This is a genomic window from Tropheryma whipplei str. Twist, assembly GCF_000007485.1.
Taxonomy (GTDB): domain Bacteria; phylum Actinomycetota; class Actinomycetes; order Actinomycetales; family Microbacteriaceae; genus Tropheryma; species Tropheryma whipplei.
This window is the reverse complement of sequence record NC_004572.3, coordinates 1-115,343: the sequence shown is the minus strand read 5'-3', so window position 1 is coordinate 115,343 and position 115,343 is coordinate 1. Positions and strand designations below refer to the sequence as shown.

The 115,343-nt window shown below is 46.5% G+C and carries 106 protein-coding genes and 6 tRNA genes; 39 read left to right on the top strand and 73 right to left on the bottom strand.

What is annotated here, in order from left to right; all coding sequences use genetic code 11:
* The first annotated feature begins 1,739 nt into the window (after positions 1–1,739).
* The 4 genes from TWT_RS00565 (at position 1,740) to TWT_RS00540 (ending at position 7,192) form a co-directional block, all read left to right on the top strand.
* Positions 1,740–3,377 carry a CTP synthase gene (locus tag TWT_RS00565; RefSeq protein ID WP_011102349.1) on the top strand — a complete coding sequence of 546 codons (1,638 nt, stop codon included), beginning with the start codon at positions 1,740–1,742 and terminating at the stop codon, positions 3,375–3,377.
* A gap of 378 nt (positions 3,378–3,755) precedes the next feature.
* Positions 3,756–4,364, top strand: coding sequence for an NUDIX domain-containing protein (locus TWT_RS00560; RefSeq protein WP_011102347.1), 609 nt, complete (start codon positions 3,756–3,758; stop codon positions 4,362–4,364).
* Between the two features lie 103 nt (positions 4,365–4,467).
* Positions 4,468–4,674 carry a hypothetical protein gene (locus TWT_RS04950; RefSeq protein WP_049530996.1) on the top strand — a complete coding sequence of 69 codons (207 nt, stop codon included), beginning with the start codon at positions 4,468–4,470 and terminating at the stop codon, positions 4,672–4,674.
* 1,468 nt (positions 4,675–6,142) lie between these two features.
* Positions 6,143–7,192, top strand: coding sequence for a tyrosine recombinase (locus TWT_RS00540; RefSeq protein WP_011102346.1), 1,050 nt, complete (start codon positions 6,143–6,145; stop codon positions 7,190–7,192).
* 938 nt (positions 7,193–8,130) lie between these two features.
* Here TWT_RS00540 and TWT_RS04755 read toward each other — a convergent pair.
* Positions 8,131–8,397: a hypothetical protein gene (locus TWT_RS04755; RefSeq protein ID WP_155105117.1), complete on the bottom strand. Its 267-nt coding sequence runs from the start codon at positions 8,395–8,397 to the stop codon at positions 8,131–8,133.
* A gap of 467 nt (positions 8,398–8,864) precedes the next feature.
* On the opposite strand from TWT_RS04755, the gene TWT_RS00525 reads away from it, so the two are divergent.
* A tRNA-Pro gene (locus TWT_RS00525) sits at positions 8,865–8,938 on the top strand.
* A 331-nt stretch (positions 8,939–9,269) separates the two neighbouring features.
* Here TWT_RS00525 and TWT_RS04750 read toward each other — a convergent pair.
* The 5 genes from TWT_RS04750 to TWT_RS04555 form a co-directional block, all read right to left on the bottom strand.
* Complete coding sequence (locus TWT_RS04750; RefSeq protein WP_155105116.1) at positions 9,270–9,695, bottom strand: hypothetical protein; 426 nt, start codon at positions 9,693–9,695, stop codon at positions 9,270–9,272.
* A gap of 287 nt (positions 9,696–9,982) precedes the next feature.
* Entirely contained in the window at positions 9,983–10,339 is a 357-nt protein-coding gene (locus tag TWT_RS00515) for a hypothetical protein (protein ID WP_011102344.1), read from the bottom strand.
* Positions 10,336–11,055 carry an ATP-binding cassette domain-containing protein gene (locus TWT_RS00510; protein WP_011096070.1) on the bottom strand — a complete coding sequence of 240 codons (720 nt, stop codon included), beginning with the start codon at positions 11,053–11,055 and terminating at the stop codon, positions 10,336–10,338. The genes TWT_RS00515 and TWT_RS00510 overlap by 4 nt, the downstream gene beginning before the upstream one ends.
* Positions 11,052–12,485 (bottom strand): hypothetical protein, encoded by a 1,434-nt coding sequence (locus TWT_RS00505; protein WP_011102343.1) that lies wholly within the window; start codon positions 12,483–12,485, stop codon positions 11,052–11,054. Before TWT_RS00505 ends, TWT_RS00510 begins: the two co-directional genes overlap by 4 nt.
* Positions 12,470–12,721, bottom strand: a complete 252-nt coding sequence (locus tag TWT_RS04555) for a hypothetical protein (RefSeq protein WP_011102342.1) — start codon at positions 12,719–12,721, stop codon at positions 12,470–12,472. The genes TWT_RS00505 and TWT_RS04555 overlap by 16 nt, the downstream gene beginning before the upstream one ends.
* A gap of 230 nt (positions 12,722–12,951) precedes the next feature.
* Here TWT_RS04555 and TWT_RS00495 point away from each other — a divergent pair, with 230 nt between their 5' ends.
* Positions 12,952–14,571: an ATP-dependent nuclease gene (locus TWT_RS00495; protein ID WP_230440410.1), complete on the top strand. Its 1,620-nt coding sequence runs from the start codon at positions 12,952–12,954 to the stop codon at positions 14,569–14,571.
* A 22-nt stretch (positions 14,572–14,593) separates the two neighbouring features.
* Here the strand turns inward: TWT_RS00495 and TWT_RS00490 are convergent, their stop codons facing one another.
* Positions 14,594–15,346, bottom strand: coding sequence for a PP2C family protein-serine/threonine phosphatase (locus tag TWT_RS00490; RefSeq protein ID WP_042491400.1), 753 nt, complete (start codon positions 15,344–15,346; stop codon positions 14,594–14,596).
* 51 nt (positions 15,347–15,397) lie between these two features.
* Between TWT_RS00490 and dxr the strand changes: the two genes are divergently transcribed.
* Positions 15,398–16,504 (top strand): 1-deoxy-D-xylulose-5-phosphate reductoisomerase, encoded by a 1,107-nt coding sequence (gene dxr, locus TWT_RS00485; RefSeq protein ID WP_011102339.1) that lies wholly within the window; start codon positions 15,398–15,400, stop codon positions 16,502–16,504.
* 1 nt (position 16,505) lies between these two features.
* Here the strand turns inward: dxr and TWT_RS00480 are convergent, their stop codons facing one another.
* On the bottom strand, positions 16,506–17,630 hold the full coding sequence (locus TWT_RS00480; RefSeq protein ID WP_038103509.1) for a M50 family metallopeptidase: 1,125 nt from the start codon (positions 17,628–17,630) through the stop codon (positions 16,506–16,508).
* 92 nt (positions 17,631–17,722) lie between these two features.
* Between TWT_RS00480 and truB the strand changes: the two genes are divergently transcribed.
* A complete protein-coding gene (gene truB, locus TWT_RS04550; RefSeq protein WP_230440409.1) occupies positions 17,723–18,811 on the top strand; it encodes a tRNA pseudouridine(55) synthase TruB in 1,089 nt (362 codons plus the stop codon).
* Here the strand turns inward: truB and TWT_RS00470 are convergent.
* A complete protein-coding gene (locus TWT_RS00470) occupies positions 18,712–19,839 on the bottom strand; it encodes an MFS transporter (RefSeq protein ID WP_230453566.1) in 1,128 nt (375 codons plus the stop codon). The genes truB and TWT_RS00470 overlap by 100 nt on opposite strands.
* Before the next feature lie 41 nt (positions 19,840–19,880).
* Here TWT_RS00470 and TWT_RS00465 point away from each other — a divergent pair, with 41 nt between their 5' ends.
* Positions 19,881–20,213: a hypothetical protein gene (locus tag TWT_RS00465; protein ID WP_230440408.1), complete on the top strand. Its 333-nt coding sequence runs from the start codon at positions 19,881–19,883 to the stop codon at positions 20,211–20,213.
* A gap of 87 nt (positions 20,214–20,300) precedes the next feature.
* Here the strand turns inward: TWT_RS00465 and purH are convergent, their stop codons facing one another.
* The 11 genes from purH to groES form a co-directional block, all read right to left on the bottom strand.
* Positions 20,301–21,929 carry a bifunctional phosphoribosylaminoimidazolecarboxamide formyltransferase/IMP cyclohydrolase gene (purH, locus tag TWT_RS00460; protein WP_011096059.1) on the bottom strand — a complete coding sequence of 543 codons (1,629 nt, stop codon included), beginning with the start codon at positions 21,927–21,929 and terminating at the stop codon, positions 20,301–20,303.
* Positions 21,930–21,968: 39 nt separating this feature from the next.
* Complete coding sequence (purN, locus tag TWT_RS00455; protein ID WP_011096058.1) at positions 21,969–22,607, bottom strand: phosphoribosylglycinamide formyltransferase; 639 nt, start codon at positions 22,605–22,607, stop codon at positions 21,969–21,971.
* 1 nt (position 22,608) lies between these two features.
* Positions 22,609–24,093, bottom strand: coding sequence for a cell division protein PerM (locus TWT_RS00450; RefSeq protein WP_011102333.1), 1,485 nt, complete (start codon positions 24,091–24,093; stop codon positions 22,609–22,611).
* Positions 24,090–24,338: a hypothetical protein gene (locus tag TWT_RS00445; protein WP_011102332.1), complete on the bottom strand. Its 249-nt coding sequence runs from the start codon at positions 24,336–24,338 to the stop codon at positions 24,090–24,092. Before TWT_RS00445 ends, TWT_RS00450 begins: the two co-directional genes overlap by 4 nt.
* Before the next feature lie 21 nt (positions 24,339–24,359).
* Entirely contained in the window at positions 24,360–26,591 is a 2,232-nt protein-coding gene (locus TWT_RS00440) for an ATP-dependent helicase (RefSeq protein ID WP_011102331.1), read from the bottom strand.
* A gap of 104 nt (positions 26,592–26,695) precedes the next feature.
* Positions 26,696–28,207 (bottom strand): glutamine-hydrolyzing GMP synthase, encoded by a 1,512-nt coding sequence (gene guaA, locus TWT_RS00435; RefSeq protein WP_011102330.1) that lies wholly within the window; start codon positions 28,205–28,207, stop codon positions 26,696–26,698.
* Positions 28,204–28,641, bottom strand: coding sequence for a DUF3817 domain-containing protein (locus tag TWT_RS00430; RefSeq protein ID WP_011096054.1), 438 nt, complete (start codon positions 28,639–28,641; stop codon positions 28,204–28,206). The genes guaA and TWT_RS00430 overlap by 4 nt, the downstream gene beginning before the upstream one ends.
* A gap of 65 nt (positions 28,642–28,706) precedes the next feature.
* A complete protein-coding gene (locus tag TWT_RS00425; protein WP_155105114.1) occupies positions 28,707–29,420 on the bottom strand; it encodes an SURF1 family cytochrome oxidase biogenesis protein in 714 nt (237 codons plus the stop codon).
* Positions 29,413–30,534, bottom strand: coding sequence for a GuaB3 family IMP dehydrogenase-related protein (locus TWT_RS00420; RefSeq protein ID WP_011096052.1), 1,122 nt, complete (start codon positions 30,532–30,534; stop codon positions 29,413–29,415). The genes TWT_RS00425 and TWT_RS00420 overlap by 8 nt, the downstream gene beginning before the upstream one ends.
* A 4-nt stretch (positions 30,535–30,538) precedes the next feature.
* Positions 30,539–32,014: an IMP dehydrogenase gene (gene guaB / locus TWT_RS00415; RefSeq protein WP_011102327.1), complete on the bottom strand. Its 1,476-nt coding sequence runs from the start codon at positions 32,012–32,014 to the stop codon at positions 30,539–30,541.
* 50 nt (positions 32,015–32,064) lie between these two features.
* Positions 32,065–32,361 carry a co-chaperone GroES gene (groES, locus tag TWT_RS00410; protein WP_033800049.1) on the bottom strand — a complete coding sequence of 99 codons (297 nt, stop codon included), beginning with the start codon at positions 32,359–32,361 and terminating at the stop codon, positions 32,065–32,067.
* 160 nt (positions 32,362–32,521) lie between these two features.
* Here groES and TWT_RS00405 point away from each other — a divergent pair, with 160 nt between their 5' ends.
* The gene (locus TWT_RS00405; RefSeq protein ID WP_011102325.1) at positions 32,522–33,883 is read left to right on the top strand and encodes an alpha/beta hydrolase; all 1,362 of its coding nucleotides are present in this window, start codon (positions 32,522–32,524) and stop codon (positions 33,881–33,883) included.
* A 29-nt stretch (positions 33,884–33,912) separates the two neighbouring features.
* Positions 33,913–34,047: a hypothetical protein gene (locus tag TWT_RS05130; protein WP_272940636.1), complete on the top strand. Its 135-nt coding sequence runs from the start codon at positions 33,913–33,915 to the stop codon at positions 34,045–34,047.
* Positions 34,048–34,121: 74 nt separating this feature from the next.
* Here TWT_RS05130 and rpoC read toward each other — a convergent pair whose 3' ends face one another.
* The 6 genes from rpoC to TWT_RS00375 all read right to left on the bottom strand — a co-directional run bounded on the left by rpoC (position 34,122) and on the right by TWT_RS00375 (position 45,056).
* The gene (gene rpoC / locus TWT_RS00400; RefSeq protein WP_011102324.1) at positions 34,122–37,982 is read right to left on the bottom strand and encodes a DNA-directed RNA polymerase subunit beta'; all 3,861 of its coding nucleotides are present in this window, start codon (positions 37,980–37,982) and stop codon (positions 34,122–34,124) included.
* Positions 37,983–38,008: 26 nt separating this feature from the next.
* A complete protein-coding gene (locus tag TWT_RS00395; RefSeq protein WP_038105660.1) occupies positions 38,009–41,458 on the bottom strand; it encodes a DNA-directed RNA polymerase subunit beta in 3,450 nt (1,149 codons plus the stop codon).
* A gap of 255 nt (positions 41,459–41,713) precedes the next feature.
* Positions 41,714–42,625 (bottom strand): 1,4-dihydroxy-2-naphthoate octaprenyltransferase, encoded by a 912-nt coding sequence (menA, locus tag TWT_RS00390; RefSeq protein WP_011096046.1) that lies wholly within the window; start codon positions 42,623–42,625, stop codon positions 41,714–41,716.
* A gap of 20 nt (positions 42,626–42,645) precedes the next feature.
* Positions 42,646–43,191 (bottom strand): hypothetical protein, encoded by a 546-nt coding sequence (locus TWT_RS00385; RefSeq protein WP_011102322.1) that lies wholly within the window; start codon positions 43,189–43,191, stop codon positions 42,646–42,648.
* Between the two features lie 9 nt (positions 43,192–43,200).
* Positions 43,201–44,784, bottom strand: a complete 1,584-nt coding sequence (gene menD, locus TWT_RS00380) for a 2-succinyl-5-enolpyruvyl-6-hydroxy-3-cyclohexene-1-carboxylic-acid synthase (RefSeq protein ID WP_011102321.1) — start codon at positions 44,782–44,784, stop codon at positions 43,201–43,203.
* 35 nt (positions 44,785–44,819) lie between these two features.
* Positions 44,820–45,056: a hypothetical protein gene (locus TWT_RS00375; RefSeq protein WP_148224232.1), complete on the bottom strand. Its 237-nt coding sequence runs from the start codon at positions 45,054–45,056 to the stop codon at positions 44,820–44,822.
* A 60-nt stretch (positions 45,057–45,116) separates the two neighbouring features.
* Here TWT_RS00375 and TWT_RS05185 point away from each other — a divergent pair, with 60 nt between their 5' ends.
* On the top strand, positions 45,117–45,341 hold the full coding sequence (locus TWT_RS05185) for a PLD nuclease N-terminal domain-containing protein (RefSeq protein ID WP_011102319.1): 225 nt from the start codon (positions 45,117–45,119) through the stop codon (positions 45,339–45,341).
* A gap of 177 nt (positions 45,342–45,518) precedes the next feature.
* Here the strand turns inward: TWT_RS05185 and TWT_RS00365 are convergent, their stop codons facing one another.
* The 4 genes from TWT_RS00365 to TWT_RS00350 all read right to left on the bottom strand — a co-directional run bounded on the left by TWT_RS00365 (position 45,519) and on the right by TWT_RS00350 (position 50,752).
* Positions 45,519–48,029 carry an ATP-dependent Clp protease ATP-binding subunit gene (locus TWT_RS00365; RefSeq protein WP_038103521.1) on the bottom strand — a complete coding sequence of 837 codons (2,511 nt, stop codon included), beginning with the start codon at positions 48,027–48,029 and terminating at the stop codon, positions 45,519–45,521.
* Positions 48,030–48,092: 63 nt separating this feature from the next.
* A complete protein-coding gene (gene cls / locus TWT_RS00360; protein WP_011102318.1) occupies positions 48,093–49,589 on the bottom strand; it encodes a cardiolipin synthase in 1,497 nt (498 codons plus the stop codon).
* Positions 49,586–49,810: a hypothetical protein gene (locus TWT_RS00355; RefSeq protein WP_166806540.1), complete on the bottom strand. Its 225-nt coding sequence runs from the start codon at positions 49,808–49,810 to the stop codon at positions 49,586–49,588. Before TWT_RS00355 ends, cls begins: the two co-directional genes overlap by 4 nt.
* Positions 49,811–49,885: 75 nt before the next feature.
* On the bottom strand, positions 49,886–50,752 hold the full coding sequence (locus tag TWT_RS00350) for a pantoate--beta-alanine ligase (protein ID WP_011096041.1): 867 nt from the start codon (positions 50,750–50,752) through the stop codon (positions 49,886–49,888).
* A gap of 88 nt (positions 50,753–50,840) precedes the next feature.
* Between TWT_RS00350 and lysS the strand changes: the two genes are divergently transcribed.
* Together lysS and TWT_RS00340 are read left to right on the top strand one after the other, a co-directional pair.
* Entirely contained in the window at positions 50,841–52,478 is a 1,638-nt protein-coding gene (gene lysS, locus TWT_RS00345; RefSeq protein ID WP_011096040.1) for a lysine--tRNA ligase, read from the top strand.
* Between the two features lie 50 nt (positions 52,479–52,528).
* Positions 52,529–52,611 (top strand) — tRNA-Tyr (locus TWT_RS00340).
* 162 nt (positions 52,612–52,773) lie between these two features.
* On the opposite strand, the gene TWT_RS00335 is transcribed toward TWT_RS00340, so the two are convergent.
* On the bottom strand, positions 52,774–53,103 hold the full coding sequence (locus TWT_RS00335; protein ID WP_230453665.1) for an ArsR/SmtB family transcription factor: 330 nt from the start codon (positions 53,101–53,103) through the stop codon (positions 52,774–52,776).
* Between the two features lie 76 nt (positions 53,104–53,179).
* Here TWT_RS00335 and TWT_RS00330 point away from each other — a divergent pair.
* From TWT_RS00330 to TWT_RS00300, 7 genes are all read left to right on the top strand, one after another.
* Positions 53,180–53,251: transfer RNA gene (locus tag TWT_RS00330), tRNA-Thr, on the top strand.
* Positions 53,252–53,269: 18 nt separating this feature from the next.
* A tRNA-Met gene (locus TWT_RS00325) sits at positions 53,270–53,346 on the top strand.
* Between the two features lie 187 nt (positions 53,347–53,533).
* Positions 53,534–54,478, top strand: coding sequence for a FecCD family ABC transporter permease (locus TWT_RS00320; protein WP_237696848.1), 945 nt, complete (start codon positions 53,534–53,536; stop codon positions 54,476–54,478).
* Positions 54,479–54,546: 68 nt separating this feature from the next.
* On the top strand, positions 54,547–55,518 hold the full coding sequence (locus tag TWT_RS00315; RefSeq protein WP_196218335.1) for a FecCD family ABC transporter permease: 972 nt from the start codon (positions 54,547–54,549) through the stop codon (positions 55,516–55,518).
* Positions 55,502–56,287 carry an ABC transporter ATP-binding protein gene (locus tag TWT_RS00310; protein ID WP_011096036.1) on the top strand — a complete coding sequence of 262 codons (786 nt, stop codon included), beginning with the start codon at positions 55,502–55,504 and terminating at the stop codon, positions 56,285–56,287. The genes TWT_RS00315 and TWT_RS00310 overlap by 17 nt, the downstream gene beginning before the upstream one ends.
* Positions 56,288–56,504: 217 nt before the next feature.
* A complete protein-coding gene (locus TWT_RS00305; protein WP_011096035.1) occupies positions 56,505–57,500 on the top strand; it encodes an ABC transporter substrate-binding protein in 996 nt (331 codons plus the stop codon).
* Positions 57,501–57,644: 144 nt separating this feature from the next.
* Positions 57,645–58,616: an iron-siderophore ABC transporter substrate-binding protein gene (locus TWT_RS00300; RefSeq protein ID WP_011096034.1), complete on the top strand. Its 972-nt coding sequence runs from the start codon at positions 57,645–57,647 to the stop codon at positions 58,614–58,616.
* 339 nt (positions 58,617–58,955) lie between these two features.
* Here TWT_RS00300 and TWT_RS00295 read toward each other — a convergent pair whose 3' ends face one another.
* From TWT_RS00295 to TWT_RS00285, 3 genes are read right to left on the bottom strand one after another with little or no spacing between them, the layout of a single operon-like run.
* On the bottom strand, positions 58,956–60,299 hold the full coding sequence (locus TWT_RS00295; protein ID WP_011096033.1) for an FAD-dependent oxidoreductase: 1,344 nt from the start codon (positions 60,297–60,299) through the stop codon (positions 58,956–58,958).
* Between the two features lie 18 nt (positions 60,300–60,317).
* Positions 60,318–61,334, bottom strand: a complete 1,017-nt coding sequence (locus TWT_RS00290) for a polyprenyl synthetase family protein (protein WP_011102314.1) — start codon at positions 61,332–61,334, stop codon at positions 60,318–60,320.
* Between the two features lie 11 nt (positions 61,335–61,345).
* The gene (locus TWT_RS00285) at positions 61,346–62,041 is read right to left on the bottom strand and encodes a ubiquinone/menaquinone biosynthesis methyltransferase (protein ID WP_230440403.1); all 696 of its coding nucleotides are present in this window, start codon (positions 62,039–62,041) and stop codon (positions 61,346–61,348) included.
* A gap of 119 nt (positions 62,042–62,160) precedes the next feature.
* Between TWT_RS00285 and TWT_RS00280 the strand changes: the two genes are divergently transcribed.
* Positions 62,161–63,438 carry a chorismate-binding protein gene (locus tag TWT_RS00280; protein ID WP_011096030.1) on the top strand — a complete coding sequence of 426 codons (1,278 nt, stop codon included), beginning with the start codon at positions 62,161–62,163 and terminating at the stop codon, positions 63,436–63,438.
* Here TWT_RS00280 and der read toward each other — a convergent pair.
* The 5 genes from der to TWT_RS00255 form a co-directional block, all read right to left on the bottom strand.
* Positions 63,435–65,495, bottom strand: coding sequence for a bifunctional cytidylate kinase/GTPase Der (gene der / locus TWT_RS00275; RefSeq protein ID WP_011096029.1), 2,061 nt, complete (start codon positions 65,493–65,495; stop codon positions 63,435–63,437). The genes TWT_RS00280 and der overlap by 4 nt on opposite strands.
* Positions 65,477–66,613, bottom strand: coding sequence for a prephenate dehydrogenase (locus TWT_RS00270; RefSeq protein WP_011102312.1), 1,137 nt, complete (start codon positions 66,611–66,613; stop codon positions 65,477–65,479). Before TWT_RS00270 ends, der begins: the two co-directional genes overlap by 19 nt.
* Before the next feature lie 73 nt (positions 66,614–66,686).
* Positions 66,687–67,469, bottom strand: a complete 783-nt coding sequence (locus tag TWT_RS00265; RefSeq protein WP_011096027.1) for a ParA family protein — start codon at positions 67,467–67,469, stop codon at positions 66,687–66,689.
* A gap of 2 nt (positions 67,470–67,471) precedes the next feature.
* On the bottom strand, positions 67,472–67,807 hold the full coding sequence (locus tag TWT_RS00260; RefSeq protein WP_033799851.1) for a hypothetical protein: 336 nt from the start codon (positions 67,805–67,807) through the stop codon (positions 67,472–67,474).
* Entirely contained in the window at positions 67,797–68,174 is a 378-nt protein-coding gene (locus TWT_RS00255; RefSeq protein WP_011096025.1) for a cold-shock protein, read from the bottom strand. The genes TWT_RS00260 and TWT_RS00255 overlap by 11 nt, the downstream gene beginning before the upstream one ends.
* A 264-nt stretch (positions 68,175–68,438) precedes the next feature.
* Between TWT_RS00255 and TWT_RS00250 the strand changes: the two genes are divergently transcribed.
* Both TWT_RS00250 and TWT_RS00245 read left to right on the top strand, forming a co-directional pair.
* Positions 68,439–69,122 (top strand): response regulator transcription factor, encoded by a 684-nt coding sequence (locus TWT_RS00250; RefSeq protein ID WP_011096024.1) that lies wholly within the window; start codon positions 68,439–68,441, stop codon positions 69,120–69,122.
* 3 nt (positions 69,123–69,125) lie between these two features.
* On the top strand, positions 69,126–70,580 hold the full coding sequence (locus TWT_RS00245; protein WP_011102310.1) for a sensor histidine kinase: 1,455 nt from the start codon (positions 69,126–69,128) through the stop codon (positions 70,578–70,580).
* A gap of 146 nt (positions 70,581–70,726) precedes the next feature.
* Here the strand turns inward: TWT_RS00245 and TWT_RS00240 are convergent, their stop codons facing one another.
* The 8 genes from TWT_RS00240 to TWT_RS00210 form a co-directional block, all read right to left on the bottom strand.
* Positions 70,727–71,065, bottom strand: a complete 339-nt coding sequence (locus TWT_RS00240) for a hypothetical protein (RefSeq protein WP_230440402.1) — start codon at positions 71,063–71,065, stop codon at positions 70,727–70,729.
* Between the two features lie 54 nt (positions 71,066–71,119).
* On the bottom strand, positions 71,120–71,551 hold the full coding sequence (locus tag TWT_RS00235; protein ID WP_011096021.1) for a hypothetical protein: 432 nt from the start codon (positions 71,549–71,551) through the stop codon (positions 71,120–71,122).
* 363 nt (positions 71,552–71,914) lie between these two features.
* Positions 71,915–72,226 (bottom strand): hypothetical protein, encoded by a 312-nt coding sequence (locus tag TWT_RS00230; RefSeq protein ID WP_011096020.1) that lies wholly within the window; start codon positions 72,224–72,226, stop codon positions 71,915–71,917.
* Positions 72,208–72,336 carry a hypothetical protein gene (locus TWT_RS05125; protein ID WP_268969078.1) on the bottom strand — a complete coding sequence of 43 codons (129 nt, stop codon included), beginning with the start codon at positions 72,334–72,336 and terminating at the stop codon, positions 72,208–72,210. The genes TWT_RS00230 and TWT_RS05125 overlap by 19 nt, the downstream gene beginning before the upstream one ends.
* Before the next feature lie 16 nt (positions 72,337–72,352).
* Complete coding sequence (locus TWT_RS00225) at positions 72,353–72,751, bottom strand: hypothetical protein (RefSeq protein WP_011096019.1); 399 nt, start codon at positions 72,749–72,751, stop codon at positions 72,353–72,355.
* The gene (locus TWT_RS00220) at positions 72,748–72,954 is read right to left on the bottom strand and encodes a hypothetical protein (protein ID WP_011102309.1); all 207 of its coding nucleotides are present in this window, start codon (positions 72,952–72,954) and stop codon (positions 72,748–72,750) included. Before TWT_RS00220 ends, TWT_RS00225 begins: the two co-directional genes overlap by 4 nt.
* 543 nt (positions 72,955–73,497) lie before the next feature.
* Positions 73,498–73,977, bottom strand: a complete 480-nt coding sequence (locus tag TWT_RS00215) for a hypothetical protein (RefSeq protein WP_230453559.1) — start codon at positions 73,975–73,977, stop codon at positions 73,498–73,500.
* A gap of 880 nt (positions 73,978–74,857) precedes the next feature.
* Positions 74,858–76,693, bottom strand: a complete 1,836-nt coding sequence (locus TWT_RS00210) for a DUF2142 domain-containing protein (RefSeq protein ID WP_237696847.1) — start codon at positions 76,691–76,693, stop codon at positions 74,858–74,860.
* A gap of 363 nt (positions 76,694–77,056) precedes the next feature.
* Here TWT_RS00210 and TWT_RS00205 point away from each other — a divergent pair, with 363 nt between their 5' ends.
* Positions 77,057–77,785, top strand: coding sequence for a glycosyltransferase family 2 protein (locus TWT_RS00205; RefSeq protein WP_011096013.1), 729 nt, complete (start codon positions 77,057–77,059; stop codon positions 77,783–77,785).
* Positions 77,782–78,138, top strand: coding sequence for a DUF2304 domain-containing protein (locus TWT_RS00200; protein ID WP_011096012.1), 357 nt, complete (start codon positions 77,782–77,784; stop codon positions 78,136–78,138). The genes TWT_RS00205 and TWT_RS00200 overlap by 4 nt, the downstream gene beginning before the upstream one ends.
* Before the next feature lie 107 nt (positions 78,139–78,245).
* Here the strand turns inward: TWT_RS00200 and TWT_RS00195 are convergent, their stop codons facing one another.
* Positions 78,246–79,217 carry a glycosyltransferase family 2 protein gene (locus tag TWT_RS00195; protein ID WP_011096011.1) on the bottom strand — a complete coding sequence of 324 codons (972 nt, stop codon included), beginning with the start codon at positions 79,215–79,217 and terminating at the stop codon, positions 78,246–78,248.
* A gap of 74 nt (positions 79,218–79,291) precedes the next feature.
* On the opposite strand from TWT_RS00195, the gene TWT_RS00190 reads away from it, so the two are divergent.
* From TWT_RS00190 to TWT_RS00180, 3 genes are read left to right on the top strand one after another with little or no spacing between them, the layout of a single operon-like run.
* On the top strand, positions 79,292–80,173 hold the full coding sequence (locus tag TWT_RS00190; RefSeq protein ID WP_011096010.1) for an ABC transporter permease: 882 nt from the start codon (positions 79,292–79,294) through the stop codon (positions 80,171–80,173).
* A gap of 51 nt (positions 80,174–80,224) precedes the next feature.
* A complete protein-coding gene (locus tag TWT_RS00185; protein WP_011096009.1) occupies positions 80,225–81,031 on the top strand; it encodes an ABC transporter ATP-binding protein in 807 nt (268 codons plus the stop codon).
* Positions 81,032–81,033: 2 nt separating this feature from the next.
* Positions 81,034–81,876 carry a glycosyltransferase family 2 protein gene (locus TWT_RS00180; protein ID WP_230440399.1) on the top strand — a complete coding sequence of 281 codons (843 nt, stop codon included), beginning with the start codon at positions 81,034–81,036 and terminating at the stop codon, positions 81,874–81,876.
* A gap of 7 nt (positions 81,877–81,883) precedes the next feature.
* Here TWT_RS00180 and rfbA read toward each other — a convergent pair whose 3' ends face one another.
* Positions 81,884–82,762: a glucose-1-phosphate thymidylyltransferase RfbA gene (gene rfbA, locus TWT_RS00175; RefSeq protein WP_011096007.1), complete on the bottom strand. Its 879-nt coding sequence runs from the start codon at positions 82,760–82,762 to the stop codon at positions 81,884–81,886.
* A gap of 55 nt (positions 82,763–82,817) precedes the next feature.
* Positions 82,818–83,441, bottom strand: a complete 624-nt coding sequence (locus TWT_RS00170) for a dTDP-4-dehydrorhamnose 3,5-epimerase family protein (RefSeq protein WP_011096006.1) — start codon at positions 83,439–83,441, stop codon at positions 82,818–82,820.
* A gap of 244 nt (positions 83,442–83,685) precedes the next feature.
* On the opposite strand from TWT_RS00170, the gene rfbB reads away from it, so the two are divergent.
* The 3 genes from rfbB (at position 83,686) to TWT_RS00155 (ending at position 86,255) form a co-directional block, all read left to right on the top strand.
* Positions 83,686–84,669, top strand: coding sequence for a dTDP-glucose 4,6-dehydratase (gene rfbB / locus TWT_RS00165; protein WP_011096005.1), 984 nt, complete (start codon positions 83,686–83,688; stop codon positions 84,667–84,669).
* A complete protein-coding gene (gene rfbD, locus TWT_RS00160; protein WP_011096004.1) occupies positions 84,666–85,529 on the top strand; it encodes a dTDP-4-dehydrorhamnose reductase in 864 nt (287 codons plus the stop codon). Before rfbB ends, rfbD begins: the two co-directional genes overlap by 4 nt.
* 303 nt (positions 85,530–85,832) lie before the next feature.
* Positions 85,833–86,255, top strand: a complete 423-nt coding sequence (locus tag TWT_RS00155; RefSeq protein WP_011102305.1) for a hypothetical protein — start codon at positions 85,833–85,835, stop codon at positions 86,253–86,255.
* Positions 86,256–86,479: 224 nt separating this feature from the next.
* Here TWT_RS00155 and purE read toward each other — a convergent pair whose 3' ends face one another.
* Positions 86,480–87,022 (bottom strand): 5-(carboxyamino)imidazole ribonucleotide mutase, encoded by a 543-nt coding sequence (gene purE, locus TWT_RS00150; RefSeq protein ID WP_011096002.1) that lies wholly within the window; start codon positions 87,020–87,022, stop codon positions 86,480–86,482.
* A gap of 78 nt (positions 87,023–87,100) precedes the next feature.
* Positions 87,101–88,303: a 5-(carboxyamino)imidazole ribonucleotide synthase gene (locus TWT_RS00145; protein WP_230440397.1), complete on the bottom strand. Its 1,203-nt coding sequence runs from the start codon at positions 88,301–88,303 to the stop codon at positions 87,101–87,103.
* Positions 88,304–88,373: 70 nt separating this feature from the next.
* On the opposite strand from TWT_RS00145, the gene TWT_RS00140 reads away from it, so the two are divergent.
* Positions 88,374–88,796, top strand: a complete 423-nt coding sequence (locus tag TWT_RS00140) for a GtrA family protein (RefSeq protein WP_158304817.1) — start codon at positions 88,374–88,376, stop codon at positions 88,794–88,796.
* A 76-nt stretch (positions 88,797–88,872) separates the two neighbouring features.
* Here TWT_RS00140 and TWT_RS00135 read toward each other — a convergent pair whose 3' ends face one another.
* On the bottom strand, positions 88,873–89,619 hold the full coding sequence (locus TWT_RS00135; protein ID WP_011095999.1) for a biotin--[acetyl-CoA-carboxylase] ligase: 747 nt from the start codon (positions 89,617–89,619) through the stop codon (positions 88,873–88,875).
* Between the two features lie 61 nt (positions 89,620–89,680).
* Between TWT_RS00135 and TWT_RS00130 the strand changes: the two genes are divergently transcribed.
* Positions 89,681–91,258 carry an acyl-CoA carboxylase subunit beta gene (locus TWT_RS00130; RefSeq protein WP_011095998.1) on the top strand — a complete coding sequence of 526 codons (1,578 nt, stop codon included), beginning with the start codon at positions 89,681–89,683 and terminating at the stop codon, positions 91,256–91,258.
* A gap of 535 nt (positions 91,259–91,793) precedes the next feature.
* Here TWT_RS00130 and TWT_RS00125 read toward each other — a convergent pair.
* From TWT_RS00125 to TWT_RS05120, 3 genes are all read right to left on the bottom strand, one after another.
* Complete coding sequence (locus TWT_RS00125) at positions 91,794–92,189, bottom strand: hypothetical protein (protein WP_011095996.1); 396 nt, start codon at positions 92,187–92,189, stop codon at positions 91,794–91,796.
* Between the two features lie 15 nt (positions 92,190–92,204).
* On the bottom strand, positions 92,205–92,657 hold the full coding sequence (locus TWT_RS00120) for a hypothetical protein (RefSeq protein ID WP_011102302.1): 453 nt from the start codon (positions 92,655–92,657) through the stop codon (positions 92,205–92,207).
* 118 nt (positions 92,658–92,775) lie between these two features.
* The gene (locus tag TWT_RS05120) at positions 92,776–92,904 is read right to left on the bottom strand and encodes a hypothetical protein (RefSeq protein WP_272940635.1); all 129 of its coding nucleotides are present in this window, start codon (positions 92,902–92,904) and stop codon (positions 92,776–92,778) included.
* Between the two features lie 225 nt (positions 92,905–93,129).
* Here TWT_RS05120 and TWT_RS00110 point away from each other — a divergent pair, with 225 nt between their 5' ends.
* Positions 93,130–94,905, top strand: a complete 1,776-nt coding sequence (locus tag TWT_RS00110; RefSeq protein ID WP_011095993.1) for an acetyl/propionyl/methylcrotonyl-CoA carboxylase subunit alpha — start codon at positions 93,130–93,132, stop codon at positions 94,903–94,905.
* Positions 94,906–94,973: 68 nt separating this feature from the next.
* Here the strand turns inward: TWT_RS00110 and TWT_RS00105 are convergent, their stop codons facing one another.
* Positions 94,974–96,371 (bottom strand): NAD(P)H-quinone dehydrogenase, encoded by a 1,398-nt coding sequence (locus TWT_RS00105; RefSeq protein WP_011095992.1) that lies wholly within the window; start codon positions 96,369–96,371, stop codon positions 94,974–94,976.
* An 80-nt stretch (positions 96,372–96,451) separates the two neighbouring features.
* On the opposite strand from TWT_RS00105, the gene TWT_RS00100 reads away from it, so the two are divergent.
* Positions 96,452–97,285: a purine-nucleoside phosphorylase gene (locus tag TWT_RS00100; protein WP_011095991.1), complete on the top strand. Its 834-nt coding sequence runs from the start codon at positions 96,452–96,454 to the stop codon at positions 97,283–97,285.
* A gap of 12 nt (positions 97,286–97,297) precedes the next feature.
* Positions 97,298–98,950 (top strand): phospho-sugar mutase, encoded by a 1,653-nt coding sequence (locus TWT_RS00095; RefSeq protein WP_011095990.1) that lies wholly within the window; start codon positions 97,298–97,300, stop codon positions 98,948–98,950.
* A 115-nt stretch (positions 98,951–99,065) separates the two neighbouring features.
* On the opposite strand, the gene TWT_RS00090 is transcribed toward TWT_RS00095, so the two are convergent.
* The 6 genes from TWT_RS00090 to TWT_RS00065 form a co-directional block, all read right to left on the bottom strand.
* Positions 99,066–99,902 carry an aldo/keto reductase gene (locus TWT_RS00090; RefSeq protein WP_230440396.1) on the bottom strand — a complete coding sequence of 279 codons (837 nt, stop codon included), beginning with the start codon at positions 99,900–99,902 and terminating at the stop codon, positions 99,066–99,068.
* A 39-nt stretch (positions 99,903–99,941) separates the two neighbouring features.
* On the bottom strand, positions 99,942–101,192 hold the full coding sequence (locus TWT_RS00085; protein ID WP_237696846.1) for an Ig domain-containing protein: 1,251 nt from the start codon (positions 101,190–101,192) through the stop codon (positions 99,942–99,944).
* Between the two features lie 152 nt (positions 101,193–101,344).
* Positions 101,345–101,707, bottom strand: a complete 363-nt coding sequence (locus TWT_RS00080; RefSeq protein WP_237696877.1) for a hypothetical protein — start codon at positions 101,705–101,707, stop codon at positions 101,345–101,347.
* 9 nt (positions 101,708–101,716) lie between these two features.
* Positions 101,717–102,592 (bottom strand): M48 family metalloprotease, encoded by an 876-nt coding sequence (locus TWT_RS00075; protein WP_011102296.1) that lies wholly within the window; start codon positions 102,590–102,592, stop codon positions 101,717–101,719.
* Between the two features lie 36 nt (positions 102,593–102,628).
* The gene (locus tag TWT_RS00070) at positions 102,629–103,201 is read right to left on the bottom strand and encodes a LemA family protein (RefSeq protein WP_011095985.1); all 573 of its coding nucleotides are present in this window, start codon (positions 103,199–103,201) and stop codon (positions 102,629–102,631) included.
* A gap of 105 nt (positions 103,202–103,306) precedes the next feature.
* Positions 103,307–103,945, bottom strand: a complete 639-nt coding sequence (locus TWT_RS00065) for an anthranilate synthase component II (RefSeq protein ID WP_011102295.1) — start codon at positions 103,943–103,945, stop codon at positions 103,307–103,309.
* 56 nt (positions 103,946–104,001) lie between these two features.
* Between TWT_RS00065 and crgA the strand changes: the two genes are divergently transcribed.
* Positions 104,002–104,211, top strand: coding sequence for a cell division protein CrgA (crgA, locus tag TWT_RS00060; protein ID WP_011095983.1), 210 nt, complete (start codon positions 104,002–104,004; stop codon positions 104,209–104,211).
* Between the two features lie 37 nt (positions 104,212–104,248).
* Here the strand turns inward: crgA and TWT_RS00055 are convergent, their stop codons facing one another.
* The gene (locus tag TWT_RS00055; protein ID WP_011102294.1) at positions 104,249–104,887 is read right to left on the bottom strand and encodes a rhomboid family intramembrane serine protease; all 639 of its coding nucleotides are present in this window, start codon (positions 104,885–104,887) and stop codon (positions 104,249–104,251) included.
* A 124-nt stretch (positions 104,888–105,011) separates the two neighbouring features.
* Here TWT_RS00055 and TWT_RS00050 point away from each other — a divergent pair, with 124 nt between their 5' ends.
* The gene (locus TWT_RS00050; RefSeq protein ID WP_155105152.1) at positions 105,012–105,704 is read left to right on the top strand and encodes a thiamine diphosphokinase; all 693 of its coding nucleotides are present in this window, start codon (positions 105,012–105,014) and stop codon (positions 105,702–105,704) included.
* Positions 105,705–105,902: 198 nt separating this feature from the next.
* On the opposite strand, the gene TWT_RS00045 is transcribed toward TWT_RS00050, so the two are convergent.
* From TWT_RS00045 to dnaA, 9 genes are all read right to left on the bottom strand, one after another.
* Positions 105,903–105,979, bottom strand: a tRNA-Ala gene (locus tag TWT_RS00045).
* 13 nt (positions 105,980–105,992) lie between these two features.
* Positions 105,993–106,066: transfer RNA gene (locus TWT_RS00040), tRNA-Ile, on the bottom strand.
* Positions 106,067–106,069: 3 nt separating this feature from the next.
* Positions 106,070–106,450 carry a DUF3566 domain-containing protein gene (locus TWT_RS00035; RefSeq protein WP_011095980.1) on the bottom strand — a complete coding sequence of 127 codons (381 nt, stop codon included), beginning with the start codon at positions 106,448–106,450 and terminating at the stop codon, positions 106,070–106,072.
* Positions 106,447–108,906: a DNA gyrase subunit A gene (gyrA, locus tag TWT_RS00030; RefSeq protein WP_011095979.1), complete on the bottom strand. Its 2,460-nt coding sequence runs from the start codon at positions 108,904–108,906 to the stop codon at positions 106,447–106,449. Before gyrA ends, TWT_RS00035 begins: the two co-directional genes overlap by 4 nt.
* A gap of 3 nt (positions 108,907–108,909) precedes the next feature.
* Positions 108,910–110,859 carry a DNA topoisomerase (ATP-hydrolyzing) subunit B gene (gene gyrB, locus TWT_RS00025; RefSeq protein ID WP_011095978.1) on the bottom strand — a complete coding sequence of 650 codons (1,950 nt, stop codon included), beginning with the start codon at positions 110,857–110,859 and terminating at the stop codon, positions 108,910–108,912.
* Positions 110,860–110,898: 39 nt separating this feature from the next.
* A complete protein-coding gene (locus tag TWT_RS00020; protein ID WP_011095977.1) occupies positions 110,899–111,333 on the bottom strand; it encodes a DciA family protein in 435 nt (144 codons plus the stop codon).
* Positions 111,334–111,362: 29 nt separating this feature from the next.
* Positions 111,363–112,442 carry a DNA replication/repair protein RecF gene (gene recF / locus TWT_RS00015; RefSeq protein ID WP_230453554.1) on the bottom strand — a complete coding sequence of 360 codons (1,080 nt, stop codon included), beginning with the start codon at positions 112,440–112,442 and terminating at the stop codon, positions 111,363–111,365.
* A gap of 1 nt (position 112,443) precedes the next feature.
* On the bottom strand, positions 112,444–113,577 hold the full coding sequence (gene dnaN / locus TWT_RS00010) for a DNA polymerase III subunit beta (protein ID WP_011095975.1): 1,134 nt from the start codon (positions 113,575–113,577) through the stop codon (positions 112,444–112,446).
* 329 nt (positions 113,578–113,906) lie between these two features.
* On the bottom strand, positions 113,907–115,343 hold the full coding sequence (gene dnaA / locus TWT_RS00005; protein WP_011095974.1) for a chromosomal replication initiator protein DnaA: 1,437 nt from the start codon (positions 115,341–115,343) through the stop codon (positions 113,907–113,909).

Here is a 115,343-nt window from a genome sequence, read left to right as displayed (position 1 = left end):
CTCAGGGTTTACCTGGTCAGTGTTTATCTGCTCATTGACAGACTTGAGAGGGTGTTCGGGTGGTGTTGTTGGCGCACTTCGCTTGACGCGCTTTTTGCCATTGGTCTTACCGGTTGTGCCACCGGCTGCGTGAGCATGGTTCCCTTGGGTTAAACCAAGTGTGGTTATTTGGTGGATTTAGCAGAGCTATCAGAGCCAGCACACAGGTCTGTTATCCCGGGGATCAAACAGATCAGGGTTTACCTGATCAGTGTTGACCTTCTCAGTTTTTATCTTGGCTGTGACAGACTTGAGAGGGTGTTCGGGTGGTTTTTGCGCACTCCTAGACCCCCAGTCTCTTATCTTGTCTATATATGTGTTGACGGGCCCGGTTATACCAGTTACCCAAGTGTTTATTGTGGTTAGTCCTTTTTTGGTTGATTTTAGGAAACTGAGGTTGTCTGTTTTTGTTAGGCGTTGGAATTGCTCCTGGTAATTGTGCGTTGGAATGTATGTGTGGCGTGGGCTCGATCTGCGTGACCGGACTAGAATCCCGTGATTCTAGAACATTACTGGCTAGGACCTTTAGGGGTTCTGGCAACCAGGATGTAAGGGGTTTTACTACTTTGTCTAGGACTGTGAGGGTTGTTCCTTCTGGGGGCCCTGCACACCTTATCTGCACACCTTAACTTCTATGCATGAATTTCTATGCATACCTTATTCTTGGGGTACTGTACTGGTTCTTATTGAATACACTCTTCTCGCATACACACTGTCCTATTTACACTCTCATTTACACACTGTCTCTTACCAAGAGTGGTTATTTGGAGGGTTTACCAGATTTATCAGAGTTACACAGGGTTGTTATCCACGGGATCAGACAGATCAGTTTTGTGACTGTTGTTACCTGGTCAGTGTTTATCTGCTCAGTGACAGACTTGAGAGGGTGGTCTTGTTCTGGTGATGTTGACGCACCTCGTTTGACGCGCTTTTTGCCGCTGGTCTTGGTGGTTGCTATTGGTGGTTGCTATTGGTGGTTGCTATTGGTGTGAGTCTTGCCATTGGTCTTGCCGGTTGTGTTACCGGCTACATGAGAATGGTTCCCTTGGTGTTAAGGTACCAAGTGTGGTTATTGCTGTTAAACCAAGTGTGGTTATCTGGAGGAGTTATTAGATTTATCAGAGTCAGTAGAACACAGGTCTGTTATCCCGAGGGTCCTGCAGGCGATGTTGTTTCAGGTGTGGATCCGGTGTGTTTTAACCCGAGTGTTTTAAGACTCCAGTCTCTTATCGTGCCTATATATTTGTTGACGGGCCCGGTTATACCAGTTACCCAACCGTTTATTTTGGTTAGTCCATCTTGAGCTATTTTGTTCCTAGAACATTACTGGTTAGGACCTGTAGGGGGCTTGGCAACCAGGATGTAAGGGGGTCTACTATTTTGGTTAGTCCTGTTTTGATTGGGTCTAGGAAAGTGAGGTGGGCTGCTCCTGTTGTGCGTGGGCTGCTCCTGGTAATTGTGCGTTGGAATGTATGTGTGGCGTGGGCTCGATCTGCGTGACCGGACTAGAATCCCGTGATTCTAGAACATTACTGGCTAGGACCTTTAGGGGTTCTGGTAACCGGGCTGTTAAAGCCTAATCAGGATGCGAGATTGCCCAATAGACTGGATATGCACAAAGCAGAACACAGGTCCAATCTGACTATTTTTCAGCATGCGTTATTAGTAGACAATAAAATGCAATACAATGAAACCCTGTAGTGAACGGCATAAAACATATATTCATAACAGGTGGGGTTGTTTCCTCAATAGGTAAGGGGCTAACAGCAGCCAGCTTGGGCAGTCTGCTCACAATGCGTGGGCTAAAGGTGTTTATAAAAAAGCTGGATCCGTATCTGAATGTTGATCCTGGCACGATGAATCCGCTGCAGCATGGTGAAGTGTTTATAACCGAGGATGGCGCAGAAACCGATCTTGATGTTGGGCACTACGAACGGTTCTTGGATGTGGATCTCGATAGAACAGCGAATGTTACAACGGGGCAAGTGTACTCCAAGGTAATCACTCTTGAAAGAACCGGCAGATATCTTGGCGAAACTGTACAGGTTATACCTCATATAACTGATGAGATAAAGCGCAGGATACGACTCGCACCTGATGATATTGATGTCATAATAACCGAAATAGGGGGCACGGTTGGGGATATTGAGTCCCAGCCATTTATCGAGGCGGCCAGGCAGATAAGGCGCGAAGTTGGCAGAGAAAACTGCTGTTTTATACATGTATCACTTGTCCCCTTTCTCGAGAGTGCGGGTGAGCAGAAAACAAAACCCACTCAGCATTCGGTTGCTATATTGAGAGCCGCGGGAATTCAACCCGATGCCCTTGTCTTGCGGAGCGATAAGCCCATTTCAAGTGCCAATCAGAAAAAGATAGCACTTATGTGTGATGTCAGTGCTGTTGTAAACGCGGTCACTGTTCCAAACATCTATGAAATACCTTGTGTTCTAAATCAACACGGGTTAGACAAGTTTGTAATCAAGCACCTCGACCTTGAGGCGGGTGAAATTGACTGGTCCTATTGGGACGATGTGCTTGATGCGATAGAGAACAATAGAAGTGAAATAGAGATAGCCATTATTGGAAAGTATACGGGACTGCCCGACGCATACATTTCTGTTATTGAGGCGCTTAGGGCTGGCGGATTCGAGAGTAAGACAAAGGTTAATATAAAGTGGGTTGACTCAGATGATGAGAACCTTGAGGATCAGCTGGAAAACATCAACGGCGCTTGTATCCCCGGCGGTTTTGGAATACGGGGCATAGAAGGACTTATAAAAGCCATACGGATTTGCCGCGAAAGAGAAATTCCTACTCTCGGTATATGTCTCGGGATGCAGTGCATGGTGATAGAGTATGCCAGACATGTTGTTGGGATGCATGGCGCATCGTCAACGGAGTTTACCGATGATACTCAGTGGCCAGTTGTAACAACAATGCTTGAACAAAGAGATATTCTTATTGACGATCAGTTTGGCGGGACAATGCGCCTGGGAAGCTACCGTGCCGTTCTGAGCATCGGGAGTCTAGCTGCCAGTTTATATGGCACAACTGATATACACGAGCGGCATAGGCACCGCTATGAGGTAAATAATGGCTATGCACAGCGACTGGTTGAGCGTGGGCTTATAGTCTCTGGGCGGAATACAGAGCAAGACCTGATTGAATTTATTGAGCTCGACCGCAAGGATCACCCGTTCTACATTGGCACACAGGCGCATCCGGAATGTAAGTCGCGACCAAAGAGGCCACACCCGCTGTTCAAGGGCCTTGTGGCAGCGGCTTTAGCTAGGAAAGAAATAGCGGAATTCAATTCCGGCAAGACGGTGCTTCAATAGTAACCGTCCGTGCATCATTTGTTCCTATATCACCTATTTCCCTATATCACTTATTTCATTGTTGACAAGCTTAGGTTATACCAGCTACCCAACTGTTTATTTTGGTTACCCAACTGTTTATTTTGGTTACCCAACCTGTTATTGTGGTTAGTCCTGTTTTGGTTGAGTCTAGGAAACTGAGGTTGGCTGCTAGGTATAAATACACATGTATTGGCACTCACGTTATATAGAACTCACGTTATATGCGGCCGGTATTACATATATGGATCGAAGGGTAAAAGAGATACTATGCTTGTAGGAGAGATACTATGATCGAATGATCAGTACTTTGCGAGGTGTATTTCAATCGAGAGGCGCAAACCACCGGAAGATAAGCCGGTGCACTACAGAGTGCTTGAGTCTAAGCTTTTACACAAGGGTGCGGTGTGGGACGTTGTGCAGGAAAAGCTCGATTATCGCGGCGAAACAATTAGTCGGGAGTTCGTATCTCATCCCGGCGCAGTTGGTGTGCTTGCGCTGAACGATAAGAATGAGGCTCTCCTGATAAGACAGTATCGACACCCAATTCGCACGAGAGAATGGGAAATTCCTGCAGGCATGCTCGATCTATCGGGTGAATCCCCCCTTGATGCTGCCAAGCGTGAGCTATCAGAAGAAGTGGATATGTGTGCACAAACCTGGCACACCCTGATTGATTTCACCTTAACTCCCGGTGGAAGCAATGAGGTGATGAGAGTATATCTCGCGCGTGAGCTGAGAGCATCTCAGGCTAAGTTCAATAGAAAATCAGAAGAAGCTGATATGGAAATTGCATGGATTCCGATGGAGGATTTGTTATTTTCTGTTCTCACAAGGAGAGTACAGAATCCAGTTCTTATGCTGGCAGCCCTTGCTGCGCATGAGGGCTTGCAGGTGCAATGGAAATATCTGAGAGATGCAGATGAGCCCTGGCCGGTCTATGAAAGATTAAAGGGCCTCATAAGTTAGAGAGGGTGCAGTAGGTTTTGCTGTATTGAATACACTCTTCTCACATACACACTGTCCTATTTACACTCTCATTTACACACTGTCTCTTACCAAGAGTGGTTATTTGGTGGATTTAGCAGAGCTATCAGAGCCAGCACACAGGTCTTTTATCCGCGGGATCAGACAGATCAGGGATGTGGCTGTTTTTATCTGGTCGTTGTTTATCTTGGCTGTGACAGGTTTAGGTGTTTTGGTTACCCAACCGTTTATTGTGTCTAGTCCATTTTTGGTTGAGTCTAGGAATTTGAGGTGGGCTTTGTCTGTTAGGTAGGTAAAGAAGTTCTTTAGAGAGGTTAGAACAGATTTTTGAAAGTTATTTACAGCATCGGTTACAGTGTTTATCTTGTCATTGACAGACTTGAGAGGGTGTTCGGGTTCTGGTGATTTTGGCGCACTCCTAGACCCCAGTCTCTTAGATTACCTATATATTTGTTGACAGGATTGGTTACTTTGGTTACCCAACTGTTTATTGTGGTTAGTCCTGTTTTGGTTGAGTCTAGGAAAGTGAGGTTGGCTGCTAGGTAGGTGAATAAGTCCTTTAGAGAGGTTAGAACAGATTTTTGAAAGTTATTTACAGCACCGGTTACAGTTTTTATCTGCTCATTAACAGACTTGAGAGGGTGGTTGGGTTCTTGTGATTTTTGCGTATCTCGTTTGACGCGCTTGTGAGCATTGGTGTTACCGGTTGCGTGAGCATGGTTCCCTTGGGTTAAACCAAGTGTGGTTATTTGGTGGATTTATTAGATTTATCAGAGCCAGCACACAGGTCTTTTATCCCGGGGATCAGACAGATCAGGGTTTACCTGGTCAGTGTTGACTGGCTGTGACAGACTTGAGAGGGTGGTCTTGTGATTTTTGCGTATCTCGTTTGACGCGCTTGTGAGCATTGGTGTTACCGGTTGCGTGAGCATGGTTCCATTGCTGTTAAACCAAGTGTGGTTATTTGGTGGATTTACCAGAGTTATCGCACAGGGTTGATATTTTGGCCGTGACAGGATTGGTTATGTTGGTTACCCAATTGTTTATTGTGGTTAGTCCTGTTTTGGTTGATTTTAGAACATTACTGGCTAGGACTTCCAGGGAGTCTGGTAACCAGGCTGTAAGGGGTTTTACTACTTTGTCTAGGACTGCGAGGGTTGTTCCTTCTGTGCGTATATTGTGCTGGTATATACCCTTTTGGTATGTTTTCTAAACGCAAGTGTGGTTATTTGGAGGATTTATCAGAGTTATCAGAGTTATCACACAGGGTTGCTATCAGCGGGATCAGACAGATCAGGGATGTGGCTGTGTTTATCTTCTCAGGGTTTATCTTCTCGTTGTTTATCTTGTCGTTAACAGACTTGAGAGGGTGGTCTTGTTCTGGTGATTTTGGCGTACCTCGTTTGACGCGCTTTTTGCCGCTGGTCTTGGCGGTTGCGTTACCGGTTGCGCGAGCATGGTTCCATTGGTGTTAATGTACCAAGTGTGGTTATTTGGAGGATTTAGTAGAGTTACACAGGTCTTTTATCCCGGGGATCAAACAGATCAGGGTTTACCTGGTCAGTGTTGACCTGCTCAGTTTTTATCTTGGCTGTGACAGACTTGAGAGGGTGGTTGGGTTCTGGTCGTTTTGGTGTGCTCCTAGACCCCAGTCTCTTAGATTGCCTATATATTTGTTGACGGGCTCGTTTACTTTGGTTACCCAATTGTTTATTGTGGTTAGCCCTGTTTTGGTTGAGCTTAGGAATTTGAGGTGAGCTGTGTCTAAAAATACTGTGACCAAGGTCGCAGACATAGCAATACCCCCGGATATAAAACCCGATTTTGATTGGTTTTTTCCCTTTGCAAAACTGGAGCTAGGACTATCGGATGCAACCCTCCAAACATATCGCAATTCACTGGGAATCTATCTATCCTGGCTTGGCGAGCAGGGCACCCAACGCTTGAGTGAAGTCAATTCAAATGCAATCGAAAGATTTTTAGAGTATAGACAGCGCCATACGCGAAAAAGCACCCTCGCAAATACCGTTGCTGCGTTACGCACTTTTCACAGGCATTTAGTGTTAGAAGGCCGACAAACTCTAAATCCCACAGAGAAGTTACAACAGCCAAAAGTGCCGAAGACCCTCCCGCATCCTTTGAGCCTTGACGAGATAATAAATCTTCTCAAGGCAGCAGACACAAATCAGGCACGGGAAATATCATTGCGTGACAGGGCACTGATCGAGGTATTGTACGGAACAGGTGCAAGGATCAGCGAAGCGGTTAGCCTAAATGTTAATGCCTTTGCCGAAAGTGATCAAAATCTCCTACGACTTACAGGAAAAGGTAACAAACAGCGCATGGTCCTATTTGGGTCGTATGCACGGAATGCCGTGGATAATTACCTGCAACATTCTAGGCCAAAGCTGTTAGCGAGGTCCCATGTTTATCGTAATATAACGGATGCTAGTACATTGAAATATAGGCCCACAAGTTCGACAATTGGGGATGCTGAGGACGGAGTGCTGACAGCAACCGCGGCTGGCGTGCCATGGCTATTTCTCAGCAACCGCGGAAAACGTCTAACCAGGCAACAGGCTGGAAATATAATCCGCAAGCTCGGCGAAGCTGCTGAGATTGGCAGATACATATCACCACATTCACTGCGGCATTCTTTCGCAACCCACATGCTACAGGCTGGGGCAGATATAAGAACCGTTCAGGAATTGCTCGGGCACAGCTCGATAAATACGACAAGTGTATACACAAAGGTCACGATCGACAGCCTACGGGAGGTGTACGCCACGTCGCATCCACGGGCTTTATAAATGAGCACGAGATAAATCATCGCGTAATATTGTGTACCGTTCATACGGTGTTTCGTGCGTTTGCAGTATGGATCAAGCGCGGTTGATTTGTTAGCCCCGGGCGGCTAGGGTAGGCCCTGTAATTCTAGAATGCTGTGGATACTGTATCTAGAGTATTTAAGCCATGCTGTGATTCTAGAACACTACTGGCTAGGACCGGTAGGGGGCCTGGTAACCGGGCTGTAAGGGGATTTACTACTGCCTCTAGGACTTTGAGGGTTGTTGTGCGTATATTGTTCTGGTATATACCCTTTTGGTATGTTTTCTAAACACAAGTGTGGTTATTTGGAGGTTTTAGCAGAGTTATCAGAGTCAGCACACAGGTCTTTTATCCACGGGATCTTGCAGATCAGGGTTGTGGCTGTTTTTATCTGCTCAGTGTTTATCTTGGCTGTGTTTACCTGGTCAGTGACAGGCTTGAGAGGGTGGTCTTGTTGTTTTATGACCCGTATCTAATAGACCCCAGTCTCTTAGATTACCTATATATTTGTTGACAGGATTGGTTACTTTGGTTACCCAACTGTTTATTGTGGTTAGTCCTGTTTTGGTTGAGCTTAGGAAACTGAGGTGAGCTTTGTCTGTTAGGTAGGTGAATAAACTCGTTAGAGAGGTCAGAACAGATTTTTGAAAGTTATTTACAGCACCGGTTACAGTTTTTATCTGCTCGTTGTTTATCTGGTCAGGGTTTATCTTGGCTGTGACAGACTTGAGAGGGTGGTCTGGTGGTGTTGTTGACGCACCTCGTTTGACGCGCTTTTTGCCATTGGTGTTACCGCTGGTGTTGGTGTGAGTCTTGCCGTTGGTATTACCGGCTGCGCGAGCATGGTTTCCTTGCTGTTAAACCAAGTGTGGTTATTTGGTGGATTTACCAGAGTTACACAGGGTTGTTATCCCAGGGATCAGACAGATGTTGTGGTCACAGGTGTGGATCCGGTGTGTTTTAACCCGAGTGTTTTACGACCCGTATCTAATAGACCCCAGTCTCTTAGATTGCCTATATATTTGTTGACAGGATTGGTTATACCAGTTACCCAACCGTTTATTTTGGTTAGTCCTTTTTTGGTTGGGCTTAGGAAAGTGAGTTTGGCTGTTCCTGTTAGGTAGGTGAATAAACTCGTTAGAGAGGTCAGAACAGATTTTTGAAAGTTATTTACAGCATCGGTCACAGTTTTTATCTGCTCATTGACAGACTTGAGAGGGTGTTCGGATTCTTGTGATTTTGGCGCACTTCGTTTGACGCGCGTTTTGCCGCTGGTGCCACCGGCTGCGTGAGCATGGTTCCCTTGGTGTTAAGGTACCAAGTGGTTATTGCTGTTAAACCAAGAGTGGTTATTTGGAGGATTTAGTAGAGCTATCAGAGTCAGCAGGACACAGGGGTAGGGTTTTTATCCACGGGATCAGACAGATGTGGTCACGGGTGTGGATCTGGTGTGTTTTAAGACCCCCGAGTATTTCAAGACCCCAGTCTCTTATCTTGTCTATATATGTGTTGACGGGCTTAGTTATGCTGGTTACCCAACCTGTTATTGTGGTTAGTCCTGTTTTGGTTGAGTCTAGGAAACTGAGGTTGGCTGCTAGGTAAGTGAATAACGTATTTTGTGGCGATACAAAATATAGTGGTTAATAGAGACAACGGGCTGTGGCGCAGCTTGGTAGCGCACTTGACTGGGGGTCAAGGGGTCGTGGGTTCAAATCCCGCCAGCCCGACAATCACTTGTGTTGTTTCTCTTTAGTATATGTTGATTTGTCACAGTGCTGTTTTATCGAAAGACCATCTTGTTGTGCCACTGAACAGGTATCTACCTGTAACCTGCGTATGTCACAGGTAGAAGTTACATTACCGACACATGCCTACCGACACATGCCTGTGAGTGTTTAGAAATACGGCATATAGATATGTGCCTGAGGGTGTGCGGGTTCTGGTGGTTTTGACGCACCTCGTTTGACGCGCTTGTGAGCATTGGTGTTACCGGTTGCATTGGTGGTTGCGTTACCGCTGGTGTGAGCATGGTTCCCTTGGCGTTAAACACAAGTGTGGTTATTTGGAGGATTTAGTAGAGCTATCAGAGTCAGCACACAGGTCTTTTATCCACGGGATCTTGCAGATCAGGGATGTGGCTGTACCTTTTGTCCATGTGACTAGACCTTTTGATTCTAGAACATTACTGGTTAGGACCTTTAGGGAGCCTGGTAACCAGGATGTAAGGGGATTTACTACTTTGTCTAGAACTTTGAGGGTTGTTCCTGTTGTTTTATGATCCTTATCTAATAGACCCCAGTCTCTTAGATTACCTATATATTTGTTGACGGGCTCGTTTACTTTGGTTACCCAATTGTTTATTGTGGTTAGCCCTGTTTTGGTTGAGCTTAGGAAACTGAGGTGAGCTGTTCCTGTTAGGTAGGTGAATAAGTCCTTTAGAGAGGTCAGAGAATTTTCTATTCGACCTAACCTATAAAAACACAATCACTTGAGTATACATGCTTGATTGATACCGCATCGTTAGTGATTGCACCTGTCTTGTATTGCCCTGTCGGGTCATTGAGCAAACAGGGCAGTAATAATAGCGCGCCCATCACCGAAGATTGGCAAAAGGGACATAATGTGAATCAGGTACCACCACGATAAATCACGGTATATGAAACACAGGCCAACACCACATAAGAAACAGATCCCGGGACCTGACAATGCAACAAGAATTGCCTGGCCCCTGGTCATGTTTCCACAAGGCCTAACAGAAATCCTGAACAGTGTTATTTCAAAGGTAATTTTTTTGATTTAGTTGTCTTTTTGTTTTTTATAAACTTCTTGTAAAAGAATACACACAGAGAGATTATGATCGTGAAGAATAGGAATGGCAGGATAACCGCAAGAAGGCCAACATATATATCGATATGAACACCTTTACTGCTGGGTTCGGTACGAATATAGATGGTGTTAAAAATAAGTGAGTGATATTGCTCAACACCGCTAGACGGGTCAGTAATTGCAACGAGGTACATAAAAGAAACAAAAACGGTAATCATTGATAGAGCAAAACTGGATGAGAGTATTGCCGTGACAAGTTTTATTTTGCGAAACGGTGACCTTCTGCTAAATGCCTGAGTCACAGCGCTCCCCTATCATGCAGATCTACTCCCAGTATTTCTGCCACGCGATCCTCCAGGTGTTCGTGTGACGGTGTGGCAAAGCTGGCAATTTGTTTGGCCTGATGGAATACGATGACTTTATCGGCCACTTTTTGCAAAAAATAAAAGTCATGGGTGCAGAGTAAAACAGAGTGTCCGCGAGACTTTAGTTCCGTAATGGATTTACGACACTCATACACGGCATCAAGATCAATTCCATTTATTGTCTCATCTATAACAGTCAGGGGAAGTTGCAGCAGAAATGCACTAATCAGCTGTAGCTTTTTGCGCATGCCGTGGGAATAATCCTCTATTAAATTACGCTCACGACCTCGCATGCCGAAGCGGTCAAATTCACGCAATACACTGTTTTTATCAAAAGGTCGTTTATAGAGCCTAAAGAGTGTTCGCAGGTATTCATCGCCGGTTAGAAATTCTGGAAGGTCATCATCGCTCGGCAGGTATATAGATGCAAGACGGGCAGTCGTGAGACGGTGATTATTGCCCAGGATCTGTATCTGCCCTTTTTGCAATTCAAGGAGGTCAAAAACAAGTTTTATAAATGTTGACTTACCTGACCCGTTAGGGCCAACCAGGCCAACCACCTCGCCGGGATCAATCTGAAGATCAACGCCATAGATAGCTGGTGTGGATTTATCATATGAAAACGAAACATCTTGGACGGAAAGAATATTCATGCGTAACGCTCGCTTTTTCTAACCGCCTGAACAGCAAGGATAGTCAGGGGAATGGCAACAATAGCCTCTGTAAAGAGAATCAAAAGGAATATTTGGCCAGTGACGGATATTGCAAGATACGTAACCATGGCAATAATACTGACGACAAAGTAGCCGGCAAAGGCCTGAACGGGATTATCTTCGTTATGAACAAATAGGATGCCGATAAATGTCGGAAGTATTACGCCAAACATCAAGATAACAGATAGGTTTATTGGGTCATGCGGGACGATAGTGCCCGAAGCAAAAGAGGCAATATATAGTGCAAGCTGAACCAGCATAAGAAACGGGCATATACATAGTGCTTGGGCTGCAAACATATACAGAGTTTCCCGTGTTGCAGAAAGTCTATATCCAGGTAGCAGTCTTATGGCGCGAGACATGGAGAACATATAGATACCGGCAGAAAAGAGGGCAAGCAAATGTAAATTTAGCAAGATAAGAACAAAACCACCCAGAGGTATTGACAGGATAGAAACAACAACAGCCACCCACCATTCAATTCGACGGATAAAAACAGCAATAAACGGCCATAGGGTCGAGTTAATGAATGGCACAGGGAATTTTATAAAACGGTGTACATCTGGATACTTTGAGGGGATAGAGATAATCAGGGCTGGAAAAAGGATAATAAGGGAAATAAGAAAGGCAAGTATTGATGTCAACAGGCCATAGTGTTGAAAAAGCCAGAAGAAGACGTTAAAAATTAAGAACACATCTGTCTGTAAATGGTCATAGGCTTGCTTAATTGACTGGCCCGGCGCGGGGAGTAGGCTCTGGACAGATTGGCCAACAAAAATCAATAAGCCAAGAAAGGCAAATATTGTGACAATGATACCGCCAATATGCGACAAGCGGGAAAGATTGAAGAGGATAAATATACGAACCGAGAGATTATATATAAGAGAACAAAGGATATAGGTGATGAAGCCAGGCATAAGCCCATTTACCAGCAGGTACGCGGGCTGACCTGTTTTCCAGGTAGAGACTATTGCTTCAGGTGAATACAGTATCGTGAATCCCATAAAGACAATCAGTATTTCGCAGATTGTCAGGGCCATAGTCCTTTCTTTATTTTTCAAGGGAAGTTGCATGGTGAAATTCATAAGTCCGCCAGACCTCAGGAACAGTATCTTTGCAAACAAGAAAGCCATAAAAAGGTTGATGATTGACTCCGCTGCACCGATAAGAGTGACAAAGTCATAAAACACAGGGGCCAATAAAGACAACCTGTAAATTAGGACCGTCCCATAGAGCAGGACGCATATGCCAAGAATGAACATACGCGATGACAGGCCAAGGCGATACGAGAAAACCTTGCGAGTGAAGTAAACGAAAAAGACGCCAGAGAGAGTAAGCGATCGGCGCAGATCAGCTATCTTCTCCCACATCGGTATTTGACATGACTTGTGGCGAGATCAAGTACGCCAAAGTTAGCAGTGTATTCCATATGATCAACTTTGTCGCACAACGGCGTAAAGATGAGCATATGCATGAAATAGATAACCCCAATAAGCCCCACGACAAAGGTGAGAAGCCACAAGCCACCAAAAATCGTATCGGAAGGAACGAGCAGGAATCCGGGATGCAAGATAGGCCGAAGCGTAAGCAAAACTGCCAGGAACAAACATGCAGCCGTTATACAGCACAGCGATCAAACACGCAAGTAAATACAACTGTACAATTTATGACTTGCCAAACACTGGATATCTTGTCAAGATGTGCAGAGTGTAACCGTACATTCACGTCGCAAGCTTGGCAGAGCTGATATAGAATGAGTTAGGTTTGCGCAGGGCCAGACCTTAGATTACATGGCACTTCTAATTACATGGCACGACAATGCGTGCGGTGTTTAGCGTGACATTTAGATCGGGCAAGCGCGACGTGCCGCAGGGGGGTAAGTTAATGCAGCTAAAACAAGTTACTATAACGAATTACACTCCGATATCTGACATAACACTTGAGGTGCGACGGCACCTCGTTCTGGTTGGTGCCAACGACTCGGGCAAGACATCAATTCTGACCTGCCTTGATCTGCTGCTGAGTGCCACAACACCAATGTTATACAGTCACTTCCAGGCGTGGCATTTTCGAGATGCAACAAAACCAATAATTATCAGCGTTGACATCAACAATCTTGATGACAAAATCCAAATTGCGTTTGGCATAAACAACAACCGGATATCAGAGATAAAGCTCACACTGAGCGCGTTTCTTGATGAGAGTCAAATGCTAACAATAAAGCGAGAGGTGCTTTATAACAACACAACAAAGCCTGTTGCCGACAGCCAACTTACCGGCATTGGTTGGGAGTTATTCGATGCGGGTGAAGTGCCATGTACAGCGAGTCAATATAAAACAGTTCTTAGTGGCGTTATGGAATCAACGAATCTTAGGCAGCACGGTCTTTCATCTCTAACTCAGTCGTTTCGTGAGCAAATCGAGGCATCACCGTTTTTGGAAAATCTGCGCGAAAGACTTGCAGAAAAACTGATAAAAACCATGCCTGGCAATCTAAATAAAGATGCAGTCCATCTTGTACCAAAAGACGATATAGGCACACAGGTACTTGGCAATATCAGGGTTCAGGTAAAACGACAAAACAAGTCACCTCATATGATCGATTGTTTGGACGGAATGCGATCGCTTTATGCAGTGGCCATTTATGATGTCCTCAGTAGAGATGCGAGTGTTGTTGGTATTGACGAACCAGAGACACATCTGCATCCGACGATTCAGAGAAGCCTGGCGCGGGTTTTGCAAGAGGAATCTAATCAAAAAATTATTGCAACCCACTCGGCTGATATTGTTGGAGCCTTTTCGCCAGAGCACGTTGCGGTTGTTCAGCCCAATGGGCAGGTTGTCCAGCCAGCACGGGGCTTTCTCGGAGAAGATGAGCGCATTATTGCAAGGTGGTGGGTTCACGGGCGACTGGAGCCCCTAACCGCTAGGCGGATTGTTGCTGTCGAGGGGATTTCGGACCGAATAATCCTTGAGAGTGCAGCTGAAGTAACTGGGCGAAATCTTGACCGACTTGGTATTGCTTTGATAGAAGCAAATGGCTCTGGGGATATGTGGCCGATCTATAAACTATTCGGACCAAAAGGTTTTAGGATCCCTATTTCCTTGCTGATTGATTCTGACGCTGTTCAGCACACTTCAGTGCGACTGGGAATTCCAAAAAATGAGTTTACTCAAAACTCAATATATGTTTCGAAGCGCGATTTGGAGGACGAGTATACAAGGGCCATTGGTGCAAATACTTTATGGAATGCACTAAGAGAGTCAAAGCTCTTTGCTCATTCCGAGCTGCGCGGGGGTGGAAAAACCGAACAGGCAGTTGCTGCGTTTTGTCGTAAAAACTCAAGTAATAAAGTCAGGGCAGCTCTTGTTGTCTCATCTCTCTTAAATGAAGAGCTTGCAATAGCGATTGAAAGTGTAAATAGCCTCCTGAATGCGATCGAACTACCAAGGTAGGCATCTAATGAAATGGGATATATTACTTATCGTGAACATCAAGAAGGATAATCGTAATATTGTCCCTTCCCCCAGCAGAGAGTGCTGCATATAAAAGACTCTCAGCAGCCTCGCGAGGAGATCCACGGGTGGCATGCGTCTCGATCTGCGCATCATTCAATTCTTTGGTAAGTCCATCAGAGCAAATAATAAACCGTACGCCGCTGCGAAGCGGAAGAAAGCTAAAATCTGGAATGGGCTCGCTGTTGAAACTAACTGCCCGGGTTATGATGTTGTTATAAGGATGAATAGCAGCTTCTTCTGGTGTTATTTGGCCGCTTTTGATCATCTCGTGAACAATCGAATGATCTTCAGTTAGTAAACGTATCTTGCCAGATTCAATACAATAAACACGGCTATCGCCGAGATTTAGAACAAGCCAGGCTGGTTGGTTATCCACTTTTGAGAGTCCAATTCCCGATAGGGTTGTTCCCGCAGTGGTAGAGCCAATTTTTTTGGCAAGACTTGCAAGTGCTTGTCGCAAAGCCCCAGTAATATCCTGCGGACTTACAAAGTCTGAAGATATAGCAGACAGAAAAGATGTAACAACTCCGCTGGCAATATCACCACAAGCATGACCACCCATGCCATCGGCAACAACCCATAGCGGGGGCTTTGCACTGTAGCTGTCTTCATTAGACTCTCGGTGGTGGCCAACATGGCTAAGTGAGGCCCACGATATAGAGAACTTGCCAGAGACGATGTAATCATCTGAACCAGTTGATCTATTAGACACAGCCCTTAACAAGTCTTATGCGGATACGAAAATTGTACTAGAGTTTCAAGTGTGCAGAGGGTAATAATTGTTGGCTCAACCGGATCTATAGGAACACAAGCGATTGACTTTATCTTAAAAAATCGCGATAGTTTTCTGGTTGTAGGGCTCGCTGCTAGCACGCAAACAAGTCTTCTTCGAGAGCAAGCGCAAGTACTTGGCACGAAAAACACAGCACAGGGTGCGAGCGAAGCGGCAGAGCTTATAGAAGCTACCGAGGCGGATGTTGTGCTAAACGCCATAACCGGCGCGGCTGGATTATTATCTACATACGCTACGCTCAAGACCGGCAAACGGCTTGCGCTGGCGAACAAAGAATCATTGATTATGGGCGGGAAATATTTCCTAGACATGACAACCTTCAAAGGTCAAATAACGCCGGTTGATTCAGAGCATTCTGCGATAGCGCAGGCCATGAAGTCCGGAAAATTCTCCGAGGTAAATAAGCTCATCCTGACAGCTTCGGGTGGGCCTTTTTATGACAGGGAAAGCCTGGAGGGTATAACTCTTAAAGATGCCCTAGACCATCCCACATGGAATATGGGACCCATGATAAGTATAAATTCCGCAACAATGTTCAATAAGGGTCTTGAGATTATTGAAGCGCATCTACTATTTGGTATTCCGTACTCGCAAATCGATGTTGTGATTCACCCACAATCAATTGTTCATTCAATGGTCGAGTATAAAGACGGATCTGTTATTGCACAGGCCTCTGTTGCAGATATGACCCTGCCAATAGGGTATGCCCTGAGTTGGCCTAACCGAGCTTTAAATGCGGTTAGACCACTTGAGTGGGGTGCAAGGCAGAGGTGGGACTTCCTGCCACCAACAGAAAACTCAATGAGGAGTATCAATCTCGCACGGCGAGCCGGTGAAGCCGGAGGGGTTTATCCCGCTGTCCTGAACGCCAGCAATGAATGTGCAGTAGAGGCATTTATGGCTGGCAAAATATCCTTTGCAAGGATAATCCATGTAACAGAAACGGTTTTTAACCTCTATACAAAACAACATACGAACCGCGAGTCGGCGAAAAATCCAATTGAGGTCATTTTAGAAGAGGATGCCCGGACCAGAGAGCTAGCCAAAACAGTTATAGAGAATATGAGCGCTGACTGAGCTAACCAAGACGAAGCGGGTTTACTATATCTATCCAGGCGAGCATAATACTCATCACAATAATCGCGGCTGTTACAAGCAGTGTAACAGGTAACAAATATGAGATATTGACTGGAGCGTAGTCATTTTTTCTGAACGCAAGAAGCACGCGTGAACGCGCGCCCTCAAAAACAGCAGCAGCAATATACCCACCGTCAAAAGGTAAAAGAGGAATCATGTTGAAAACAAATAACGCAAGATTCAATGAGGCAAAAATCCAGATCATGCTCCGCAACTTGTCATACAATGAAATGCTGGGTGCGGATACAATATCACCCGAGATTCTAGCCGCACCAATAAGGCCAACCACACCATCTTTTCTCTGATGTAATGTATCGGCAAGGCCCGTAAACAGGTTATATGGCAGAGCGATAAGAGATTTTGTCACGCCAACGGTATCTTTTACCATACTTGACAAAGCATCAAAAATTGACTGCCTTTCATTCACCGTCGAAAACTTCACACCAATTGAACCATTCAAAGGTCGCAGTGAAACAATACGGGTGCCGCCATCTTTGAGAAGCGATAGCGTAACAAGATCCTTGTCTTGTATGAGACCCCTAATCTGACCCGGTGAGCTGATTGCTGTGTCGTTTATTGCAATAATTTCATCACCCGGAAGAATTCCGGCAGAAGCAGCCGGAGTGTTCGCAATAACCTCGTGAATCACCGGTTTTATAACAGGGAGGCCCAGAACAGATAGAACGAATACATACCCCAATGTCGCGAGAATAAGATTTACAAACGGACCAGAAAACATAACTATTATTTTTTTCCAAGCAGGCAAGCGCCAAAACGCCCGTGGGCTATCAGATTCGGCAAATTTCATAAGTTTTTTAAACCAACGTCGAGGGTTTTCAGATGGAGGCAGCATACCCTCCAGCTGAACATACCCACCCAATGGTAGAAGATTGAAAGAATATGAAGTCTCGCGCTTCTTAAAACTGAAAAGAGATGGTCCAAATCCAATTGCATATTTCTGCACCGGCACACCGAAATACTTTGCCGGTAGCATGTGTCCAAGTTCATGCAGGGCAACTGCAATATACACAAAAACAAGAATGATCAGGACACCAAGAAAAAACATCAAACCCCCTTCTTGATCGAGGAAATGATACCAGACTCATTTGGCCTATGTTAGGTAAAGTTGAACGTTCTGAGATGTATATACTGTTCGCTATGACGCAGGTTCTTCTGGTAGACAAAATAAGCGGCATTACAAGTCACACAGCTGTTGCAAAAATAAGGCACCTCACAGGAATAAAAAAAATCGGGCATTGCGGAACCCTCGATCCGGCAGCGTGTGGTCTTTTGATAATGGGATGCGGAACTGCAACAAGACTTATAAGATATATGTCCAATCTTGATAAGCGGTATATTGCAACAATAACGCTGGGCACACAAACAACAACTGATGATTCAGAAGGTGAGATTATATACAGTGCACCAAAGCCATCCCTTGACAAAATTACACTCGAGAGCATAGGGAGGGCTGCGGAGAAATTAAGCGGAACAATCAAACAAATCCCGAGCGCATACAGCGCAATAAAGGTCTCTGGAAATAGAGCGTACAATCTAGCGCGTCAGGGGATTATCCCAAAGCTCAATGCACGAGAGGTGCGGGTGCATTGGAAATTTCTCGGAGATTTTGAAAATAACCAAGTTCATGTGCAGATTACCTGTTCATCTGGTACATACGTTAGGGCATTGGCCCGGGATATGGGAAAATTCCTGGGTGTTGGCGGGCACTTATCATACCTAAAACGCCTCAGCATAGGGCCATTTCATTTGCATGAAATATATCGGGAAATAAACAAAAAGGAAGCCACCATGTCTGAGCGAACGCCTAGTGGTAATACGCAAGGATTAACTGACAACATGGCCATCTCCGAGAGTGATAAGCACGATTGTACTGAGCCTGGAATTAATTGTACTGAGCTTGGAATTAAAGATACATGCACAGCGCTTCGTGAAGTGCACTATACACAAGGTGATACACTGTCATTCACTCGCCTCACAGCCCTCCAGGCATTATCAAGAATTTACAAACCGATAGAAGTTAGTCAAAAACAGGCAGATGACCTAAGTTGCGGGCGATATATATCTCTTGGAATCGACTCAAAAGGCCCGGTGTGTGCAGTTTGTAAAGAAAATTTAATTGCGGTTATTCAGCCGGTATCAGCAGGATTATGGCGCCCTGAAACAGTTCTCAGTGATAACAGAAAACTCAACAGTAATGCGGCACAAGACGCAAGTGGAAGCACATAAAACCCAAATCCATCGAGAAAAAGCCCGCCGAATAGTGCACCCAAACCTATCCCGATGTTGAAACTCATAGTGTAATAAGCGTTGGCGATATCACGATTATTATCGCTTGTATTACTCAGCAAAAAGACAGTCAACAATACCGGGACTGCACCAAACATGGCACCCCAAATAGCATACGCAGCAAGCCCAATTGCGTTATCCATAAACGAGAAAAGCAAAATACAAATCAATGATGTAGCGATGATAACCATAAATCGCCTACGAGTGGGTTTAAAAACGCCTGCCAGAACATTGCCAATACATCCACAAAATCCGTATACAAATAGGAGAATACTAACAAACTCTGGCGAATATCGCTTTGACAAAAACGCAGGAACATAACTTGAAAAAATAAACTGCCCAAGTAAAACTGAGGCACTCAAAATACAAATCGGCATCCATTTACTTTTAAAAACATTCCTATTTTTGGCAGGACCCATTCTGGCCGAATGTAGGGGAACTTTCAGCGTAAAGTTGAATAACAAGCCCAATAGAACAAACATAATACCCAGGACAATCACCACTGACTTCCAGCCAAACTGAAATGCAAAAAAGTTTGACAACGGAAGGCCAATAACATAAGACACAGTGCCACCTCCAAGAACAATCGACATCGCTCTTGCGAGACTGTGTGGCGCGTATAGCTGGCCAACTATACTTCCGACAAGTGTCCAAAACATACCGTGAACAGCACCTGTCAGAAAGCGAACCACTGCCACCATCTCATATCCGGTAAAAAGCGCAGCGCTTGCATGAAAGAGGCCCAGAAAAATAATGACTGTCGTCATAAGAGATCTGCGACTTATGCCCCTAGTGATAATAGTAAGAATGGGGGCTGTCAGAATTACAGCAAAGGAAAACAATGTTATCAAAAACCCAATTTTTCCGAGGCTAACATTCAGATCTTCAGCCATATACTTTATGGCTGAAGCGGGGATCATTTCTCCGACTACCGACAGAAAAACCCCTGCGGACAAAACAAGCAACAACAGCAAAATCGTCTATCCTCGTTTAAGCGAGTATGAAGTCAATGAATAAAAAACTTGCAGTATTTCTGCTAGCACGAGATCTGAGTTTTGTTCTGTCTGCGACAATCCTTGAAGTTTGGTGTTTATCCTCAGTCACCTGGCCCGTGAACGCAATATTTGGTGTTGTGCTGCCGATTGTCCTGGGTCTGGGGTGGGCGTGTATCTTATCGACATCTCCGGCAATTTCAGCAAGTATATACCTTCGCTCAATCATGTATCTCGTGGTTTCACTGCTTGCAGCTCTAAGTCTAATAGATTTTCGGTCTATTGGTCTTGCCGTTGCACATCTTGTATTAGCATCGTTGATCGGTTTTGTGCTTGTCTTGCTTGATTAAGCTACTAAATAAGGGGCACGTTGCATGTTTTTGTCTTCAGAAATGGTCCAGAGAAATGGTCCAGAGAAACACTGTGGGGCAAAACATTCAATGCGCAAAATGCCTCTTTCCGGTAAAAAACATGGTGACACCCGCCTGTTGAGCAGCAGCTATAACAGCATTATCACGAACAGACCCGCCCGGCTGCACAATAGCCTTTACTCCGGAATTTATTAGCACATCCAGGCCATCAGAAAAGGGAAAAAATGCATCAGATGCGGCGACTGCACCCAGGGATCTGGATCCCGCACGATTTACAGCCAGGTAACACGCATCTAGTCTATTTACCTGCCCCATTCCTATTCCAACCGATGCCATGTTTTTTGCCAGAAGAATCGCATTGGATTTAACAAACGCACAGGATTTCCAGGCAAATTCCAAATCCATTAGCGTCTCGTTATCAGCTCCGGCATCCATAAAAATACGTGGGCCAGACACCTGAGTCCAGCTGGAAAATGTGTCGTGATGGTCAAATTTGTCTGCGTCCTGCACCAGAAATCCACCGGAGATTTGCCGCAACTGATCTTGCGGATACGAAGCGCACTCAGGAAGCTCTACAACCCTCAGATTCTTCTTTTTTAGCAAAAGCTGTAGTGCTTGTGGGTCATAACCGGGCGCCACAACTACCTCTATAAAAATCGGCAAAAGATGAGTTGCAACGTCAAGGGTAACTTCCCTATTGACAGCGACAACACCGCCAAAGGCTGAAGTTGGGTCACACTCATGAGCATTTCTGCATGCAATAGCAACCTCAATATTTGAGGCAATTCCACAAGGGTTACCGTGCTTTACAAACGATACTGTTGGCAGATCAAAGCTGTTGACAATTCTTGAGGCAACATCTGCGTCAAGATAATTGTTGTACGACATCTGCTTGCCCCCAAGAAGAGCTGCACTCGCCAAGCCCAATTGGGGAACGCTCTCCTTGCAAGACAGGTATAGGGAAGCCTTCTGATGACTGTTTTCGCCGTAGCGCAGATCACCCAGTTTTTTGCCACGCAGTTCAACAAAATGATCATTGGAATCGAGATTGTTATCACAAACATCACCTACAGAATCACTCGAAGAATAAAGAGTATGTTTGTAAAACCGCTCGGAAAGCCATCTGGAAATATGAAGATCATATTCGGAAGTGTGTGAATACGCCTTTATAGCGAGTTGGTGGCGCAGGCGGGACGGGGCACCCCTTTCAAGGCTGTTAATCACATGAATGTAGTCACTTGGATCAACAATAACAACAACTCGTGTATGATTTTTTGCCGCAGCCCTTATTAGGGCAGAGCCACCAATGTCAATTTGCTCAATTACATCAGAGAATTCTGCTTCAGAGTTTTTGGAAATTTCAAAAAATGGATACAGGTTGACCACGACAAGATCAAAAGCATCAACGCCAAGCTGCTGTAGCTGCGCGCGGTGCATCTGTGAAGTTGTGTCAGCAAGAATCGGGGCATGTATTTTGGGATGCAGGGTTTTCACGCGGCCATCCAAGAGTTCCCCAACCCCTGTTACCTCAGATACATCGCGCACGGGAATAGACACCCCGCGTATGAACTCTGCCGTGCTGCCGGTTGACACTATTTTGACAGAATGCGCCGCGAGGGCTTCTGCTAGATCTGCAAGGCCTGACTTATCACTCACTGAAATAAGAGCTCTTTTTATACGTATATTTGTCGTCATATTCTAAACATTACTTATCACTAAAATTTACCGACCCGTTCATCGATCTCCTGTTTTACCAGAGGGACGCCTCACGCTGTTATGCAAAAGATTCTTTAGAATGAATTGCTCGGTGTATATATTTTTGATAGCCCGACATAAAAGCAGATGCTCAACCTTTTTTATGCGACTATGTAAAGTCTGACATGTGTCAGAGGAATAGACTTTAACCCTCATCTGAGATATAACAGGGCCCGTGTCAATTCCATTGTCCACCCTGATAACACTTGCACCGGTTGTTTTTACACCGGCCCGCAACGCATCCTCGACTGCATTCATTCCGGGAAACTCAGGTAAATACGATGGATGTGTGTTGATCAAATTAGGTGACAGAGCATCAACAACACATGATGGCAGAATACGCATAAATCCGCTCAACACGACCAGATCAGGCTTGTAAGCCAAGACGGTGTTTAGTAGATTCGCCCCCCATGCGTCACGATTGGAATATTCTTTGAATGGGGATACAAAAAATGGAATTCCATAATCTGAGGCATGCGAAAGTGCTGGAGCATGCCTGTCAGAGCCAACGGCAACAATCTCAGCTTTGAGCTCCTTTTGTTCGCAAGCTCGAATTAGACGCAAGAGACCTGAGCCAATCCCGGATACCATAACAATAAGTCTCATAGCAGTTTTCATATCACTCAAGGTCTTTCATTCTTGGAACGCCAAGCCCGGGTTTATTACGACTTTTACCTTTGATCGCTGGGTCTACTTTTGATTGTTTGCCCCACAATCTTTTCACATGACACACCCTGCAAATTGTTCGCCAGAAATACACTGCAGTAAACACAGACCGCCCTGAAGTCTCGGGGGTATTACCTGTATTCAATTCAGTTGTTTTGCTTACTGACGCCTTGCTTACTGACGCTTTGTTTGCATTGGGGCGGCCAAAAATTGGCAGGAGGCTTGAAGCCCTCGACGGTAAATGGGCAAGGTATTCCCAAACCCGTGGAGTTTTAATCCTCTCATATGCTGTGTATGGCTTGAAAATTATTCCTATAACAACACCAACAAGAACACCGCAGAAAATATCTGCAAATGAGAGAAGGAACAGTAGCAAAAGATCAATCCCGACTGATTGACGAGGGCTAATTGACCCCCCACTCAGATAGCTCAGAAAAACCAGACTAAGAGTTGCTAATACAACGCCAGAAAATCCAATAACCAGCTTCCAGCCAAAACTAAAAGATATGCTTCGGTTTTTCATAAGCCAAATACCAACCGGAATAACACAAACAGTAGTTAGGATAATATTTCCCATCAAAGGAAAATTTTGTGCCGGCAGCGAGGCAAATACTGGAACCAGTGGCAAGGAATAATCACCATGGTCAATTGAAAAACCACCAAAGTGAAGACCGCCAATATAAAACCCAGCACCCACCTGCCAAGAGATTATCCATATCAAAAAGTTTGGCAAGAAGGCGAGTTGTAAAAGGGTAATACTGATTAGACCAACTATTCCCGCATGCATACTGTTATAGATCTGCACCGTATCAAAAGTATGCAAAAACTGCAAACCGGCAAAAACCATGCTTGCAAGAGACAGCTGCAAAAGAAGAAGCATAATTGCGCAGCGCATACTAAGGCCCGCTAGCTCTCTGAGCCATTTCGGTGCATGCAACCGGATGATTGGGGTGACAATTCTGGAATGATTTCTGTTTATGAGAATCTCACTTGCTAAAAGCGCAAAAGATATATAAAGAAAGAGTCCAAAAAAAATAACTTTCACTGGGTCAAGTGTTACAAGTTCCCAATGAACAAAGCTTAGAATCACCATCGCGGTTATGACATAGGCAATGGATGCAATAACAAAAAGTAAAATCCTTCTCCCAAATAATACACAGCGTCTTGCGAGGCGCAAGGAAATCAGCATCGTGACAAGTGTCATGCTCAACGGAATAACGCTGACGGAAAACTCAAGGGGGCGAAGAACTCTAACGGGAACTCCAAAACCTGCACCCCATATTGCAAGCGCACCTTCCAAGCGATATGAAAATGGACCATAGAGATTATCTGAAAAGATCCAACTTACCAACAGAACCACAAGGGGAATTAAGATCGGTGTTACAACAGCAAAGCATGCATCAAGTGCAGTTACAAAGAGTAGCGGTAATACTTTCACAGCTTTGCCTCAAGCGAGTTTTGGGGAACCCCCGTCCCGCTTTCTACGCCCTGGTCTGCAATAAAACCCACAGGGTATCTCGATGACATAACTGACTGCGGTGCTGACTGCGGCGCAATGGGGGCAAACAAAAACCGGTTTCTTAGCATAGCCTCTTCGGGGCCTTCAGGCTGAAAATCCTTAACAAGAACACTGCCGCGTAGCGCAGAAATCTCACTTCGATCTGGACCATTCGCACCATGCAACTGTACGGAGAATTATTGATTCTATTGTTTGCATTTTACAATGGGTGCAATACTCGCGAGCAAACTGCGGCGTTTATCAGCAAATTCAACAACAATTATCTGTTTTGGGCCCAAACCAAGAACATCAACCACCGTTCCAACACCAAAAACGGAATGCTTTACACTATCCGAAATAGAAAAACTCTCACGGGGGTATCGGTTTTTCAAAACATGCACTGATTGCCGTGACTCCCCTGCGGGACGCGCTGTAAACCCGTACAGGGGACCGGTAAATCTCTTGTGTGTAAACCGACTGTGCCACCGCAGGAGATGCTGAGGAATTTCATCCCAAAAACGACTCGGCAAGCGCACCCCATCTGTGTATCGTTTTCGGTAGCTACTAAAAGAAAGGTGAAGAACTTTTTTTGCGCGCGTCATACCAACATAGGCAAGTCTACGCTCTTCTTCTATGCCATTCTTCTCTTTAAGAGACATTTCGTGAGGAAGGATACCCTCTTCCAGACCAGTTAGAAACACAAAATCAAATTCAAGACCCTTTGCCATATGTAAGGTCATGAGGGTAATCTGGCCCGGTGCGTCATCAGACTGATCGTAGGATGTCATAAGTGCAATATTTGTCATAAAGTCAGATAGAGTGCCTCCGGGGTTTTCTTTTGCGAAATCCTCAACCGAATCTACAAAGTCCCCAATATTGATCTTTCTAGCCTCATTTTGAGGATCATCAGTGTTGTTGAATCGACTTAGAAGGTCTGTAGCTTTTAGCAGGTCGTCGAGCAGTTCATTGGCCGGCATACTAGATCCGGCAAAGCGATTTAATAAGTAAAAGAGATCCCGAAGGGCTGATTTGGCAGATGGCTGAATGTTAATTTCATCAATGCGAGAAAGTGCCTGCATAAGTGTTATGCCTCTAGCACTGGCAAATTCAACAAGCCTATTCTCTGATACCGTTCCGACACCACGCTTTGGAACATTTAGAATACGCCTGAGAGCCAGCGTATCGTCTGGATTGACAATTACTGTCAGATACGCCAGAATATCTTTTATTTCAGCGCGTTCATAAAATTTTGTCCCGCCAACAACTCTGTATGGAATTGATTGCCTGATGAGCGATTCTTCTATTACTCTGCTCTGAGTATTGGATCGGTAAAAAACCGCTATATCAGACAAGCTCTCACCTTGATCGACCAGATGGCGCACCCTATCTGCAACAAAACGCCCCTCTTCTTCTGCGGAAGATGCACAGTATGCAATAACCTTCTCGCCGGCACCTAGCTCGCTCCACAGGTTTTTATCCTTACGATTCTGATTATTTGAAATAAGCGCATTGGCAGCTAAAAGAATATTCTGGCAAGAGCGGTAATTCTGCTCCAATAAGATTGTGTGACAGTCCGGGAAATCGTTTTCGAAATTCACTATATTGGCAATATCAGCACCCCGGAAAGCGTATATGCTCTGATCTGAATCACCGACAGCTGTCAGAGACATGTCGCTTTTATCACCTTTTGTCAGCTCAAGAATAAGCCTATACTGGGCATGGTTTGTATCCTGATATTCGTCTACCAAAAGATACTTCCAGCGGTTTCTATACATTGCAGAAATCTCCGGGGATTTCTGGAGTAAAAAAACTGTTTCGGAAATAAGATCATCAAAGTCAAAGGCATTTGCCTCTTTCAGAATCTCCTGGTAGCGCCTAAAAACGTGCAGGATAAACTGTTCTCTCTGTAAGGTAATCGAAGTTACCGAATTGCCATTAGTGGAATTTGAGGCAAGACAGCGCGAATAGGTGTCTGGGGTATGCATTTGGTTTTTCAACAGACCTATTTGCGAGGCAACCATGCTTGCCGTTAGTCCAAAAGTATCCGTAGACTGACAGATTTGTTTGATAATCGCACGCTGGTCTGCAGCATCATATATCGTGAAATTCTTTGCCTTGCCTAGATGCCCGACACATTCACGAAGAATTCTCACACAGACTGAATGGAAGGTAGATATCTGCATATCTCTGACGGATAATCCGACAAGATCCCCGGTGCGATGGCGCATTTCAGATGCAGCCTTATTTGTGAATGTAATCGCCAATATCTGGTCACAGGATGCTTCACCTGTTGCCAGAAATCCGGCAATCCTATGGGTCAGCACCTTAGTCTTACCACTGCCGGCGCCAGCGGAAATAAGAAGGGTTGGCCCCCTATAGCAGACACCCTCCACCTGCTGGGGGTTCAAACCCTTGAGTAAATCGGCCGGAATTGTCATAAGTGCTGCGCTCTCTAGAGCGCACAGCGTCTAGAATACCCCGTAAACCCGGTAGCCTCAAAGCTCAGTAGTGCATCGACGCAAAGTCCAAGCAGTAAGATACCCTACTCCCACTCTATCGTTGCTGGGGGCTTGGGTGTGATATCAAGAACAACACGCACGATTTCAGGAATTTCGTTTGTTATACGACCAGAAATTCGTGCAAGAACATCGTATGGTAATCGGTACCAATCCGCGGTCATTGCGTCATCAGACGAAACGGGCCGGATAACAATCGGAAAGCCGCATGATCTACTATCTCCGCGAACGCCTACTGATTGCACGTCAGATAGTAAGATAACTGGGCACTGCCAGATATCAGTCCAGTCTCGCAACTCATGCCTGACAATTGCATCGGCCGCACGCAGAATAGACAGCTTCTTGTTTGTAACCTCACCAATTATTCTTATAGCAAGGCCAGGGCCAGGGAAGGGCTGTCTGTGCACTATGTGCTTAGGTATACCGAGTTGAAGGCCAATTTTTCGCACTTCATCCTTGAAAAGATACTTCAGCGGTTCTAATAATTCAAAACCAAGATTATCCGACAAGCCACCAACATTATGATGACTTTTTATAGTCGCGCCACCCGGGGTTGCTCCGGATTCAACGAGATCCGGATAAAGCGTGCCCTGTAAGAGAAAGTGCGGCTTTATATCAAATCGCTCTTGCAATTTTGAAAAACAGGCAATAAACTCGCGACCAATTACCTTACGCTTTTGCTCAGAATCACGTATCCCTGAAAGGGCGCTCAGAAAACAATCTGAGGCATCATAAGTAGACACATTAAGACCAAGAGATGAACAATACTCCTCAACCTGCTCCCTCTCATTCAACCGAAGAAGGCCATGATCAACAAAAACACATCGCAGCCTATCGCCTATCGCACGGTGTGTGAGTGTTGCGGCAACGACAGAGTCAACTCCTCCGCTAAGAGCACACAAAACCCTCTTACAACCAACAGTTTTGCGGATACTGTCAACTGTCCCACAAATTGTCTGTTCTGGATCCCAGTTTGGCGCGGCAAAACTTGATAAAAAGGCTTTTATTGTGTGTTTACCAAACCGGCTGTGCTTTACTTCCGGGTGCCATTGCACACCAGCAATTGTTCTATCACGGTTGCAAAATGAAAGAACAGCATCCTGAGAAGTTGAAAGAATGCAAAAATTTTTGGGAGCGCGTATAACACTATCACCATGGCTCATCCACACTGTCTGGCGGTCGGGTTGGCCAGAAAAAAACGCCTTGTTGACAATTGTTATATCCGCAGGGCCGTATTCTGGAGCATTTGCTTTTTTGACAGATCCACCGAATGCCTGTGCAAGCAGTTGAAAGCCGTAGCAAATGCCAAAAACGGGAATGCCACAATTAAGAATCTCTTCGTCAAGCTTGGGGGCATTATCTTTGTATGCGCTAGCAGGCCCTCCAGAGAGAAATATGGCAATCGGGGACAAGGCAAGACATTCAGCAGCAGAAATACTCGGGGATGCAAACTCTGCGTAATACCCGCACTCTCTTATCGCACGGACTACAAGCTGCGAATATTGAGAGCCAAAATCAACAACAAGAACAGGTCTCATGTCGACACAAACCGTTTTGAAAGTTTCTTGTAAACATACCGCTCGACCACAAAACTCATAAGAGGCACAACCCCGCCGAGAGCGATAACGATAAATAGTGCAAATCCAAAACGGACCTTACTCCAGAGATAGAGATCAGACCACAAATAGAAAACATAAAACCAACCATGGAATATCAGGGTCATAACGGATAAGTTAAGCCCTGATGGCTCAGGGGCATCTACATGATAGAGCTCGACCAAAGCACCACCAGTCAGTGCAAAAACCTGCACTCCCAATATATATTTGAGGAACATCTCAACGCAGACCAAGATTAGAAGCACCCCAGTTATGCTGGATGCAGCGCGATACATCCTAAAGGCAGAGAGCACGGAATTATCACCCGGACAGACGGGTTGACGTACAGGCTCTTGTTCAGAGGAACCCTTAGGCAATGCGCACCCCTATATAAACATAACAAAGCCAAAAGAGGCTAGAGCCCAACGAAAGCCAATAGGCCTCAGTCTCTTTTTGCGCAACTCTCAATCTCAGGGGTCCTGACTAAATAAAACCACACATACAGGCAAAACCCGGCAAACAGGAACCACTCTACAGCATAAAAAATATTCAGCCAATTTATTCGAGCGGGCTGCCCGGGCAGAATCGACACTCTCCCCAAGCCTAACCCAGGCGGGTCGTCCAGAACAATAAAACCAGAAAAAACTCTTGGATCAGAAAATTTGCGCCACATATTTATCATGGCCGCAGAAGACATCCTGTTTAACGTGCCTGATTCAGGCAGCTTCAAAGAGTCGGGTGGTTCATCGTAATAAAAACGACCCGATATCTTCTGCGAAGCGACAACCTTGGTCTGCTTCAAGTGTGAACATGCGGTGGCCACAGCATTACGGTCTCCATACCCCAACACCGTCGGTAAAGCTCCATTTGGGGTATTGTACCTTGCAACAAGCCACCAGGTTGACTCACCCTTTTCATATCTATCGGACACAATAAGAGTATCTTCTGGGATAAGTTGACCCTCTAAGGCAATCCGCTGTCCGTGCAAGATATGTGTATGTACCGAAAAATCTGTGACTATACCTGTTCCCGGATCATCTTGAGGCGAATATGAGCGCGAAAGTTGCCAAAACCCAAGGTAAACAAAACAAAATGAAACCAAAAGAAATGGCGCCAGGAGTAATAGACTGGAGACCTTGAAATATGTCCTAGGCACAACACCGTCGTTGGTCCTGTATAACAACCATCTCGACCCGCTGAAAATTCTTCAGATCTTGAAAGCCAGCCAGTGCAACCGCTCGTCGAATTGCTCCTGCAAAATTTACCGTTCCATCTGGGGAATGTCCCGGGCCCTGGATAATCTCCTGCAAAGAGGCAGTTTGCCCTATGTAGGCGCGTCGACCCCTCGGTAAAGTCATGTGATGGGCCTCTCTACCCCAGTGGTACCCGAATCCCGGAGAGGTTGTCGAGCGTACAAGTGGAGTTCCCATCATTACCGCATCAGCACCGAGAGCTAATGCATTCACAGCCATACCGCTGGTGTTCATGCTCCCGTCGGCAATTACTTGAACATATCGCCCTCCAGATTCATCCAAATAATCTTTTCTTGCCGCTGCAACATCTGCTATTGCAGTTGCCATAGGCACCTTTATTCCAAGTGAAGCATGGTTCGTTGATCCTGCGCATCCGCCAAAACCGACCAAAACCCCGGCCGCGCCGGTGCGCATCATGTGCAAGGCCGCAGTATAGGTTGCAACACCGCCCACCATAACTGGAACATCTAGCTCGTATATAAACCTCTTCAGGTTTAGAACATTGTCACTCTTTGAAACATGTTCAGCGGATACAGTGCCCCCACGAATGACAAAAATATCTACGCCCGCTGAGATTACACTCTTGTAAAGCGCATTTGTGGTTTGCGGAGAAAGGCAACCTGCAACAATCACCCCTGCATCGCGAAGCTCCTGCAAGCGCCTTTCCAGTAGGTGCCGTTTAATTGGCTCCGAGTATATTTTCTGAAGGCCAAGACACGCTTTTTCCTCCGGCAGTGCAGAAATCTCGCGCAGGACAGGTTCTGGATTCTCGTAACGTGTCCAAACACCTTCGAGATCCAAAATACCAAGACAGCCAAATTCGGACAGTTCAACAATCGTGCTTGGTGAGACAACAGAGTCCGCTGGAGAAGAAATAATCGGTGTGTCAAAAGAGAAAGCATCCATCTTCCACTCGATTGATACCTCACTAGAGTGACGGGTACGCCTGCTCGGAACAACAGCAACTTCATCGAGCGAAAAAGCTCTTCTGGCATTTCTGGAAAAACCGACTTCCATAAGTCTACGTTCTGTAGTTTGGGGTTTCGACAATCATTTCAATATCATGCGGATGTGACTCTTTTAGTCCAGCTGAGGTGATTCTTACAAACCGACCTTTATCCTGCAGTTCATTGATATCCCTGCAGCCGACATAAAACATAGACTGCCTGAGCCCTCCCAGTAATTGGTAAAAAACCGTGCTGACAGAACCGGTATGTGGCACTTGCCCTTCAACACCCTCGGCAATGGGGTGCGAATCCAGATCATGCTGAAAATATCTATCACGAGAGTAGGATGCCCTGGCCTGCATGGCGCCTGCAGAACCCATTCCTCTGTAGATCTTGTACTGCTTCCCACCACGGGATATTAACTCCCCCGGGCTTTCATCACAACCGGCGAGAAGTCCGCCCAACATAACGGACTTGGCCCCGGCAACCAGGGCTTTTGCGATATCGCCAGAATAATGCAGTCCACCATCCGCAATTATTGGAACCGATGATGTTTGCGCGCACTCGTATATAGCCGTTATCTGCGGAACCCCAACACCTGCTATAACCCGGGTGGTACAAATCGAACCCGGGCCAATCCCAACCTTAACAGCATCAGCGCCAGAGTCAATCAGTGCCTTCGCACCATCACCGGTCGCGACATTACCACCAATTATGTCAATGTCGGCAAAGGTTGAATCGTTTTTCAGGCGATTTATCATCTTCAGGGCTCCATCAGAATAACCATTGGCCGTATCAACGACAATGAAATCAACACCTGCAGCAGCCAAAGCAAGGGCTCTGTCATATGCATCACCAAAGAAGCCAATTGCTGCACCAACGATCAGGCATCCATTCTTGTCCTTGGTTGCAAACGGATAACGCTGGCGGTTTACAAAATCCTTTACCGTAATAAGACCAAAGAGTCGACCATGCTCATCCACAAGCGGCAGCTTCTCCAGTCTGTGCTTGTAGAGCAAGTCCCGTGCTTCCTCTGAAGATATATTTGGCGAAGCGGTAATTAGGGGAGACCTCGTCATCACCTCTGAAACACGGACAGAAGCGCGATGCTCGTGCCTATAGGGCCACATATCGCGGCTTGTAACTATCCCAAGCAGGGTATTATCCTCATCGACCACAGGGAATCCGGATATCTTGTAACGCGAACAGCGCTGCTCGACTTCCTCCAAGGTCAGATCGGGAGAAACAGAAACGGGCCTCGTGATCATGCCCGACTCACTCAGCTTTACACGAGTTACGTGCTCTGCCTGGTCCGCAATCGACATATTGCGATGGATAACCCCAACACCACCAAGACGGGCCATCGCAACAGCCATACCAGACTCTGTAACGGTATCCATCGCAGCCGACACAAGCGGCGCCGAGAGTCTTATACGCCGGGTGAGAAAACTACCGAAGTTAACCTGACTGGGCAAAACATCAGAGCGCCCAGGAACGAGCATAACATCGTCATACGTGAGCCCAACTCCGGAAAGCTTATGGAGGTGCACAACAACACGCTACCGAATGGTACGCAAGAGGAACGGGCTAAAAGAGTCGGTTACCGATGAACAACCGCGAGCACATCCCTTGAAGCCAAGATCGTGTACTCGTCATCGCCCAGTTTAACCTCGGTACCACCATAGCGCGCGTAGATAACGCGATCGCCGACAGAAACATCAAGCGGGACACGATTCCCATCGTCGTTAAGAGAACCGGGACCGACGGCAACAACTTCACCCTCCTGAGGGCGCTCCTGCGCGGTATCGGGAATAACCAAACCGCTTGCTGTAACCTGCTCCGCATCGGCCGGTCTGATAACTACACGATCGCCGAGTGGTTTAATTGCAAATGACACAGCTGAACCTCTTCCATGTACTAAGACTTCCAAATCAATCGAAGGCAGAAAGCCCCGCGAGAACAATATTCTACCAAAGCGTAACAGGCAGTGCTAAAACGCAAAACACCCCGCATACGCGAGGGGGATAACAGCATGCAAACAATGACATAATGTATGTGTGAATAACTTTGACGCAAGCGCCCCCATTGATGAATGCAGAGTGCTCGGTCATGTGAATGAGAACCGCTTCTTACTATTAGCGATGCATGGATACAGTGGGAATAATCAGGTTATGTACGACACGGTCAAAAGTTTTATGCCGCAAGAGATTCAGGCTGGAATCAGTATCGTCTCCCTGAGGGCGCCAATTGATCTCTCAAGCGTCAGTGAAAGCCCCGACGAAGGATTTGCCTGGTTTCTGTTTGATGAATCTGATTCATATAAAAATTCATATAAAACACTTTCGCAGAGCGCGAAACAGATTCTTAGCTGGCTGGATACAAAAAAACCAGCTGGTATTGGGCTTCTTGGTTTTAGTCAAGGCGGGGCAATGTGCATGGAGCTCTTGCGAGCGGCACCCGAGAAATTTGACTTTGCGGTCAATATAAGTGGATTTGTCTGGGGTCCGCCTAGGAGAGATGACAGTGTTCTGGCCGGAGGTCTTGAAAAAAGAGTTCGCTACGGCGATTCTCTTGTGACAGAAAGGCGTAGAACAGAGGTTTTCTGGGGTCTTGGAAAAGAAGACACGATACTGCCATACAAGGTATGGGAGGCAACCCAGGCCTGGCTTCTTAGCGTAACAAATCCTGAAATACGTATATACCCAGAGCTTGCCCACAAGATCTGCGACGAAGAAGTGCGTGATATATCGTCGTTTCTCCTTCGGCATCTTGAGAATCGGGTGGGTCGTATAACTCCAGCGATTCGTTGCAGATGGAAAGAGCAAGACCTAACTGGTAAAAATGTAGTTCTTTTGCTGCACGGATATGGCTCATCAGAGAGTGAACTTATTCGATGGACTGGCCCCTCGGCGGCGCAAGTGAGCCTGGATGAACAGACAGAACAGTATCTTCCTGAAAATACGACCTATATATCACTGCAGGGACCCATACCAGAGGCAATGGGATACGCGTGGTTTGACAGGAATGCGACTGATGTAGGTGATGCAGTTAATTCTGTTGTTAATTGGTTTTGTGATTTGGTGCAAACTTTTGGCAAACCAGCCAGGGTTGGGCTTCTTGGTTTTAGTCAAGGCGGGGCTGTTTGCATTGAGTTGCTATTGAGACATCCGGAACTATTTGATTTGGCTGTTGTTTTGAGTGGCTTTGCCGTTGGGTCAACCACTTCTTACGCAAAAAAACCAGTCCTCTGGATACGCGGTGACTCTGACTCTGTAATAGATGAGAATCGCGTTCTGTCAACCAAATACGTATTGGAGAAGTCTTCAGAACTCACCGAAGAATGCCTGAGTGGGCTCACGCATGAAATAACCCCAGAAGTGATTGCCCGCGCGAGTAAATATCTCAGAGCTCACCTTTGAACAAGCTCACCTGTGAATAAAGGAGCGTTATGCCTCTCGGTCTTGTCGACTTGGGGGCTCTAAGACGGGTATTTACCGGCACTACAGGCTACTTTAGGTCAAGCATTCTAGATAAAGAAATTCTCGTTACAGAAATTCTCGTTACAAGATCAAGGCATGCTTAGCACTGCGGTCAAAATGAGGTAAGGCAACTATAATCATTAGCCACTATAAATTAGTATGTGGTCAAATCATAGAATTACTGTACGGGATAGTCATCGGGCAATTCAAGGCCTTGTGTTAGAGAAGAAAAATCAAACTCTGGATCAACAGAGTCACCTTCCAAAAGGTTTTCGATTTCTGGACGTCGAGTCGGGTACATCCGGGAAATAGCCTCAGGTCTAGGCTCCGGCTCAACATCACGATAGACAGACAAGCCAGTGCCAGCCGGGATAAGGTTTCCTATAATAACATTCTCTTTTAAGCCAATCAGAGGATCTCTTCTTCCAGAAATAACGGCCTGAGTTAAAACACGAGTAGTCTCCTGGAAGGAGGCGGCGGACAACCAAGACTCGGTAGCCAAGCTGGCCTTGGTAATGCCGGTAACCTCTTGACGGGCTGAAGCGGTTTTACGTCCCTCCGCTTGCGCCTCGCGATTTAGCTCCTGATATCGAGACTGATCAATAAGTTCACCGGGTAACATAGACGTGTCGCCGTGATCAACGACGGTAACCTTGCGCAGCATCTGGCGCACAATAACCTCAATATGCTTATTGTGAATAGGAACACCCTGTGAGCGATACACCTGCTGAACCCCATTTACGAGGTACTCCTGAACTGCACGAATACCCTTGACTCGCAAAACTTCCTTTGGATCCAATGAACCCTCGACCAATTGATCACCGAGTGAAACGCGACTGCCGTCTTTAACGCGGAGCTGCGCGCGCTTTAGAACAGTGTAACTAAACTCTTCGTTGTTATCAGACTTAAGAATAAGCCGGCGCGCTCTATCACCATCTTCAATGGACACAGTCCCATCTGCCTCGGCAATAGGAGCTGCAGCCCTGGGTGTTCTCGCTTCAAAAAGCTCCTGAACCCTAGGAAGGCCCTGGGTGATATCAACAGCAGATGCCGAACCACCACTGTGGAATGTACGCATTGTGAGCTGAGTGCCAGGCTCACCAATGGACTGGGCGGCAACAATTCCAACCGCGTCACCTATATCGACACGAGCACCCGTTGCAAGAGAGCGACCATAGCAGGCGGAGCAGACCCCAACTTTGGATCGACATGTCAGAACAGACCTGACTTCAACAGACTCAACACCGGCAGCGATGAAACTGTCGATCATGATGCCACTTATATCTTCTCCGGCCTTTGCAATAAGATTGTCATCCGGAGTTTTTACATCCTCAGCAAGGGTTCTGCCGTAAACCGAATGTTCCGCATTCTCCACCTTATGAAGTTCACCATCATCACCGCGGAATGTAACTGGCATGCGAACACCCCGTGTAAAGCCGCAGTCGCGCTCGCGAACAACAACATCCTGAGCCACGTCAACCAAGCGTCTTGTCAGATAACCAGAATCGGCCGTTTTTAGGGCAGTGTCAACAAGACCTTTACGAGCACCGTGCGTAGAAATGAAATACTCGGTAACAGAAAGCCCCTCGCGATAAGAAGAAATAATAGGCCTCGGAATTGTCTCACCTTTTGGGTTTGCAACTAAGCCACGCATACCCGCAATGTTGCGTACTTGAAGCCAGTTGCCCCTAGCTCCTGAAGTAACCATAGTATTGATCGTATTATCGTCCGGAAAACACTTACGCATCGCTTCCGCGACACGATCTGTTGCCTCAGACCAAATGGAAACCAGGGCCTGTCGCCTTTCTAGGTCAGTTAGAAGGCCTATCTCAAAATCCTGTTGAACACCCCTGGCCTGCGCCTCGTACTTAGAAATTATCTCCTGCTTTTCGGGCGGTGACACGACATCGGAAATTGCAACAGTAACACCAGAACGGGTCGCCCAATGAAATCCCACACTCTTTATTTTGTCCAGAGTGTTCGCCACCTCGACCTTTGAATAGACCTCGGCCAGGTTATTAATAATCGACGAAATTACTTGCTTATCAACTAATTCATTGATGTAAGGGTGCCCATCGGGCAGAGCTTCATTGAAAATAGCACGACCCAAAGTTGTTTCAACAACTGCCGAATCAAGCGTTTTTCCGTCTAATACAATATTGGAAAAAAGAATCTTTACAGGAGCACTGATTGACAGGTCGCCCCGGTCCTTTGCCATAATAGCCTCGGCGACCGAAGAGAATGCGCGGCCAGCACCCTTAGCAGAAGGTTTCACGGTTGTCAGATGATACAACCCAATGATCATGTCATGACTCGGTAGGGTTACGGGTCGACCATCTGAAGGATTCAAGATATTATTCGAGGCGAGCATTAAAACACGCGCCTCGGCCTGGGCTTCAAGAGAGAGCGGTAAGTGCACCGCCATTTGGTCTCCATCAAAATCAGCATTAAAAGCAGCACACACAAGCGGATGCAACTGAATCGCTTTGCCTTCAACGAGCTGAGGTTCAAAAGCCTGGATACCGAGCCTGTGCAAGGTCGGAGCCCTGTTGAGTAAAACAGGCCTCGCCTTTATAACAGCATCCAGCATATCCCATACAGCCGGATCGCCACGCTCAATCATCCGTCTCGCAGACCGTATATTGGGAGCTAAGGCAAGATCTAAAAGCCGCTTGACAATAAAGGGCTTAAACAATTCCAGCGCCATAAGCTTGGGCAACCCGCATTGATGGAGCTGAAGGGTAGGACCAACAACGATAACCGAACGACCTGAATAATCAACGCGCTTTCCAAGCAAATTCTGACGAAATCGCCCGGATTTTCCTTTGAGCATGTCAGAAAGGGATTTTAAAGTCCTGTTATTAGTCCCACTGACTGGTCTACCACGGCGGCCATTGTCAAAAAGCGCATCAACAGCCTCCTGCAGCATTCGCTTTTCATTGTTGACAATAATACGCGGCGCACCAAGATCCAAGAGTCTCTTTAGTCTGTTGTTACGGTTGATAACCCGCCGATAAAGATCATTCAGATCAGATGCGGCAAATCGGCCAGCATCAAGCTGAACCATAGGCCTCAGTTCAGGGGGAATAACAGGTATTACATCAAGGACCATGCATGCTGGATTTGCCTTAGAGGTAATAAACGAATTGACAACCCTAAGACGCTTTATGGCGCGCACCTTACGCTGGCCACGACACTCAACAATCTGAACACCAAGTTCCTGAGCTGTTTTCTGTAGATCGAAGTCTTCAAGGCGACGCTTAATCGCCTCTGCGCCCATACATGCATCAAAATAATCACCATAGCGATCTTGCACATCACGAAAAACATCATCCTCAGCATATAGGCCGCCAACTTTGAGAGCTTTGAAACTGTCCCAAACCCTCTCAAGGTGTTCGATTTTATCGTCATATTCACGGCGGATATTAGCCATCTTGTTCTCCGCCTCACTGCGGACTTTGTTAATACGGGAAGCGGAGGTCTTTGCATCCTGCAGCTCAGTTATTGTTCTCTCGAGTTCAGAAACAGCGGATGCGATACTTGCATCACAAGCATCACGCAATTGCTTTATATCCAGGCGAAGCTCATTCTCCAGATCCTGCAGATCCTCCTTGCGACCTTCCTCGTCCAAAGAAACAACCATATAAGCAGCGAAGTATATAACCTTGTCAAGGTCTTTTGGCGCAATATCCAACAAATAACCCAACCGACTCGGAACGCCTTTGAAATACCAGATATGGGTCACAGGGGCCGCAAGCTCTATATGCCCCATACGCTCGCGTCTAACGGAAGACTGGGTAACTTCAACCCCACAGCGTTCACATACAACGCCTCTGTATCGACTGCGCTTGTACTTACCGCATCCACACTCCCAATCCCGCGTCGGACCGAAAATCTGCTCGCCAAACAAGCCATCTTTCTCGGGCTTTAGGGTTCTGTAGTTTATAGTCTCCGGCTTTTTTACAACGCCATATGACCAACGACGAATATCTTCAGTCGTGGCCATACTAACCCGGATTTCTTTAAAAGATGTAGACAAAACAAACCTCTTTTGCGAATGCCCGACTAGACCTCTTCAAGCGAACCAACTTCTACCTTGGGAGACGTATCCAGACCTTCTTCTATCTGTAGGGTTTCAGCATCAGCGGAAACATCATCCTCACCGTCAGAAACAACCTCAATATTTATGCACAAAGACTGCATTTCCTTGACAATAACCTTAAATGATTCAGGCACACCGGGGGTAGGAATTGGATAACCCTTGACAATCGCATCGTATACCTTTACCCGGCCAACAACGTCATCAGACTTTATTGTTAGCAACTCTTGGAGTGCGTGCGCTGCACCATATGCCTCAAGCGCCCACACCTCCATCTCTCCGAAGCGCTGCCCACCGAATTGTGCCTTGCCGCCCAGCGGTTGCTGGGTTATCATCGAATACGGTCCTGTTGAGCGAGCATGAATCTTGTCGTCTACCAGATGGTGCAACTTTAGGACATACATGTAACCGACGGAAATAGGTTCCGGGAAGGGCTCCCCCGTGCGGCCATCATAGAGAATAGCCTTACCATCAGAACCGACAGCACGCTCACCATCACGGTTTGGAAATACAGAAGAAAAAAGCCCGGTTATCTCCCCTTCGGAAATTCCATCAAAAACCGGACTTGAAACCCTACTATCAGGCTGCGCCTCGCGCACCCGAATATCTTTTGCCCAATCAGGATCACCCTCTATTTTCCATCCTTGCTTAGAGATCCACCCCAAATGGGTTTCCAAAACCTGCCCGAAGTTCATACGCGCGGGCACGCCGAGCGGATTAAGGATTATATCAACGGGGGTCCCATCAGCCATGAAGGGCATATCCTCTACCGGAAGGATCTTTGAAATAACACCCTTGTTGCCATGGCGCCCAGCAAGCTTATCTCCCTCCGTAATCTTGCGCTTATGCGCTATGTACACAACAACCCGCTGATTTATGCCGGCACCCAGCTTATCTTCACCGTCAACCGCATCAAACAACTTAACATCGATTACGGTCCCCTGCTGCCCGTGTGGGACCTTCAAACTTGTGTCGCGAACCTCCATGCTCTTCTCGTTAAAGATAGCCCTCAGCAAACGCTCTTCCGCGCTGAGTTCGGTCTCGCCCTTTGGGGTCACCTTACCAACCAAAATGTCCCCAGGGCCAACCTCAGCGCCAATCCGGATAATACCCCGTTCGTCCAAGTCCTTTATGTAATCCATGCTTACATTCGGAAGGTCTCGCGTTATTTCTTCACTGCCCAGCTTCGTATCCCGGGTGCTAACCTCATGTTCTTCTATGTGGATTGACGAAAGGGTGTCGTCCTTGACCAAATTCTGGCTGATAATTATCGCATCCTCAAAGTTATAGCCCTCCCAGGGCATGAAAGCAACCAGAAGATTTCTACCAAGACTAAGCTCACCTTTGTCAGTACATGGACCATCTGCAAGAACTGTACCTTTTTCTACACGATCTCCGGATCGGACCACAACTCGCTGGTTGTAACAGTTGCCCTGATTTGAACGAACAAATTTACCAACATGGTAGTCGCGATGTTTCCCGTCATCCTGCTTGACAGTGACAACATCAGCGGAAACATCCCCCACAATGCCCGGATCCTCGGCAATTAAAACATCACCCGCATCGATCGCTACATACCGCTCCATACCTGTGCCGACCAGGGGACTCTCCGTAACCAGAAGTGGTACAGCCTGTCTCTGCATATTCGATCCCATGAGAGCACGGTTAGCGTCATTATGTTCAAGGAAGGGTATAAGCGAAGTTGCAACAGACACCATCTGACGTCCAGACACATCCATATAATCAACCTGATCGGCCGGTACAACCTCGACCTCTCCACCTTTTCGGCGAACCAGAACACGCTCATCAACAAACGAGTTGTCCGGTCGCAGCGGAGTGCTTGCCTGGGCAATCGCATGCTCATCTTCCTGTGTTGCTGTCATATACTCAATATCGTCTGTGACTTTTCCGTTGACAACACGTCTATATGGGGTTTCTATAAAGCCGAAACTGTTCACCCTGGAATAGCACGCTAAAGACCCTATAAGGCCAATATTTGGACCTTCTGGGGTTTCGATCGGACACATCCTGCCGTAATGACTGGGATTTACGTCTCGAACCTCAACACCGGCACGTTCGCGGGACAGTCCACCGGGGCCAAGAGCTGACAAGCGCCTCTTGTGCGTAAGGCCGGCAAGGGGGTTATTCTGATCCATAAACTGCGAGAGCTGGCTGGTGCCATAAAACTCCTTCAGCGCTGCAACAATTGGCATGACATTTATGAGTGTCTGCGGGATAATCGCCTCTATATCCTGGGTTGTCATGCGCTCTCTCACAACCCGCTCCATTCTGGCCAGACCAGCCCGGAGCTGGTTTTGCACCAACTCACCAACCGGTCTAATGCGCCTATTACCAAGATGGTCAATATCATCGGTTGAAATTGGTACACTCTTGTTGCTGTTTAGCACCGCAACCTCGGAGAAACCGAGATGCAAGGCCGCGAGATAACGAATTGTTGCGATAATATCCGACCTCGTAAGAACCATCCGAGTTGGATCAACATCAACACCGAGTTTGCGATTTACTTTGTACCTTCCAACCCTTGCCAGGTCAAAACGTCTGCTGGTAAAGTAAAAATTCTCTAAGAGTGCACGCCCAGCCTCAGCCGATGCCTGCTCCCCCGGACGAACGCGACGGTATATTTCCCGGAGCGCGTCATCTCTGGACAGCCCAATATTCTTTTCGTGCTGGACGCTTATTGATTCAAACTCGCCAAATGCATCCCTGATCTCATCATCAGTCATGCCAATTGCTCTCAGAAAGAAAATAACCGGCTGCCTGCGCTTCCTGTCAACCCTAACGCCAAGCTGGTCATGCCTGTCAACTTCGAATTCTAGCCAAGCACCGCGAGCGGGGATTATTCTGCCCGAAAAAAGATCCTTTTCACTGTTTTTTTCCGGCGTGCGCTCAAAATAAACACCAGGGCTGCGAACAAGCTGAGAGACAACAACTCTCTCGGTGCCGTTTATGACGAATGTACCCTTGTCAGTCATAAGCGGGAAATCGCCCATAAAAACCGTCTGAGTCTTTATCTCGCCCGTATCATGATTCATGAACTCGGCCTCAACATACAGGGGCGCCGAATAGGTCCTGCCTCGAACACGGCATTCCCTTACGCTCAACTCTTCGGCCTCCAGAACCGGCTTGGAGAAATTAAGCTGCATATTGCCAGCCGAATCTTCTATGGGGGATATCTCATCAAACACCTCATCCAGCCCACTCTTTTCGGCAATTGGGGCGCCTGACGGATTTTTGCGGTAAGCATCAAGGGCGACGCGCCACCTAGGGCCGCCTATGAGCCAGTCAAAACTATCGAGCTGCAAATCAAGAAGGTTCGGAACCTCAAGCGGATCAGAGATCTTACCGAGAGAGGAGCGACCTATCGCACAAACCCTTTTACCCTTAGCAGAAGCCAAAAAACCTACCCCAAACAAAGACACCCAAAGCGGGCAAGAGGGAGAAAAACCCCGACAAAGCCAGAGCCGACCGCAATATGAAGGCAAGTGGCGAGACAGCGAGAACGATTGTAGCAAATCCAGGGCAGCATAGCAAGCTGCGACACTTTACAGCACCCCGCGCGTTTACAGGAATAACACTGGGGCAGTTATAACGCCACATTGGCATTACCAAGGACACAGGCTCGAATGCAAAAATTACAGTGCCAGATTCATCTAGCTAGCAAGTCCCCAAGTAAAAAATATTGCAAATGGAATCAGACAAATGATCCCAAGCCTAAAAGCTATTGCAAACTCTTTTGAAGTCACGGCAGTGGCCAAAATTATCACAATTGGCGCGCTGAGGAGAAGGGTTAAAAAAACATAGCCAATAAAAGGCAACTCGATTAGCAGAATCGCGACTACAATGTAGGGCACAGCAATAAGAGCAATACAAACTATCCTGGCAATTAAGACCCCAAACAAAACGGAGAAGGTACGTTTATTGCTCTGCATATCACTTTCGTGATCACGCAAATTATTCATAAGCAGAATGGCGGCAGACCATGAACCTGCAACAACAGCTACCAGAAAAGATGACAGTGTAACAATTCCAGACAACAGAAAGACAGTCCCGATAACTGTTACGGGTCCGAAAAAAATAAAAACAGACAATTCCCCAAGTCCGAAATAAGCGTACGGGAAAGGTCCTGCAGTGTACAGGTAAGCAGCAGCAATCGAAAACACACCGACTAAGATGAGCTGCCACCTCTGGGTGAGGATAACGGCAATCAGTCCAGAGCCTGCAGCGGCAATCAAAAATGAAAGACCAGTCGTCAGAACCGAAAACGGATTAGCGCCTGAGGCTGTAAGGCGCCGCGAGGCGTGCGACCTATTGGAATCTGCGCCGCGTATTCCATCCCCATAGTCGTTGATGTAATTCGCACCAATCTGGAGTAAAACAGCGGTCAATGCCGCAAGAGCAACTAATAAAAGTGAAGCCTTTCTTCCGGTGACGGTCAGAAGTGCAGCACCCCACCCAAGCGAAACTGCCGACAGGGAAACAATGAGGGTGGCCGGGCGGGAAGCAAGTAGCCACGGCAGTATCAAGCTTCTTTTCTTTTTTCTTCTGCGTTTCTCCAAGGCCACAATCCTTATAATCGACTTAACTACTGTAGAACAAAGTTATACTTTGATGAACTAAAACCGTCAATAGAGAACTCCACCGTATACTCACCGGGAGTTGCCTTTGGGCGAACAGAAAAGTCCTTTCCGCAATCAGAAATATTTGCGATTTCCCTGTGCCACGTGAGAGTTTGTGATGTCAGAGTCTGTTTTGGTAAAAGCATCACTAGGGCGTTTGTTGGGTCAACAAGGCAAATCTTACTATCCCATATCAATTTGCCATCACGAATAATACGATAGCTCTGAGATGCAGTACCTACATTGATGCGACACGGGGATATCCCTATATTGCGAACTGAAGCCCTAAATGCTGGAAGTCGATTTTTTGTATAAGACTCTCTATCGGATGTTACGAAAACCGCGATCTGCTCTTCGGTGCATCTATCGTCGGCAACTTTAATCGGTGTGGGTTGGGGCAACGCCGGCCTCTCATGCCCTGGAGATCTTGTAGCAAAAAAGACCGCAACAATCAAAGGCAGAACAATTAGCATCGATAGCATAATACGTCGACGAAGATAAACCCTTTTCATATCCGCATTTTAAACAGCAAGATGGACCTCAAGCAAATGCGGAAAAATCCGCGATTTCAGAGCTTTGCGCAAACTGTTCGGATCCGGACAAAACGTGTACTTCCAACCAAATGCATGAGATACGAGCCTAAAATCGACTCTACACGGAACATAAAGAACCCTCTTGTAATCCGATGGCGTTGCATGCACTTCCAGGGTGTCAAAAATACCGCCACCGAAGTCGTTCCCAATGACAATCTGTAGCCTGTATTTCGCCTCCATAAGGGGGATGAGCAGAGCGCCAATATCATGCACACCGGTAAGGTCACCAACGAGAACTCGAGTTGTACGATTTGTGGCGATGGCGATACCAGCTGCCGTTGACAGATTACCGTCTATCCCTGACAACCCACGATTGGCAAAAACGGTAACTCTCTTGCCGGGCAAGATAGAGTCTGCGACCCTTATGAGTTGTGATGATCCAAAAAACAATATTTCGTCTTCTTTGGTTATATTCCAAATCTCGCTAACAAGTTGTTGTCGAGTGACACGGTGTCCGCGCGGTCTGTCTGAGGAGATTACATCCTGCGATATGCAGCCTGCTGATGCCGAGGCAAACTTAGCTGCCCCAAGCGGGATTCCAGAAAAACTGTCCTCATCAACAAGAACATTGGCTACGGGTCGGGCAGTTCCTGACGGGTTATAAAACTCACGCCCAAAAGGTGCAACCACAATGGTGTCAATGCTTCTCTTCGTTAAAAAAGTGGGAATTTCGCTACTGAGCGTTGGGTGGCCAAAAACGATTGCACGTCTGATATCTAAGCTGTTCTCAGTGAGCCAATTACGATAGTTTTTTATCAGGAACGGCCCAAAGCGTGATCCACTGCTTATCTCAGCAACCAGAGGCCAGCCAGTTGCGCAGGCTATATCCGCAGGCCTTCTGCCCGAGCCAGTCCCGGCAATAATAACCGTCGGTGGATCGTCCTTTCTGAGGACCAGTGTTTCTCTCTTGCTGCGAAGGACTTTTTTGTGCTTTAGTGCACTGCCTTTATTGTCCCCGGGCTGCACCGCATGTGCGCACGAAAGTGGATTGTCAAAGGCAACATTTATATGCACGGGTCCAGGACCTGCGCCTCGTAAACTCGACACACCAAGTGCTGCCTGTAAGGCACTATCTATAACTCTTTCACCGGGTACATCCTGTTCAATATGGCAAAAAAATCTGACCCAGTGAGAAAAAAATTTCTCTTGATTCATTGTTTGATTAGACCTTTTACCGTGCAATTCCCGCGGGCGGTCAGCCGTTATAACAATCAGCGGAACAAATGAATGAGAGGCTTCAACAACAGCAGGGTACAAATTTGCCACAGCACTCCCACTTGTTGTTATAACAACAGCAGGGGAATCAAGAGCCTTGGCCATTCCAAAGGCGGTAAAAGCAGCAACTCTTTCATCAATGCGGACAGTAAGCCTTACCAGCCCTGCACGCTCTAGAGCAACCGCGGCAAGCGCGAGTGCCTGGGATCTTGCTCCCGGAGCGACAACAATATCACGCACACCGCGCTCGGCAAGTAGATTTAGCAAGCAAAAAGCAATCCCAGACGCACATGTCATAGGCTAATCAAGGTGTTTCGCATCGATTACAAGCGTCAAGGCTGTGTGCCACGCTCATCGCGCAGCTTTTTCAAATGTGCCGCTCGCAAGTCAAGATAGTCACCTATAGCCCGAGTACGCAGTCTTGTCAGAAACAAATAGCTTGAAGTCAAGCCTACAGCAGAGGCAACAATTAAAGAGTACAACGGATGCATCCCAAGATACAGGAGCACAAAGAGCGGGGCAAAAAACACCACAAGACGCAGAATGAGAAAAATGAAAATTACCCTCATTTTTGAAAGCTTCACAGGAATATGCGACGACTTATGGCTCGATGTTCTAACATTTAACACGTGGGTCTCCTGGTCCTAATTATACTTTCTGATGCTTGCATAAGTTTGCTAGCCTTTGTTGACTGTGTGCTGCGGGAACGTGAAAAGATACAGGTTTTATCAAGATCACTTTGGCTTGTAACAGTGCTGTTAGTTCCCTTCGTTGGTGCTTTGTTGTGGCTGACAATCGGGAGGGGTTGGGGTAAGGTATTCTCAAAACCAGAGCATGGCGAGGGCGGTTCCTGAATAGGGCTGATGCAGAAGTCATTCGGGAAGTATCTAGAAACAGGCAGCATCTAGAAAACTAGCGCAAGTTGGGTGCCGAAAGTATTGCGGCAAGAAGCATCGCGGTGAGGCTTTTCACGCGAGGCGCTCTAAAGAAAAACAGATCATCGCAAAAAATCGCGAGCATTATGTCAGAAACTAGACGTGACTTGCAAGATCCGGAGTAACGAGACCCGTTGTCACTGACGGCACAAGAGGAGATAGGGGGTAATCCATATCCCTTGATACAATCGTGAAATTATCATTCACAAAGTCCATTTCTATCTCTTGATTTGGCTTTATCTCGCCCAGCAGAATCTTTTCAGAAATCCTATCCTCAACCTCGCGCTGAACCGCTCGGCGCAAGGGCCTTGCTCCCATGGTGGGTTCGTAGCCAATTTGCACCAACTGTTCTAGGGCAGCATCTGTCACAGAAAGACGCATGGTCCTATCGCGCAAACGGTCATCGAGCTTTTTGATAAAAATCTTCAGTATTTGCAGAAGCTCGTCTCTATTGAGGGGCGGGAAAACTATAACTTCATCAATACGATTGAGAAACTCCGGCTTTAAACTGCGCCTCAGTTCCTCATTAACCTTGGCCTTCATAGCCTCATAGGCCAAAAAACTACCATCACCCGACTGAAACCCGACAGGGCCTGATGCTATATCGCGACTGCCAAGGTTAGTTGTCATAACAATTATCGTATTTCTAAAATCAACCATACGGCCCTGGGCGTCACTCAGACGACCTTCTTCCAAAATCTGCAAAAGCGAGTTAAAAACATCCGGATGGGCTTTTTCAATTTCATCAAATAAAACAACGCTAAAGGGCTTGCGGCGTATTTTCTCTGTCAGTTGTCCGCCTTCTTCGAAACCAACAAATCCGGGCGGGGCTCCAAAAAGCCTGGATACAGTGTGCCGCTCTCCGTACTCTGACATGTCAAGACTTACAAGGGCGTCTTCATTATCAAACAGAAACTCGGCAAGAGCCTTGGCCAGCTCGGTTTTTCCGACACCGGTCGGGCCGGCAAAAATAAACGATCCGGAAGGTCGGTTTGGATCCTTCAATCCAGCGCGCGTTCGGCGCATCGCCCTTGACAGAGACGAAATCGCCTCGTCCTGACCAATCACACGCTGATGCAAACTTCTTTCCATCATCATCAGACGCACGGACTCGTCTTCGGTTAGTCGAAAAACGGGAACCCCAGTCGCTGACGCAAGCACTTCAGCGATCAAGCCCTCATCTACAGTGCCGGCACTTGCAATATTGCCATTCTCATAGTCACGCTTTATCTTCCGTAACTCAGCTCTTAGGGCCTTTTCTTTCCGTTTTAGCTCGCCAACTTTATCGAAATCCTGTTTTTCAACCGCCTTGTCTTTCCTGGCAACAACAGCGAGAATTTTTTTCTCGACAGCGCGCAGTTGGCTCGGATTAGACAAAACAGACAGTCTCAGCCTGGCGCCGGCCTCATCAATCAAGTCTATGGCTTTGTCTGGTAAAAACCTATCATTTATATAACGACTCGAAAGGGTAACTGCAGCATAAATTGCCTCATCGGTGATTTTCACCTTATGATGGGCCTCATAGCGATCACGCAACCCTTTCAGTATCTGGATACACATTGGTATGCTGGGCTCTGACACGTTGACGGGCTGGAAGCGCCTTTCCAGAGCAGAATCCTTTTCAATATTCTTGCGATACTCATCAAGGGTTGTTGCGCCAATTGTTTGAAGCTCACCACGGGCCAGAAGGGGTTTCAGGATAGTTGCTGCATCGATAGCACCCTCAGCAGACCCGGCCCCAACAAGGGAATGGATCTCATCTATAAAAACGATAATGTCCCCTCGTGAACGTATTTCCTTCGTAACCTTCTTGAGGCGTTCCTCAAAATCACCCCTGTACCTGCTACCAGCGATAAGAGAACCCAAATCAAGCGAGTACACTTGCTTGTTGCGCAAATTGACCGGAACATCACCATTGACTATCGCTTGAGCCAAAGCCTCGACGACAGCAGTTTTTCCAACACCGGGCTCACCGATTAGGATTGGGTTATTCTTCGTTCTGCGCGAGAGCACCTGCATCACGCGCTCTATTTCCTTCTCACGGCCAATAACTGGGTCCAGCTTGCCCTCTTTCGCGGCACGCGTGAGGTGTCGCCCGAATTGATCAAGTATCTGACTGCCTGAAATTTTTCCTGACTCAGATGGGCCAACCGAAACGGGCTCTTGTTCTCTTCCATCTTCTAAAAGGTGCATAACCCTCTGCTGAATTGCAGGCAGTTCAGCCCCCATATTCACCAGTACCTGTGCAGCGATACCCTCACCCTCATGAAGAATCCCAAGGAGTATATGCTCAGTGCCAATGTAATTGTGACCAAGCTGAAGAGCCTCGCGGAGCGAAAGCTCTAGAACCTTTTTCGCACGAGGCGTAAACGGGATATGCCCGGATGTTGCGTTCTGACCCCGACCTATTAGTTCCGCCACGCCCTCGCGCGCACGCTCAAGGGTAATATCAAGACTCTCAAGCGCCTGGGCGGCAATACCATCACCCTCGCTAATAAGGCCAAGAAGAACATGCTCGGTGCCAATGTAATTGTGGCTAAGCGTGCGCGCTTCCTCCTGCGCCAGTACTATAACCCGGCGGGCTTTATCTGTAAACCTTTCAAACATATCCTCACCCAAGGATACTAGAAAACAGCGAGAGTGAATCCTAAATTTTTCTTCAATAAGTGCCTATTGCAGGGCGGATGTAAGTCTAGCTAGATTATCTTTCAAGCGGTCCATTTTCCCGCGGTGCATCCATTCATCGAGGGTGAGCAGGGAGCTATTTGCTCGGTTTTCCTGTTCAACCGCCTGCAGTTTTGCAACAAATTCCTTGCTGTAGAGCAACAGTGACATTTCCATATTCAGATTGAAAGAGCGCATATCAAAATTGCTTGATCCAAAAACGGCAACATCATCATCAACAGTTACATATTTGCTGTGTAAGAAATTTGGTGCACGGTATAGCCAAATCTTTACGCCGCTTCTCAATAGCTGTTCGTAGTACGAACACTGAGCGTGGTAAACAATTTTTTGGTCATGGTTTTCAGATAAAAACAGTTCGACACTAACCCCCCTTTTAGTCGCCGACGCGATTGCTAAAGTCATTGCCTCGTCCGGCACGAAGTACGGTGATGTAATTGCAACCCGTTTTTGCGATGCATAAAGGAGCATTAGAAACAATTGGAGGTTATTTTCCCCCTCAAATCCAGGACCAGAAGGAACTACTTGACATAAAACGTTATTTGTACTCGGGCAACTCCTATCAACACTGTTTGATTGTGTGCGGTTTTCTGTGAAGGAATCGCCGGATGAAGTTTTTACAATTCTGTAGTCTCTCAGGAGCTGGCCTGTTTCTGCGTACCAATCAGAGACAAAAACCGCGCTTATCCCGCTTATAACGGGTCCTTCAAGGCGCAGCATCGCATCTTGCCAAAACATTTTCTTGCGACCCCTCGTGTTATAAAAAGGATCAATAATGTTTAGCGATCCAACAAATGCAATTGCATCATCAATTACAAGCAATTTTCGATGATTGCGCAGGTCAGGCCTCTGATATTTCAACTTGAAGGGCTGAATCGGAAGCATCGGATAAAATTCAATCCCATTGCGCTTAAGGCGAGACTTCATATTCAGATATCCAGGGACGCGCAAAGTTGCGATGTGATCATATAAAACCCGAACCTTTACCCCGCGGGCGGTCGCATTTTCAAGGCTTGTGAAAAAGCCCTGCGTAAATTCATCCAGCGAAAAGATGTAGAACTCAACGTGTACACTGCTTTTAGCTGAATCAATGGCAGATACCATCTGCTCCATAATCACACTTGTATCAGTAAGAATATGTACACGAGTTCCCGCAACCATCGGCATAGATCCAAGATTTCTGTTTAGTTTTACCAGAGATGGTAGCCATTGCAGATCTACATTGTCCAATACTGCATGATCTGACAGTGCATTTGCAACAAGCTGGTTTATAAGAGCCTGTTTTTCTCTTCTTGATTTTGGGAGCTTGTAGCTGCCTATTATCAAAAAAAGAAACCATCCAATAAACGGCAGAAAGAATATTGTGAGAAGCCAGGCGTTGGCAGAATTAGGACGTCTATTGCGAGGAACAACAAAAAGGCAGCCAATACGGATGACAAGGTCGGCCAATAGCAGGGCCGCCAATATAAACAAATAGGGCTTCACGACCCACCGGGTGGCAAGGTGCCCTGTTGTGAATCTCCGCGAGATCGCTTATCGGCTGAGTCGGTGCCTAATGTCTCAGGGCTTAATGTCTCAGGTGTGGGAATATCAGGAGACTTGCGCCCAAGAGCCTTGAAATGCGCCTCCCTTTCTTTACGATCCAGGCCGAGTATGAAGTGCATAACAAGCCAAAAGAGCAGCGCAAGGCAGATAGATGGAAGCAAGGCAGCCCAACCGTTCCAACCCAAGATGCAAACCCCCAAAACAGCAACCTGTAATGGACAACGACAGGCATCCGACTAAACAACTACGAGATCAACATTGTCGACTACCCGAACCCCGTGTACACGGGCAGCAAGCAGAAAAAGTGGGGTATTGAGCCCAATACAGGCCTCCGAGTGGAATGCCCGCGTAACCATTCTATCCGAAGCAATTTCGCAAAAATTTTCATCCAGAATCTGCGCATAGCCCAAATCGACACCAATTGAATTTGCTAGATCTGTTATTTTGTCGATACAATCCCGCACAGTAAGCGGACCATTATTTACAACAGAGAGTAATCCTTGGGATAATCTTTGAGCCTTTTCTCTCGCATCTACCCCTAACTTACGATTACGTGAGGAATAAGGCAGGGAAAATTTATCACGTAGAAATCCTGTAACTTCAACCCTGACAGGAAAGGCGAGTTCACGCACCATGCGCCTCACTAAAAAGGCCTGTTGGGCATCTTTTTTGCTAAAAAAAACTCGTTCAGGTGCGGTTTGTAGCAATAATTTTGCAACAATTGTGAGAATCCCATCAAAGAACCCCGGACGAATGGCGCCTTCTAGAATTCTTCCTATTGGCCCTGGGTCAATACGGATAGAGTCGAGACCGTTTGGATACATTGTTTCGACGCTAGGCGAATAAACTGCAAAAGCCTTGCCCTCTAACTTTTCTAAATCCTGTTCCAGAGTCCTGGGATAAGTATCCAAATCAAGACTGTCATCGAATTGTAGGGGGTTCACAAAAATCGATACAACAACAGGGAGATTGCATCGCCTTGCCATGTCCACAAGCCAGATATGTCCCTCATGCAAAGCCCCCATGGTGGGGACCAGCACAAATGCCCTGCCGGCCAAGCATGTCCGTAGCTCATGCGGAGAAGAAGCCAATTTGAGATTCATTGTAAGCTAAGTCTAGTTACGAAGGCTAAATTTAGCCCTATTCCAACTTGAGAGCATACAGTTTGTTTTTATTTTTTAGAGTAAACGCATGACGGCATCAAGAATTGACGCTGCAAGTCCCGAAAAATATGGAAAGCAAGACTGGGTTTCAAAACTTGCCGAGCAGGTTATACAAGAGCGTAAAGGGGATAAAAAAATTGTTGTAGCGTCTGGAATCAGCCCATCAGGGCAAATCCATTTGGGTAACCTCAGGGAGGTGATAACCGGACATTTTATTGCCGACGAAATAAGCTCGAGGGGTTTTGATTGCGAACACATACTGTCTTGGGATGACTTCGATCGTCTGAGAAAAGTACCAGCAAATATCGACAAAGGCTACGAACAATATATCGGGATGCCACTGTGTGATGTCCCGCCTCCGGCAGGAAGCAAAAAAAACAGCTGGTCGGAGCATTTTCGGGGAGATTTTGAGAAAACAATGGAAATTCTCGGAATAAAGGTAAGGCATATAAGCCAGAGTCAAATGTATCGTTCGGGTGCGTATACACACAATATTCTGCTCGCGCTCGAAAAGCGGCATGAGATTCAGAACATAATTGGCAAATACCAGAGCAAGAAGACCCAACCTGCCGAGTCACCTCGAGAGTATTACCCCTATGTTGTATATTGCACACGTTGTAAAAAAGATCTGACACAAATAGAGGATTTTGCGGGGAGTGAGCTCTCATATTCTTGCAAATGCGGGCATTCTGAAACCATTGGCATAGGGGAATTCAACAACGGAAAACTTCCCTGGAAAGTTGACTGGCCTATGCGGTGGATGTACGAATCAGTTGATTTCGAACCTGGAGGTGTTGATCACTGTTCGCCAGGATCGGCATCGCTATCAGCCAGTAGTGATATTGCAAATCAAATATTTAATTGGACCCCTCCTTTGACCGTAATGTACTCCTTCGTTGGAGTTCAGGGGCACGCAAAAATGTCTAGCTCAACGGGTAATGTTCTAACCCCCAATGATGCGCTATCGGTTATGGAGCCAACCCTTCTGCGGTGGATGTATGCCCGCAGAAAACCCAACCAATCATTCACGGTCGGGTTTGACCAGAGCCTACAAAGACTATATGACGAATGGGACAGTCTACCGAATGATCTTACGGGGTGTGAATTGGCATCCTCTTATACCCGCGCAATGTCAACAACCAATAAAAGATTCAATGCACCGGAGATTCTCATTTCTTTCAGAACACTGGTTTCGCTGATCGACATATCGGCAAGTGATGATTCCCAACTGCTAAGGATGGTGAAAAACTTACGCCCTGATATTAGGTCCCTTGCGCAACTCGAGCCAAGATTGAGCTGCGCAAGGATCTATAGTAAAAAATTCTCAAACCCAATACATGTTCTGCAAACTCCAAACAAGCAAGTTTTGCATACCGCAGCGCCCAATGTGAGGGAAATGCTGCGCATCTTCATTGATGGCTTAGATAAGAATTGGTCTATCGAGAAGCTTACGACACTCGCCTACGGAGTGCCCAAAGTCGTCTTGGGTATAGATCAGTCCTCAAAAGACGTAAGTCAAGAGGTAAAAAATTTACAGAAAGAGTTCTTTAGGACGATATACCAGTTGGTTATAGGTCAGGACAAGGGTCCGAGGCTTCCAACCTTACTGATGGCAATAGGAAAACAGAGTACACGAGCACTGCTTTGCAGCTGTGAGACATGCTAGCATTTTTGAGTCATTCGGTCGGACGTCGTAGGACCTGGCCGAATGTCTTTGGCGAGTTACCCAAGTGGCCAAAGGGATCTGACTGTAAATCAGCTGTCATTCGACTTCGGGGGTTCGAATCCCTCACTCGCCACTGGGCATAGCCGCTTTTTCGATTTAAACGACAGCTATGTTGTAGCCTAAAACACCGCCTAATGTCTAGTACCACCAGCTGCCCTGATGTGTATTCAAGACAGCTATGCAATCCACCCGGGGTGAGACACCTTGGGTGGTCAGAAAGTTACTGTAAACAGACTTATGTTTCGTGCTGAACATGCTGTATGCAATCAGCAACAACATGTTTTATATGCTCATCTGCTATCGAATAATAAACTTGCTTTCCGTGTCTTTTTGTATAAACCAAGTTATTATCCCTAAGATGGCGCAAATGCTGAGAGACAAGGGGCTGACTCATATCACAATCCACAGTTATGTCACCCACTGACTTCTCAGATTCAAGCAAAACGAACAGTATCTTGAGTCTTGACGCGGATGCAAGGCATTTGAAAAGTTTTTCTGCGCTCTGCGCGTTTTTCCTAGATAAGCCCATGCATGTCCGTAATAAAACAAATATCCTAAAGAGCAACCCCGGTTGGTTGAACAAAACCTGGTATTCTTGCCCTTGCGGTACATATTTTATTCTAGCCGTTGGGATTGTTTGCGCCCCGGTAGCTCAGTGGCAGAGCACTTCCATGGTAAGGAAGGGGTCGTCAGTTCAATCCTGACCCGGGGCTCTTTTTGATCACTCATATGGCGGGATAGCTCAGTTGGTTAGAGCACACGGCTCATAATCGTGGGGTCACGGGTTCGAATCCCGTTCCCGCTACCAGACCCTGTGACTTTAGGGTGTTTCTTCGGGCGGTAAGAAGTCTGATGGTCGTGCATTTGCATACCAATGGGGTGAGACTGCCAAATGACATCTGGCAGTCCATAGCTGCAAGAAAGATTAAAACTCACCCTTTACTTCGTATTACACATCAGATAGCCTGAAATGTGTGGCAGGGCCAGTTTTTCGTTTGAGTTTAGTATTCGGCAGCGTCGTTATTGTCGGGCTTTGTTATTTGGCCCTTTTTCTCGATGGCTCAAGCGTCGGTCAATTGATTGACGCGGTGTTCGGGGGTGGAGACGACTTCAAAGATGTAGTCCTGCGAGATTTTAGAGTTCCTCGTATCTTGCTGGCAATTCTTGTTGGGGCAGCACTCTCAGTTGCTGGCGCAATTATGCAAGTGGTTACCCGGAATCCATTGGCCGATCCGGGGCTGCTTGGAATAACTCATGGGGCATATCTTGCGATTGTCCTTGGGTTTTTGGTTGGCTATGTAACGCCTTTCTGGAATTTGCTGATCGTTCCTCTGTTGGGTGCCTCAATTGCTGCTGGGCTTGTTTATTTTATTGGGAATATTGTCACTCCGGGGCAATTGATCTTGGTCGGAGTTGCATTAACCGCGCTGATTAGCGGACTGGCACGTTCGGTGGCGTTAATAAATCAGGATATTTTTGACGTGATCCGCCACTGGGCAGTTGGGTCACTCGATTACAAAAAAATCGACACGGTGTACATATCATTTCCTCTCATCCTGGCCGGAATACTAATCGCACTTATGATGATGAGCTCACTGAATGTTTTGTCAATTGATAAAGACATATCAAAATCGCTTGGCGTTGGAAAAACTGCACTGTGGTCATATATTGCAGTTATAGCGCTTAGCGCAGGATCTACCGCGGCAGTCGGTCCGATTAGTTTCTTGGCGCTTGCAGCGGCACATATCTCCCGGGTTATATCAGGACCCAATTTGCTCAGAATTATTCCTCTTTGTTTGATAACTGGCCCGATTGTGTTACTGACTGCAGACACGCTTGGTCGGGTTCTAACACCAACCGGACTAGACGCTGGAGTGGTTGTGCCTTTCTTGGGTGCGCCCATTCTGATTTTCCTGTCAAGAAAGGTAAAAGTCTTTTGAGGATCATGCCACAGCGGGTGGCGCTGAGAACGTATTGGACAAGTTGCAATCTCGACACTCGTGCTTTGGTGGTCGGGTCTGTTTTTGCATCTCTATGCGTGGGATTACTGTTTCTATCAGTCAGCGTTGGCTATACGCAAACCAGCTTTGCGGATATGTGGAGTGCATTAACTGGCAACGGAGATATCGAATTACGGCAAACAATTCTTGAATGGAGACTTCCGCGGGTGTTATCAGCAATTTTCGTTGGATCCTCTGTTGCCCTAGCCGGAGCACTGTTTCAGTCTCTAACGAGAAACCCTCTTTGCAGTCCAGATATTATTGGATTCAATGCGGGTGCATTTGCCGGGGTAATAATAGCTGCAGAGCTTTTTGGTGGAGAAAGAACACCGTCAACACTTTCAGCGCTAGCCGGTGGGTTTATTGTTGCCATTCTTGTATATTTCCTGAGCTTGACAAGAACATTTCGCGGGTTACGTTTAGTTATAGTCGGCATTAGCCTTAACGCAATAATCTCATCGTTCAATACCTACATGAAGTCAATTATCAATGTTGAAATCAGTCAGAACATAAGCATATGGGGTGTTGGAAGCCTGAGCCTAATAACGTGGAGTGACGCACTGCTCTTATACCTGACCTTGATTGCATGCGTCAGTTTGGCCGTTATTGTTATTCCTAAAATGCGAGTTCTTGAAATGGGCGATGACAATGCCGCAAGCCTGGGCGTTTCAGCAAGAAGTACATTGACAATGATGATTGTCATTGCGGTTGTATTGACTGCGGTTTCAACGACAGTGGTTGGCCCAATCAGTTTTGTGGCCCTTACCGCTCCGCATATCGCAAAGTTTCTTGTTGGCAGTAAGGCAATTAATATTTTCCCAACTATAGCTGTTGGAGGGTTCTTATTGGCCGCATCAGATCTAATTGCAAGAACAATTATCGCACCGTCGCAATTACCAACCGGGGTCGTGACAATTGTATTTGGCGGGGCGTATCTGCTTTATCTATCTATCAGGGGAGCAAATGATTACCGTCGATAAGCTTTCGTTTTCTTACGGAAAAAACAAGGTTCTGCACGACATAAGCATAGAGATAAAACGGGGCTCTTTTATCGCAATTATTGGCGCTAATGGCTGTGGCAAATCAACTTTTTTACGCTCTATTGCCGGACTAAATAGATTTGAAGGGGATATTCTCCTTGACAAGCAGCATATTCGAAGGTTAAAGCCTAAGAATTTGGCCAAGCATATCGCTTTCCTACCTCAACAGGTTAATCTCCCGGAAGGGCTAACCATAGCGGATCTTGTGAGCAGGGGGCGATATCCCCATCAAAGCATTCTGCATAGATGGACGAAAACTGATGAAGAAGTTGTAAAAGAGTCCCTTCAAGCGGTTCAGGCCTCACATATTTCACAACGAGCCATTGAAGCCGTTTCGGGCGGACAGCGCCAGAGGGCCTTGATAGCAATGGTATTAGCTCAGCAGACTCGTATTCTCTTACTCGACGAACCAACGACGTTTCTTGATATAGCTTATCAATATGAGATTCTTGAACTTTTAGCATCTCTCAACAGAGAAAGCAAAACTATCATTTGCTCATTACACGACCTTAACCAAGCTGCAAGATATGCATCTCACCTGTTTGTGATGGGAGAAGGCCGGATCATTGCCTCGGGCGAACCAAAAAAAGTTATAACAGAAAACTTGATAGAAAATGCATTTGGCTTGAAATCAAGAATAATAGATGATCCTGAATCTAATACACCCATGATTATTCCCCGCAAATCTGAGAATTTGAAACGATTGTAACGGGGCGCGAAAACCGTCCGATATTGTTTCGCGTCTGGCCAGCAGTTATAGATCATGAATAATGCACGCGGGGGCGTTTGCCGTATCGCAAAGATTCACTTGCTGTTAGCAAAAATTAACCCTTTACTTTCTTTTGTCTAGCTACTAGCCTGGTATATGGCGAATAGGCGGATGTGTTGATTTGTAAGGATAAGTTGAAATAACAAATAGGAGGGGTATGTTCGGTAGGAAGTTACTTGGTGCGCTTGTTGCGCTCTCTCTATTGACAGGCTGTTTTGGCGGTAAAGGTGACTCTGAGTCGTCTTCTGTTTTGTCAAAAGTTGAGACGGTGTTTGGTGAAGTTACCATACCAAGACCAAAGGGTCATGATCTTAGGGTTGTAGCCCTAGGGCGGGCTGATGCTGAAGCAGCCCTTGCTGTGGGAATAAAGCCTGTTGCGGTTCTTGATGCATTCAATATCGGCGGTAAGGGTGTTGGCCCTTGGGCCGAGGGGCTGTTTGGTGATGTGAAGCCAACGGTTATGTCTTTTTCAACAGATGGATTGAACTGGGAACAAATAAAGGCATTCAAGCCGGATGTTATTTTGGATGTCCGAAGCAAAAACGATGAAAAAACTTATAAGCGGTTGAGTCAGATTGCCCCAACGGTATATGGACCAAAAAACTCCAAGGACTACCAGCCATACCAGATTCCCTGGAGGGATCAGCAAAGGCAGGTTGCCAAGGCTCTTGGGCGCGTAAAAGAGGGTGAAGAGGCTATCAAGAAAACTGAGAAAGCCATTAAAGATGCTCAGGATCCGCTCTATAGGGGATTAAAAGCTGCCCTTGTTGTGCAGAGACCCTCAGGCTACGGCGTGTTTGCGGAATCTACGAGACAGTGGGATCTTATTAGAGAATTGGGCTTTACGCTTGAGCCACGGGTGACTGAGCTCTTTGACGGGCGTCACGCCGGAAAAGATATTCCCTCGGGTAAGTTAAACCTAATTGACACGGATGTGATTGTCGTAACAGTTAAGCGCGGGATTAGAAAAGCAGCTAATCACAATGATCCTCTTATTGCTTCTCTAAAGGCCTCAAAAGAGGGAAGGATCATATACGGGTCTGATGAATTCAATCTGGCTCTTATTGCGGGTTCAGTACTCAGTATTCCTGAAGCAATAAAGTTCCTTAGCGATAAGCTGCGCGAGATTGCCAAGAAGCTTCGTAATAAGTGAACTGGCCTCAAGGTACATTGGGTGCCTTGAATACTGCGCTTTCGTGCGTGGCCTGGATTATTCCTTTGGGTGTGAGACAGGCCTTTGGGTGTGAGACAGAATCGTGTTGTTCTGAGATTGTTGGTACAGAGCAATTGAGGGGTTGTGTTCGGTAGGAAGTTACTTGGTGCGCTTGTTGCGCTCTCTCTATTGACAGGCTGTTTTGGCGGTAAAGGTGACTCTGAGTCGTCTTCTGTTTTGTCAAAAGTTGAGACGGTGTTTGGTGAAGTTACCATACCAAGACCAAAGGGTCATGATCTTAGGGTTGTAGCCCTCGGATGGTCCGATGCTGAAGCAGCCCTTGCTGTGGGAATAAAGCCTGTTGCGGTGTATGACTGGATTAGCTTTGGCAATAAGGGTGTTGGCCCTTGGGCCGAGGGGCTGTTTGGTGATGTGAAGCCAGAAGTTATCTCCCGCGGCACGGATGGATTGAACTGGGAGCAGATACATAATCTAAAACCTGATTTAATCCTGAATGTCCGCAGCAATAACGATGAAAAAACTTATAAGCGGTTGAGTCAGATTGCCCCAACGGTATATGGACCTCCGGGGACAAAGTCATGGGTGTTAAATTGGAGGGATCAGCAAAGGCAGGTTGCCAAGGCTCTTGGGCGCGTAAAAGAGGGTGAAGAGGCTATCAAGAAAACTGAGAAAGCCATTAAAGATGCTCAGGATCCGCTCTATAGGGGATTAAAAGGGGCATTTGTAGCGAAATTCGCGGAGTATGGTGTGTATCTTCCGGGTGATGGTCGCTGGGATCTTATGCAAGAGCTCGGCTTTACACTTGAGCCAAAAATAAACGAGTTACCAAAGGCGGGTTTCTATGCCAAAATACCAACTGACAAACTAAGCTGGGTAGATACTGATGTGCTAATTGTTATCAGCATCGGAACTGACGATATAACCAAAGATGCTTTACTGAGTTCTCTGAAAGCGGCAAAAGAGGGAAGGGTTATATACGCCAACAAAGACTTAGCCAATGTCCTGAGCGCATCAAGCGCACTCAGCATTCGTGAGGCCATCAAGCGCATTAGCGATAAGCTGCGCGAGATTGCCAAGAAGCTTCGTAATAAGTGAACTGCTAATCCAGTTACTTGTGCGATTTGTGTGCACATGTATTACGACTTCAGGGGTTCGACTTCTGGGGTACAAAATGTTTAAGAGGTTTTTATAAACAGAGGTGTCGCTATAAAGCACATTGTTAATGCCCACATTGTTAACGCCCATAATGACCGAGTGACATGCAACAGATATAACGGCATTTTGGCCCTCAGGTAAAACATAGTCAAATGCTAAATAGTCAAACAGTCAAGTTCACAGAAAAGCGCTCTATAGAGGTACGAGACAGGCGTACGGAACAAGACGGTATCACAAGACAGTATCAGGGCATCATATCATCCTGGGGCATTGCCTCTTTTACGAAGGGCTTCCACGGGAAGAAATGTAATACATTTCTTCCCGTGGAACTACCTTTTTACGTGTTTTACCTGAGAGACTGCCGAGATATATTTCGTGCGCATCAAGCTTGCGCCAACCGCTAACACCCGTGAAGTTCACACCCCTGCTACCCAATAGGTCTGATATATCAGAGTCAGTATCTGGCTTCCACCAGGCAGTTTTATCCTGCCGCATACTGACTATTGTCTCGATGGCATCACTCTTTGTATGACCAATCAGTCCAACAGGGCCCCGCTTTATCCAGCCCGTTACGTAACATCCCCTAAGTGGCTTACCCTCGATAATTACCCTGCCGCGGTCATTTGGAATAATGCCACTAATATCATCAAAAGGTAAGTCGGAAAGGGGTGAGCCATAATATCCAATTGCCGTATAAAGCGCATCAAGCTCTACCACCTCATGACGCGTGTCACTATCACGCGGGGGCGCAACACAATCGCAAGCATCTATCGTGGGGCGCAGCTGTTGGTACTCAAGTCCAGAAACGCAATTATCCCGAACAACAACCCGCTTGGGAACCGAGTAAAAGTGAAAGTGCAATCGCCTGGTTGAGGATGTACCGGAGCGAGCCCTCCATGAGGAAAAGACACGATCGATTATGATCATTTGCTTGACCAGGCGATCAGGCTTTACCTGAAAATCATCTTCATTAAGAACAATATCCACACCGTTTACTTCGCCGAGTTCTCTGAGTTCGAGGGGGGTAAACTTTACGTCAAAAGGCCCACGACGGCCAAATATGTGTACGTCAGACAATGCAGAACTCTTCAAATCTTCATAGACATTGTCGGGTATTTCGGTTGTTTCTAGTTCTTCAGGCTGTTTTACTAGAATTCGCGCAATATCCAGCGCAACATTGCCGTTACCGATTATGCCAACTGATTTTGCTGACAAAGGCCATGTCCGTGGGTAATCCGGATGCCCGTCATACCAGGCAACAAAGTCAGCCGCAGAAAAGCTATTCCTGGCATCAATTCCCGGAATATCGAGTCTAGCCCCACGGAGGGCGCCTGTTGCAAAAATAACTGCATTGTACCGTTGTTTTATATCCTCTAAAGAAAGATGTTGCCCGAAATGCACACCGCAAAAAAGGCGCATACGGGGTGTCTCTAACATGTCACTGAGGGTGCTTACAACACTCTTTATCCTCGGATGATCAGGTGCAACACCATACCTTACAAGGCCATAAGGCGCTGGTAATGCCTCAAAAACATCAACGCGCTCAACGGATTCATCGGCAAGAAGAAGATTGGCAGAATATATCCCCGCTGGACCTGCACCTACTACCGCAATCCTCGCCAAAACCCTTACCTCTATTCTCTAAAACTCACGAGAAACAACCGTTTCGACAAACGCCAAAAGTGCATCACGAGGGGCACATTCAGGAAGTTTTTTCAACGCATGTTTGGCCTTATCTCCCCACGTTCTCGCGATTTCCAGAGTGCGTGCGGTCACATCATGCTTACGCAAATGCGCCAAAACCGCGTTCATCTCTGACGAATAATCATCACTCCCACATGCGCCGCTATGCCGCCGCACGCGCTCTATTTCCTCAAGCAAAACCGCAGAGTCTCTGTCATCTTTCGCGGCGTTACTCAAAAGCAGAATCGGCAAACTCATGACACCAGCGCGTATGTCACTCCCAGGGGTCTTGCCGGATTTACCCGAAAGATCGATCACATCGTCAACAAGCTGGAAAGCAACCCCTATGCTCTCTCCAAAATCCCTCAGGGGTTCAAGAGTTGATGGGCTGGCATCACCTAAAATCGCCCCAACCTGAGCGGATGCGGCGATTAAAGAACCTGTCTTTCCTCTCGAAACTTCTATATAAGCCTCAAGAGGGTCAAGACTGTCAGAAATACCCAAAGTTTCACTGAGCTGACCCGATATCATCCTCTGAAATGCCTCAGTTTGCACCGCAATTGCACGCTTATCAAGGTTAAGACCGAGCACACCTGCCTTGGCGAATAAAAAATCACCCGCAAGAATAGCCGCAGACTTACCCCATAGACGATGTGCGGTGATCGATCCATGACGAATATACGCATTATCCATAACATCGTCGTGATACAAAGAGCCCAGGTGTATTAACTCAATCCCCGCGGCAGCACGTATAACAGCATCATTAATGCCAGAACCCATACAAGATGTGAGCAAAACTAAAAGCGGACGGGCGCGCTTGCCGCCACTGACAAGCAAATGGCTTACTATTTCATGACAATCACCAACGGTTTCTAGCAGAAGATCTTCAACCCTATCGAGAGCGGGAGAAATATCATCACTCAGACTGCCAGATGGATCAAGAATATCGGACAGAAAAATACCTGACACAAGCATGTACGGGTTTGCTACTCCGGACCACGCAGCGCCCTATGCAAGGCAACTGCCCCAAAGCTTAACCTTTTCCAGGATGTATTCTGAAAACCACACTGTTCAAGCATAAACGCAAGCTCGTCAACCTCGTACCAATCCTCGATTGATTCTGTAAGATATTCGTATGCAGCAGGATCGCTCGAGATAAGTTTTGCAAGTCTGGGCAAGACATACCTGAGATACAACCTGTAGAACGGGGCAACAAACCTTCTGGGATGACTGAACTCGCACACTACAAGCCGCCCACCGGGCTTCAAGACGCGTGCAGCATCGCATAAGAATCCCTGAATATTGGACACATTTCTGAGACAAAATACCATTAGAATAGCGTCGAAGCTCTTATCAGGGAACGGCAGATCGCCATTGGTGAGACGCCACGTGATGTTTTGAAACCTTTTACATCGATTGCGTGCAATTTGGAGCATGCGGGGAGATATATCAATTCCTGTGACGGCAGCACCGGTCCTGGCAACTGTTCGGGTGCTCGCGCCAGTACCAGCACCGACATCAAGCACCTCTTCCCCGGCAGTTACCCCAAGCATCTTACAAGCAGCCCGACGCCAGTGGGCATCCTGTAAGAATGACAAGACAAGATTTGTTCTATCGTAGGCTTGGGCAACCCTATTGAACATTTTTCTAATCTCTGCCGTGTGTTTGCCGTGAATTACCATATCAATGTGAATGTTAGTCCCCAAAGCGAAGAAAGTATAGTCCCAGGTGCAAAAACTTTACACATCGGTTTATTTTCTAAATAACAAAATACTTGAACCGAGTTACGACGAGGGTTACCATGCTTCCAATTGAAGTTGAAATAACAAGAATTGGAAATATGGATCGTAGCGACTTCAAGCGACAGTATATTCGCAAAGTATTGTCTTGGGATTTCGTATATTGTACACACAGCACGATGATGAGAACACAGGGCCGCGTGCTAAAAATAAATCTCGATTCCTATTCCGCCGAGGCTAGATTTGAGGCAGCCGAGTCGCTGATAAATGAAATACATACAAAGATACAGTACACGAGCGAAAATCTCAATCCGATTGGCCTTATCGTGCTATTCGGATTTACATTTTCGCCATATTCTGCCAGGCCGAGTTTTCTTGCAATACCAGAGCAAATGTTTTTTTGGAGCGACGGGGTTGCCTGGAAAATAGATGCAACGATTTGTCATAACCTCTCGGAGCCCTCTCGAATTTTCAAATGGCCAAAGAGTATTAGCTTTAAAATGGGAGATTTTAGACAAGAGGATTATAAACATGCCATTACCAATGTGGTAAACAAACTTTTAAATGCAGATATATCAAAGGTAGTTTTGGCGCGGGACATTATCGCAGAAATACATGATGATTTTGACCCTGAAGCACACGCAATCGACCTTGATGAGGCGATACAGAGACTTATGAATACGGCAAACGGCACGGTGTTTGTATTTGATGGACTATTCGGCGCTTCACCCGAGGTTCTGCTGAGAACAGATGGTAACTCTGGTTTTGAGGTCTCCATTCTTGCAGGCAGCATGTCTGCCAATCACCCCAAACATGTAATACATAATTGTGCGGCAAGCCCCCCTTACAAGGCTCTCGATGAGACATATCTCGATGAAAAGCTAAGGCTTGAACATTCCTTTGCGCTTAACCCAACCTTGGAGCGACTTAGCACACTCATGAACACAGCGCCAACGGTGAATTCCTACAAAATCAGGAGATTTACACACATAACCCATGTAGCGAGCTTTATATCCGGCACATTTAAGCCAAATATCTCCCCCTTGCGCGCATTGAGTCATATTCATCCAACAGGAGCAATTGCTGGAGAGCCCAGAGAAAGAGCGCTGGAAATAATCAAAGAGATAGAGCCATTTGACCGCGAGCTATACGGCGGGGCAATAGGGTGGATTGGGCAAGATAGCTCATGTGAGTTCACATTACCCATTCGATGTGCGCAGCTAAACAGGGGGCATATAAAAGCTTTTGCCGGGTGTGGAATAGTGAAGTCAAGCATCCCGCAAAAAGAACTTGAAGAAAGCACATTAAAGTTCAAAACAATTATTGACGCAATATCCTAGCGGTTTCGACTTGCTCGAATTTTCACACTCAGAATAATTGGGGATCCTGTAAAGCTGTGTTGTGAGCGTATGGACTTTTGCAAGAATCGCCGGTAGGTTGGTTCAAGAAAACCTGTTGTAAACAGTGTAAAAGTCGGTGGGGCAACCCCTGTCTGGCTGGCAAATAAGATTCTTGGCCTCCTGCCACCCCTGGTCGGATGGGGCTGCTCACGCGTAATGCGTTGTAAAAAATGATTCACGCGAGCAGTGTTCAGACGCGTGTTCCAGTTTGTCAAGGCGGTTTGAAGCGCTGTGGCCAACTGTTTTACGCCCCGGCCCGTTCTTGCGGAAATATTCACCCGGGGTGCCCAGGCAAAGCGGAAAAAAGTGTTATCTATTTCACGTTCAAGCCAATAACGTCGCTCTTCATCCAGCAAATCCCATTTATTTATGGCAATTACCAGGGCTCGGCCGCTTTCAACAACCATTTCTGCTATACGCACATCCTGTTCAGTAATTGCGTGACTCGCATCAAGCAACAATAAAGCAATTTCAGTACGCCGTAAAACGGTTGTTGCACGGAGATAAGCATAGAAATCTGCGCCTTTTTGTGATTTGAACTTTCTTCTAAGACCTGCAGTATCGACAAAGAGCCATGATTTATCCCCTATAACCGCCAAAGCATCAAGCGGATCACGTGTCGTCCCAGCGAGATCATCAACAATTGCTCTTCTTGAATTCGTCAGTTGGTTTATTAAGCTCGATTTTCCAACATTTGGCCGGCCAATTAGCGCTACCCGTGGTGCACCTGAACAAAAACTTGGCGTATGGACTTGGGCAGACTGCATGACTATATCCATAAGATCTGCAACTCCCCGGCCATGCGTCGCGCTACAGGCATACGGCTGACCTAATCCGAGAGACCAAAATTGCGCCACATCTGAGTCACTGCTGGCATTATCAGCTTTATTTGCAACAAGAAAGATTGGCTTATTCTGTCGTTGTAGATTCCGGGCGATAACTGCATCAGTGCTAACCGGGCCATGCTGAACATCAACCACAAAAATGATTATGTCCGCAATACTCATGCCAATTTCTGCCTGAGCCACGACCTCAGCATCAAGGCCCTCGGCATCACACTCCCAGCCGCCGGTATCAACAAGAGTAAATGGTCTGCCTGCCCAAAATGCCGGGTAAACAACACGATCTCTTGTAACGCCCGGACGATTCTCCACTACAGCCTCTCTGCGCCCGAGGATGCAGTTTACAAGGGCTGATTTTCCAACATTTGGCCGGCCAACAATCACAACTGTTGCTCCAAGTTCCCCAGAAGCCGCAAGCACATCGGCATTCTCTCCAACCCATTTATCTGAGACAAACGGCATTCCAGCTTGTTCAATCACTTCAAGCACTCGGGCAACCGATTCCGAGAAAGTCAGATCGCTCGTGTCCAGAGTAATTCTGGAGCTGTCATCTGACAGAAAGTCAGTCACTGCGTTGTCTGCCTCATCTCTTTGACGTAAAGCTTCCAGTACGGAATTTGGAGGTTCGGAAGACAGCTGTTCGGAGCGCCGAGCTGCTCGTTTAACCAGCGAGGCTGTCAAGAATATTTTCACCCTTGCATTTGGTGCTATCACAGTTGTTGCATCGCGCCCCTCAAGGACAATGGCCGGATAAATACTTTCAGAACATAGCTTTCTAAAATACTCGTTGAGGCGCACTCGTACACTTTTGTTGCGCGCCACAGCGGCAGTTTTTGAGGTTATTTCCGGGTTGTTTAGCTCAGAGGCAATATTCCTCGATGATGCGGATATACCTGATGACCCAAAAAACGGACTATCATCAATATGCACGTTAAACCCGCTATTGTACGGATCAAGATCATTACGCACGGACGAAATGAAGCTATCCAACTGACTATCAAGGTCTTTAGTCTGATCTAGCAGAAACGCAAAGGCACGGTAATAGCTTCCGGTTGGCAGAAAACCATACCCTAAATATTGAGCAACGGCCCGACCAACAGAACTTTTTCCGCTGCCGGCAGGACCATCGATTGCAACTATACTAGTAAAGTCCACTTATCTTCCAAAGTGTCCATCAATCGACACCTGTCCTTGTTTGATACCGATAGCTTTACAACCCCGAGGTTATTTGCATGTTCAAAATGCAAATCTTCCAAGTTAATACCTTGGGTGTTTATAGCGCCTAAAACCTTTGATAGCTCACCGGGCTTGTCTGGAATAAGCACTTCTAGCTGTGAATAATCCAAATTCTTGCCCGGTTTTTTTGGAATGCGGGCCTGTTGGGCCTGAGCCTCAGCAAGCTGAGAGAACAGATCCGTGCGATACGCAGGATTATCGAGCTTCTCAAGTGTGTGGAGCATTCTCTTCAAAAGTCCAGAAAAAACCCCTAGACTTTGTAAGATTTCACGACGATTTGAGAAAATGATCTGGGTCCACAATTCTGGATTGCTTGCAGCAAGACGTGTCATATCCTTTATACCCGAACCACATATTGCAACTGTGCCTTGATCTGTATTTGCAAGTGACAGGGCTATGAGGCTTGAGAGTATATGTGGCACATGCGATACTGCCGCAACTGACCGATCATGCCTGTCTCTATGCATGAAGACAGGAAAGGCTCCTAGAAGGTTTATACAATGCAAGAGATTTTTCCCCAAAGACCATTCCGCTTCATCTTCGGTGTTCCGTGTTAGGTAATTCTTTTGATGAACAGAATTCTCACCATTCATCTGGTCATTGCCGTCACCGCAAACAAACGAATGGCACACAATCCACGGCCACCCTGAGAATAAATCGGCAGAGGCGCCCTGAATGCCACCTATCTCTCTTCCAGCCATTGGATGACTCTGTATGTAAAATACTCGCTTTGCAGGGTGTGTTTTACGCAATACCTCACGGTATATTCTGGTCTTAACGCTTGATACATCCACTACGCAAGTTTCGGGAAATCTATCCAGAGAGCTCACAACTTCGGCGGCGGTCACATCGGGAGGTGTGCATACAAACACCAAATCCGGATTCTGATTTGGCGGGCCAATCGAAATATCCCCAAGTTTTGAGAGGCGCTGAGCAGCTGGCGAAATGTCACTTGCACTGACCTTCAGTCCTGCACGGGAAAGACCTAGCGCGATACTGCCACCAATCAGTCCAGCACCAATGATATGAACGTACACCGATTAAAGTGTACGACCTACACAGCTACGCTATGCAGATAATAATAAGAGCGAATCAATGCAGAGAAGACAATTAGCTTGGTAAGGTAAAAACACCACGATGTACAAGTTCGTGCGTGAGGTCGCGATAATTTTTCGATGCTTGATGATTTGGGGCGAAAACGGTAACCGGCATGCCAGCGATACTGGAGTCTGGAAATTTTATTGTCCTATTTATAACAGTTGTTAGCAGTAACCCGGGAAAGGCCTTTTTCACACTCTCTAAGACCTCTCTGGCATGCAAAGTTCTCATATCGAACATAGTTGCAATAATTCCGTCAACCTTTAGCGCAGTATTTAATCGATCTTGGATTTTGCGAACTGTTTCGAGTAATAGAGCCAATCCTCGCATGGCGAAATACTCACACTCAAGGGGAATAAGTAAACCATGACTTGCAGTAAGTGCATTTATGGTAAGAAGACCGAGTGAGGGCTGGCAGTCGATTAGTATCACATCATAATCGGAGGAGAATGACTCAAGCTCTTTGGCAAGTATTTGCTCTCTGGCAACTTCCGATACAAGATAGACTTCAGCTGCAGACAAGTCTATATTTGCTGGCAGGACATCAACGCCTTTGAGGGAGGTTTGTATCAATACAGCATTGCGATTACGGCCGAGCAGAAGATCGTATACCGTGTATTCAAAATTGGAAATTCCGAAGCCAGCAGTTAGGGCACCCTGTGGATCTAGGTCGACCGTTAAAACTCTCATTCCGCGTTCGGCCAAGCATGCAGCAAGATTTATGGTTGTTGTTGTTTTACCAACTCCACCCTTTTGGTTACAGACAGCAACCGTCCTAGCGGATTTTTTAGTCATATTCAGAAATCCAAGCCATCCCTATCAACCGGAGTAATAAGATCACCGGATTCATCGTCATCGTATTCCCCACCTGTGGCAATTTGGTCCGACCGTGCGGTGAATGCAAGCGCCCCCGGGCCTGGGGAGGGGTATAGCTCTAGAACATTCAGATCACCATCAGCGGTCTTGTTAACCGCAGCAATCCAAAACCAACCCGTGTATCCACATGTCAAATTAACATAACGCATTTCATAAACGCCATTAGATATTGGAACACACTCAACAAATTCACCTACTGACCCACAAGAATCACTTATGAGATCCTTTATGCGCTCTCTTTGCGAGTCAGTTAGCATCAAGACCGTCTGCAACCTGGCGGAGCATAGCCGCAAGAACCTTAGCGCGTTCGGCTTTTGGGTAACGGCCACGCTTAAAACTTTCGCCCGCTTCATCAAGAATTTTCATTAGATCCTCGATTATAACTGCCATGTCATCAGTTGACCTAACACCACGGCGGGGTGGTTTTCTTAGAACTCTTAGAGATAAGACCTGAGAGCCCTTCTTTCCCAGAGCTGCCCCGTAATCAACACGGGTGCCGGGCGAAAGGTCGGAGACGCCATCCGGTAAAGCTTTAGCCGGCAAAAAAACAGACTCGCCATCGTCGGACACAACAAACCCAAAGCCACGTTCTTTGTTATAAAAACGAACCGTCCCCAAAGGCATATTTACCCCTTAAACCTGTAACCATTTTACTCTTACAAAGAGCCTATCCTGAAGTTTTCCGCATGCTCAGTATGTACAAAATGTCAGGATAGATAGGACTGCCCTATAATGGTGTAGGGTCCGTGCCTCCCGGGTTCGGTCTAGCTGTGACTGGCTCTGCATTCGTTCCTGGCGGTTTGCTCGGGGTATCCCTTGTTGGAGTTGGTCCGAATCGTTGCACCAGCGATATTCGGTAATAGTGCGCTACACGCAGGGTCTAAGTTCATGAGTCAGACAAAGATTCTAGTTGTTGACGACGAAGCCAATATACGGGATCTCCTGGCGGCGAGCTTGCGGTTCGCGGGGTACGGTGTGGTCACCGCTGGGAATGGCGCCGGTGCAGTCTCGGCGGTCCTGGCTGAGGAGCCAGACCTGATAATCATGGATGTTATGCTCCCAGATATGAGCGGGTTTGCTGCAACGAAACGACTTCGCGAGGCTGGTTTTCGCTGTCCCGTGATATTCCTGAGTGCAAGAGATAGCACAGAAGACAAGATAACTGGCCTCACCGTAGGTGGTGATGATTACGTTACAAAACCATTTAGTCTCGATGAGATACTGGCGCGTGTGGCAGCTATTCTGCGTCGAACAAAGATAGATGATGTAGACGCAACTATCCGTGTTGGTGACCTAGTAATCGATCAAAACTCAAATGAGGTGTTCCTAAAGGGTAACCTAATTGATCTCAGTCCAACTGAGTTCAAACTTCTGCGGTACTTTATGTTGAATCCAAACCGCGTGCTTTCAAAGTCTCAAATACTGGGGCACGTTTGGGACTATGATTTTGATGGTGACTCGAGTATTGTCGAGTCCTATATTTCGTATATAAGACGCAAGTTAGCAGCTTACAGTAGCGAAACGATTATTCATACCAAGCGAGGTTTTGGTTATATCATGAGAACGCGCTGACTCGTGTCAGCAAAGTTTCCCAGTAAGCTGTACAGACTCGTTGCACGCTCTTCGATAAAGAGTAAGGTGGTAACGCTTGTAGCGCTTGTGCTTGCATTTTCGTTCACTGCTGTGGGTATTGGAACCACTCTGGTTATAAAGAACGAGATGATAAAAACAATTGATGAGCAGCTAATTCATATAAGCGGTACATTTCCGCTGTTTGAAAGCAGTTTTGAAGTGTTCAGTCCGGGAAGGGCAAGCTACAAAGCTCATATTTATAAATTCGACGGGACACTGATTTGGCCTATCGGAGAAAACCCTTCTATCGAGTTTGACAGGAAAATTGACATTACACTTTACAACGAAAAGGGTAACACGCCGTTTACTTTGCACTCGATATCGAGACAAAAGAAATATAGAATGCTCTTGCAGCCACTGGAAACGGGCAGTGGGCAAGAAATCCTTGCTTATTACCTGCCGCAGTCTGGTACTGAAAATACCGCCAATTTTTATCAAAGAAGCTATATTTGGTTTAGTCTTGCGGTATTTGCAATCGCTGCGTACATAGTTTATCTAATAACCGCACATACACTATCTCCACTATATGCTCTTGAGAAGACCGCAAGGGCGTTTGCAAGAGGGGATTATTCAAGGCGGATAAGGTCTGAATATGTTTCTGCAGAAATACTCAATCTAAACAAATCTCTGAATTCCATGCTGGACAGTCTCGAAAAAGCCCTTGGTGAGCGAGATAAAACACTTGGCGAGATGAAGCAATTCTTGGCAGATGCAAGTCACGAATTGCGAACGCCACTTGTATCTCTTAGGGGTTATGCCGAGCTCTATAGGATTGGCGCCCTTAAGGGTAAGGAGGATATTGACAACGCGATTGAGCGGATTGAAAAAGAGGCAATACGAATGGGCACAATGGTTGAAGACTTGCTGTCTCTGACGCGCCTTGAAAAGGCTACAGACCTTGTGCCTGTCGATGTGAAATATCTTGTCCAAGAGTCAGTTATTGACATGAATGTCCTGGAAAAAACTCGTAAGATCACAACCGGTATTCCGAAAAGGCAATCCTGTATGATTCTCGGGAACGAAAATATGCTTCGGCGGTTACTTGCAAATCTGATTAACAATGCCCTGCACTATACCCCGCCAGGCTCTCCAATAGAGATTGTGTTACGCACTGATAAAACAGATGTTGTGATTGATGTGCGCGACCATGGTCCGGGCGTGCCAAGACAGCTACACGATAAAGTGTTCAAGCGGTTTTGGCGATCTGACGCATCGCGGGCACGGAACAGCGGTGGTGTGGGGCTTGGGCTTTCTATTGTGGCATCTATTGTAAAAGTCCATAAAGGCACAATAGAGATATTGCGCACACGAGGTGGTGGCGCTACATTTAGAACCAGGATTCCCAAGCTTGTTAATAAACACCGTTCTGGATCCTCTAGTCATAGTCTCACACGGTGATAAGAAAAATCTTGCACCGCACAGCACGATTCGATACAGCACGATTCGATACAGCACGATTCGATACAGCACGATTCGACAGGCTTGGCAGCAAGAGATGGGCAAGACGGGGCGTGTAGCCGTCTTGCCCCAATGTGTGTTTATCTTTACTGGCCCTGTTTTATCTTGCGACGCAAATCTACCGCCAGGAAAAAAGCGGCAGCAATGGCAAATGCGACAGTGCAGGCAATAGAAAAACCTGGCGAGCGTAATAACCATAATTCAGGATAAACAAAATTAACGACAGAGCAGGTCGTAAGCATTGCAAGAGATCCGCCCATTATAAGCCCGGCAAAAAGTGCTTCCCATAAGTTGTAATCAGTAACATGATGCTCAGGTCCAAATATAAACATCAAGAACAGAACAAAGGCTGGGATAAACCACAATTCGCTACCGGCGAGAACAAGAATCACCCCGACGATAGCAAGAAGGGGGATTGACAGCAAACAACACAGGATCAGCACAGGCACTGAGGTATTACGTGTGATGCGCGCCACAGGCTACCTCTTATAACAGCTATGACCCGGTCTGTGGGAGAAGATGTTAACAGTGCAGACTGAATTTACATGGGGTATCTGCGGTTTATCCGGAACAATACCCTGCTTTAGACAACCGGTAATTACATCAATGCTGGTACCAATCGCAGTCCCGATAGGGCCCGCGAAGCGCGCACCTTTTACAACAATTTTTACCAGTCTTCCCAAAAACCCCATATGACTACCGGTGCCGACATCAAAAACCTCTGTAACGGCACCCTTCAGGCATTCGTCAAGATCAAACCCTTCACGAATAGTGGCAGTAATGTAGGTATTGCCGCCCCTGGCAACAACAGAAATATGCCCTGCGCCCCCTCTTGCCTGCGCAGGTTGGACTATGAATAACAGGGTAACGATAGAGAGAACAGTAATAGATACAGTGGTAAGTTTCTTCATAAGATACCTCCGTATAAATTCACCATGTCATGTAACACATTCACGTAAACACAACATATGTTATCTAAACAGATACACCAGTACTGATGTATCTTGAGCACAAGAATCACACAGGCATAGATCACATACAAGAAAGAAACATACCTGTTAGGGGTAACCCGTGGCAGTGTTAAGAGGGCAGTCTCAAATGCAGTTAAATGTACAGTGCCAAATATGCCACAGTCGTAGCGCAGGTATTTTAATCTCTACAAACTGCAGTTTCATTCCGTTCTAGCTTGATAAATTTGGCAAGGATTGCAGCTACTTGGATAAATAGCGGGGGCATAGAACACCTAAAAGATGTGCATGAAATGTGCATGAAAATTAATGTGATATGTCTGGAAAGCCAAAAAACAAAAATGCAATACCTGTCAGGATAGTGAAGGCGCAAAAGAATATTGCAGCCGCCCAGGAAAGTCCAACAATTACCTTAAATTTGCCGGAGACAAAACGATAATCGAATATAAACAATGGACAGATTGCCATAAGCACCACAAAAACAAGAGGGACTGCATGCCAGTCACGGCCAGCAACAAGCACAAAAGCAATGGGGAACAGTATGCATACCGTTGCAACAAAGCCTAACAGCAGGTTCCTGAGCACAAAATTATTCAAGCCTATCTGTTGCGAATCCACATCACTATGTCTTTGCTGCTAGCCGGAATCGGCTTGACAATTCCGCTAGAAAGACACGCCAACGCCGCACTGCCGGCAACGCCAGCAGCACCAAGGAATGTTATTACCACGACAGTAATACAGGCTTCAGCCAGCCCGGCGGCTTAGTACAGCCCACCGCGCAAGTGCACACTGCAAAGCAACAAACAACATGGTAAACATGACGGCATTGAAATAAAACATAAAAGTCTGACTGAATAAAAGCCAGAGTACAGGACTCAGGGTCATGAGAATAAGGTATCCGGCGCCCAAGAGGCCAATCGCGGCAAGAAAAGGGTTACCCAGATCAAGCGAGAACGAACCATTAAAAACAGAACGCACGACTCCAGGACACGTAAACGCAAGAGCGAGTGCAGCACCGAAAGCGTAACCTAAGGAATAACCTGACAGTACGACATAAATAAACAACGGAATCAATAAGAGCATGCAAGCAACAATAAACAGCCTGCTGTTTTTGAGTCTACCGCCCAATGTAGAGGCATTCATCCGAACAGCTTTCCTATGAAGTCACCAACGGCGTTAAATCCAGCATTAAACCCATTGACAACATCATCAACAAGCCCACCGTGCATAACGCAATCAGCAACAGCAGTCCCTGCTGTTACGGCAGCAAAGGTCGCCGGATTAACGGCGCTGACGCCCTTGATTATCAATTTAGCGGCCTGCGCGCCGGCAAAACCGCCACCCACCCCAACTGCACCGCTAACAGCGCCATTGAGGCACTTATCAACATCAAATGTTTTTACGCTTCTGGTGACTCTCTTGAGTTTTGTGCCTTGATTAGCTTCCAGATTACCTTCACTTGCCTGGGCAGGTTGGGCTATGAATAATAGGGTAACGATAGAGAGAACAGTAATAGATACAGTGGTAAGTTTCTTATAAGATACCTCCGTATAAATTCACCATGTCATGTAACACATTCACGTAAACACAACACATATTATCTAAACAGATACATCAACTGATGTATCTTGAGCACAAGAATAACATAGGCATAGATCACATACAAGAAAGAAACATACCTGTTAGGGGCGGATCCAATCACTTATTCGTCTGCATGCATTATTCATCTTTGCATACACCCAGCCTGCGATGCGTCTAATCCTAGTCGACTGGGCCTAGCGGTACAAAATCGCCTCTGTGCAGATAGCCTTGCCAAGGGCATACTTCTGTGAAGTTCTTCCGAAGCGCCTACCGTAAATCAGATAAACCCTGGTCCCTTATATCAAGCTTTAGAGATCACGCTTCTTTCTTCCCTTTATGGCACGTCGCAGCATTGAGATAGGCTTAGGCTTAGCCCCCGACATAATTGCTAGCAGAGCAAACATTCTGATCATGCCGCCAATCGGAAGCGCAAAAAACATCAGCAGGATATAGCCTCCCATCAGTAAAAAGGGGCGAATAAAAGCGAACAGCGCAATTATAAAAACAAACGGATAGACAGCCCACTTGAGGTTGAGCAATTTATCTGGATTGTGTTTCGCCCAGCGCCTGGCAGAAAATACGCCGACCGCGGAAACTGCCCAGTCAATGGCAATTATCGAAAATAGAATAGGCCACATCCACCAGAATGACCACAGCGTAACAAGAATCACCATCTTGACTAGAACAAGGGGCGGTGTTGCAATAAAGCATGCCCTGGGCAATCTCGGCATCTGCCCAATGGATCGCTTTACCTCCAGTGCGCGCTGCTTGAATATTTCGCCAAACATATACATATTGTATGGGTGAGTCTTCTGCATGTACTTACTTGCACATATTAAATATATGGAATGACATATGACACATATACGTATTTCGTTGATCGCGAGATGCTCCTTTTACATGGTTCGCAGAAAAAACGATGGGTTCATATCAAAAATAAACAAGGATCGGAACATCAAGTAGCTACAACCAAGTATTGATCCATACCCACAAATAATGTGCGCCCGCTGGAAGACGCAGCAAGCACAATCAATAAGACAAGGTGGCAAGACAAGGCGGCTGTGCGATGAACGTAGGTATGGGTGCAGAAGTAAATCTATCGCTCGGGCGCGCGCAACGACCTCACTGTAGAAAGAGCGCATCGGAAAGAGCACATCGCCCTAAAAAGGGTATAGCGATTGAGGTGCAAGTGGCACAAATTGTATATAGCTAGATTTGCTCATCACCAGGAAGCAGCAAATCACGCAGAAGAAACAATCCGGCACCAATAAGAAGTGTTATCACCACGAATAACGCCATACCCTGCAAGAGGGTGTCATTAAACCAGGTCAAAACCGCCAACTGCACCACTGGATGCGCCGTATAGACATCCTTCAGGGTCAAAGGTTTTTACAGCGTTACCAGGCGCGTGCATAACATGATTGCCCTTCACATTGTCACTTGCCTGCGCAGGTTGGGCTATGAATAATATAACGATAGAGAGCAGTAAGAGATATAAGTTTCTTCATAAGATACCTCTGTGTAATCTCAGTGGTCCACATAATCCCAGTAGGCAGTACAGCAACTCAACATATGTTATCTAAACAGATAACATCAACTGATGCATCTTAGGCAGAAGCATAACACAGGCATAGATCACATATACAGAAGAAAGAAACCGGATAAGTGTTACGATTGGTCTTCTGCATCCTCGAGCGTTATAGAGGCCGTTGCGTTAGATATCTTGGAAAGGGTTATCATTCCGGTTCCAACATTGACAAGCGCTGGCGTGTCAGATACGCTCAGACGCCTGGCACGTGCCAAAGCCTTCTCGGTTTCATTCGCTATATTCACCTCATTGCGTATTTTGAGCACATCGCGCAAGGCAATTAACAATGCAAGCGTGAAAGATGCAACAACTACGCTGAAAAGCAAAATCGGAGAAACGGGAAACCCAGGCCACCACCATGATCCCGAATGTTCACCAGAAGTACCAGCCCCATCCGGCGCAGAAATGGATCCGGGGGGGTGATGCCCAGCGAGCGCATCGCGGCTGGCGCCCGCATTGGGCCCGTCTGATGTAGGCGGTAAAGCGCCACCCAAAAAACTTGGCAGGGCATCATAATGCCTGAGCAGGGAAAAAATACCGAATGCGTTAGCGGGGGCAATTAGAAAAAAAATAACAGCCATATATCGTTTCTTTATCTGGAGGACCTCACCAAAGCCGGTATACAGAACCACAGCAATGAAGATAATCGCAAGAGGAGCTAAATATCTCGGCTGAAGCAGTTTATCAGCGGTAATCCCCGCAACTTGAGATACATACAATGGCGCGATAATCAATGCCGCAAGAGTCAGCAGAACCGCAAATAGCTTGCGCACCCCTCCAACCCCAAGGGCAAATCCAACGATAATTAGCGCTGCAATGGCGACAAACACATATGCAGGGGGATACAGGGGCACATCAAGCCACCCCAGGAACTGCGGGGTAAATACGCTCGGTAAAAAAGAACTCGGTATAAAAATAATGTTTTTAACGAAGGTTATAAAGCCATAGTCTCTAGCGCCAGTAGCAGGAAGTCCAGTCGCTGCAACATTTAGCGGATACATAAAGAATGTAGCAATGGACATAATGCCAAGAGCAACCGGCAATGCAAACTGAGCCCAGGGGTTTTTAAAATCCCGCACCTGCAAGATTCCGCTGATTACAATTGCCAGAAGGGCATAGATGGCTGCATCAGACCTGGCAAAAGCTGATAGCAAAACTGAAAAAACCGCGATAATGCCGAGGCAAATTTTTCTCCTACCCCGAGTTTCAAAGAAGGAAAGCATTGCGAAAAAGGTCGACGGTACCCCGATAAACGCCCATGATGATGGGTTAGACGAGGGTATGAAAAACATTGCGGCCGGAACAAGGCTTAGTGACCATGTGATCAGCAAAGCCGCCCTGCGCGGCTGCGGCAATGCAAGATAAAGTAGCAAACTCAGAGCGGTGAATATAAAGGCGTTTATAAGCCGCATGCCCCATACGGAAGCGCGCACATCATCAGAGGCCAATAAACCCATAGCTGAGTAATAAAGATTCGTATACTGTGCATTATTGCCAAAGTTAACACGACCGGTATCCTGCATCTTGTGATCAGTATTGCCAAGCCATTTGTTCTGACACTCTGGGCTAACACCATTTAGGAAACAATACAAATTGCCATGGCGGCTACCTTTACCATGCCAGGTGTCCAAAATCGTAGTGGGAACCTTTTTAGCATCCTTTATGCCAGATGATTCACATAAGCCAGGCCTGTCACCGAGGGCACACCATGCACTGGCGAGATGGAAATCATCATCGGGGCTGCTTCCAATCGGGGAAGAGAGGGCCCAGCCTGCCAGAGAAATAAACAGCAACAGCGGAACAAGCACCGCCAGGCGCAATCGTCGCAGTCCCGACGCCCCGGCGGCGCTACTTTTTTCTATTTTGCGCAGCGCCGAACGTGTAAGCGGAATGCTATTCGTATCACTGTCACTCATCCGCACCTGCCGTTATCATCGCAATATAAAAGCCCGCCGACGCTCGAGCACCGCTTCAATAATACTTTTTACCAGCCACAACTCTACCGTTTTCTCGGGTAATGGCACAACTATAATGCTTGTGTTACCAGTCTGCCGACGGTAGTTTTATAAATTCGACATTACGGAATTTACCCTCAGTACAGGCCACCTGTCAGGCCTTGATCTAGCCTCAGCCGTTTAAGGTGATGAATTTTGCGGACATATTTTGTCGTATTCTTGCACCTACAAAGACGGCCCAATTCTTATAATGTATCTCGTACAGGACAGACCATATATGTATTTAGAATTTACGACATAAAAGAAGCTTTATAGGATTGAAGAGTGACAAATAGGGTGCTGGTTGTCGTTCCGGCACATAATGAGGCCTTATCCCTCCCTGGGACCTTGCAAGAGATAAAAGAGAATCTACCGGGATTTAGTGTTTTGGTAATAGACGACGGGTCGACAGATGCAACATCTGATGCAGCGGAGGCGCATTCGATAAAAGTAATCAGGATACCGTTCAATGCTGGAGTAGGCGGGGCAATGCGTCTTGGCTTCAGATTTGCCCTCAGAAAAGGATTTAACGTTGTTGTTCAGGTTGACGCTGACGGACAGCATAACCCAAAGTACGTTAGTGAACTGATAAATAGACTGAACAATAGACATGACAAACCCGATATTGTGATAGGGGCTCGCTTTGCGGGATGCGGAAACTACAAACTAAGAGGGCCAAGACGTTGGGCGATATTTGCTCTCAGCAAACTTATGAGTCGCTTTGCCAAGACTAATCTAACTGATGTTACAAGCGGTTTTCGCGCATCTGGAACAAGAGCAATTAAACTATTTGCCGAGAAATATCCAACCGAATACCTCGGTGATACAGTCGAGTCGGTGGCAATTGCCCTTAAAGAAGGTCTTGTGGTGAGACAGGTTCCTGTTGCGATGCGCGAAAGGAAGGCCGGTACTCCATCGCATGGGCCATGCAGAGCGACCCTGTTGTTGTTGAGAGTAGTTGTGGCAGCGCTTGTGGCACCCCTGAAGTCTGGAAAGTCGAAAGGCTGTCGATGACATCGTACTTTTTTGGCATTTTAGTTTCTATTGCCCTTCTCGTGATTCTAATCGAAATGCTACGAAGAGAAAAACTCCGCGAAAGACATGCGGTGTGGTGGCTTCTTGCCGGGTTTATTGCGGTTTTCTTTGCGGTTTTCCCCGGAATTCTTAGGTGGATAAGCAATTTACTCGGAATAATTACACCAATCAACCTTGTTCTGTTCATGGCCGTAATTCTTCTCTTTTTAGTTTGCTTGCAGCAGAGTTGTGAGCTTGCAAAACTTGACAAGAGAACACGAAGGCTTGCAGAAGATACCCTCCTCTTACAAGACGAACTTGAAGATATCAAAAGCCATTCGTCAAAGGAGTAGACTCTCTCCGGTACCTTTAAACAGAATTCCTTGAATGACCTGTATTTTCTGGAACTGTTGCGCCGGAAGCTGCAAAACTTCCAGATTCTCGCGATAGGTGTGATTCGCTAAGGTTTATCATGCTGCCGACTTGAGAGCAGGTCGCGCAAGATATCGGCTGAAAAATTACTGAACTGTCGATATCTACTGACCCTTTTCAAAACTGGCCAAATTCGCAAAAGTCGACTTTTACCGAGAGTGCTGCGAAATCTCTCGTGCGTAAGTTTTTTTCTTATCAAACCGATCTCGCGCGTATTGAAAAATATGTTCCCTGATTTTTCCTCTGCAAAATTTGTCAATGCCTCTGTTCTTGCAAGGAGTCGCGCATTTCTTACATCAGTATCTTCGAACAGTTTTAGGAATTTTTCCCTTACGCTGAGCCGCCGCGCGCCAATATGATTTTTATCGTGTTGTCTGTATTGAATGAGGCAGTGGTCCAATACCCTTACCCGGTTACCTCCACATATAGCGAGCCATTCATCATGCAGCCATGCATCCGGAAAGGGCAATGTTGAGAGGGCAAACTCCCGACGTGTCATGACTGTCGCGCCGGTTACAACATTGCGTCTGAGCAATATGTTAAACGCCTCCCCGTTATTGATCCTCGTCAAGATTGTTTTTGTTATCCCTAAAGCAGAAAACAAATCCCCAAGCATGTTGCCATCTTGGTCCACAAGTCTGGCATTGCTATGAAGCAGGACAGCTCCAGGGTTGCTCTTTAGAGCAGACTGTTGTATCTCAATGCGATCAGGCTGCCATATGTCATCCTGATCAGAGAAAACAATAAACTCCTGCGATGATCTTTTAATGGCTCTTTCAAAATTTTTTCCTGGACCGAGGCGTGTGCCCTCACTTGGGATGTAGAGCAGGTTGGGGAATTTGCCCCTGAAGCGAAAAATAATTCTCTCGGTATCATCAGTGGACCCGTCATCAGCAATAACTATCTCATCAGGCAGAACAGTTTGAGAAAGTATACTCATCAGCTGCTCGGCGAGAAACGGGCCGCCGTTATACGTGGCCATAACAACGGAAACGCCCATGTTACCAACTTATAAATCTATCATTGTAATGATAGACCGTCTGTCTTTGTAATATTAGTTCCTTGTGGAGACCTATGCCGGAAAACTTGATAAGAGCCAGGTTATTATCAAAACCTTTGAAACCAGTTGGCGAGACGGGCATGTCTTCCTTAAAGGGGATGTGGCAAAGGCGTGCACTTCTGTCTTTACTCATCCAGCGCGAAATCAAGATTCGCTATAAAGGAACTGCATTTGGCGTTTTGTGGAGTATGGCAAGGCCGATTGTTCAGCTTCTGGTCTATTATTTCGCAATTGGCAAAATACTCGGTGCCGAAAGGGGAATCGATCAGTTTGCAATATTTATTTTCGTTGGATTTGCCACCTGGTCTCTGTTCGCAGAGATAGCATCTACTGCTGTTGTTTGCATGACTAATAATGGGGGTTTAATCAAAAAGATTTATTTACCAAGAGAGCTATTTGTTGTAACTGCGCTTGGTAATGCACTGTTTACTTTTTCCATTTACATACTTATACTCATGGTGGCTGCTCCCGTGCTCGGCCAAATGCCGATAGATCCAACAAAATGGCAGGGGTTTGTGGGGATAGGCATTGCTATTGTTTACGCAACCGCTCTTGGGCTTGTTTTGGCACCTCTGAATGTTTATATGAGAGATGCACAACATTTTCTGGATGTTGCACTCTCGATACTGTTCTGGCTAACACCGATTGTGTATTCATTCCAACGAGTTAATGGGGCGGTACACTCAAATATTGCGGAGCAATTGTATCTTCTAAACCCAATGGCAATAGCAGTTATGGGCATGCAAAAAACATTTTGGACTGCTGGAAGCAGCGTGCATTGGCCTGCGGACATTGACGCACGTCTTATTATTGTTTTTCTTGTCGGGCTCTTGTTACTGTTTTTAGCCCACAGGATTTTTGTTAAGATGCAGGCGAACTTGGCGCAAGAGCTGTGAATGTCAGGCAAGAGATAAGTCCCAAGCGGTTTTATTGCAGATAAACTCACAATGAAAAATAAGATGTCAGTGGTAAATAGTAATGCGGTAAAACTGGCGAAGTCGAAGCACTATACCGGTGTGACAAATGACAATGCGATACTGCGAGTCAGTAATGTATCGAAAAAATTTGTAATACAGCATAATAGGTCAATCAAAGAGAGACTGCTTAATTTCAGGGTTTCCCGGGCAAACAGAGAGCCGTTTTGGGCTCTAAAAAATATAACCTTTGAGTTGCCAATTGGTAGCTCCGTTGGTCTTGTGGGGCACAATGGCTCCGGGAAGTCAACTCTTCTGAAGCTAATAGGTGGCATAGTAAGGGCAACAGAAGGTGAAATACTGAGCCGCGGGCGGATAAGCGCCCTCATTGAACTGGGTGCCGGATTTCACCCCGATCTCACCGGAAGAGAGAATATATACCTGAACGGGTCAATCTTGGGGCTAACAAAAGCAGAAATAAGACGGAATTTTGACTCAATTGTTGACTTTTCGGGGATAGAAAAATTCATTGATACACAGGTCAAATTTTATAGCTCAGGTATGTATATGCGACTTGCGTTTTCTGTGTCTGTACATACAGACCCAGACCTTTTGTTGATTGATGAGATTCTTGCTGTCGGCGATGCGCCATTTCAAAAAAAGTGTCTCAATAAGGTTACCCAGTTCAAAAATGAAGGGCGAAGCATTGTTATGGTAAGCCATGTAGCCGAACAGATAGAGACTGTATGCGATAAGGTCATGGTCTTGAAAAATGGAAGATTGATCTACTATGGCACAACAAAAGTCGGGCTGGATTTACTAAGAGAAAACTATCAATGACAATGATCGCTCGATTCGAGCTTATAACCGTAACATACAACTGCTCTGATATCTTGAGAGATTTTTTAGTATCAGTCCAAGATTCGGAACCCAATCGAGTGAGTGTAACTGTTGTTGACAATAACTCACATGATAGAAGTATCTGCAAAGATTATGCCCGACAGTTTGGTGCTAGGTTTATCGCACTAGAGAAAAACTCCGGATACGGCGCAGCGGTCAATGCGGGCGCCAAGAGGCTGCCAAGCAATATAGAGTACATCGGGATTTGTAATCCTGATTTAGCGCTGGAGAAGGGAACTATTAGCACTCTCTTGAGTGTTTTCGAACAGGATAAAGATGCTGTCGCTGCGGGCCCATGCATTCTAAATCAGGACGGTACTCCATATCCATCCGCACGTGATATTCCAGGCATTTCAAACGGGGTTGGTCATGCATTGTTTAAAAATATATGGCCGGACAATCCATGGACCCGCAGCTATACCCAGAGCGCTCTCGGGACAAAAAGACGGACCTGCGGATGGCTCAGTGGGGCGTTCTTCATCATACGCAGAAATGCATTCGAAGATGTGGGCGGATTCGATGAGGGGTTTTTTATGTATTTCGAGGATGTCGACTTGTTTTCACGTCTACAGAAAAGACCTCGCTACGAGCCAAATGCGAAAGTCAAGCATATAGGTAGATATTCAACTCGGCAAAACCCAAAAACAATGCTTTTTTTTCACCACAAATCTGCGGGGCGCTTTCTTGACAAGAAATACTCAAAAAAATGGCAGAAACCCGTTACATTCCTTCTGAAACTTGGACTGAAACTCAGGTACCGTCTACAGGCAAGAAAACTGAAGTAGTGAGTTTTTATGAAAACCCGTGCTTACCGCTCAGGAGGTAGTGCAAATACTTCCCATAACCACTTTTCATAAGCCCATTTGCAAGTTTGGCCAGCTGATCATCATCTATCCATCCAGCCCTCCAGGCTATTTCCTCGACACAACCAACTTTAAATCCCTGTCTTTGCTCTATAACGCGGACATACTCGCTTGCCTGTACAAGAGAATCAAATGTGCCGGTATCGAGCCAAGAGGTTCCACGGGCCAATGGATAAACTCTAAGCTGATCTTTCTCTAAATAAAAGTTATTCACTGAACTTATTTCCAGCTCGCCGCGAGCGCTCAAAGGAATCTGTTTTGCTATATCAACTACCTGGTTGTCATAGAAATAAAGTCCCGGAACTGCAAAATTACTTTTTGGACTTTCTGGCTTTTCTTCAATTGATACCGCTTTACCATCTGCATCAAAGGTAACAACTCCGTAATCCTTTGGATTACTGACGTGATAAGCAAAAATGAGGGCACCCTGAATGCTTCGATGCTGACGAAGCGATGTACCAAGACCGCTTCCGTGGAATATATTGTCACCAAGTACAAGCGCAATACTCTCGCTGGCGATAAAAGACTCGCCAATAAGAAATGCCTGGGCCAATCCACCGGGTGACAACTGTTGTGCGTACGACAACTTGATCCCCCACTGCCCGCCATCACCTAAAAGTCTGCGAAATTGGTCATAATCCTGCGTGGTTGTTATAACCAGGATTTCCCGAATATCGGCCATCATAAGAGTGGAAAGGGGATAATAGATCATCGGCTTATCGTAAACAGGCATCAATTGTTTCGAGATGCATTTTGTTATGGGCCAGAGCCTTGATCCAGTTCCACCAGCTAGGATAATACCCTTCAAGCTATCTCCTTAAAAACATACTTGGCCCGGCCTTGGCTAGAATGGCCCAAGGTATTTATCGAATGTTTCCGTGTGTCTCGGGTGTTGCCCGGCATTCATCCCACCGGCATTCATCCCATTTTGGCAGGAAACCACCCTTTTGCGCTTCAGGTAAAGTCGGGGCAGCAGCATCCCTCTCGGATAACACTATTTCAGGAGTAGTGAAAGGGTATTCTAGATTGAGATTTTTATCGAGCGGATTAATACTCTTCTCTCGCTCCGGATCGTAGGTTGCGCTGCACAAGTAGTTCACAGTGGCAGTCTTGGATAACGCAATAAACGCGTGACCAACCCCTTCTGGGATGTAAACAGCCCTACAACCTACAGAGTCGAGCAGGACCGCGTCCCACACCCCGAAACTCGGTGACCCCAAGCGAAGGTCAAACACAAAATCTAACACTGCGCCATTCGCACACATAACGTACTTTGCCTGAGAGTGCGGCGCAAGAGAGTAATGCAGCCCTCGCAGAACAGCCTTCTTGGAAAAAGAACGATTTACCTGAGCAACCCGGAGCGGATACCCAATCTCTTTCTCCAAAACATCAAAACGGTACACCTCAGAGAATGAACCCCTGGAGTCCACATGAACCTCTGGGGTAACCTCGAGGCAGCCGTTAACTTTAAGATTACGTAATTCCACTCGACAAGTCTATAACAGAAGCGCTGCCGATAAAATCAACTAGTGAGCGGAATAAAATCGGATGAACTGTTTTGCCCGGTGTTTGACGGTGCTTTAGTTAGCAGCTTGGCGCTACTACTTCCATCAGCATCCCATTTGCGGTGGTGCTCAAGATGCATGCAGTGTGCGACTGTTTATCTGTTGGCGAAATAATGGCATAGACTTGAAAATTCCAAATCTAGATAGCGGTTGAGATGGGCTTGTTATGACGCATATTCTTGTTACTGGCGGTGCTGGATTTATTGGCTCTAACTTTGTGCGCAGGGCAATTGAGAACAAATACCCGGAGATTAGAGATTGTACAGTGACAGTGCTTGACGCGCTAACTTACTCGGGCAATATTAACAATTTATCTCCTGTCAGATCGTCGAGTCGCCTTCGATTTATTCATGGTGATATACGTGATGAAGATCTCCTGAGTGAGATCATGCCCAATGTGAACTACGTTGTGCATTTCGCTGCAGAAACACATGTTGATAGGTCAATTAAAAACGCATCAGCTTTTGTGGAAACTAATGTGCTTGGTACAGGGCGGCTTCTGGAAGCTGCTGCCCGAAATAACATAGACCGGTTCATTCATATATCAACTGATGAGGTCTATGGTTCGATTGAAAGTGGAAGCTGGGACGAAAATCAACCGCTTCTGCCAAACTCCCCGTACTCGGCATCAAAGGCGGCAAGTGACCTCTTGGTCAGGAGCTATCACAAAACCTACGACCTGCCGGTTTGCATTACGAGGTGCTCGAATAATTATGGGCCGTACCAGTTTCCAGAAAAAGTCATCCCCCTATTTGTCACGAATTTAATAGAAGATAAAGAGGTACCCCTGTACGGGGATGGTACGAATGTCCGGGATTGGTTGCATGTTGATGACCATTGTCGTGGTATTTACATTGTGTTGACAAAGGGTAGGTCTGGTGAAATCTACAATATCGGCGGGGGGCTTGAGTTGAGCAATGCCGATCTTAGTCAAATTATTCTCGAGGTGATGGAGAAAAGCTGGTCGATGGTAAAGAGGGTTAAAGATCGCCCCGGTCACGACAAGAGGTATAGTGTGTCAATAAACAAGATCTCTACGCTCGGTTATAGGCCCGAGGTTTCATTTGAACAAGGTCTTGCTGAGACAATCAATTGGTATAAGGATAATAGCTCTTGGTGGAAGCCGCTAAAGGCTAGGGCGGCTCTTTGAGTTTAAAGTGCCTTATAACCGGTGGCGGTGGTATGTTGGGGCGGGATATACGGTCTGTGTTCCCAGAGAGCGTTGCCCTAACGCATGACGAGCTTGATATAACGGATGAATATGCTGTTCTTGACGCCGCCAGAAATAAAGACCTTTTAATTAATTGTGCTGCATATACACAGGTTGATGCGGCAGAAAGTAATGCTGCAAAAGCCTATGCGGTAAATGAAGCGGGTGCAAGGGCTGTCGCCAAAGCTGCAGCAAGGCGTTCAATTCGAGTAGTGCATATCTCAACTGATTATGTTTTTTCAGGAACGGCAATACGTCCATACCCAGAAGACCACCCGCATTCTCCCCTTTCGGTCTACGGAAAATCTAAGGCTGCTGGAGAAAAGGCAGTGTTGGAGGAATATTCCAAAGGAAGCTTTATCATCCGTACTGCTTGGCTCTATGGACAATACGGCAATAACTTCGTAAAAAGCATTCTGAAAGCGTGTAGAACACAGGATATCGTCACAGTTGTTAACGACCAATATGGGCAACCAACTTGGAGTCTGGACCTTGCAAAACAGATAAAGCTTCTTGCCGAGAGTGACGCTCCATGTGGCGTGTACCATGGAACAAACAGCGGTAAAACAACCTGGTTTGATTTTGCCGGGAAAGTGGCTGCCTTAGGTGGGTACGACCCGAAACGCATTATTCCCATTAGCTCCGCACAATTTGTGCGCCCAGCACGCAGGCCTGGATACTCTTGTCTGGGCCATGATGCATGGACTGCAGTTGGCCTGGAACCCATGAGACCTTGGGAAGATGCCCTGAATGATGCATGGGCTGCGGGTGTGTTTGCGGAGTGTATAGCTGGGCAGTGAGTAGTGAATAAGTAGTAATACATACAATCACATTCTCTAACAGGTATGTTTCTTTCTTCTGTATATGTGATCTATTCCTGTGTTATTCTTGTGCTTAAGATGCATCAGTACCGATGTATCTGTTTAGGTAACATGTGTTGTGTTACTGTACTGCCTACTGGGATTATGTGAATGTGTTACATTGGCATGGTGAATTTACATGGAGGTATCTCGGCCCGATTGGCTTCATCGCTGGAACAGCAATTGGTGCAGTTGGCGGCTGTCTTAGCAGTGGATTGTCGTGAAGTCCTGTCAGCTGGGTAGGTGCTTCAGAAGGAGGAGCGGTTTATGTCAAGAAATGTAACATGTAAGCCCGGTATGTGGGAGGCTGTTACCCTCGCCCTTGTTGCTTACTCTTCTGCTATTGCCTCTATTCTTTATTTCTATAGCAGTCCATACGCGACCCTTGCGGGCGGTTTTGCGCTCTTATCGGTCGGCGTACTATCTTTTATGTCTTTTCGCCGACCAAGAATATTGCATAGCAGACGGGTTTGGAGTGTTTCTGCTGTGTTTGTATTCTTCTTGTCAGCTTTGTTTTTGGCATTTTTTGTTCTCTCCCCGGGATTTGGGGTCAGCTTTTCTCTTTCCTTCCTCTATGGCGTGTTGCTGTTAGCGACTTCGTTGATGTCAAATCTCCTGCTTATTGGCCTTATCTGCGTGCGCTTCCCGAAACATTTAGAGGCCTGATTGTCCTCATTCGCGTGGGGTTACGGTTTTTCTCTTGGGGCACCGTGCCGTGCTGTTACGCGGTTTTATTGTGTTACACGGTTGTATTGTGAACCCCACGCGGCTGAGGAAATTTCTGCAAGAAATACGCAACTCTAACACATAAATCGTAAGGCGATCTGGTAAAACTTTATGCCGGAAATAACAGGCCAAAGATGTGCCCGAAAATTTTTGCGAAAAACTTGCTATTTCGGCTCATTTATCATTCTGTCCTTTTCATTTGATTGATCAAACAGGCTTTGCTGATATGCAGACAAACTATCTGCTATTCTGGATGCTTCTATGTCGGCTGATTGAACCCCCAAAATCCTTGCGGCCAGAAGGGCAGCGTTTTTAGCAGAATCTATGCCGACACAGGCCACCGGAACACCAGAGGGCATTTGAACAATCGATAAAAGAGAATCGAGGCCTGACAGATTTTTCTGCCCAACCGGAACTCCGATAACAGGGAGAGTTGTGACACTTGCAAGCATTCCGGGCAAGTGTGCGGCTCCACCGGCAGCAGCTATCAGAACTTTGAATCCCATGTCACGAGCGCGTTTGGCGCAGCTAATCATCTTTTCCGGCTGGCGATGGGCAGAAACAACATTTACTCTGAAAGATATATTCATCTGCTGCAGGATATCTGCGGCGCCTGACATAACGGGCCAATCCGAATCAGAACCCATTAGGAGCCAAACAAGAGCGGGGCATTTGCTACCTTCATCGTTGATGTTTTTACCAGTCATATTTGAACCACCAAATTTGTATCACCGTCACTTATATTGCAATTGGTATACAGCATTGAGACGCATGACGTGCATTGCTTACACCGCATGTGACTCTCTCAGCAATTGCCTGCATTCTTCAGCTGCAATGGCAAGCTGTTGTAAATCTTCACCAGCAAAAACAACATGACCGATTTTGCGACCCGGCCTTGGCTGTTTCTTGTATATATGAAGCTTCGCGTCTGGCCAATGCGTCATAACCTCTCTATATTGAGCGGGCGAAATTGAATTGAATATATTCACCATTATGGCGCAGTTGTGAGACATATCAGTTGCACCCAACGGCAAGCCGAGTACGGCACGCAGGTGTTGTTCAAACTGGTCTGTAATCGATGCGGCCATGCTCCAATGCCCGCTGTTATGTGGCCGCATTGCAAGTTCGTTCACAAGGAGCTTGCCGTCCTGCGTAATGAACATTTCAACAGCCATAACGCCAACAACATTTAAACCTCTCGCAATATCAAGGGCGATTGTTTTTGCTGAATCCTGGAGTTTAGTAATCAATTCAGAGTGTAACGGCGCGTGTGGGGTGCGTGTTCTGCCATCGTGAAAGGTGGTGAGTTGATTTAGCGCATTCCCGCCCGATAGGCCAAGTGCTGGCGTTATCGTCTGAACACATATGCCGTTCTCCTGAATTGTTTGTGTAAGCGGCCATACGCAGATTTCGCCGATGGATGAGCGGGCAACTAATTGAGATACTTCGCAGACAAAATCAATTCTTTCCTCGGCAAGAAAACCTCCGTTGCGGCAAGTATCAATCTCAGAGCTCAGCGTGACAACCTGGACACCCCGTCCGTCATACCCTCCGGTTTTTACAACAGCACAACCACCATGTTCAGAAATAAAACGTTCTAAATCCCCTTCCGAGCGTACCTCGGCCCAGGCAGGCTGATTTACTGAAATCTCATCGAGATAGCGTCGCAATGCCAATTTATCTTGAGCATACCGCAAGGCGCGCGGGCGAGGCAGCATCTCAATACCCCTCTCATCCAAGAGTTGCAGAACATCAGCCGGGACAAGCTCGTGCTCAAAAGTCACAATATCAACTGTCTGTGCAAATTCGAGGACTGCCGCACCATTTTCAGGACTGCCAAAAGCCGTTGCGGCAAGGGCTGCTGAACTGTCAGGGGTATCTGCAAAGACCTTTAAATCAACCCCGAGAGCCTGCGCAGGGGCAATCATCATTCTGGCAAGTTGACCTCCACCAATCACACCAACCGAACAACTCAATCTCTCGAACATCAATCTAAGGTTATACTGTGCAGGAGAAGCAATGCGTGCAATAGATAACATACAAAGGGCATTCTGCCGGGTGAATAAAGCTCTATACAGGCAAATTGCAACCTTTGGCATTGTTGGGATAGCCGGGATATTTGTCAATATATTAGTTTTCAACCTATTAATGCTCCTTGGGTTCAGAAATATTGCATACGGCTCAGTGCTTGCGGCGTCTGTTGCGGTTATTGTTTCAATATCCTTCAATTGGATTGGCAATCGTCATTTAGTTTTTAGAGGCTTACGACGGGATGGTGTGCTACGGGAAGCGGTGAGATTTTTTCTGGTATCGATAGGTGGGTCGCTTGTGCAACTCGCATGTCTTGTTGTGTCCCACTACGGCATGGGGTTCACGTCAATACTGGCCGACAATATTGCAAGCAATCTTGTTGGGCTCCCGCTAGCAACAGTTCTGCGATTCATCGGGTACTATTTCTGGGTTTTTTCCAAACGTAAATGAGATGAAACGCATGAGGCATGTATAGATAGAACGTGTGAGGCATGTATAAATAAAGACGAAGATAGGGTTGGTAATTTTACAAACTGTCAATAGCGCGCAGGTGCTCGATATCCCCAGCAGAAACAATCGAAGTGTCTCCGCTGTGACGAATAACAAGTCTGCCAAGCGAATCAAGCCCTTGCGCAACACCTACAAATGTCTTGGTGCCCGTCACCCTAACAGTCTTGTTGATCGTTGAGCACAACCGCATAATTTCACCAAAGCATTCTGAATCTTTAAATGATATGTCTTTGGCGGCAAGGGCAATGAGCTGTTGATAGATTGTATGCATTTCGGCCAGAAGCGCGGAAACCACCTCTTTGGGGCTTGCTTGAAGTCCTACTTGCCTTAGGCAAATAGAAGTTGCAATAGGTGCAACAGCCACATTCAGCCCAATACCAACGATTAATCCATTACCATCAGAAGGTGTCTCGATTAGTATTCCAGACAGTTTTTTTCCATTAATCAGAACATCATTTGGCCATTTTATGTCGGCCCTGTGCGGCAATGTTGCATCTTCTAACATTTTATTAACCGCTTTTACAACGGCAAGTCCAATAACAAGTGGAAGCCAGTTAATATAGGCTCCTGGCAAATTGTGCTTCAGAAATACAGACAACGCAATCCCTTTCTTGCATTCCCATGACCTTGCCATGCGACCACGTCCTGCGGTTTGATTCGTGGTAAAAACCGCAAAAAAGTCATCGAGATCCTTGGCTTTTAGCAATTCAAGAAGGTAAAGGTTTGTTGATCCAACAGTGTCTAGAAATACACAAGGGAACATGAAAGAATATTAGAACAAAACAAATGCCAACAAAAAAATGAATCGAGGATAGAGTACCCTGATGACCGATAATTTTGACGAATCCAGTAGGGGGCTAGAGAAGTACAGGCAGGCATACGAAGTAGCAGTCACTTTGCGTGAGGATTCTGCGAAGGAAAAACAACACTCAAAAGGGAAGATGACCGCCCGGGAGCGTATAGATAAACTGCTTGACGAAAACTCGTTTACTGAAATAGACCAGTTTGCCATGCACAGCGCAAGTGGATTTGGTATCGAAAAAAACCACCCTTATGGCGACTCTGTCGTCACAGGTTTTGGCTCAATAGACGGCAGGAAAGTTGCGGTATATTCTCAGGATTTCACGGTTTTCGGTGGGTCACTCGGAGAAGTGGCCGGCAGGAAAATAGTAAAAACTATGGACCTGGCAATGTCTGCAGGAATACCCGTAATAGGTCTCCTTGATTCCGGTGGAGCCAGGATACAGGAGGGAATTGCGGCGCTTACTAAATACGGAGAAATATTCAAGCGAAATGTTGCGGCGAGCGGAATTATTCCACAAATCTCAATAGTTATGGGGCCTGCGGCAGGTGGGGCATGCTACTCACCGGCACTTACAGATTTTGTAATTATGGTGGACCAGATCAGCTATATGTTCATCACGGGACCTGATGTTATAAAAGCAGTTACAGGAGAAGAGGTGACTTTTGAGGATCTTGGTGGTGCCAATATGCATAACGCCACCTCTGGCGTCTCGCACTATATGGCTCATAGCGAAGATGACGCAATTGCATACGCCCGGGAGCTGATTGGGTTTCTGCCCAGTAATAACATGTCAGACCCTCCCACATGGCCACAGGATATTCATACGGAGGAGAGTGACCTTGAACTAAATTCAATTGTGCCCGAGAATCCAAATAAGCCTTATGATATGCAGTTTGTCATAGAGCGAATTGTTGATGATGGCAATTTTCTGGAAATTCAATCCGCATACGCAAAGAATGTCATCATCGGTTTTGCGCGAATATCAGGCTTTTCGATCGGTATTGTTGCGAATCAGCCTGCGCATATGGCAGGGGCTTTGGATATAAATGCAAGTGAGAAAGCTGCACGGTTTGTTCGCTTTTGTGACGCTTTTTCAATTCCTATTCTGACACTGGTTGATGTGCCGGGATATTTACCCGGGACAGAGCAGGAATGGACAGGTATTATCAGGCGCGGTGCGAAGCTTCTCTATGCTTATTCCGAGGCAACTGTACCGATGGTGACAATTATCCTGCGTAAGGCGTATGGCGGGGCCTATATAGTAATGGGCTCAAAAGCGTTAGGTGCCGATATAAACCTTGCATGGCCATCAGCAGAAATTGCCGTCATGGGCGCCCAGGGTGCTGTGAATATTCTCTATAGAAATGATATAAAGCGGCTCGTGCAAGCCGGTGAAGACGCAAATCCAATGAAAGAGAAATTGGTCAAAGAGTACACCGATAAATTTGCCAATCCTTTTATTGCCGCCCAGAGAGGATATCTGGATGCGATTATAGAGCCAGCACAAACGCGAATTGCGATTGCTACAGCCTTTCAAACCATCAGAACGAAGCGTTACAAACAAATAGACAGAAAGCACGGAAGCATACCACTGTAATTGATGCCTGTTCGGTTGGACATAAGGGGCGCTTTGGTGCCCATCAAACCCTTGCGCCGTTAAGCAAGGGCAGAATGCGTGTATTGCGAAATTTTATTACTACGTACATTTACCGCATACATAGCGTGAAATACACAGTGTGAGTGAATTGAGAATAGTGAGTGAATTGAGAATAATGCTTTAATCAGTCATTTGGCCTGAAATGTACTTTTGCTCCCGACACAAGAAGCAACTGGCCCGTAAAAGATACAACAGAGGAATGCAAGCCCTGTGAGAATAGACATAACCGTCGCCGTGGCATCATAGTAAAGCATAATTGCCGGGTATAAGCCAGAATATGGGACTTACGGCCACCACGGTAAAAGCGATATAACGGCTAAACACAAGAAGGTCATATGGCACAGCGCAATGTAACAGGTTATGCAGCTCATACGCCATAGGTCTCGCAGGGATGGGTTACCGGTTGCGCGGGCAAGGGATAAGGCTTGGAAATGTAGTGAGAAATTACCCATGACAGGCATTGAACGAAAAACTGTTATACCTTGCCTGATTTCTTCGCTTTCAACTTATAACATAGCTCAACTGACAACGCACTTGCCAGAAGATAACCCAGCACAAAAGGAGCTAAGACATCAAAACGGGCTAATCGAGATAAGCCGACGGTAAAATAGATAGTCATACAAACGACGACAAACACAATTAGAGCAGCTAGAGCGAGATAGACTGCAAGCCTGGCCAATCGGCTTGGAGACACATCACGATTGGGCAATAAACCTGAGTTAATTGTGATAATAACGAGAGCAAAGGCGGGAATGCCAAGCCACGGCAGGCTATAACCCGTGAGAACATAAATCTCCGCGGCTACTGTCAAAACCGGCACAAATGCCAGATAAATAATTAGTGCAGGGACTGAGGCTAGCTTACGCCACAAAGAACGTAGTATGACCTACCTCCTCTGACAACGATAGCCAAGTTTATGCCCCATGTCATATGCACTGCAATCCGAGCTTACAATGGGCACAGGATGTACAGGCGTTTCAGTCGAGACAATACCCCGACAACCAGTAACAATTGCAGTCAGGACACTGCTGGAAAAGTTGATAAGGCGAGTTAGCTTTATAGAAACCTTCAGGACCTTCACCATCTTGTCCAGTAAGGTAAAACCAACAGTAGTGCTAATACTGTCAACGCTAAAAACTTTATTTATCGCGCCTATTACACACTTTCCCGGATCGAAATCCATACGAACAGTGGCCGTAATACTGTAAGTGCCGCCGGGGCCGGCGACGACAGAAATATTTCCCAAGCCACCCCGCGCGCTAGCAGGTTGGGCAATGGTCAACATGACAAAGACAGAGGCCAGGGCGGCAAACGCAGCAATTTTGGCAGTACCCGGCACATCAACCTCAACAAAGACCAGAATTCACCACAGACAGTATATCACGGGCGCATACAACCTATATGTACGCCCAATACAGATATGCCACACATTGGGCGTGTACACTACTGAGAGTGATTCACCTAAGCAGAGAAGAAGAGACTGCCGCAGCCCTTGCGGCGATAATGTTTATTGAGTCGGAATCCTGCCGTGACGTGAATAGCAAGGCAATAAATAAAACGACTGATTGTTGCAATGAAAGAAACACAAAAAACAACTGGAATATAAGAGTATGGTCCACGCGCAGTTGGCCATCGGGTGGTACACTGCTGCCGCGAAAGTACGAACCACTGATATGTAGGCAATGGGCACGCTAATCTGTCACGACCCCGAGTCGGGATACACCCCACCGGGTCTGTGCCTGGAATAGGCGGGATGCCAAGCAGCGCGGTAACACGCATTAGGTACACAATCAAGGCTGGCTACTAGATATATGAAAAAAATAACCCGACTATTGATAGCGAACCGCGGCGAAATAGCGGTAAGGGTTATACGTGCCTGTCGCGATAAAGCAATTGCCTCCATTGCAATATATTCGGATCAAGACAGGGATGCGGTACATACTCAACTTGCGGATGAAGCTTACTGCCTGGAGGGTGAAACCGCTGCCGAAACCTACCTAAACATAGAGAAAATACTCGATATAGCAAAACTCAGTCGGGCAGATGGAATACATCCGGGATACGGCTTTCTTGCCGAAAGCCCCGAATTTGCTGAAGCGGTATCAAGTGCGGGTATTACATGGGTCGGTCCACGCGCAGGGGTCATAGCGCTCCTGGCAGACAAATTATCGGCACGAAAGATTGCAGAACAGGTTGGAGTGCCGGTCCCCCCGGGTGGCGAACATGTGGTCTCTTGTGCATCTGAAGTGCATAATTTTGCAGACAAGTATGGACTTCCAATTGCAATAAAGGCTGCGTATGGCGGTGGTGGTCTTGGCATGAAAGTTGTAAAACAAAAAAAGAATATAGATGAGCTTTTCGCATCAGCACAACGTGAAGCGCAGGCGGCATTCGGAAACAAGGAATGTTTCATAGAAAAATATATTGATAGACCACGACATGTAGAAACACAATGTCTGGCTGATCTGTTTGGCAATGTACAAGTCGTTTCCACGCGAGACTGTTCCGTGCAGCGCAGACACCAAAAACTAATTGAAGAAGCGCCCGCCTACACGCTGACAGATAAACAAGAAGAAACCCTTATCACCGCGAGCAAGGCTGTTATGAAAGCAGCTGAATATTCAGGTGCAGGCACCTGCGAATTTCTCATTGACCAAGATGGGAAAATATTTTTTCTGGAAGTTAATGCAAGGCTTCAAGTTGAACACCCAGTAACAGAAGAGATAACCGGAATTGATCTCGTTCTGGAGCAGATAAATATAGCTGAGGGAAAGCTGCTCAAAAACCTTGAAACACCCGTATACAAAGGACATAGTCTGGAGTTTAGGATAAATGCTGAGGATGCAAACAGTGGTTTTATGCCGAGACATGGGAAGGTTGTAAAATTCGAACCCCCTGGCGGTCTAGGAATTCGTATTGATAGTGGAATAAAGGCGGGCGATACAATAGGGGCAGCCTTTGATTCTCTGCTGTGCAAACTCATTGTTACGGGAAACAATAGGGAATGCGCTTTGGCACGTGCCAGGCGGGCTCTTGATGAGTTTGTAATTGACGGTGTGACAACGCTTATTCCGTTCCACAGGAATATTCTCAATCAACCCGACTTCATAAATGGAGGGATGTATACGGGTTGGGTGGAAAACGAATATAGCAAGCTAGTTAACAAGCAAACTGATGCAAGTACGGTGCCGGATATACAAGACACTCTGTCTGTATCAAAAAATTTAAGAGAAATAATTGTTGAGGTAAACAGAAAACAAATTAGAGTGCGCCTGCCATCCCCCATAGGGGAATATCCCACAGAAAGGCAAAAACCTCCCGGCAGGCGGGTAGGGCACAATTTCAGACAGAAAACACAGGAGAAGAACCCCGATTCTATTTTTTCGCCAATGCAAGCGGTTGTTGTGAAAGTAAATGTTACGGAAGGCCAGTCCGTCAAAAAAGACGACCTGTTAATCGTGCTTGAGGCCATGAAAATGGAACAGCCGATAGTGGCCCCACGAGATGGGGTAGTTGAAAAAATCAACGCGCACACAGGCGAGACAGTGCCAAGCGGTCACGAATTGTTACGCTTGAAGAAGGTTTGAAAAAAAATACACACCCCATTGCAAGGCGCTGCCAGAGCGCTGCCCAGAATGTCAGATTTCGGAAGAGATCAGGGCGACGCGCTGTCGGTTCTCACGTGCGAAGCGCGGGCTGCGTGCCACAAAGATATTGTTAGGGACGGATAGACGGCAAAGCTTTGTGATAATTGATCAGCGCTAAGGCGATTTTGAACAGCAACCGATATTGGAAAAATTAAGTCACTTGCATTTGGTGCAACAACAACACCGCCAAGTACGGTGCCTGTTTCACGAGATACAATCATCTTAACGAAGCCCGTCTTTATACCCAGAATTTTTGCACGGGAATTTGTTGCTAAGTCAACCTTCAGGGCGGTGGCCCTGGCTTTGTCTATAGCCTTCTCGGACCTACCAACAGTGGCAATTTCCGGGGTTGTAAAAACTGTTGAGGCTAAATTTTTAAGTTCAATTGGATTAGCATTCTCCCCCATTGCGTGATAAACGGCAACCTGGCCTTGCATCTCGGCAACAGATGCAAGGGGTAAAAAATCCGAACAGTCCCCTGCCGCATATACCCCGGGAACGCTTGAACAGGCCACTCTATTTACCGTAATTCGCCCTGCTGGATTCAGTGCAATATTCGCTGTTTCTAAACCAATCCCAGAAGTATTAGGAACACTGCCAACAGCCATTAGGCAATGGGTCCCGCGCACCTCTGTACCGTCGGTAAGGGTTACCACAACACCCCCATTGCAGGCTGCGGCGGCTTGAGCACGTGCCCGGTTGAGCAGTTTCATTCCCGAATTTATAAAAACTTCCTGAATCAAATCTGCAGCATCTTCATCTCCCCCAGGTAACACCCTGTCCCTGCTGGAAACCAGTGTAACTTCGCTTCCTAAATTCCTGAAAGCTGATGCAAATTCAGCGCCAGTCACGCCCGAGCCAACTACAATGATATGCTCAGGAACCTGCTCAAGGGTATAAAGCTGTTTCCATGTAAGTATTCTCTTCCCGTCAGGAATGGCATTTGGTAAAACCCTTGGACTAGAACCTGTTGCAACAACAACCGTATTTGCAAAGAACTCATATTTCTCTTGACCTGACACCGATACAAGAACCCGATTCGGTCCATCCAAAGCGGCATGGCCATAAACTACCCTAACCCCAGCACCAGTCAAGGTCGAGAACATATCAGCACTTTGAGCTCTGGTAAGATCCATAATTCGCCGGTTTATGTGCCCTATATCGGCTGAAACGCAGTTCTGAAAACGAATACCAAAATCAGCACCCTGGGCAACAAAAACAGCCCGCTCTGCCGAGGCAATAAGTGTTTTTGAGGGAACAACGTCTGTTAAAGTCGCAGACCCGCCGACAGCCTGATTCTCAATCAGCACAACATCAGCGCCAAGCAGGGCACCGCTCAGAGCCGCTGAATAACCACCTGGGCCACCGCCAATAACAACTATTTTATGATTTTTCTTGACAGACACTCTCAGCCTTCTTACCAGACTCAAGTATAGTGCTGCTTGACGGCGGTGTTCTTGTTGGATTATCCTGGAAATCAGCCGCCATGGAAGATATCTGCAATACTGAACTCACCGCTGCTACATTAGCTGCAAAACAGATTGCAGATATAACAGGTATTGCCCGGCATGACATCGCCGTTACTTTGGGTAGCGGCTGGGTTGATGCTGTATCCAACCTCGGTGAGCTTATTACAACAATCCCCGCGCAAGATATACACGGGTTTTTCCCTCCCGTTTTGGCTGGCCACAGCGGTGTTCTGACCTCCATTCGACTTACGTGCGGAGTATATGTTCTTGTAATAGGCGCGAGGACTCATCTCTACCAAGGACATGGCCCTGAGGCTGTGGTGCATGGCATCAAAACCGCCCATGCAGCGGGGGCGAGGGTGGCAATCCTTACCAATGGCGCGGGAAGCACAGTGCCTGATTGGGGTCCTGGAGAGGTGGTAGTAATAAAGGACCATATCAATCTGACCGGAAAATCTCCTCTAAGCGGGGCAAATTTTTGCGATATGAGCGATATTTATACGGCCGCACTCAGGCAAAAAATCCTGCAAATGGCCCCCAATATCCCTCAAGGGGTGTACGCGCAAATGCCGGGTCCTCAGTACGAAACACCGGCTGAGGTGAAAATGTTGAGAACTATCGGCGCAGATCTTGTCGGAATGTCGACAGCCCTTGAGGCAATAATGGCAAAGTCACTAAAGATGAATGTTGTGGGGTTGTCTCTTGTGACAAACCTTGCGGCGGGAATAGGTACAGGACAATTGAGCCATGATGAAGTGCTGACTGTAAGCGAACAGGCTAGACAAAAAACTTCAGCATTTCTCGTAGAGCTCATTCGTGACATCGGGCAAGATCTATCGGGCAGGAAATAACAGGGTAGCCATATGAATATTCTGCGGAAGGCAAGCTTGTGGATTGAGAATGATCCGGTGGCGATCACACGCTTGGAAATGCGCAGACTTCTGGCTGAAAGTGAAAAAACTGGTGACGTGCGTGAGCTCGAAGAGAGGCTGTCTAAGACGCTGGAGTTCGGAACTGCAGGACTAAGGGCACCGCAGGGTGCTGGATTTAATCGCGTGAATGCCGTCGTGACGGCGCAGGCTGCAAATGCACTGTCTCAATTTCTTTTAGAAGAAAACCGGGGCAGAACGCTGGTTATTGGCTATGACGGAAGATACAATTCACAGCTCTGGGCAAGAAATACTGCGCGGATTGCTAGCAGTTACGATATAACAGCTCTGATTATGCCAAGGGCTCTACCAACACCCCTTTTGGCATTTGCAGTGCGGCAGCTTGGTGCTGCTGCGGGGGTTATGGTAACCGCCTCCCATAATCCCCGCGAATACAACGGGTACAAAGTGTATCTCGGAGGAGAAGACAAGGGTGCACAAATACCTGATACTGCAGCGGCAAAAATTGCCAAAAATTTGAGAGATGAAGTCGCGTATAGCGATATACCAATGAAAGATAGTTACGGAATTCTTGATGAGGAGATTATCGAGGCCTACCTGTCCCGTACAGCAAAAGCAATTAAGCGACAGTTTGGCTCACCAAAGGCTGATCTAAAGATATGCCACACAGCTATGCATGGTGTTGGTCACGAGATCTTTGTACGCCTCATGGAAAAATTGGGTTTCCACAACCTGGTGTTCGTTGAAGAGCAAAAAATGCCAGACCCGGCATTTCCAACCTTGCCGTTTCCAAACCCAGAAGAAAAGGGTGCATTGGATTTAGCATTTGAAACAGCACGGCTTGCAGAGTGTGACATAATCATTGCTAATGACCCCGATGCCGATCGGGTTGCAGTTGCACATCCGGATGGAAAGGTTTTTACTGGTAATGAAATAGGCGCCCTACTTGGTGTTGAAATTGCGCGCATGCAACGCGGTCACGGGGTACTGTCAAACAGCATGGTTTCTTCACCGATAATGCGCCGTATAGCTGAGACCTACGGAATGCAACATGTGGAGACGCCAACCGGATTTAAATGGGTTGCGCGTGTGCCAGATATCTGTTTTGGTTTTGAAGAGGCCTTGGGGTACATGATTCATCCAGAGCTTGTAAGGGACAAAGATGGCCTATCGGCCGGCGCCGCCATTGCCACCATAGCTGCCTCTCAAAAGGCCCAAGGTCGAAGCCTCAGAGATTGTCTAGATGACCTGCAAAGCAAGCTTGGGTATTTTAGGAGCACCCAGTATGCCGTTCGCATGGCATCACTTGATAGTGTGCAGGCTGTTATGCAAAACCTTAGAGCAGAATCGCTGAACAAAATTGGTCGATTTAGAGTAACAAAATATCGTGATCTACTGTTCGGGAGCCCGCCGGTGGATCTGCTTGAGTTTAATCTGGGACAAGATATTGATGATCTGTTTGGGCGACTAATAGTTAGGCCAAGTGGAACGGAATTAAAACTAAAGTGTTACATAGACAGTGTTGCTAAGACGCCCGATGGCGCCGAGCAGCTTCTGTCGGAGCTAACTTATGCCTGCAAAAACCTCTTATGCGAAACAAGCCGCCGTGGTGGCGCAGAAAACTAGGCCACCAGGCACAGCGTACATGACAGTAGTCCCTGAAACATATTTTTGACAAAACCAAACGGCGGGAATTACTTATACCGCTGGAAAAGATCACTGGGACTATTGGGTGGTTAGATCAATCGAGGCCGGCTCGAAAGCTGCTCGGATCCGGACCGGTCCTAAAGCCCGCATCAAGGCTATCAATCCCAGATATTTCGTCAGGAGTCAAGTCAAAATCGAATATATCAATATTCTGCCGCAACCGTTCCGCATGCACTGTCTTTGGGAAGACAACATACCCCTTCTGAATATGCCAACGCAAAATGACCTGAGCCGGGGTTTTTCCATATTGCTTTGCTGGGCGCGTCAGTTCCGGGAATGCATCAAGATCCTTAGAAAAACGCGCGAAAGGTCCCCAGGACTCGATTTGTATGCCATCATTTCTGCAAGACAAGACAAGTTCACGCTGTTGAAGCCACGGATGAAGTTCTATTTGGTTTACAGAGGGCAGCGGAAAGCCCGCTTCTTTTATTTTATCGATATGCTCGGACAAAAAATTTGACACACCAACAGACTTGGCACGGCCCGACTCCTTGAGCTCCAATAGCACTTCCCAGACATTTATATACAGCTCACTCGGCGGGCAAGGCCAATGGATAAGATACAAATCAACATAATCAAGTGAGAGGAGGTCAAGGCTGCGCTCGAACGCCTCTCTCGGCTTAGGTTGATCAGAATTCCATAGCTTTGTTGTGACAAAAAACTCCTCACGCTTTATTCCGCTGCTAGCAATAGCGCGGCCAACCTCTCGCTCATTAGCGTAGAGTGAAGCCGTATCGATATGGCGATAGCCCAACTCGATCGCAGACTGAACCACCGAAGATGCCTCGTTGGGAGGAAGCTCATAGGTACCCAATCCAAACTGGGGAATCGATACACCGTCACCCAAGAGAACGCTAGGAACATAAGTCAATACAAACACCACCAATACGAACTAAACACATCAACAAACTCAGTTTACCCCAGGCGCAGTACCCTCAACAACCGTGATCGTGTAAGTTGTACTGTGCGCATATTCAACCTCTCCAGGAACCGCCTTGAAAACAGTCGGCGTGTACACACCTGGCTGAACAGAAGGGCTAACAGCACCATAGAGAGTACCGTTGTCAGGAGATAAAATCAAACCATCGGGTATCCCATTACCGGGTGTGGTTATGTCGACCATGTTTGCCCAATAAACCCAGCCAGGCTTGTGAGGGGGCTTGGGTGGGAACGAGACAGACTCACCCTTCTTAACAGTTATAGATTGAGGGTAAATAATAGGCTCACCAGCAACAAGAATATTCAGATTTGCCGTTACAGAAACAATCTTCAAAACTCCACTGCGAACCTCAAGGCCGTATACGGTAAGCCGGGCGCTATACTCGCCAGGTGGAACAGCTGGGACGCCATAAAGAAGTCCGGCTGGGGAAAGATAAATCCCCTTTGGAAGACCAGTAGCAACCCAGGCTATAGCAGCACCATTCGCACTCAGTGGAAATTTAAAGGGCTTATAGGCCTGCAGCTCAAAGTTCTGGTCATCAACATTAAAATGCATCGGTGACACGAGGAGGGTGTAATACGCAAAATGCGACACTATCTCACCGTGAACTACCTCATCCGCCCAAAGCAGAAAATTGTATACCCCATACTCAACCTCGTATGACACCGTTCCGAATAGCACGCCCGTCTTTGAATCAACAGAAAGACCCATGGGATAGGCAATCCCCGGTGTGGTGCGAGGCTTGCCTGCAAGCCGGAAATTAAAGAGAGAATGCCCGCCGATGATCTTGGCAGGAATCCGCACCGGATCACCCTGTTTAATTTGGGCCAGAACATCACCAAGAACAATCTGCCTGGTCACAGTGATGGTATAAACCGCGCTAGTTGAGCCAGCAGAGGAGGTCACCGATACCCTCGGCTTGTAAACACCCGGCAGTACATCTGACCCGACAGAGCCGGAGATGGTCCCGGTCCCACGGTTGATATCCAGCCCCCGAGGTAGCCCATCGCCGGGGGCCGTTAAGTCCTTGGTGTTTACGGTATACACCGAACCGCGAGCAGCGGCAGGAATGGGTGGTCTATTGAGGCTTTCCCCAATAGCGACAGAAAAAGACTGTGGTTTCAAGGCAGGTGTCGCGAGTACCCATCTGGTTGGAAGTAAGACTGAAACACAAAGAATGCTCAAAACTACAAGACGAAATATTGCCGGTGCACGAACCAAGCCTACCCCTTTTCCTAAACAACCAACGCGCAAAACTGTATCAAAAAATACTGAGAACTCTATGTGAGAAGCTTGCGTAAGCAGGATCGCAAAACCCTTTAGTCGAATATGCAGTCACTGTCAAGAATGACAGAAAGCAGAGGCTAAGAACCTTATCTCTTGGATCTAGACAGCCAAATTATGCCAAGAACGGGAAGTGCCGCGGGAAGAAAAAAATAACCAACCCCATACAACGTCCAGACAGTTGCGGCAATATGATTTCCAGTGCCGAAAAGACCCGGGGCAAAAACGGACAAGGTGCCAATAACAACAACACCAATTAGCTCAATAAACAGCGCGCAATATGCCAAACATCTGAGGGAGTAAACAAGGGACACAAATACGACTAAATAGACAATAGCCGCAAAACCCGAAAGGGAGTAGGCAAGAGGGGCCTCATAAAACCGAGTCGAGATCTGATAAGCGCTCCTGCCAAGCGAAGCCACTGCAAGCAACGCATAGGAGGCAAATAACACCTTAGCCAATCAGAACTGGTTCCCCATTTCTTTCAATCGCCTAATCCTCTCCTCGGTGGGTGGGTGGGTAGAAAAAAGCTTTCTGAAGAACCCCCGGGGCATTGGGTTTGAAATCCACAAATGGGCCATGCTACTGCTCTGTCTTTGCAGCGGTCTTGCATTGCCCTCCAGTTTGGCAAGGGCAGAGGCCAGGGCGGCAGGATATCTTGTTGTCAAGGCGCCGGTTGCATCCGCCAAATACTCCCTTTCCCTGGAAACCGCCAACTGAACCAGCATTGCCGCAATGGGGGCAAGGAGGGAGAAAAATAAGACAATAACAAACGAAAAGGCAGAATTTCCTTCGCGACGATTATCCCCCCAAATTAGAGCCCGAAGGACCATATCTGAAATAAGGCCAACGGCTGAAACGAGGCCAAAAACGATAGTGCTAACCCTTATATCGTAGTTCTTTACATGGCCCATTTCGTGGGCCATGACACCCTCAAGCTCGGAATCATCAAGTATCTCAAGCAGACCGGATGTTGCGGCAACCTTGGCATGTTTTGGGTCGCGGCCTGTTGCAAATGCATTAGGGGCGGGGTCGTCAACAATGTACACCTCCGGCATTGGCAAGCCGGTTGTTATTGATAAATTCTCAACAGTATTCCAGAGGCGCGGGTTGTCGTTCCGGCTAATTTTTCGGGCACCCGACATCAAAACGGCTAAACGTCCAGAGAAAAAATACTGCACACACGCATAGCCCGCTGCTAATAACAAGATAAAAAGAAAAAATGACATACCGAGGAATCTGCCGGCAAGCAGGCCAAAACCCCCACAAGCCAGTATGAAAACAAACAATATCAAAAAGGTATTGATTTTGTTTCTCGCAATAAAGCTGTACATCAAATACTCACATCAAAACATTCGGCTCTGTTCATTTGCCTAGAAAACAATCTTCGGGGGAGACTGAAGGGCCTCTGATCGCTCAACATCAAAAAACTCACGAGTACTAAACTTAGCAATCCTAGCCACGATATTAGACGGAAAAACCCCAATAAGGGTATTCAAATCACGCACTCCGCCATTATAGAACCTGCGTGACGCCTGTATTTTGTTCTCGGTATCAGTCAGCTGCGCCTGAAGGTCGAGAAAGTTTTGACTTGCCTGCAGTTGTGGATACGCCTCGGCAACGGCAAAAATACTCTTCAAGGCAGCCTGAAGTTGATTGTCGGCCGCTGCCGCTTCGGCAACCCCGCTAGCACCAATACTTGCTGCCCGAGCAAGGGTAACCTGTTTAAAAACCGATTTCTCATGGGATGCATAGCCCTTTACAGTCTCAATAAGAGAAGGAATTAGATCGGCACGCCGCTTGAGCTGAACCGTGATATCACTCCACGCCTCGTCGACACGCACATTGTACGCAACCAGGCGATTATAGGCAACCCAGGCAAAAATCGCAATAACAACAATGGCCAATGCAAGGCCCAGGGTGACCCATAGAAAAACCCCGTCCATTTAAAACCTCCGCAAATACAAACACCTTAGTCATTGAATCAAACAAGCCTTGAAATACCCTGAGAGGCACGAAGCGGGCAACAAACCCCAGCATGCACGAGCCTCTTAGCGTACACGAGTATTGTAAACAACAATGGGCAGATCACGGGATATTCCCGGGGCCTTGTTGAAACCTGATATGTATAACCAATTTCCCAAAATGCGAAAACCCCATTCGGAAACTGCAGACTCTGGGTGAAATTGCACACCATACATTGGTGCCGTCCGGTGTTCAAGTGCCATAACTTCGCCACAGTCTGCTCTGGCTATTACCCTCAATGCTTGCGGCACCTTTGTAACAGTAAGTGAGTTGTACCTTGTTGCGGTAAAAGCAGTGGGGAGGTCCTTGAATATGGCGCTGGGCCGAGGGCGCACCGTAACCAACTTTCCGTGCATAATCCTTCCGGAAGGCCCTATGTCACCGCCAAACGCGACGGCAAGGGCCTGATGGCCCAAGCAAACCCCAAGAAGTGGGGTAGAGGTAGAGTAAGCAGCTCGAATGACAGAAAGGGTGATGCCGCTTTCCTCGGGGGTGCCGGGGCCGGGTGAGATGAGAGCTGCGTCATGCACACCCAGCATAGACTCAACCGAATGACAATTGTTATCACTCCGCACAACACTGGTTGTTACCCCAAGTTGCTGCAGATAATTTACAAGCGTGTAGATAAAGCTGTCGTGGTTGTCAATAACCAAGACTTTGAACATAACGGTATATATAATAGGGGTATCTCAAGGCGCGCAGTCTCTGCCCTTAGGAGTTCATGAGCAGAAAAAAACACGAGTCCAGCGAAAATAACCCCGTGTGGTTTCCGACAATTATGTTCGGGCTTATGGGCACCGGGGCTGTGTGGATGGTTCTGTTCTACATTTCCAACGGCGCCTTGCCTCTGCCGGCGGTCGGAACATGGAATATCCTCATAGCGTTCGGAATAATCATGGCCGGATTTGCAATGATGTCACGCTGGAAGTAATACGACCCCTGAGCCCAGGCGATAGGCCGCTTCGGGGTTAGGCGTACAGCAGGTACGGTCTCGTTGCAATTACTCCAATGAGCAGAATGACCTGTGCCCCAAGCAATAATGGATTCCTGCGCTTTATGGCCCACGCTGCAACAAAACCTGATAAAAGACCCCCGATATGTGCTTGCCAGGATACCCCGGGAAGTAAAAACGAAATGATCAAGTTCAGGCCGACAATCCCCCATAACTGTCCCGAGTCAATGCGCAACACAATAAATGCCGCAAGAAGGCCGAATATACCGCCCGAGGCCCCCAGTGTCAGGGTGTTATAAGGCTGAAGATACACAATACCCACAGCAGCACCCAGGCCACTTATGAAATAGAGCGCCAAAAAGCGCCATGAGCCTATTCGCTGCTCCAGGTTACTGCCCAACCACCACAGAGAGTACATGTTGAACAGGAGGTGAAGCGGTGTAAAGGTTGAATGCAAGAACATGCTGGTAAAAATCCTCCACGGCTGCAGGCTGTCCGGAAACACATACGCCCCCGCGAAGGCAAGACTTGTGGTTACACCGGAACCCAGAAGCATCTGCAATAGCCACAAAAAAATGCACAGAGTAATTATGGTTGCAGTGGCCGGAGGATAAGCACGAAGCCTTCGCCAGATAATCATAAACCTCGCGAACACCCTCCGATATTAACCACGAAAAAGCAAGGGGGCACAAAAGGAGCGAGCCATACAAAAGCCACCCGGACCGTACAATTAGCTTGTAACACAATTATATCCGCGGTCGTCACCGATATTGAAGGTTGTGCTTGGAATGGGTGTTTGCTACATATATGGTGCCGGTGAGCACTTTACACCCCCCGAAGAAGTGGGGATGCACGACTTGGTTATCGCGGCTGATGGCGGCTTGATGCAGCTCAAGAAGCATGGTGCGCGCATTGATCTCTATGTCGGCGACCTTGATTCAATTGAGTCTATTCCAATAAACATTGATCGGGTGATTTTGCCCAGAGAAAAAGATAAAACTGACATGATGCAGGCAGCCCTGATTGGTGCCGAGCGGGGCTTTAGAACTTTTTGCATATTTGGGGGTACCGGTGGGCGGCTTGACCATACCATTGGAAATATCCAGCTACTGGCCGAACTGACAAATATGGGATATAGCGTGTTTATTGTCGGGAAGTATGATGTGGTGACAGCGATCCGAAACAATGAGATTTACTTTCCGTCGCATTTCACCGGCAATATCTCAATCTTCCCGCACTCCGGCGATGCCAGCGGGGTTTATGAGGAGGGGCTAAAATATGCCCTGAACAACGCACATATACCGGGTACCTTTAATGGTGTTAGCAATGAGTTTGTGGGGGTGAAGAGCAGGGTTGCGGTCGAGTCTGGCATGCTTCTTGTGGTGTACGAGCGCCAAGGCGGCAGAATGCATTTGAACATTTCGACGTGTGCGATGACGGCAGGAAATCAAATACAAAAACCAAGCGGTTGAGATGTCATATCCAACATTATGGGCGATCCGATTCCAGTTCTACAGACCCGACTGCACGGCCCGACTGTATGCCAGACCTGACTGCATGGCTAGCCAGTTACCGGATCTGGGTAGCCAAAAAGATTTCTGTTATGAGACAAATGTTGCAGAGACAAAAATGTTGCAGGCCATAAATGCACAGCAAAACAGAATGGGATCTGGTGGAGATGAGGGGAATCGAACCCCCGACCTCCTGCTTGCAAAGCAGGCGCTCTGCCTAACTGAGCTACATCCCCAAGCAAGAACAAGTGGGGTTACCAGGACTTGAACCTGGGGCCTCTTCATTATCAGTGAAGCGCTCTAACCATCTGAGCTATAACCCCAAATCAGCGATAGAAAGTAAATCGCAAACCCCCTGTAATCCGGGCAATAACATTGTAGATCACAGAAAAAATAATTGCACCGGTTGTGAATGTAAAGACATTGGTTCCGGCCAAAATCAAAGAAAAAATTAACACAGTCCACGGGCTTATAGCGTTACTCAGGGTGAAATCTGCAGGGGCACCCTCAGGCGTGCCACCGACAGCGCTAATGTTGAACACCCCAGCAAAATTTAGAAACATATAAAGCATCAAAATAAGTAAGAACATAACTACCGAAAAGGCAAGCGAGAACACAAAGGCAGTCCTGGCTGCGGAGACAACGTTAATCGACCCAAGGCGGAGAACCGCCTGTGAGGAGGAGCTTTTTACAAGCTTTGTATTCACCCCTGCCCTTCCAGGTCATCGCATTTCTCTGCTATCGTCATGGCCAGAATTTTATCCCCGTCAGACATGCGGACAAAAACGACCCCGGTAGTATATCGAAGAGTTGGGGAGACCTCGGCAACAGATGAGCGAATAACCTTACCGCTTGCAAGAATTACAAGAACCTCATCATCGTCATTGACAACGAGCATGTCAGCAAGTACGCCCTTTTGCTCGGTTATGTTTGCAACCCGTACGCCAATCCCGCCCCGGGCCTGAAGTTTGTAATCACCAACCCTAGAGCGCTTTGCATAACCCCTCTCGCTGACAACAAATATATAGCTGTCGTCCGAAAGAATCAGCTCAGCTGAAAGAAGGAGATCGTTTTCGCGAAGAGATATACCCTTTACGCCGTATGATCCCCTAGATAAGGGGCGCAATGTACCGGATTTAAACCTGAGCGATCTGGCATTTTTTGTAACCAGTATGATGTCCTGATCACTTCTTGCAAGCACTGCAGATACAAGCTTATCTCCGGGCCGAAGCTTTATTGCTATAACACCAGTGCTAAGCGATGTATCGTACTCTTTAAGGGTTGTTTTTTTCACATATCCATCTTTAGTGGCCAAAACAAGGCTTGTATCCTCGCTATCAAAATTAGAGACAGATAAAATCCTGGTCACCGCCTCATTCGGTTTTAGCGGAAGAAGATTTGCAACATGCTGACCACGAGCCTCCCTGCTTGCCTCCGGGACTTCATAGGCTTTTGCGCGATAAACCCTCCCTGTATTGGTAAAAAACATGAGCCAGTTGTGTGTTGTTGTAGAGATAAACTGCAGCACGACATCATCAGCCTTAACTTGGGCGCCTTTTACGCCGCGACCACCCCTATGTTGAGACCTATACTGATCAATACGTGTTCGTTTTATATAACCACAGCGGGTCATAACAACAACTACAGGTTCCACCGGAATCAGGTCTTCAATAGACACCGACCCATCAAACCCCCGAATTATTTCTGTGCGTCGTGCGTCTGAGTGTTTTTGACCTATTTCCCTCAATTCTTCTGCAATAACCTGGCACTGGGCGGTCTTGTCAGAAAGAATCTTCCTGAAGCTGGATATTAGCTCTTCTATTTCTCTTGCCTCAGAGATAATCCTTTGTCGCTCGAGGGCGGCAAGGCGCCGCAACTGAAGATCAAGGATTGCACGAGCCTGTGTTTCGTCTATTTTCAGGAGCGCCATAAGGTTAGACTGAGCCTCCTCGGCGCTCTTAGAAGATCGAATGAGCTGTATAACCTCGTCGATCTGGTCCAGAGCCCTTAGATAGGCCCTGAGAATATGCGCGCGCTGCTCGGCCCTGGCAAGCCTGAAGGTAGTGCGCCGGACGATGACTTCTATTTGGTGTTCAACCCATAAACGAATGAACGAACAGAGGGAAAGGGTTCTGGGTGCCCCGTCAACAATCGCAAGCATATTGACCCCAAAGTTCTCTTGAAGCTGTGTATGTTTGTATAGGCTATTCAGAACCACCCGAGCGACAGCATCTCGCTTGAGGACGATTATCAACCGCTGGCCGGTTCTACCGCTTGTTTCATCCCGAATATCAGCAATTCCCGAAAGTTTATTTTCCTTAACGAGAGAGGCTATCTTTAAAGCCAAATTATCCGGATTGACTTGATAAGGAAGTTCGCGCACAACAAGGCAGGTCCTTCCGTCTATTTCTTCAATATCAACAACGCCTCGCATAACCACGCTGCCGCGGCCCGTGAGATAGGCGTCTTTTATGCCTCCGGTGTCCAACACCGTAGCACCGGTGGGAAAATCGGGACCTTTTATTCTTTCCAGAAGAGCTTCTGTCAACTCCTCATCTGTTGCATCCGGATTTTCGAGGCACCACAGAGCACCGGCCGACACCTCGGCAAGGTTATGCGGCGGGATATTGGTTGCCATACCAACCGCAATACCGACTGAGCCATTAACCAAAAGATTGGGAAAGCGGCACGGCATAACTGTGGGTTCAACGCTTTCGCCATCATAATTTGGGGAAAAATCAACAGTATCCTCATCAATATCCCTGACCATCTCAATCGCGAGTGTGGCCATTTTCGTTTCTGTGTAACGAGGGGCGGCAGCGCCATCATTGCCCGGAGAGCCAAAGTTCCCCTGGCCCTGCGCAAGCGGATAGCGCATGGCCCACGGCTGCACAAGACGGACAAGTGCGTCATAAATTGCCGCATCCCCATGAGGATGAAATTGACCCATAACATCGCCGACAACCCTGGCACATTTTGAAAAAGCCTTTTCTGGTCTATAACCCCCTTTGTACATCGCGTACAAAACCCTGCGATGTACGGGCTTAAGACCATCCCGGACGTCGGGTAAGGCACGACCGATTATAACGCTCATGGCGTAGTCGAGATACGACCGCTGCATCTCCTCGCGAAGATCTACTTGGTTAATATTTTGCTCAGACAATATCTATATATCCAAAAAGCGAACATCTCTGGCGTTGTGCTGGATGAACTTACGACGAGAGTCGACATCCTCCCCCATAAGCACAGAAAAAATCTCATCAGCTAACGTAACGTCGTCAACGGTAATCTGGCGGAGGGTGCGAGTTGCCGGATTCATGGTGGTGTCCCACAGCTCTCTATAATTCATTTCTCCAAGGCCCTTGTATCGCTGAATTGCGTTTTCTTTTGGTATCTTTTTTCCGGAGAGCTTACCTTCTGCGAGCTTCTTATCTCTTTCTCTGTCGCTAAAAACATAGTCGTGCTCGGAATTACTCCACTTAATCCTGTACAAGGGGGGGTGAGCCAAATACACATAACCACTCTCTATAAGTGGCCTCATATACCTGAACAGGAGTGTGAGCAGAAGTGTGGTTATATGCTGGCCATCGACATCTGCATCGGACATAAGAATTATTTTGTGGTAGCGAGCCTTTGATTCGTCAAAATCCTCAGCTATACCAGAACCGAAAGCCGTGAGCATAGCCTGTATTTCAGAATTTGCAATAGCCTTGTCGAGCCTTGCCTTTTCAACATTAAGTATTTTTCCCCTGAGCGGTAAAACGGCCTGGGTGAGCGGATCCCTGCCCTGTATTGCAGACCCACCTGCGGAATCCCCCTCAACAATAAAAAGTTCTGAAACGGCCGGGTCCTTTGCCTGACACTCCTTCAGCTTGCCTGGCATTGAAACAGACTCGAATAAACCCCGCTTTCTCGAGGCCTCTCTGGCGCGCTTAGCTGCCAATCTAGCCTCAGCCGCAAGAAGGGCTTTTGAAATAATCACCTTTGCCTGAGCGGGGTGACTGTCAAACCAATCCCACAGATAAGAGTTCACCTCGTGGTGAACATAGCCACGCATTTCTGTATTGCCAAGCTTTGTTTTTGTTTGACCCTCAAACTGTGGTTCGCCAAGCTTAACAGAGATAATTGCTGTAAGCCCTTCCCTAATATCCTCACCCTGAAGGCTTTCGTCCTTTTCCTTTAGAAAACCTTTCTCGCGTGCATAACGGTTTACGAGCGATGTGAGTGCTGCCCTGAAGCCCTCTTCGTGTGTACCGCCCTCATGGGTGTTAATTGTGTTCGCAAATGTATATATATTCTCGGTCGAAGACGAGGTCCACCGCATCGCAACCTCAAGGGACATCAGGCGATCCTTGTTCTCTGCCTGAAAGTGAATTATTTCTTCATGAAGAGGTTCATGTTTTCTTATGCGGTTTTGATACATAACATAGTCAAACAGACCGTTTTGATAACAGTAAGTCTCGTTGTTAGTCGGGCTGTCCACCCTCTCGTCTGTTATGGAGACAGTAAGGCCGCTATTCAGGAAGGCCATCTGTTGCAGGCGAGAGCGCAGCACTTCATATTCAAAACAAACGGTTTCAAAAATATCATCATCAGGCCAAAAGGTAATTGCCGTTCCGGTAGCATTGGTTTCTTCACATCTTTCAAGTGCAGCAGTGGGGTTACCGCCCTCATAATTTTGTCTAAAAACAAAACCCTGTCTTGAGACCTCAACATACAGTCTCTTAGACAACGCATTCACAACAGAGCTTCCAACGCCATGCAAACCGCCGGAAACGGAGTATCCTCCACTACCGAATTTTCCGCCAGCGTGAAGGGTTGTGAGAACAACCTGAACTGTGGAAACCCCCTCTTTAGGATGAATATCAACAGGGATGCCCCTGCCGTTATCCGTCACCCTAACCCCGCCGTCTGCGAGAATAGCAACATTTATTTTTGTGCAATAGCCAGCAAGGGCTTCGTCTACTGAATTATCAACAAGCTCATATACCAAATGGTGTAAACCCCGGGACCCGGTACTGCCTATGTACATACCCGGTCTTCGCCGAACGGCTTCTAAACCCTCGAGAACCTGTATCTGATCAGCGCCATATGCGGGCTCGGGTGTGTCAACCATGCAAGCAGAACTCCTAAAGGACCTTAACGCAAGATTCTATCATTCGTAGTGTTTATCCACGTTTCTGACAAGCTTCGGGCCAAAATAACCCCTCCTTGATTCGGGTGGAACAAAAATCAACTTCTCAAGATTAAGATCTGGGTACCGGTCATTAAGTTTTTTTATAATATCCTCACTATAAACCCTGAAGCTTAATGCAATGGCCCTAGATAAACACGAAATAACTAGTTCACCTTTACGGGTTATTTCAACAACCTCTGTATTCCTCGCTCCAAAATCGCCGACCACTTCTGGCCAAATATTGCTTATGTTATTCCCTTTTAAACAGTTGTTACAATCAAATTTCTTTATAAAATCGCCAACTAAGTTAGACACCCAAACCGGGTCTCGGCCTGGATCAAACGGGTTACTGCTGAAATCCTGAATTGGCCTACAATAACCTGCCGTATTTGAGATTTTAAGGTACTGATTCACACAGTTTCTTATAATTCTAGAATTGATAGTTACCCCTTTTTGTTTTCGCTGAACACTTTTCCCTCTTCTACCACAAGGGTTTGAGATGTTCTGTAATTATCGGAATTATCGGTTGTTGTTACAATCGTCTGTTCATAGCTAAACACTTCCTGTGCGAGTTTTTGTTTTCGATATGAATCAAGATGAGCAAAGACATCATCGAGTATTACAACAGGATCTGGGTCGTAAAGTCTTTTAGTTTCCCTCATAAGCTCTATAAGGGAAAGTTTCATAGACAGCGCAAGGGTCCATGATTCTCCCTGGCTTGATTGACTTCTTGCCGGACAAGAATTTAAGAGAATATCAACGTTATCTCTATGTGGTCCAGCAAGGGTTACACCTTCTTCTATTTCTCTGTCTCTCAATAGATCGAATGTATCTATAAGGCAATCTGAAGATTGGCAGAATAATTCAGCTGTGCTACTCACCCCCGCAAGTTTTGAATAAAATTCGCTAATTTTTGGATTTAAAATCTTTAGTAATCTTTTTCGAGCATTTACTATTTCCAGGCCAAGCTCCACCAACTTCTGTGTCCAAATATCCAGGAGGTCGCTTTTGCATGATGATTTTCTAAAGCTCTTTAACAGAGAGTTTCTCTGCTTTAATGTTCTGTCATATGCAGAATAAATGTCCAGCATCATGGGGCGAGCCCTGCAGATAATATCATCCAGATATTTTCTTCTGTGTCCGGGATCTCCCTTTACTAGATCTATATCCTCTGGGGAGAATATTACACAGCTAAAGACAGAAACAAGGTCCCTGAGTTTCGAAGGCTTACCGTCTACTTTTAGGATGTTATTCGAATTGCAAGATATACCAATGTATACATTTCGGGTTCCGTATTTAGACTGAATTTTTGCAGATATCTCTGCTTTCTGTTCTCCCGATTTTATAAGAGGCTGGTTTTTGTATGTCCTGTGAGATCCGAAACCCGACAGAAAATAGATTGCCTCAGCAAGGTTGGTCTTTCCCTGGCCATTATCACCCCTTATAAGGTTGAGACCATCAGTAAATGAAATACTTTGGTACTCATAATTTCGAAAATTCCTTAGGTTTATATGAGAAATCAAATTATTTTGCAAATAAATTTGGCTGTAAAAGGTACTTAAAGTCTATTTTTTCTTTATTGGATAATTTTGGTGTTATAAGAACAGGTCCTGGCCTATTTTTAACGCTTGGCTTTGTGAATGCAACCTTTATAAAGTCCTCTTGACAAGCAATAAGTCCGTCGCATAAAAACTGCGGCCTCAACATAATACTTATTTCGTCACCAAATAGTTCACACTCAACCTTTTCACTTGCAAGTGCTATCCCTGAGCCTTTTATCGTAACTGTATTTTTTACAAAAGAAAACTCAATTGGCTCATCTCTCTCAACTACGACAGAGACCCTTTTTGTCGATTCCAGGAAATCACTTGTTTTCAGGATTGCATAATGACCTGTTTCTTCTGTAAATAGCTTTGCAACTGGCGGATAATTCCCCGAGATTAAGAGCGACGTTACTGTCTTATTTCCCGATTCAAATCCGATAACTTTATTTTCTCCGTCATTTTTTATAAAAACTGATATTTCACTTTCCAAATTCCCGAGCGTTTTTGAAACCTCAAAAAGGGTTTTAGACGACACAATAACAGATGAATCAGATGGATGTCCAGATACGCTATTTAAGGTCTTCACCGCGACTCTATAACGGTCTGTTCCTGTTAGTTCAATTGATTCATTAGAAAGTCTTAGGTTTATTCCTGTTATAACTGCGCTTATATCATCTTTTGCGGCCGATGTTGTAACCTGCGAGACTGATTTAACAAAATCTTCAGAAGGTATCCTATACTGCTCTGCATTCTCAAGGTTAGGTAGTGGCGGATACTCTGCTATCGGCATTAGATTAAGTATGTAATTTACAGGTCCGCAGGTAAGAGAAATTTTTTCATCTTCTTTGCTTATCTCTACTGGTTCATCAGGCAATTTCTGCGAAATACTACTAATAAGAGTTCCCGGTACTAAGACCTTTCCGCCTTCTATTACATTTGCGCTGAATTCGACTTTTGCTGATGTCTCGTAATTAAAAGTTGAAAGAGTAACTTTCTCATTCTTTGCCTCAATTAACATCCCAGACAGTATTGGTGATGGAGGTCTTGCAGGAATCATACGGGTTACGAAATTTACCGAGGAACTAAGGAGACCTCTATCGACAATCAGCTTCATATTTTCCCAATCTGATCAGAAGAGTCTCATTCTATCTAATGAATTATTTGCTTTTTTACACTAAGGTTTCAGTTACTGCTTAAGCATTATTCTCCCGTAAAAGAATTTAAAAATCATATTAATAAGTGCTGTTGAAAATGTGGAAAACTGTGTTGAATACTCTATCCAAAAGGTAAGAACAATAGTGTTATTTGTTTATAGCCTCAGGAGAATTAACTAAAAACGGGTAGTTTTTCCACAAAATCGTAATAATTCTTAGATAATTATCAACCAGATATAAAAGTTTTCCACAGTAAATTATTTTTTTCAACAGAGTTTTCCACAGTAAATTATCTCCTCAAAATAAACTGCGTGAGCTTGTATATATCACTAAATGTTTTTCTATCTTTTCCTATCAAATCACTTATTCTTCTCGTTGCATAGATTATTGTGCTGTGATCTCTTCCGAAGATATAACCAAGTTTTGGAAGAGATACATCTGTCAGTTCTCTGCATAAATACATTGCAATTTGCCTCGCGATAGATATATTTGCAACGCGTGAATTCCCGCAAAGATCTGAAGCGGCTAGGTCGTAATGTTTTGCGGTAATCTCGATTATTTCGATTGGGTCTATTTTGTCACCCCTTTGTGCACCAAGGTCCTCTAGTACTTTTTGCGCAAGTGTCATGTTAATTTCTTCTTTATTGAAACTTGCAAGCGCAAATATTCTCAAAAGGGCACCTTCAAGCTCTCGAACACTGCTGCTAAAGCAACTTGCGATATATGTGAGTATTTCCATTGATACTTCTTTTTTCTCGTTCTGACATTTCTTCTGAAGAATGGCGATTCGTGTTTCGAGATCGGGTTTTTGTATATCACACACTAAACCGCATTCGAATCGTGATCTCATTCTGTCTTCAAAGCCCATTAATTGCTTTGGAGGTAAGTCGCTTGAGATAACAAGCTGCCTGCTCGAATTATGGAGGGAGTTGAATGTATGGAAAAAGGATTCCTGAGTTTCCTGTTTCTTTTGCAAAAATTGGATATCGTCAACCATAAGAATGTCTATTTGACGATATTTTTCCTGGAACTTTTGGCTTGTTCCAGAAGAAATGGAATTTATAAAGTCATTTGTAAAGTCTTCTGAAGAAACGTATTTAATTCTGAGGGACGGAAATAAGAATTTTGCATAATTACCTATCGAGTGTAGGAGGTGTGTTTTTCCAACCCCAGAGTCTCCGTATATAAAAAGGGGGTTGAACGATTTTCCAGGCCTTTCTGCCGCAGAAATTGATGCCGCTCGAGCAAGTTCATTTGATTTTCCTACAACGAAATTATCAAATGTAAACCTTGGATTAACGCCTGTTGTTGGGTGATGGTTGTTTGGACCTCCGCCAAAGTTTACCCGTGTGTTTTGATCGAAGAAATTTGGGATAACCGGCTTTGTGTGATCTATAAGGGCAAAATCTTCCTCTTCCATAGACTGGACAAGGTCATTAATTTCTTCAGTTATTTCCTTTTCAAGAACATCCGGGGAGATTGTTATTTTTATCTCTTTTATACTTGGGTAAGAGTCAAGAATAGTCTTTTTTGTTGCATCGTATACCTCAATATCATCCATAACAGAGGCAAGATGGCTATTTGGGAAAGTTATTATGAGACTTTCCCCCTCTATCGAAGGTGACGCTTTCTTGAGGTAACCTATTACACGAGGGGAAGAGAAAAAACCTTCTAAGTTTCGGACAGCCTTTATCCAGACTTCCTGTGGATTTAGGGTTTTGTTCAC

Excerpts from the sequence above, each read along its gene's own strand:
- TWT_RS00510 (WP_011096070.1), bottom strand. The coding sequence starts at position 11,055 with ATGAATATTCTTTCCGTCCAAGATGTTTCGTTTTCATATGATAAATCC.
- TWT_RS00505 (WP_011102343.1), bottom strand. The coding sequence starts at position 12,485 with ATGTGGGAGAAGATAGCTGATCTGCGCCGATCGCTTACTCTCTCTGGC.
- TWT_RS00480 (WP_038103509.1), bottom strand. The coding sequence starts at position 17,630 with ATGTTTTTTCTTGGTGTCCTGATCATTCTTGTTTTTGTGTATATTGCA.
- truB (WP_230440409.1), top strand. The coding sequence starts at position 17,723 with ATGACGCAGGTTCTTCTGGTAGACAAAATAAGCGGCATTACAAGTCAC.
- TWT_RS00465 (WP_230440408.1), top strand. The coding sequence starts at position 19,881 with ATGAATAAAAAACTTGCAGTATTTCTGCTAGCACGAGATCTGAGTTTT.
- purH (WP_011096059.1), bottom strand. The coding sequence starts at position 21,929 with ATGACGACAAATATACGTATAAAAAGAGCTCTTATTTCAGTGAGTGAT.
- purN (WP_011096058.1), bottom strand. The coding sequence starts at position 22,607 with ATGAAAACTGCTATGAGACTTATTGTTATGGTATCCGGGATTGGCTCA.
- TWT_RS00440 (WP_011102331.1), bottom strand. The coding sequence starts at position 26,591 with ATGACAATTCCGGCCGATTTACTCAAGGGTTTGAACCCCCAGCAGGTG.
- guaA (WP_011102330.1), bottom strand. The coding sequence starts at position 28,207 with ATGAGACCTGTTCTTGTTGTTGATTTTGGCTCTCAATATTCGCAGCTT.
- TWT_RS00420 (WP_011096052.1), bottom strand. The coding sequence starts at position 30,534 with ATGGAAGTCGGTTTTTCCAGAAATGCCAGAAGAGCTTTTTCGCTCGAT.
- TWT_RS05130 (WP_272940636.1), top strand. The coding sequence starts at position 33,913 with ATGCCTCTCGGTCTTGTCGACTTGGGGGCTCTAAGACGGGTATTTACC.
- TWT_RS00385 (WP_011102322.1), bottom strand. The coding sequence starts at position 43,191 with ATGAAAAGGGTTTATCTTCGTCGACGTATTATGCTATCGATGCTAATT.
- menD (WP_011102321.1), bottom strand. The coding sequence starts at position 44,784 with ATGACATGTGCGTCTGGGATTGCTTTTTGCTTGCTAAATCTACTTGCC.
- TWT_RS00375 (WP_148224232.1), bottom strand. The coding sequence starts at position 45,056 with ATGAGGGTAATTTTCATTTTTCTCATTCTGCGTCTTGTGGTGTTTTTT.
- TWT_RS00365 (WP_038103521.1), bottom strand. The coding sequence starts at position 48,029 with ATGTTTGAAAGGTTTACAGATAAAGCCCGCCGGGTTATAGTACTGGCG.
- TWT_RS00350 (WP_011096041.1), bottom strand. The coding sequence starts at position 50,752 with ATGAATCTCAAATTGGCTTCTTCTCCGCATGAGCTACGGACATGCTTG.
- lysS (WP_011096040.1), top strand. The coding sequence starts at position 50,841 with ATGACGGCATCAAGAATTGACGCTGCAAGTCCCGAAAAATATGGAAAG.
- TWT_RS00310 (WP_011096036.1), top strand. The coding sequence starts at position 55,502 with ATGATTACCGTCGATAAGCTTTCGTTTTCTTACGGAAAAAACAAGGTT.
- TWT_RS00305 (WP_011096035.1), top strand. The coding sequence starts at position 56,505 with ATGTTCGGTAGGAAGTTACTTGGTGCGCTTGTTGCGCTCTCTCTATTG.
- TWT_RS00290 (WP_011102314.1), bottom strand. The coding sequence starts at position 61,334 with ATGCTTGTGTCAGGTATTTTTCTGTCCGATATTCTTGATCCATCTGGC.
- TWT_RS00285 (WP_230440403.1), bottom strand. The coding sequence starts at position 62,041 with ATGGTAATTCACGGCAAACACACGGCAGAGATTAGAAAAATGTTCAAT.
- TWT_RS00280 (WP_011096030.1), top strand. The coding sequence starts at position 62,161 with ATGCTTCCAATTGAAGTTGAAATAACAAGAATTGGAAATATGGATCGT.
- TWT_RS00265 (WP_011096027.1), bottom strand. The coding sequence starts at position 67,469 with ATGACTAAAAAATCCGCTAGGACGGTTGCTGTCTGTAACCAAAAGGGT.
- TWT_RS00260 (WP_033799851.1), bottom strand. The coding sequence starts at position 67,807 with ATGCTAACTGACTCGCAAAGAGAGCGCATAAAGGATCTCATAAGTGAT.
- TWT_RS00255 (WP_011096025.1), bottom strand. The coding sequence starts at position 68,174 with ATGCCTTTGGGGACGGTTCGTTTTTATAACAAAGAACGTGGCTTTGGG.
- TWT_RS00250 (WP_011096024.1), top strand. The coding sequence starts at position 68,439 with ATGAGTCAGACAAAGATTCTAGTTGTTGACGACGAAGCCAATATACGG.
- TWT_RS00235 (WP_011096021.1), bottom strand. The coding sequence starts at position 71,551 with ATGAAGAAACTTACCACTGTATCTATTACTGTTCTCTCTATCGTTACC.
- TWT_RS00225 (WP_011096019.1), bottom strand. The coding sequence starts at position 72,751 with ATGAATGCCTCTACATTGGGCGGTAGACTCAAAAACAGCAGGCTGTTT.
- TWT_RS00215 (WP_230453559.1), bottom strand. The coding sequence starts at position 73,977 with ATGTTTGGCGAAATATTCAAGCAGCGCGCACTGGAGGTAAAGCGATCC.
- TWT_RS00210 (WP_237696847.1), bottom strand. The coding sequence starts at position 76,693 with ATGAGTGACAGTGATACGAATAGCATTCCGCTTACACGTTCGGCGCTG.
- TWT_RS00200 (WP_011096012.1), top strand. The coding sequence starts at position 77,782 with ATGACATCGTACTTTTTTGGCATTTTAGTTTCTATTGCCCTTCTCGTG.
- TWT_RS00195 (WP_011096011.1), bottom strand. The coding sequence starts at position 79,217 with ATGGGCGTTTCCGTTGTTATGGCCACGTATAACGGCGGCCCGTTTCTC.
- TWT_RS00190 (WP_011096010.1), top strand. The coding sequence starts at position 79,292 with ATGCCGGAAAACTTGATAAGAGCCAGGTTATTATCAAAACCTTTGAAA.
- TWT_RS00185 (WP_011096009.1), top strand. The coding sequence starts at position 80,225 with ATGAAAAATAAGATGTCAGTGGTAAATAGTAATGCGGTAAAACTGGCG.
- TWT_RS00180 (WP_230440399.1), top strand. The coding sequence starts at position 81,034 with ATGATCGCTCGATTCGAGCTTATAACCGTAACATACAACTGCTCTGAT.
- rfbB (WP_011096005.1), top strand. The coding sequence starts at position 83,686 with ATGACGCATATTCTTGTTACTGGCGGTGCTGGATTTATTGGCTCTAAC.
- purE (WP_011096002.1), bottom strand. The coding sequence starts at position 87,022 with ATGACTGGTAAAAACATCAACGATGAAGGTAGCAAATGCCCCGCTCTT.
- TWT_RS00145 (WP_230440397.1), bottom strand. The coding sequence starts at position 88,303 with ATGTTCGAGAGATTGAGTTGTTCGGTTGGTGTGATTGGTGGAGGTCAA.
- TWT_RS00135 (WP_011095999.1), bottom strand. The coding sequence starts at position 89,619 with ATGTTCCCTTGTGTATTTCTAGACACTGTTGGATCAACAAACCTTTAC.
- TWT_RS00130 (WP_011095998.1), top strand. The coding sequence starts at position 89,681 with ATGACCGATAATTTTGACGAATCCAGTAGGGGGCTAGAGAAGTACAGG.
- TWT_RS00110 (WP_011095993.1), top strand. The coding sequence starts at position 93,130 with ATGAAAAAAATAACCCGACTATTGATAGCGAACCGCGGCGAAATAGCG.
- TWT_RS00100 (WP_011095991.1), top strand. The coding sequence starts at position 96,452 with ATGGAAGATATCTGCAATACTGAACTCACCGCTGCTACATTAGCTGCA.
- TWT_RS00095 (WP_011095990.1), top strand. The coding sequence starts at position 97,298 with ATGAATATTCTGCGGAAGGCAAGCTTGTGGATTGAGAATGATCCGGTG.
- TWT_RS00070 (WP_011095985.1), bottom strand. The coding sequence starts at position 103,201 with ATGGACGGGGTTTTTCTATGGGTCACCCTGGGCCTTGCATTGGCCATT.
- TWT_RS00065 (WP_011102295.1), bottom strand. The coding sequence starts at position 103,945 with ATGTTCAAAGTCTTGGTTATTGACAACCACGACAGCTTTATCTACACG.
- crgA (WP_011095983.1), top strand. The coding sequence starts at position 104,002 with ATGAGCAGAAAAAAACACGAGTCCAGCGAAAATAACCCCGTGTGGTTT.
- gyrB (WP_011095978.1), bottom strand. The coding sequence starts at position 110,859 with ATGGTTGACACACCCGAGCCCGCATATGGCGCTGATCAGATACAGGTT.
- dnaN (WP_011095975.1), bottom strand. The coding sequence starts at position 113,577 with ATGAAGCTGATTGTCGATAGAGGTCTCCTTAGTTCCTCGGTAAATTTC.